The sequence below is a fragment of the Fundidesulfovibrio terrae genome, from assembly GCF_022808915.1.
GTDB lineage: Bacteria > Desulfobacterota > Desulfovibrionia > Desulfovibrionales > Desulfovibrionaceae > Fundidesulfovibrio > Fundidesulfovibrio terrae.
This window is the reverse complement of record NZ_JAKZFS010000005.1, coordinates 229,294-344,636: the sequence shown is the minus strand read 5'-3', so window position 1 is coordinate 344,636 and position 115,343 is coordinate 229,294. Positions and strand designations below refer to the sequence as shown.

Here is a 115,343-nt window from a genome sequence, read left to right as displayed (position 1 = left end):
CGTGCGCGACCTGTTCGTGCAGGGCAAGAAGAACGCCCCCTGCCTGATCTTCATCGACGAGATCGACGCCGTGGGCCGCCAGCGCGGCGCGGGCCTGGGCGGCGGCCATGACGAGCGCGAGCAGACCCTGAACCAGCTGCTAGTGGAGATGGACGGCTTCGAATCCAACGAAGGCGTCATCCTCATCGCGGCCACCAACCGCCCCGACGTGCTCGACCCGGCGCTCCTGCGCCCGGGCCGTTTCGACCGGCAGGTTGTGGTGCCCACCCCGGACGTGCGCGGCCGCAAGCGCATCCTGGAAGTGCACACCCGCCGCACCCCCATCGACAACTCCGTGGACCTGGACGTGCTGGCCAAGGGCACTCCCGGTTTCTCCGGCGCCGACCTTGAGAACCTGGTGAACGAGGCCGCGCTCTCCGCCGCGAAGCTCAACCGCGACCGCGTGGTCATGGCCGACTTCGAGATGGCCAAGGACAAGGTGCTCATGGGCAAGGAACGCCGCAGCCTCATCCTTTCCGACGAGGAAAAGCGCACCACCGCCTACCACGAGGCCGGTCACGCCCTGGTTGCCAAGCTTATCGAGGGCTCGGACCCGGTGCACAAGGTCTCCATCATCCCGCGCGGCCGCGCCCTGGGCGTGACCATGCAGCTGCCCGAGGACGACCGCCACACCTATTCCAAGAAGTACCTGACCAACTCCATCGTCATGCTCATGGGCGGACGCGTGGCCGAAGAAGTGGTGCTGGACCAGCTGACCACCGGCGCGGGCAACGACATCGAGCGGGCCACCGCCACGGCGCGCAAGATGGTCTGCAAATGGGGCATGAGCGAAAGGCTCGGGCCGCTCTCCTACGGCGAAAAGGACGAGGAGATCTTCCTCGGGCGCGACATGGTGGCCCACAAGAACTTCAGCGAGGACACCTCCCGCCAGATCGACGCCGAGGTGCGCGACATCGTCGAGAAGTGCCACGCCAGGGCCAAGGATCTTTTGAGCGGCAATATCGAGGCTCTGCACCTCATCGCCAAGGCCCTTCTTGAGCGTGAGACCATAAGCGGCGCCGATATCGACAAGCTCATGCGCGGCGAGGAACTCCCCCCTGTGGAGATCAAGGCCGACGCCCCCGCCGATGGCGCTTCCAAGGCCGAGGAACCCAAGCCGGGTTCCGGCGATGCATCCCCGGGCGCGGGCCAGCCCCAGTCCGGCGAAGGCTCGTCGGGCGCGGGCGGACGCGGGGAATCCTCCACAGCCACCGGCGAGACCCCGTCCGGCGAGGGCAAAACCTCCTGATCGGGCTTTTTGTGACAATCGCGCGCGTCAGGGCCGCAGCATGAGCACCATGGGTACTCTCGACCTGGGCTTCGGCTCCCTCGCTGGAAGCGTCACCTGGACAGTCAAGGGGGGGCGGGTTTTGGGACCCGCCCCCTTCCTCGTCATGGGTATCGTCAACGTCACCCCGGATTCCTTTTCCGACGGCGGCCGCAACTTCGATCCTTCGGCCGCCTGCGCCCATGCCCTGCGCATGTTGGAAGACGGGGCGGCCATGATTGACGTGGGTGGCGAATCCACCCGTCCTTTCGCTGACCCCGTGACGGAAGAAGAAGAGTTGCGCCGGGTTTTGCCCGTGGTGCAGGCCGTTCTGGGCAGCAAGCCGGATGCGGCCGTCTCCGTGGACACCTACAAGGCCCGCGTGGCGCACGAATCCCTGGAAGCCGGGGCGCTCATCGTCAACGACGTGTCGGCCTGCGCCTTCGAGCCGCAGCTCAAGGACGTGCTGGCCCAGCACAAGCCCGGGTACGTTCTCATGCATTCGCTGGGCAAGCCGGCAACCATGCAGGTCGAGCCCGCCTACGGGGATGTCGTGGCCGAGATCGGCCGTTTCTTCGAGGAAAAGCTCGAAATGCTGGTCAAGGCCGGGCTCCCCGAGGACCGCATTGTGCTGGATCCGGGCATCGGCTTCGGCAAGACGCTTACGCACAACCTGGCCATCATGCGCGGGCTCGGATCTTTCCTGGCGTTCGGACGCCCCGTCCTCATGGGGCTCTCCAACAAGTCGTTCCTCGGGGGGCTTCTGGGGCTTGGCGTCGGTGAACGCGGCCCGGCCACCCAGGTGGCCACGGCCCTGTGCCATCGGCGCGGCGCACGCATCCACCGGGTTCACGACGCGGCAGGAGCGGTGCGGGCGCTCACGCTCACGGAGGCCATAGGGTGACGGACTGGATCAAGGAAATTCTCTCGTACGCTCCCATCAGCTGGAGGGAGGTCCTGGACATCCTGCTGGTCGCGGTGCTCTTCTATCGGTTGATCCTGCTGGTGCGGGGCACGCGTGCCGTCTCCGTGCTGCACGGCATCATCGTGGTCGTGGTGGCGTACTACCTCTCCGGCGAATTCGGGCTCTTCACCCTGCACTGGCTGCTGACCAATTTCCTGAGTTCCTTCTTCCTGGTCATGGTCATCCTGTTCCAGGCGGACATCCGCAAGGCGCTGTCCCAGGTGGGGCTTCGCTGGTTCGGCGGCGCGAACACCGCCGCGCGCGACGCCGACCGGGCGCATGAGTTGGCCGAGGCGCTCGGCGCGCTGGCCAAGCGCAGGATGGGCGCGCTGGTGGTGCTGGAACGGGGCATGCCGCTCGGCGATATCATGGCCAGGGGCGTTGAACTCTCCACCAGGCTCTCCGCGGACGCCCTGCTGACGATCTTCCACCGCGAAACGCCGCTGCACGACGGGGCGCTGGTGGCGCGCGGCGATCAGGTGGCGGCGGTGGCCTGCATCCTGCCCCTGGCGACATATCAATCCCTGCCTGCGTCCTTCGGCACGCGTCATCGGGCGGCCGTGGGCGTCACCGAGGAATCCGACGCCCTGGCCCTTGTTGTCTCCGAGGAGCGCGGCGAGATCCGGGCGGCCCAGGGCGGCAAGCTCTCCGAGCCCCTGGACCAGGACGCACTGGTGAAACTCCTCTTGGCCAAATGGGTGGAAAGACAGTGACCTCCAATTGGTATTACCGGGTTCTCGCCCTTTTTCTCGCATTGGTTTCATGGTATCTGGTCATAGGTCGGGAGAAGGTGGACACCTGGGTGCAGGTGAAGATCGAGATTTCCGGACTGGGCGACGGGCTCATGATCCGCGGCGCGGCGGGCGACACCCTGGACGTTCTGGTGCGCGGCCCCAAGGGGCTCGTGCGCAAGATCGAGCCGGGCGGGCTGGTGTACACCCTGGACGCCCGCAAATTCGCTCCAGGCATGAACACCGTTGTGGTGGAGCCGGGCGCCATCCCCCTCTCCAAGCTGTTCGAGGTGGTGGAGATAAGGCCCTCGCGGCTGGACGTGGCCGTGGAGCGCCGCCTGACCAAGGCCGTGCCCGTGCGCCTGGCTTTCCGGGACGCCGTGGGCCGAGACTTCAGGATCCAGGCGTCCATCGAGCCGCCGCAGGTGTCCGTCACCGGCCCAGAAACCCTGGTGCGAGAGCTGCGCGAGGTGCCCGTCCAGCCCCTGGCGCTGCCCGAGGACGCTTCCGGCAAGATCGACGCCCTGGCCAACCTCGTGCTTCCGGATCAGGTGGAGGCCTCGCCCCGCATGGTCAAAGCTCATGTGGAATACCAGCTGAACATGCGCGAGGCGGCCGTGGAGGCCCCCTTGCGGCTGGTCTACCAGGGCAAAGGGACAGTGGCCGTGGTGCCGGATTCCGTGATGATCCGGTTCAAGGCCCCGGTGACGCTCCTGCGCGAAGGAGCCTGGAGAGGACTGGTGGACGCGTTCGTGGACGTGGACGCCAAGACCCCGCCCGGACGCCATGAAACGACTTACCGCGTCACCCTGCCGCAAGGGTGTGAATTGATACAGGCCCGGCCGGACAAGGTGTCCGTCCTGGTGAAATGACAGGAGTCACGATGAACAAGCGCCTTTTCGGAACCGACGGCCTGCGCGGCCAGGTGAACATCCATCCCATGACCCCCGAAGTGGCCCTGCGCCTGGGCCTTGCCGCCGGAGCGCACTTCCGCAACGGCAAGGGTCGCCACAAAGTGGTCATCGGCAAGGACACCCGTCTGTCCGGCTACATATTCGAATACGCCCTGTCGTCAGGCTTCTGCGCCTCGGGCATGGACGTTTTCCTGGTTGGACCGCTGCCCACCCCGGCCATCGCCTTCCTCACCCGGTCCATGCGCGCCGACGTGGGCGTGGTCATCTCCGCCTCGCACAACCCCTACATGGACAACGGCATCAAATTCTTCGACCGCCACGGCTTCAAGCTCCCCGACGAGGCCGAGGACCAGATTGCCGCGCGCGTCACCGACGACGACTGCAAGTGGGATTTCCCCGCTCCCGAGGAAGTGGGCCGTGCTTTCAAGATTCAGGACAGCCCCGGCCGCTACAACGTCTACCTCAAGTCCACCATCCCTTCCGAGCTCACCTTCGATGGCCTGAAGGTCGTCATGGACTGCGCCAACGGCGCGGCCTACCGGGTCTCCCCTCTGATCTTCGAGGAGCTGGGGGCCAAGGTCATCAAGCTGGGCGTCGAGCCCGACGGCACCAACATCAACCGCAAGGTGGGCTCGCTCTATCCCGAGGTCACGGCCCGCATGGTGCGCGAGACCGGCGCGGACATCGGCATCGCCCTGGACGGCGACGCCGACCGGGTGATCGTGGTGGACGAGAAGGGCAACGTGCTCGACGGCGATCAGATCATGGCCATCTGCGCCCTGGACCTCATGGAACGCGGCAAGCTGCCCCACAACATGCTGGTGGCCACGGTCATGAGCAACATGGCCCTGGAAGTGTTCATGAACGAGCGCGGCGGCACGCTCCTGCGCACCCCCGTGGGCGACCGCTACGTGTTCGAGGCCATGCGCCGCGAAGGCGCGGTGCTGGGCGGCGAACAGTCCGGCCACATCATCTTCAAGCGTCACGCCACCACCGGCGACGGTACGCTGGCCGCCCTACAGCTCATCCGCATCATGCTCCAGCGCGGCAAGCCCCTCTCGGAACTGGCCCACCTGCTCGAGCCCTATCCCCAGCTGCTCATCAACGTGCATGTGGAGCGCAAGATCCCCTTCGAAGAGGCCCCGGCCGTATTGGAGGCCGTGAAGGAAGCCGAATCCGCCCTGTGCGGCAAGGGTAGGGTGCTGCTGCGCTATTCGGGCACGGAATCCGTGGCCCGCGTCATGGTTGAGGGCTCCGACCAGGGCCAGGTGAAATCCCTGGCCGAATCCCTGGCCGCGACTCTCAAGGAGCACTTGCGCTAGCCCCGGCGTTTTCACTGGACTTTTCGCACCAATCTCCTAGAATTCGTCTTTGGAGCAATGCGGGGCCCGGGCTTTTCCGGGTTGTGAGGGGTGTCGCCCCGGCCCCGAATCGCGCTGCGGGCGGTCCCGCGTGAAGTGACAATCCTCGAAGGAGAAGGCCCATGGAGATATCGAAGGTCGTGATTCCGGTCGCGGGGTGGGGCACCCGGTCGCTGCCGGCCACCAAGAACGTTCCCAAGGAGATGCTCCCCATCTTCAAGAAGCCGGTGGTGCAGTACGTGGTCGAGGAAGCCCAGAGCGCCGGCCTCAAAGACGTGGTCTTCATCACCAACCGCAACAAGACCATCATCGAGGATCATTTCGACTACAACCTGGCCCTGGAGAACATCCTGGAGCGTTCCGGCAAGACCGAACTGCTCCAGACCGTGCGCCAGACCGCCGAGATGGCCAACATCATCACCGTGCGCCAGAAGAAGCAGCTGGGTCTGGGCCACGCAGTGCTCTGCGCCAAGGAAGTGGTCAAGAACGAGCCCTTCGCGGTCATGGTGGGCGACGACCTCATGTTCAGCATGGAACCGGGCATCCGCCAGCTGATCCAGGTGGCCCAGTCCGAGCACATGCCCGTTGTGGGCGTCATGGAAGTGCCCGCCGACAAGGTTTCCAGCTACGGCATCATTGATGCCGACGAATTCTCCTCCGGGCTCTACCGCGTGCGCGACCTGGTGGAAAAGCCCAAGCCCAGCGAGGCGCCCTCCAAGCTGGCCATCGTTGGCCGCTATGTGCTCTTCCCGGACATATTCGAGCACCTGGAAGCGCTCAAGCCTAACAAGGACGGCGAGTACCAGCTCACCGACGCCCTGCGCGGCCTGGCCAAGAAGGGCCGCCTGCTGGCCGTGAAGATTCGCGGACAGCGTTTCGACGCCGGTGACTGGGTGGACTACCTGGCCGCCAACATCTACTTCGCCCTGCAGGACGAGGAGCTGCGCTACCCGCTCATCTCCAAGTTGCGGGATTTCATGCCCGTCTAGCAGGCCGCGCCATTTCGGCCCGCGAGCCTTTTCGCGCCGCTCGCCGCTTTGACGGCGGGCGGCGCTCTCGTTAAGAACTGACGGGGCGCTGCCCCGTACCCCGGCAGGGCGCTGCCCTGCACCCGCCAGGGGGATGATCCCCCTGGACCCTCAGTAGCTTCGCGCCGACCAGCGTGATTACGCTGATTGACGCGAAGCTATAAAGGATTCCAAAGGAACTTCGTTCCTTTGACCGCCGGAGGCATCTTCCTCTTCGCTCCTCTCCGGCTGCCTCCCCAGGACACTATGACGTTGCCATCGCCCCCGCTTCTGCGCATCGCGCTCCTCTCGCCGCCCTTCGCGGCCCTGACCTATTCTCTTCCCGCGCATTTTCGCGGCTGGGATTTCCCGCCGGGCATGCGCGTGGCCGTGCCCATGGGCCGGTCCGTGCGCGCGGGCGTGGTGCTTGGCCCGGCCGAATCCATGCCCGAGGGCATTGAGGCCAAGGACGTCATCTGGCCCCTTGAACTTGCGCCTCTCCTGACACCCGCCTACGTCCGGCTGGCCGAGAACTTGGCGTCGCGGCAGATGGCCCATGCGGGGCAGGTGCTGGCCACGCTTCTGCCCGCCGGGCTCAAGCTGGCCCGGGCCACGCTGTCGTTTCTCCATGGCGGCAAAAAGCTAAAGTATCCGTTGAGCAAATTGGACGAAGCCCCGGTCCCGGTGGCCGATCTGGCCGTGGCCTGGAGAGGGGGCGAGGCGTTGCTCGCGGTGACCTCCGCCGAGCCGGAACCGGCCTACCGCCTGCTGGTGGACCCGCCCTGGCCGGTGCGTCCGGCCGCCTCGGCGCAACTGGCGGTGCTGGAGATGCTTTTCGCCCGGGGACAAGCCACGGCGGCGCAGCTGCGCGAGGCTTTGGGGCCGGGCATCTCGCAGGCGCTCAAGGCGCTGGAGGGCAAGGGGCGCATCATATTGGGGCCGCCGCCCGAAGAGCCCGAGGAAGAGTCCGTCATCGGCGAGCCGGAGGACAGGCCGCCTCTCACGCAGGCGCAACAGGCTGCCCTGGACGAGATGCTGCCGTTGCTGGCGAGTGGCGGAGGAGGAGGCGAGCGCCTGGTGCACGGCGTCACCGGAAGCGGCAAGACCCGCCTCTATTTCGAGCTGGCCGGCGAGGTGCTGCGCCAGGGCCGGTCGGTGATGCTCCTGGCCCCTGAGGTGGCCCTGGCTGCCGCCCTGCGCGACCGTGCGCGCAGCTGGTTCGGTTTCGACCCCGTGTATTCCCACGGCTACCAGACACCTGTCAGGCGCGAGCGCACCTTCCGAGAAGTGGCCGTGTCACGCTCGCCGCGATTGGTGGTGGGCACGCGTTCGGCGCTTTTCCTGCCCGTGCCGGACGTGGGGCTGATCATCCTGGACGAGGAGCACGACTCATCCTTCAAGCAGGACGAGCGCCTGCCCTACCAGGCCAAGGAAGTGGCCTATTTCCGCGCCCGGCAGGACGGGGCGCTCTTGCTGCTCGGATCGGCCACGCCGGACGTCAAGACTTACCAGGCGGCCCTGGACGGGGCCGCGCCCATGGTGGTCATGCCCAGCCGGGCCGGGGCGGGAAGGCTGCCCGATGTGGAGCTGATCGACCTGGCCCCGCGCGACCGTGCGGTGCAACTGAAGCAGCGCCTGGACAAGGATGGAGCGGGGCTACTGGCCGAGCCCAGCATCCGGGCGCTGAACGAGACGCTTACGCGTGGCGAGCAGGCCATGATCCTGCTCAACCGCCGGGGCTACTCCCCGCTCATCTTCTGTCTGGACTGCGAGCAGGTGGTGCGCTGCCCCAGCTGCGAGGTGTCGCTCACCTACCACAAGGGGCGCGAACGCCTGGTTTGCCACTACTGCGGCCAGAGCTTCGGGTTTCCGCGTCCCTGCGGCTCCTGCGGTGGATGCAACTTCCTGCCCATGGGCGAAGGCACCGAACTCCTGGAGGAGCAGCTGTCCGCTGTGCTGCCCGCCGAGGTGGGCGTGGCCCGGCTGGACCGCGACGCCGCGCGCCGGGCGGGGCGGGCCGAGGAGATCCTGGCCGATTTCGCGCGCGGGCGCACCCAGGTGCTGGTGGGCACGCAGATGCTCACCAAAGGCCACGACTTCCCGGACGTGACCCTGGTGCTGGTGGCCGACGGCGACATGGGGCTCAACCTGCCGGACTACCGGGCCATGGAGCGCAGCTTCCAGATGCTGGTGCAGGTGGCCGGGCGGGCAGGGCGCGGCGAGAAGGCGGGCAGGGTGCTCATCCAGACCAGGAGCCCGAACGATCCGTTCTGGGAGCTGGTGAAAAACGCCGATTATACCGGATTCTTCGCCCAGGAGATCGAGAAGCGCCGCAAGTACGGCTATCCGCCCTTCGTGAAGCTCGGGCTGGTGCGGGCCAGTTACGCCAGGGACTACGAGATGGGGCAGGAGGCGTTGACCGAACTGGGCCGCGCCCTGCGGGGCGTGCCCGGCGTGCGTGTGCTCGGCCCGGCTCCGGCTCCCATTGCCGTGATGCGCGACCGCAGGCGCTTCAACTGCCTGCTCAAGGCGGCGGACTGGCCGTCCATCCGGCAGAGCTTCGCCAAGGCCCTGCGGGCGCTTGGGAGTTCGAGCAAGCTTAGGCTGCAGCTGGACCTGGACCCGGTGGACATGATGTAGAGCCATTCCCCGTTGGACATCGCCCCCGTTTCGGGTATTACTCCGATACGAATCATTCCAATTCTCAAGGGGTAGCCCATGTCCGATTTCAAGCAGAACGACGATTCCGTCCTTTTGGGCGCCGTGGAAAAAATCCGCTCCGAGCGCCGCAAGGCGGGCCTCGAGGGCCTGGTGGGCGGGCTTGAGGCCGTGGTCATCACCACCGAGCCGGACCACTTCGTCCCGGCCATATGCGAACTCCTGGGCAACACCGGCCATTGCGTGTCCGCGGCCTATTCGCGCGGCCCCCACGACGTGTGCATCCTTTCCCAGGAGGGCTCGGCCGACCTCATCATCCAGACTCGAAAGGCGGGCGTGAACCCCTTCGCCGCCGCCAACCAAGGTGCCAAGACGGCCTCCGTCCCCAACACCCGCCTGGAAACCTTCATCTTCAAGTGCCGCGACGTGAAGGAATACTTCAAGACCCAGCGCAAGCGCGGGGTGGAATTCCTTTCGGACGACGTCATCAAGACTCCCAACTACACGTACGCCCAGACCATGCCCTCGCGCTTCACGGGCAACTCCATCGGGCTCGTGGAGTGGAAGAGCCGGGAGTCGGACTACCTCACCCCCGACTGCGCGCCCCTCTCCCTGGATGTGGCCAAGCCCGACAGGCCCTGGCTTAACAACATCAAGGACCTCGACCACGTGGCCACCCGCGTGCGCGCCGAGGAGCGTGACGCGGCCATCCTGGAGTTCATGGAACTCACCAGCTACGACTTCTCCTTTGCGGTCTACGTGGACTTTTTGAACTCCATCACCAACGTGGCCAGGCTCTCGCCCGACGACTACGCCCAGGTGTTCACCTCGGGCATCGCTCCCTTCACCACGGTGGAGCAGTCCGGCCCCACGGAACTTTTCATCCACAACTACGGCCCGCGCAGCCACCACATGGCCTTCACCACCGAGAACATCGAGGACACAGTGGAGTCCCTCAAGGGCCAGGGGCAGGGCTTCCTGTCCGACCTGGTGGGCTCGCGCGAGGAAGGGCTCAAGCAGATCTTCACCAAAATGAGCCCCAACACGCTCCTGGTGAACGAATACATCCGCCGTTACGACGGATTCGACGGGTTCTTCACCAAATCCAACGTCACCCTCCTGACCCAGTCCACGCTGAACCAGTAGAGCCTCCGGGCTTACCCCCTCATGAAAAAGAAGCGGCCGGGACTTTCGTCCCGGCCGCCATGGTCACGTCCGGCAAACTCCGATTAGAACTTGTACTGCAGGCCGAAGGCGACCTTCCAGGCGTCGCCGTTCTGGGCTTGGTTCACCAGGCGGTGGCCCCAGACGCTCGACTGGAAGGAGCCGTGCGCCCAGCCGGTTTCCACGATGGCGGCCAAGTTCTCGTAGATGTTGTACTGGTTGTCGAAGTTGACGCCCATCACGTACTCGTTGGTGGTCAGGTCGCGTCCCATCTGCACATAGTTGCCGGTGCCCCAGATGGTGTTGGCGTTACGCAGGGCGCGGGCGTTGTTGGTGCCCTGGGCGTAGGTGAAGGTCAGGCGATGGGTCAGGTCCTGCATGAACGAGATCTTGTTCAGCGAGACCGCGAAGCCCCAGGTGCCGATGGGGTTCAGGCCCATGTGGCCGGCGGCGAACGCCTGGCTGGAGTCGAACAGGAACGAGGTCGAGGGTCCCCATGAGCCGACCACGGTGGGCATGCGCTCCGAGCCGTTGCCGGTGGATTTGTCCTCGCCGGTGGAATACCAGAAGGTCGCCTGGGGGGTGAGCATGTCGAAGCCGGTGTATTCGGCGGCCACATCGAAGAACAGGCCGGCGCGACGCCTGCTGCCCTGGTCGGAGGCGCCTTCGCCGTAGATCACGTCAGCATAGAACTTGAAGGGATCAAGCGCGGTGACGGCGAACGAGGAGCCTACCCACCAGTACACGGTCTGGCTCTGCGTGAACCCGGTGTTGGCGCCGGTCATGTAGCCGGCGGAAGCCAGGTTGGTGGCCAGGGACTGGTCGGTGTAACGGGGGGAAGATCCCACCGGAGTGGTGTAGGTGGCATCCTTGCCGGCGACGGCCAGCATGCCCCAGGGAGTGGCCGAGAAGCCGTCCAGGGTGATGGGCATCACCAGGAAGTAGCCGTCAAGTTCGTCGGCGACCTGCTTGGTGGTGGTGTCGAAGTCCTTGTTGGAGTCGAGCAGGCGGGTGAAGCCGCCCACGATCTTCAACTGGTCGATCACGGGGATGGACACCACGGCGGCGGCGGCGCGGGTGCCGCCGAACACCGGGCTGGAGTTCAGGATGCCGGGGGCGGAGATGGGCAGGTCCATGTCCTGGAGGCCCACGGTGAACTCCACATCGGTGCTGGGCCACTTGAACTGCAGGAAGGCCTGGTACACGTCGATGGAGGTGGCCGGGTTGTCCACGGTGAAGGTGTCGTTGCCCCAGGCCTTGTTGTTCACGCGGATGCCGAAGCGGAATTTCAGGCCCTCGTTGGCGATGAAGTCGGACCGCAGGCGGAAGCGCTCCCAGATGGTTAGGGAGTCGCCGGTGTTGGTGCCCTTGGCGTTCCAGCCGGTGTAGTTGATGTTGTTCCAGAAGTTGGCGTGGATACGGGCGTCGCCGGTCATCTTGACCTCGGTGGCGGCGGAGGCGAAAGCCACGCAGCCGAACACCATTGCGGCAATCAGGGCCAGGCTAGCAAAACGCTTCATGTTTTTCCTTACTCCTTTGTCATGAAGGGTTGCCGGACATAAAACGGGGCTAAGCATCGCGCATGCGCGGTCTCGTCCCGGTGAACCATCGTGTAGGCATGCTTTCAAAACATACTGCCTCTCTAATAATTCGCGTATAAAAGAAGTTGCATCGAAAACACCAGGTAGAAACGACAATGCAACTTCATTCAGTCTTGTCGATTGGCGCGTGTAGCAGGTTACTGCGGTAAAGTTAATTTCATTATTGAAATACAATAGAGATGATAACAGTTTGTGTCGCGTTTGATTGAAACGGCCGGAGGTCGAAGGCCGGAGAGGAAGTCGGGTTGAAATTATTTGCGCCGAAGCGGTAATTCGGCGTAAGGAAAACGGAAGGTGGTTTTTGTTCCTTCCACCGGGTCTCGCAAAACTTGCTGGAGGTGCACTGTGGCATACAAACGCTCAATGATGCTGGCGGTTGTCCTGGGGGCCTTTCTCCTGGCCCATCCCGGAACCGCCAAGGCGCAAACCTACTCCTTTCCCGTGATCACCGGCGAACACTGGATGAACGCCACCCCGCAGGAGCGGCTCTCGTTCATTGCCGGGATGACCACCATGATCGAACTGGAAAAGGAGGTTCAGGGGGCCACTCCCCCGGCGGACCAGAAAAGCCTGATCCCTGCCTGGGTGAGCGGCCTGTCGCGCTTCAAGCTCAAGGAGATCGTGGACGAGCTGGACAAGGTGTTCAAGCTGAAGCCTGAACTCAAAACGAAACCCGTGGTGGAAGTGCTCTGGTACGAAGTGGCCTTCCCCATAACCGACAAGAAGTAGGTGCCATCATGAGCAAGACACTCACTGCGGGCGTCCTCGCCTGTTCGCTGCTGCTCACGGGCGCGTGCACCAACATGACCAAGACGCAGCAGGGCGCGCTCAGCGGAGGAGCCATCGGAGCGGGCGCGGGCGCGGGGATAGCCGCCATATCGGGCGGATACGTGGGCGTGGGCGCGGCCATCGGCGGTGCCCTGGGAGCTGTGGCCGGAGGGCTTTACGGCCACGAGCAGGAAAAGAAGAGCAAACCCAAGACGACGAAACCTCAACAATAATGAAGCGAGGCTGGCCGGGCATTGCCCGGTCAGCCTCGAAGATGCCCGATCTCCCTCCAGGCGAGTCCCAGAAGCCCGGCTCCCAAAGGTCCACCTCCCTCGGGTCGCTCCCGGCGGTTAGCTTGCCGATCGGCGGATCGCAGGTGCGACCGTCCAGATGATGGTCCTTGAGTCTCGCCGACGCATCCAGCGCCGAGAGGTCCGGCCGCGCCACGGCGCACAATTCGGACACGGCCCGTTGCAGGTCGCCGTGCAGCTCCGCCTTGCGCCAGTATCCATGCCGTTGCCCGTAGTGGAGGGAACGGTTTCAGGGCGTGAACAGCGGGTGTTGGGGGGGCGGCGGCTCGAAACGCCCGAGAAGCGACGGCGAATCGGGATCGTGGCGGGAAAGTGCCTTGCGGGCGCGGACGAAGTCCTGGGTGGCGTAGCAATAGGCGCATCCTGCCGGGCAGGCGTCGTACATGCCGATGTCCGTGCTCTTGGCGCAACGGCAGGCCGGACGCTGGCTCACGTCCCGGGATTCGGGCAGGGCCAGGGAGAAAAGCCGGTTGAGCAGGAGGGCGTCCACGCACGCGCCCGGCAAGAAACCGAGACCGGCCAGTCCGGCCTCGTCTGCGCAACTCACCGGCTCCATGCCCCGGGAACGAGCCAGTTCGGCTATGGACGTGAACATGCCCGCAAGGGCGTGCTCTTCCGGGGCAAGCAGGTGCGCACCGATCCGGGCCATGCGTGCGCGTGTCTTGCGGTAGGGTTCCATGAGGCTCACGGTGACGCGGCGGGTGGAGCCCTCCAGGGCGCGGGCCAGAATCTCGAATCCCTTCAGGTGGAAATCCGTGCCCGTTTCGCCGGTGAGCACCACCGGGTCGTAACGCCAGAGAACACGCTCCGGACCAACGGCGTCCGCGAGCCTCCTGAAAGCCTCCAGCCGCGCGGGCAGCGGCTTCATGCCCGGGTGCATGCAGGGCGGATATTCCACCAGGGTGAACTGGAAGACGAACCTGTGGCCCATTGACGCGAGTTCCTCCAGGTGGCCCAGCAGGGGGGTGGGATCGCGGGTCCAGAAGACCAAGGCGTCCACACGCTCCGGGGAGAGGTCCACCCGGAGGACCTGGCGGGAATTGAAGGGGTTGGGCACGGCGCACCATCCGGCCCTGATCCGGTTCATGAACCAGCGGGAATAGTAGGCCGGGATGTCGGCGCGCCGGGTGGCGCTCACGATCATGGCAGGCGGACCGGCAAGCGTCCCGTGAAGGGGATGCGTCCGGACAGGGCGGCCGAGAGCGCCTGCACGCTGACCGGCACGTCGCCGTACGTGGCCACGGAGGCGGGGGCGTCCGGGAAGAGGGACAGGTCGTAGGGCGCGCCCAGGGCCACGTGGATGACCCCCTGGGGCTTCATGGCCAGCAAGGTGCGAACGAGGCCCTGCTGGGCGGGATTGCGCGCGGCGTCGTAGGTGATGACCACCACCTTGTCCACGATTCCGGCCGCTTCCACCGCGTTGCGGAAATCCTGCGAGGAAGGCTCGCGATCGGTGCGCAGGAGGGCCGCGCCGGGCGGCAGTCCGAGCATGTCCACGGGGTCGTTCGGCGTGCGCTGGGGCCAGACCACCAGGATGCGGTCCTTGGACCTGAACGGCAGGAGCTTCAGGCGGTCATGGAGCAGGGTGACGCTGTCCTGGGCGATGGCCAGGGCGGCCTGGAGGTTTTCCGGGTTGCCCACTTGGAAGGGGATCTCCATGGAGCGGTCGGGGATGGCGGCTGGATCGAGAATTCCGTAGCGCTTCTTCACCTCCAGGATGCGCGCCACGGCCCTGTCGACACGGGCCATGGGCAGCTCCCCGGATTTGGCGGCGGCCACCAGGGCGTCGAACGCCTTGACCTGGTCTTCGGGTTCGTGGCCGATGTCCGCCCCGAAGAGGAGCACGTCCGCCCCGGCCTTGGCGGCCATGACCGACGCCCTGACCGTGCCCACGCCCTTGGAGAGCGCCCCCATGCCCAGAGAATCGGTGACGATGAGCCCGTCGAAGCGCATATCCTTGCGCAGCACGCCTTCCAGCACCCGGTTGGAGAGGGTGGCAGGAATATCCTTGGCCGGTTCCAGCGCGGGGACCTCCACATGGGCGGTCATCACTGCCGGGGCTTGAGCTTTGAACGCGGCCGCGAAGGGGGGGAAGTCCATGCGCTCCAAGGTCTTGCGGTCGTGGTTGGACCGGGGGAGGCCCAGGTGGGAGTCGACGTTGGTGTCGCCGTGTCCCGGGAAATGCTTGGGCGTGCAGATCATGCGCAGTCGGACGAATTCCTCCACCATGGCCGCGGTGAGGCGCGAGACCACGTTGGGGTCGGAGCCGAAGGACCGGATGCCGATGATGGGGTTGTCAGGGTTGGAATTGACGTCGGCCACTGGGGAGAAATCGAGGTTGAACCCCAGCACAGAAAGCTCCGATGCCAGGATGCGGGCCATGGCTTTGGCGTGCTCACGGTTGCCGGTGGCGGCCACGGCCATCTGGCTGGGAAACACCGTGACTCCCTGGCGCAAGCGGTTGACCGGGCCGCCTTCCTGGTCCACGCCCACAAACAGGCCCACCCCGCGCTGCAGTCGGGCCGCTTCTGCCTGGATGGAAGCGTTCAGTGCGGCCACTTGGCGCAGATTCTCCACGTTGCCCCAGGAGGAATAGAGGATCACCCCGCCGATGCGGCGCTTGGCGATCATGTCCCCAAGCTCCGGGGACATGGCCGGGCCCTTGAAGGCCACCAGCATCATCTGGCCGATCTTTTCCTCCAGGGTCATGGAGGCAAGGAGCTTGTCCACGGTAGGATCGGCGGCCTTGGCCGGAAGTGCCGGGCTGAGCATCAGAAGCATGAGGGATAGGATGAGGGCGCGCATGCGGCGAGGATATACGATGCGCTTAAAAAGGTGAACGGGCTTGGCGTGCGGCAGGGGCGAAGTTCGATACGATTCCTCGGTCATCGGCGATAAAAAAGGGCGCGCCCTGAAGGCGCGCCCTTGGAGTCGGAATCGGTACGCGGACTAGATCATGCTCAGATCGTAGGTGTCCAGGTACATCTTCATGCGCTTGTGGGCGTCGTCGATGCGCACGCGCAGGTCCTTCTTGTACTGGGCCATGTCCAGCTTCTTGGTGGCCACGCCGGTGTCGATGGCGGCCTGGGCCACGGCGGGGGCTTCCCATTCGAGCATGCGGAAGTCCAGGGCCTTGGGCATGATGTAGTCGAGGCCGAGCTTGAGTTCCTTCACACCGTACATGTCGCAGATCTCGGAAGGAACGGGCTCCTTGGCCAGGTCGGCAATGGCCTTGGCGGCGGCCATCTTCATCTGCTCGTTGATCTTCTTGGAGCCCGCGTCAAGGGCGCCGCGGAAGATGAAGGGGAAGCCGGAGACGTTGTTGACCTGGTTGGGGAAGTCCGAACGGCCGGTGCCCATGATGGCGTCGGGGCGGGCGGCCTTGGCGTCGGGGTAGGAGATTTCGGGGTCGGGGTTGGCCATGGCGAAGATCACGGGATTCTTGGCCATCGCCTTCACCATGTCCTGGTTGACCGCGTCCTTCACGGACAGGCCCAGGAACACGTCGGCACCCTTCATGGCGTCGCCGAGGCTGGCGTATTCCTTCTTCTGGGCGTCGCCGAAGTACACCTTGGTGGCGTGCATGCCGGTGCGGCTCTTGTTGATGTGGCCGCGGGTGTCGAACATGGCGATGTTCTCGCGCTGAACGCCCATGGCCTCGTAGAGCTTGCTGCAGGCGATGGCCGCGGCGCCCGCGCCGGACACGACCACGCGCAGGTCCTCGATCTTCTTGCCAGTGATCTCGCAGGCGTTCATGAGGCCGGCGGCGGACACGATGGCCGTGCCGTGCTGGTCGTCGTGGAACACGGGGATCTCAAGGGCCTCGATGAGGGCCTGCTCGATCTCAAAGCACTCGGGGGCCTTGATGTCCTCAAGGTTGATGCCGCCGACGCCGGGTTCGAGCATCTTGCAGAAGTTGACGACCTGCTCCACGGTGGGCGCGTTGATGTTCAGGTCGTACACGTCGATGTCGGCAAAGATCTTGAACAGGAAACCCTTGCCTTCCATGACGGGCTTGCCGGCCTTGGGGCCGATGTTGCCCAGGCCGAGGACCGCCGTTCCGTTGGACACCACGGCCACCAGGTTGCCGCGGTTGGTGTACTCCCAGATCTTCTCGGCGTCGGCGTGGATTTCGCGACAGGCCGCAGCCACACCGGGGGAGTAGGCCATGGTCAGGTCGTACGCGTTGCGGAAAGGTTTGCAGGGAACCACTTCGAGCTTGCCGGTCCGCGCCGCCGAGTGGTAGCGCAGTGCATCTTCTTTGAGAGCCATAATAAGCTGTCCTCCAGAATGCGGTAAGCGGTGAAGCGGGCGAGTTGGCGAACGATTCGACTGATAGGGCACTCGGACGGATTGTGCAACATGTTTCGCGTGGCCCGGTTCTTGATCGGGAAAGGTCTGCCATGCGCACCCTGGTCATAAATTTGACCCGTTTCGGGGACCTCCTCCAGACCCAGCCGGTGTTCACCGGGCTCAAACGCCTGGGACACTCCACGGGCCTCGTGTGCCTGCGCAACTTCCAGGGCGCGGCGGCCCTGCTCCGGGACGTGGACGCGGTGCACCCCGTGGCCGGGGAGCGTTTCCTGGCCGACCTGGACCGCTCCTGGCCCGATGCCCTGGGCGGCTGCCTGGAATGGATCGACCGGGTGCGCCAAGAATTCCGTCCCGACCGGGTCATCAACCTGACCCCCTCGCTTCCCGCCAGGCTCCTGGCCAGGTCCCTAAGCGGCGGTGACGCCCTGGGCTTCGCCGTGGACGAATTCGGTTTCGGGGCCTATTCCACGGCCTGGGCCGCCTTCCTGGAGGCCACTTCCCGCCATCGCGGATCGAGCCCCTTCAACCTGGTGGACCTCTTCTTCAAGAGCGCGCACCTGGGCGACGCCCCCCGGGAATTCAGGCTGGCTGATCCGGCCCCCGAGGACGTGCGCGCCGTGGCCGGGCTGATCGCCGCCCAGACGGACGCCCCTCACGCGGGGTTCGTGGGGATGCAACTGGGGGCCAGCGCGGCCAAGCGCCAGTGGCCTGTCGCGTCTTTCGCGCGAACGGCCGGGTTTCTCTGGGAACGCCACCGCCTGCTGCCGGTGATTCTGGGCTCCAAGGACGAGCTTCCCCTGGCCGAAGAGTTCGCCAGGGCCGTTGCCGTGCCCCACGCCAGCCTGGCAGGGGCCACGGGGCTCGGGCAGCTGGGCGCGGCTGTAAGCTCGCTTCGCCTGCTGGTCACCAACGACACCGGCACCATGCACCTGGCCGCCGGGCTCAATGTGCCCATCCTGGCTATATTCCTGGCCACGGCCCAGCCGTGGGACACCGGGCCGTACCTGCCCGGCGCGCTTTGCCTGGAGCCGGACATGGACTGCCACCCGTGTCCGTTCTCGCACCAATGCTCCATCGATTTCGCCTGCCGCACGCATGTGGCCCACGAAGCGGTGTGCGCCTACCTGGATGGATTCCTGGCCTCGGGGCGCTGGCCCGGGCTGTCCGGACTCGGGGTGCGGGCCTGGGAGTGCGTGCGCTCTCCGGACGGGTTTCTGGATCTCGAATCCCGCTCCGGCCACGGCGGGGGGCAACGGGCCGTTTGGAACAGGATCCAGCGCGCCGCCTGGCGGCGGTTTCTTGACGGTGACCCCGTGGTCTTCCAGGGCGACGAGGGGGACGGCCTGCCCGAAGGCTTCCGCGCCGGAGTCCGTGCCACCCTTATTCAGGCATCGGGGCTTTTGGACGTGCTGCTCCAGCAGGCCCGGGTGCTGGCGGCCGCGCCCAGGCCCGCCATGCGCGCCAAGTTCCTGGCCACTTGGCAGCGCCTGGATTCCCTGTTCGCCTCGGACGCTTCCCTGTGCGCCCTGGCGCACCTCTGGATGCACCTCTCCCAGGCCGAAAGCCAGGATCTCGATCACTTCGTCTCCTTCGCCCAAAAGGTGTCCGGACTGGTCTCGTCCTTGTCCTCCTTGCTCGCCCCGCGGCCATAAACAACGTCTGGCACGCTCCTTGTATGTGCGTTGGTGCAGGAATTTTTTGCCACCACCGCCACATATTTTTCGAGGAGGGAGAGACATGATCGTTGTGGACGGCCGGGAAACCGGACTTCAAATCCAGAGTTTCGATAACCTGGAGCAGCTTCTCGTCAAGGTGATGGAAGACAGGTACCTCGAAGGCCGCATCGTTACCGATGTGCTGGTCAACAAGGAGCCTTTCTCCGAAATTTACCCCCATCAGGCCGAGGACGTCGAAGCCTCCGACATCGAGTCGGTGGAGATCGTGTCCATGCCCACCAGCGAAATGGCCGTGAACATCACTCGCGAGCTCTACAAGGTGGTCACCCTCATGGACCACGGCGCGCGCCGCGTGGCCGAGCTCTTCCGCAAGGCCGACGACAACGAGGCCCTGGAAGTCTACCAGGACCTCATGGACGTCACCCGCGACTTCATCGGCATGATCGGCGTGCTGCGCGGCGAGTTCAGCCTCAAGCACACCCCCAACTTCAACGAGTCCGCCGAGGAGCTCTCCAGCCTGTTCTCCGAGATGCTCGAAGTCATCGAGAACGAGGACTGGATCCTGCTCGCGGACCTGCTCGAGTTCGAGTTCATCCCCGCGGTCGAGAGATGGAAGAAGATCGTGGCCCAACTGCGCGAGGACATCAAGGAAGTTGCCCGCGCGGCTTAACTCAAGGCGGCATTTCGATGAACGACGAATTGGACATCCTGGATCGGGCCTTGGAGGCGGGGCGCATGGAGCTCTCCCAGCTGGCGCAGGGGGAGGTCGAGGAGGCCGAACGCCTGGCGCAGGAACGCCTGAACCTCATGGAAGAGGCGTGGCGCATGCGCGATCCCAAGAAGATCAGCGACCTCAAGGAGAAGCTCGTGCAGCTGCAAGGACTGCAGGGGCAGATCACGGCCGAGGCGCGACGGCTCCACGAAGCCATCAAGCGGGACCTTCTGAGAGCCAGGCAGGAGAACCAGCGCCTGACGGGATACCGTTCGTCGCTTCGAGTCTCTCCCATCGGCGGCAGGTTTATCGACAGGGCGGGCTGACACCGGCCCGGCCGTCGGGCATTACACCCGGCCTCGAGGCCGGGCGCAACCCCCTCGCGCTGCGCGCGAGGGGGTTTTCGGCTTTTTATTGCCGCCGCCCGAGTTCGTTCCGGGAAGTTTTGACTCGCCAGGGCTTGCCGTGCTAATCGTGCAGACAAGTACCGTAAACCTCCATCCCCGGGGGAAGACATGGCCGGCGACCAGGACAGCGCCTTGAGGAAATTCGTCGCTCCGGAGTTCGTGTTCGGCGAGGGCTCGTCACGGCTGGCCGCCCAGTACGCCGCCAACCTCGGGGCACGGCGTCCCATGCTGGTCACGGACCAAGGGCTCATCGCGGCCGGCTGGGCTGATAAGCTCAGGTCCCAGCTGGAAACTGCCGGGTTCGACTGCGTAGTCTACAGCCAGATCACGCCCAACCCCAAGGACTACGAGGTCATGGCCGGGGCGAAGATCTACGCGGAAAAGGGCTGCGACGCCCTGGTGGCCCTGGGCGGGGGCAGCGTGCTGGACTGCGCCAAGGGCATCGGCGTGGTCATCGCCTGTGGGGGCGACATCCTGGCCTACGAAGGGGTGGACACCGTCGAGTGCGCCCTGCCGCCCATGGTGTGCGTGCCGACCACGTCCGGCAGCTCGGCCGACGTCTCCCAGTTCGCCATCATAAGCGACACCATCCGCAAGGTGAAGATCGCCCTGGTGAGCAAGATGCTGGTGCCCGACGTGTCCCTGCTGGACCCCCTGCTGACCACCACCATGAGCGCCGCGCTCACCGCCGAGACCGGTGTCGACGCCCTGACCCATTCAATCGAGGCGTATGTGTCCAACGCCAGTTCGCCCGTGACCGACCTCTTCGCCCTGGAGGCCATGCGGCTGGTGCGCGGGTATCTGGTCCGGGCCGTGCGCGTAGCTGGGGACATCGAGGCGCGGTCCAAGATGTGCCTGGCCAGCCTGGACGCGGGCCTGGCCTTCTCCAACGCAATCCTTGGGGCAGTGCACGGCATGGCCCACAGCCTGGGCGGAAGCCTGGACCTGCCCCACGGGGAATGCAACGCCATCCTGCTGGGGCCGGTGATTGCCTACAACTTCTCCTCAGCGCCAGAACGCTACCGCGAGGTGGCCCGGGCGCTCGGCTGCGTCGTGGACGGCGCTCCGGACGGCGAGGTCCGGGACTGCCTCCTGGCGGCCATCGGGCAGCTCCGGGTGGACGTGGGCATCACCCGGAACCTGGCGGACCTGGGCGTGACCCGCGCCGACATTCCGCACCTGGCCGAACTGGCCATGCAGGACCCCTGCCTGCTCACCAATCCGCGCAAGCCGACCCAGGCGGATATCGAGGCGATCTATGAAGCGGCCCTCTGAGGGCGGTCCTGACGACGGCGAAGAGCACGGCGGCCTTCGCGACAAGCTCATGGGGCTCGGAGAGCGCTCCGTGCGCAAGACCTATTATCCGGAGCTGCGCAAGCGCATGGAGGAGCTGGAGCGTTTCCGCACGCTTCTCGACAGCGCGGGCGATCTCATCTTCGTGGTCGAGGCCGAATCCGGCCGCATCCTGGACGCCAACGAAACCGCCTGGAGAAAGACCGGAACCGAGCGCGAAAAGCTCCTGGGTACGAGCATCCAGGACCTCCTCTCGCCGGACGAGGCGTCCGAGGCGGCCCGACTGCTTTCCTGCGAGGCCGCCACGTCGGACGACCAGGTCTTCCACCTGCCCCTGGCCGGGGGAGGGCGTTTCCCGGCCGGGATCACCGTCAACGTCCTGGGGATGAACAACCGCTCCATGGCCGTGGTGGTGGCCCGGGACGTGACCGCGCGCATTGAGGCCCAACGGGACATGGCCCGCGCATGGGGGTATCTGCGCTCCATCGTGGACGCCATGCCCTCCATCCTGGTGGGGGTGAACGACCGCCTGGAAATCACCCTGTTGAACGCCCTCGGGGCCGACATGGCCGGAGTGGCTCCGGAATCGGCCCGGGGCATGACCCTGGCCAGTGTCCTGCCTTGGCTGCCGGACCTCGGCCCGGCGCTGGCCGGGGCGATGGCGGACAACCGGCCGCGAACGCTGCGCAAGCTCCCGGGCAAGGACCCGGGCGTGGCGAAATGGTACGACGCCACCGTGTTCCCCCTGGGCCAGGGGCGGGGCGAGGCCGTGGCCCGCATCGACGACGTGAGCGCGCGCGTGCGTATGGAGGAGGTCCTCATGCAGACGGAGAAGATGCTCTCCGTCGGCGCGCTGGCGGCGGGCATGGCCCACGAGATCAACAACCCCCTGGCCGGAATCCTCCAGGGCGTGCAGTCGGTGCTGCGCCGTTTCGCCCCGGACCTGGAAGCCAACCGCAAGGCCGCAGCCAGCACCGGCCTCGACCTGGACGTGCTGGCGGCCTACATGGAGCAGCGGGAGATTCCCTCAATGCTGCATTCCATTCAGGAATCAGGCGTGCGTGCTGCGCGCATCGTGAGCAACATCCTTGAGTTCAGCCGCCGCTCGGACCTGAGCAAGGCCCAGGTGCCGCTGTCGCAGATGGTGGACAAGGCCCTGGAGCTGGCCCTGAGCGAATTCGATATCAAGAAGAAATACGATTTCCGCCATATACGCATCACCCGCCAGGACGATCCGGTCCTGCCCTCGGTATGGTGCGTGCCCACCCAGATCGAACAGGTCATCCTGAACCTGATCAAGAACGCCGCCCAGGCCCTGTCCGCCAGCGGCACCCCCGAACCGGCCATCACCATCCGCACCGGATTGTGCGACGGACTGGCCTGCATCGAGGTTGAGGACAACGGCCCCGGCATGGACGACGCCACCCGGGAGCGCGTGTTCGAGCCCTTCTTCACCACCAAAGGGCCCGGCGAAGGCACCGGGCTCGGACTTTCCGTGGTGTACTACATCGTAGTGGAACAGCACGAGGGCAGGGTGGGGGTGCGTTCCGCGCCGGGGGAGGGCACCACGGTGAGCGTCAAGCTCCCGTTGAACGGCCGTCCGGCCCGGGAAAAACGGGCCTGAAGACCGGGGCTTTCCTTTTTGCCCGAACTATCTTAAAGAAGACCCCTTTGTCCGCATCCCCATATCTCTTGAGGAGCCATGTCCCATGGATTATACCGTTACTGAAGTGTCCCCGGTCGAGACCAAGATCGAGGTAAAGGTTCCCGCCGAGGAGATCAACGCCTCCCTGGCCGCCACCACGGCCATCTACCGCCAGAACCTGGACCTGCGCGGCTTCCGCAAGGGGAAGGTGCCCTCCAGCATCGTTGAATCCAAGTTCCGCACCCAGATTCTTCGCGAGGCCGCCAATGATCTCATGAACGTGCACATCAACGAGATCATGTCCAACCTCAAGTACCTGGCCATCGCCAAGCTCGACGTGAGCCCCGTGGAACTGGAGAAGGACAAGGCCATCGATTACGTCGTCACCTTCGAGCACTGCCCTGACTTCGCCCTGCCCGAGTACAAGGGCTTGGAGATCGAGGAAGAGGAAGCCCTGGCCAGCGAGGAAGAGGTTTCCCAGGTCATCGAGCGCATCCGGGGCAACCTGGCCGAACTCACCGTGGTGCGCGAAGCCCGCCTGCCCAAGGACGGGGACGTGGCCGTGGTCAGCTTCAGCGCTACCGAGAACGGCGAGCCCATTCCGGGCGTGCGCGCCGAGAATTTCCAGCTGTCGCTGGGCGAGGGCCAGGCCCTGCCCGACTTCGAGAATCTGGTGAAGGCCACCATGCCCGGCGCCGACAACACCGGCAAGATGAGCTTCCCCGCCGACTTCATCAACCAGGAGCTGGCCGGCAAGACCGTGGACATGAGCATCACCGTCCACGTCATCAAGGAAAAGGAGCTTCCCCCGGTGGACGACGAGCTGGCCAAGAAGGCCGGCAGCTTCGAGAGCCTGGAAAAGCTCAAGGAGGCCATCTCGCGCTCCTACGTGCAAAGCCGCCAGCAGCTCTACAAGGCCGCCGCCCAGAAGAAGCTCCTGGACGGGCTTCTGGAGAAGGTCGACTTCCCCCTGCCCCCCGCCCTGCTTGAAGAGCAGATGAACATCCTGACCCAGGACGCCAAGAACAAGATCGAGCGCCAGGGCAAGGCCCCCGAGGCCTTGGGCAAGACCGACGAGGAACTGCGCAAGGAATTCGAGCCCAAGGCCCAGGAGATCGTCAAGGCCCAGCTCTTCCTGCTCAAGCTCTCCGACGCCGAGAAGATCGAGACCACTCCCCAGGAGATGGACGCCTACTTCATGCAGGTGGCCTCCCGTACCGGGCAGGACGTTCTTGCCGTGAAGCAGCACTACGAGCAAAACGGCCTGGTCATCCCCGTGCGCGACAAGCTCCTGGCGGACAAGGCCATGGAATTCATCTATTCCAAGGCCAAGGTGACCAAGGTTCCGGCCAAGGAAGTTCCGGCCGAAGCCTAGCCGTCACGGTCCGCGGCCGCGAGCGGCCCGGCTGCTCATGTATGCGATCCGCCGGGACGGGCCATGGCCTGTCCCGGCGTTTCCCGTCGCAGGCCCGCAAGCGCGGCCTTGTTTTTCATCGCGTGTTGGGTCAATGTCGAATCTGGCGCGGGGCATGCCCCCGGCGCACGGTTCAATTTCAGCCAAGGAGTATAAGGGTGCACGCCCAGATACCTATCGTCATCGAAACCACGGGGCGCACCGAGCGCGCCTACGACATCTACTCGCGCCTGCTCAAGGACCGCATCATCCTTTTGGGCACGCCCGTGGACGACCATGTGGCCAACGTGATCTGCGCCCAGCTCCTCTTCCTGGAGTCCGAGGACCCCAAGAAGGAAATCTCCATCTACATCAACTCGCCCGGTGGTTCGGTCACGGCGGGGCTGGCCATCTACGACACCATCCAGTTCATCTCCTGCCCGGTGTCCACCCTCTGCATGGGACAGGCCGCCAGCATGGGCGCGCTGCTTCTGGCAGCAGGAGAAAAGGGCATGCGCCACGCCCTGCCCAACGCCCGGATCATGATCCACCAGCCCATGGGCGGCTTCCAGGGTCAAGCCACGGATATTGACATTCACGCCCGCGAGATTATCCGCATGAGGGAAAGGCTCAACGAAATCCTGGCCAAGCACACTGGCACGGATATTGAAAAAATCCGTGACGACACGGAACGCGATTACTTCATGACCCCCGATGAAGCCGTGAAATACGGCCTGATCGACAAGGTCATCACGTCCCGCCAGTCCCAGGAAGAAGAGACCAAATAGCGCGGATTCGCAATGCGGCGGCAATTTCTGCCCCCGCGCGACATCAGGGAAGATGACATGACCAAAAAGAAGACCCCCGTCTCCTCCGATCTTTGCTGTTCCTTCTGCGGCAAGAACCAGGACGAGGTGCAGCGCCTCATCGCCGGACCGGACGTCTACATCTGCGACGAGTGCGTTTCGCTGTGCAACGAGATCATCGCCCAGGAGAGCCTGAACGAGGAAGTGGAGGACGGAAAGCTCCTTCCCCCTGCCGAGATCAAGCGCCTGCTCGACGACTACGTCATCGGACAGGACCAGGCCAAGAAGATCCTGGCCGTGGCCGTGCACAACCACTACAAGCGCGTGTTCTACTCCGGCGGAGCCAAGGACGGCGACGTGGAGCTGGACAAGTCCAACATCCTGCTCATCGGCCCAACCGGCTCGGGCAAGACGCTTTTGGCCCAGACCCTGGCGCGCATCCTCAAGGTGCCCTTCGCCATCGCCGACGCCACCACTCTCACCGAGGCCGGTTACGTGGGCGAGGACGTGGAGAACATCCTGGTCCAGCTGCTGCAGAACGCCGACTACGACATCGAGGCCGCGTCCAAGGGCATCATCTACATCGACGAGATCGACAAGATCGCCCGCAAGTCCGATAGCCCGTCCATCACCCGCGACGTGTCCGGCGAAGGCGTGCAGCAGGCGCTTCTCAAAATCATCGAGGGCACCGAGGCGAATATTCCACCGAAAGGCGGGCGCAAGCACCCCCAGCAGGAGTTCATCCGGCTCAACACCGCCAACATCTTGTTCATCGTGGGCGGCGCGTTCATCGGCCTGGAGAAGCTTGTGCAGCAGCGCAACCGGGGCACCGCCCTGGGCTTCGGCGCCAAGATGGAAGGCCCGCGCGAGGACGACATGTCCAAGCTGCTGGCCCAGGCCCATCCGTCCGACCTGGTGAAGTTCGGCCTCATCCCCGAGTTCGTGGGACGCATCCCCATCATCACCTCGCTCACGGAGCTCTCCGAGGAGGACCTGATCCGCATCCTCACCGAGCCCAAGAACGCGTTGGTGAAGCAGTACATGAAGCTCTTCGAGCTGGACAAGGTGCGCCTGCGCTTCACCTCCAACGCCCTGGCGGCCATCGCGCGCAAGTCCATCGAACGCAAGACCGGTGCGCGCGGCCTGCGCAACGTCATGGAGAACATCATGCTGGACATCATGTACCAGCTGCCGTCTCTCACCGGCGTCACCGAGTGCGTGATCAACAAGGCCGTGGTGGAAAAGGGGCAGGACCCGCTGCTCTTCTACCAGCAGGAAGTGAAGACCGCCTAAGCGGCGCTTCGCCCATAAGCAATTGAAAAGCCCCCTTCCGGCGACGGAAGGGGGCTTTTTTTCGGAATTTCGCTTGGGGGCATGCTTGCGCATGCGCAAAACCGGAAGCCGCCGATCCTAAGGCGGGAGCGACGGCTTCTATCGGAAATCGGTGCGTTCGACGGGAGTGCCGAATCGTCTGGATGCTAGTCGTACTTCACGGAGCTGAACTTCATGAGCTTGTCCCAGGTGTGGTGGGACTCGATGCGCCGCATGGTGCCCGTTTTGCCGCGCAGCACCAGCGAGTGCGTCACGGCTCCGGTTCCGGTGAAGGAGACGCCCTCCAGCCAGGTGCCGCCGGAGATGCCCGTGGCCGCGAAGAAGGTGTCGTGGCTTGCCACCAGTTCCTCGGCGGTGAGCACCCGATTGAGGTCGTAGCCCGCGTCCAGCAGGCCCTTGCGCTCCTCGTCGGACTGCGGGTCGAGCCGCGCCAGCATCTGGCCGCCCACGGCGCGGATGGCGCAGGCCGAGAGCACGCCCTCGGGGGTGCCGCCAGTGCCCATCATCACGTCCACCATGTCCTTGGGGTCCAGGGCCATGAGAGAACCGGCCACGTCGCCGTCGGTGTGCAGCTGGATGCGCGCCCCGGCGGCGCGGATGTCCTCGATGAGTTTCTTGTGGCGGGGCTTGTCCAGCACGAAGACCACCAGGTCGTCCACGTCCTTGCCCAGGGCCCTGGCCACCTTGAGGAGGTTGTCGGCCACGGGGGCGTCCAGGTCCACGGCGTCGCGCGCCTGCGAGGGCACCACCAGCTTCTGCATGTAGAAGCTGGGGCCGGGATCGAACATGGAGCCCTTGGGGGCCACGCCCACCACGGAGATGGCGTTGGGGCGGCCGTAGGCCAGCAGGCGGGTGCCTTCCACCGGGTCCACGGCCACGTCCATGGCCGGGCCGGTTCCGGAGCCCACGTCCTCGCCGTTGAAGAGCATGGGGGCCTCGTCCTTCTCGCCTTCGCCGATGACGATGACGCCCGTGATGTTGATGGTGTTGAAGGAGAGGCGCATGGCGTCCACGGCGGCCTGGTCGCCGGAGTTCTTGTCGCCCTTGCCGAGCCAGCGGGCGCTGGACAGCGCGGCGGCTTCGGTGACGCGGACGAGATCGAGTGCGAGGTTGCGGTCGGGAGCTTCCATGTTGCCTCCGGAGAAAATTGGTCCGGGGAAACTAGAGAAAAACAACGGCCGCGTAAAGACCGAACGGGCGGGCATCCCATGGGGGTGTCCGCCCGTCCGCATGCGTCGGCGCTGATGCAGCCGACGATATGGCAAAGGGAAACTACTTGGCGCGGAAGGTGATGCGTCCCTTGGTGAGGTCGTAGGGGGACATCATCACCTTCACCGAATCGCCGGGAAGAATCTTGATCCGGAATTTGCGCATCTTGCCGCAAAGATAGGCCAGAACCATCTGACCCGTTTCCAGTTGTACCTGGAACATGGTGCCGGGCAGCGCTTCCTGCACCACTCCGGCTATTTCAATGCCGTCGTCTTTAGCCATCGGAACACCTCCGGCTGTACATGTGAAAAAAAAGAGCCCCATCCCAAAAGGGATGGGGCTCTTGAATGGACTGTCTCGCTGGAATTACCAGGGACGACGGCCGCCGCCGCCACCGGAACGGTTATTGTCGAAAGAACGGCGGGGACGCTCCTGAGCTTCGTTGATCTTCAGGTTGCGGCCCATGAAGCTCTGGCCGTCCAGGGCTTCGATGGCGGCAAGGGCACCTTCGTCGTTCATCTCGACGAAGCCGAAGCCACGCAGGCGGCCGGTCTCACGATCGGTGATCAGGGCCACGGAGATCACCTCGCCGTAGGGAGCGAAGTAGTCGCGGACGTCGTCTTCGGAGGCGGAGAAGGGCAGATTGCCGACATACAGTTTCTTAGCCATGTGCATAGACTCCAAAATGGTATTTGGCATTCATTCTTATCAAATTGGAGCGAAGCACACGCTTGACCCAACACTCAACAAGACCGATGCCGTTTGCAGAGGGAAAGTAAATGCATTTCGGGAAAGGTCAAGTGAAAAAAGAGCAATCCCGAAAAAAAATCAAAAAAAATTTGAGGCGGGACGGAAAATACGCCCGAACGGCTTTGTTGCGTGCAATTCCGGAGGGTTCGGGCAAGGAAAAAGCATGGAAAACTCCACGCCCCCGGAGCGTGCCATGTTCCCGTCATCCCCAATCAAACCGGGATGGTCTAGTAAAGGCGATGCAATAGGCCAAAATTGCATGGAAAAGCCTGCAATCCACAGAGGCCGCCAGCACCGCCAAAGACAGACCACGAGAAAGTCCCCGTCCTGGGTCAGGACGGGGACTTGTCGAATCGCGGATACCGGAGCCTAGCCGCCAAGGGCGATGCGTTCGCGCACCAGCTTGATCAGGTTCTCGGCGGTGAAGCCGTACTTCTCGGCCAGCAGGTCCGCCGGAGCGGAGTCCCCGAAGTGGGTGATGCCGAGCACCAGGCTGCCGCATCCCACGTATTTGTACCACAGCTCGGGGCGTCCGGCCTCCACGGCCACGCGGCAGATGCATTCGGGCGGCAGGACCTCGTCCTTGTAGAGCTGGGGTTGCTCGTCGAAGAGCTCCATGCAGCACATGTTCACCACGCGCACCTTGCGCTCGGTCAGGGCTTCGGCGGCGGCCAGGGCCATGGGCACCTCGGAGCCGGAAGCCAGGATGATGAGGTCGGGCTTGCCGCCGGGCGCGTCACGCAGGATGTAGCCGCCCTTCTTCGCGCCTTCGAGCACCGCCGGGTAGGCCGTGGGGTCCATGACCGGCAGGTTCTGGCGCGAGAGCATCATGCAGGTGGGACGGCTGGTCTGCTTCAGCGCCGTTTCCAGGCACAGGGCGGTCTCGCGGGCGTCGGCCGGGCGCATCACCAGCATGTTGGGGATCAGCCGCAGGGCGCTGACGTGCTCGATAGGCTGGTGGGTGGGGCCGTCCTCGCCCAGGTGGAAGGAGTCGTGGGTGAAGATGTGCAGCGCGGGCAGGTGCTGCAGGGCGGACATGCGAAGCGCGTTGCGCTCGTAGTCCGAGAAGGTCAGGAAGGTGGCGCCGAAGGGAACCAGCCCGCCGTGCAGGGCGATGCCGTTGACGATGGCCCCCATGGGGAATTCGCGCACGCCGAAGGACAGGTTGCGGCCCAGGGGCTCGCAGGAGCTGAAATTGCCCACCTTGTCGCGGAACTTGGCGGTCATGTTGGAGGGGTCCAGGTCGGCCGATCCGCCCACGAGGATGGGCAGCTGGTCGATGAGGGCCTCCAGGCACTTGCCCCAGGCGGAGCGGGTGGCGATCTTGGTTCCGGACTCGAAGGCCGGCCAGGAGAAGGAGCGGTTGCCGGGGTTGCGTTTCACGGTGCGCCAGAGGTCCTGGAATGCCTGGTCCTTGTCGAGCTTGGCCTCGAAGGTCTTGTTCCACCCGGCGGCCATGGCCCGCAGTTCGGGGACGCGGGCGCGGAAGGCTTCCACGGCCTCTTCAGGCAGGTAGAAGGACTTGTCCTCGGGCAGGCCGAGCTTCTTCTTGGTGGCGGCTATCTCCTCGGCGGGCAGGGGCGAGCCGTGGGTTTCGAAGTCGCCCTCGCGGGTGGCCGTGCCCTTGGCGATGACGGTGTGGCCGATGATGAGCGTGGGGCGCTTGGTTTCGGCCTTGGCCTGGGCGATGGCCTTGCGGATGGCCTCGTGGTCGTGGCCGTCGATCTCGATCACGTGCCAGCACAGGCCCTCGAAGACGGTCTTGTAGTTGGCGCAGTCGCAGACCTTGGTGGGGCCGGAGAGCTGTATTTGGTTGGCGTCGTACAGGACGATCAGCTTGCCCAGGCCCCAGCGTCCGGCCAGGGAGGCGCTGCCCAGGGCCACGGGCTCCTGGAGGTCGCCGTCGGAGGCCAGGGCGTAGGTGAAGTGCTCGCAGATGTCCTGTCCCAGGCGGGCGCGCAGCATGCACTCGGCGGTGGCCATGCCCACGGCCATGGAGAAGCCCTGGCCCAGGGGGCCGGTGGTGGCTTCGACGCCGGGGGTGACGTGCACCTCCGGGTGGCCCGGCGTGCGGGATTTCCACTGGCGGAACGCCTTGAGGTCGTCCATGGTCAGAAGGCCCCGGAAGGCCAGCAGGGCGTAGAGCAGGGCGGACTCGTGCCCGGCGGAGAGCACGAAGCGGTCCCGGTTGAACCACTCGGCGTCGTCGGGCGAATAGTTGAGGAACTCCTTGAAAAGGACGTAGGCCATGTCGGCCGAAGACATTGGCCCGCCGGGATGGCCGGAATTGGCCTTGCGGGACTGGTCCATGATGAGGCCCTTGATGACGTTGACCGCCAGGCGGTCCTTCTCGATGATCGCGGACATGGCAGATTCCTTCTAAAGGGTGTCGAAGAGGTCGATGCGGCGCTGGTGGCGTCCGCCTTCGAATTCGGTTTCGAGAAACGTTTTGGCGATGGATTCGCCAAGGCCCGGCCCCATCCAGCGTTCGCCCAGGCAGAGCACGTTGGCGTTGTTGTGCAGCCGGGTCATGCGGGCCATGTATTCGTTGGAACACAGTGCGGCGCGGATGCCGGGGCGGCGGTTGGCGGCCATGGACATGCCAAGGCCGGTGCCGCAGATGAGGATGCCCAGGCTGTTCTTCTCAAGGACAAGGTCGCACAGCTTGAAGGCGAACAGCGGGTAGTCGCAGCTGTCCAGGCTGTTGGTGCCCACGTCCAGGACCTCGCGGCCCAGGCTCGCGACATAGGTCTTGAGCTGTTCTTTGAGGGCGTAGCCGGCGTGGTCGGAACCGAAGATGACGGGAGTGCTCATGGAGTTGCCCCGGTAGATGATGGTTTGCTGCTTATGCGTGCTATCGAAAAACGGAAACGGCGGCCCGTCCGGGCCGGAAGGCCGCTATGGCAGATCAGGAGCCCGGAAGTCGCCCGGCCGGTCCAGGGGGATGTGCCTGGCCTGGGGGGGCAGGGGGAGTTCCAGGGACGAATCCGTCATGGCCTCGGGACTCAGTTCGAGTTTCTTGACCCTGAGGACCACCTGCAGACCGCCCGGGGTGGTCAACTGGATGCGCTGGGCCAAAGGTTTGCGGCCGGATTCGGCAGCCGCGAAATCGCCCAGGTCGACGCTCCAGGGCTCAACACCTTTGCCGACGATATGGATGGGTTTGCCTTCGAAGTCAAGGGTGACCGAGGAAAACACGGAAGTCGCGCCAAAGGTGTATTCGTAGCCCGTGGACGTCTTCCTGACGCTCTTGAAGGCCGCTGGCAGCAGCGTGGAGTAGCGCCCGGCGGACAGCGCGGCCAGTTCTTTGAGGTTGAGCGGAATGGGCATGCCGAGCCTTCCCAGGGCGGCCTTGGTGTCCTTGTGGGTGAACGCCTGGCTGGACAGGGGATAGACCGCCAGCCAGCCAAGGGAATCCTCGCGCCACATGGCGAACGTCTGGCCCATGCCGGAAGACAGGTCCAGGCGCAGGGGGCGCTCCAGGTTGCCCCAGAACTTCACCAGCAGGCGCGCGGACTTCTGGGGGCTCTGGATGGACAGGCTGGCCGACAGGGAGAACGATTGCGGGGCGTCGGCCGAAGATGCGGCGAACGAGGCCCACAGGGCCTGGGCCTGACCCGCGTCGAAGCCGGCCTTGCCGCCGGTGGGGGCGCAGCCGGTGAAGGCGGCAAGACCGCACGCCAGCAGCAGGGCAAGGGCGCACAGGCGGCCCCGCTCCGGTGTTCTCCTGCGAGGGAGGGCTCGTGCGGCCCGGCTGGCAAGGGCGCGGCGCATCATTTCAGGCGGTCCAGCTTGCCCTTGATCTCGCCTGCGTTGGACGCCCCCATCTCCAGGGCGCGGGAGTATCCTTTGGCAGCGTCCTTGCGGTTGCCCATGGCCTTGGCGATGTCGCCGTAGTGCTCCCAAATGGCCGGGTCTTCCATGGGTTTGGCCACGGCGCGCTGGATTTCGGCCCAGGCTTTCTTGAGGTCGCCGCGCTTGAAGTGCACCCAGGCCAGGGAGTCGATATAGTAGGGATTTTCAGGGCTCGTGAGCAGGGCCTTGCTCACCAGGTCCAGGGCGCGGTCCAGGTCGCGTCCGTCCTCGGCCAGGGCGTAGCCCACGAAGTTGAGGGCGTCGGGGTTGCCCGGCTCCAGGGTCAGGATGCGCTCCATGACCTTGAGGGATTCCTCGCGGTTCTTCATGCGCTCGAGGGCCACTCCGTAGCGGTAAAGGGCCTCGGTGCTTCCGGGCCATTTGGCCGCGGCTTCGCGGTAGACCTCGGCGGACTTGGCCAGATCGCCCTTCTTGTCGTGATAGATGGCCTCGAAGAACCAGAATTCGATGCGATCGGGGTAGGTCTCGCGGCCTTCCCGGATGAGAGGCCACGCGCGTTCGGGCTGACCAGCGTCCAGGGCCAGTTGGATACGGGTGGTCAGGCTCTTGTCGTAGTATTTATGGCCCTTGGGGATCTGGGAAAGCAGGGTGAACGCCTTTTCCAGGTTCTTTTCCTTGTCCACGGCGATCATGGCCTGGAGGAAGAGCACGTCGGGATTGCCCGGCTGGTCCTGGGCCAGGCGCTCCAGCACCTTGGCCGCGCCCTGCTGATAGCCGGCATCAACGAACATGCCCATGACCTCGAAGAGGAAGGTCCGGTCTGCGGGAGCTTTTTCCAGAAATTCAATGGCCTTGGCTTCGTTTTTCTCTTTGATGGCCAGCCTGATGAGCCTGGTCCAGACCTCGGGGCCGTCCTCGCCCAGGTCCATGATGCGGCGGTAGGCTTCCTCGGCCTGGCGCAGTTCGCCCGCCTGCTCGTGCAGGTAGGCCAACTCGGACCATGCGGCCAGAAGGTTGGGGTCCTCGCGCAGGGCCTGGTGGAGCTTGTCCATGGCCTGCTTGCGCTTGTTCAGGCCCGCCAGGGCCTTGGCTTCGTAATAGGCCATGGCCGGGGTGCGCTTCTCCCGGGGAACCTGGGCCAGGAAGTCCAGGGTCTCCTGGAAGCGTCCGGCCTCCATGTACACGGCCCCCAACTCCTGGCTGGTGGTCTGGTCCTTGGGGTGGGTCGCGAGGTAGTTCTTGAGGATGGCGATGGCCTCGTCGAAGCGGCGCTGCAGCAGGTAGGAGTTGGCCTGGTAGAAGTGCAGGATCTTCTCGTCCGGGAATTTCTTCAGGCCCTCGGCAAGCACCTCGCGGGTCTTCTCCGGATCGCCCAGGCCCCAATAGAGGTTGGCCAGGTCGCGGTAAAGGTCGGGCGAGGGAGCCAGCTCAATGAGCTTCTCCAGCACCAGGGCGGCTTCGCGGGGCTGCCCCTTGCGGCTGAGCTCCTGGTAGAGCAGGAAATAATAGTCCGTCGCTGCTCCCTGGGAGAGCCCCTTGGCGGAGGGGTCAACGGAAACGGCGGCTTTCTTGGGCGCGCAGGCGGCCACGGACAGGGCCAGGGCCGCGAGGATGGCGCAAGCGATTTTCTGCATGGGGATGGTCACTCTTCCTTGCGAATCCACTCGGTGGAGAAGTCGCCGATGCGTTTGACGAAGTGGTCGCGAATCTTGTCCAGAAGCCTGGTTTCGATCTGGCGCACCCGTTCGCGGGTGATGCCGTACTTGGCCCCGATCTCGCGCAGGGTCACGGGGCTGTCGGAAAGGATGCGCTGCTCCAGGAGGTCGCGCTCCTTGTCGGAGAGGCTGGGCATGATGGTCTGGAGGTGCTTTTCCACCAGGCCCGCGATCTCGTCCTTGGCCAGCATCTCCTCGATGCCAGGGGTGAGGGCGGGCAGGTAGTCCAGGCGCGTGGACGAGGAATCGTCCCCCAGGGTGATGTCCAGGGAGAGGTCGTTGCGGGCCATGCGCTGGTCCATCTCCAGGACGTCCGTCTCCGAGACCTTGAGGCTCTTGGAGATGTTGGACACCGACGGGTCGAACCCCAGCGAGGTCAGGCGCTGGCGCTCCTTGTTCAAGTTGTAGAACAGGGTGCGCTGGGCCTGGGTGGTGCCGATGCGCACCAGCCGCCAGTTGTCCATGATGAATTTGAGGATGTACGCCTTGATCCAGTAGGCGGCGTAGTAGGAGAACTTGATGCCCTTGTCGGGGTCGAACTTCTTCACCGCCCGCATGAGCCCCACGTTGCCTTCCTGGATGAGGTCGGACACGTTCTGGGCCCAGCGGCGCTGGAAGTCCATGGCGATCTTGACCACCAGGCGCAGGTGCGAAGTGACCAGCCTGAAGGCCGCGCGCTGGTCGGCGTTGTCGCGCACGCGCCGGGCCAGTTCGAACTCCTCGTCGGGGTTCAAGAGCGGAAACTTGCTGATCTCGCGCAGGTAGACGTGCAGGTTGTCGCGCCCCGTGGCCGGGACCGAGGGGATCTTGTGCGCAGGAAGGTTGAACGTGTCCTCTTCCGGCGTTTCGCCGGCGGAATCTTCTTCCAGGGCGGGTTCTTCCTGGATGTTCTCCTCGTCGGACGCGTCGACGGAGTCGGGGTCATCCTCGACGTCGGGGGGGAGGAGTTTCTTCTCCTCGGGGGAATCCTCTTGGATGCTCATGATGCCTGTCCGTTTGGCGTGAAACGCCCGAAGCATTCCTCCATACGCTTTTCATTTGCCGGATTCAACGTTTTTCAGTACGACCCAGAGGCTTTCAAGCCAAGGAGGGACCAACGGTGCCGGATTTCCGCAAGGCTCTCGCCGACGATTCCATAATAGTTTTTGACGGGGCCATGGGTACGCTCTTGCAGGCCAGGGGGCTTCCTCCGGGCGCGTCCCCCGAACTCTGGGGGCTCGAACACGCCGACGTCGTGCGCTCGGTGCACGAGGACTACCTGCGCGTGGGAGCCAGGGTGGTCACCACCAACACCTTCGGCGGCACCCGCTTCAAGCTCCCCGCGGGCACGGACATCCGCGCCCTGAACGCGGGCCTCGCCAGAACCGCCCGCCAGGCCGCCGGCGAAGGCGCCTTCGTGGCGGGCAGCGTCGGCCCCACCGGTCATTTCGTGGAGCCCCTGGGCACGCTCACCATGCGCGAGCTGGTGGACGCCTTCGCCCTGCAGATCGAAGGATTGGTGGAAGGCGGCGCCGACCTCATCATCGCAGAGACCCATTTCGACCTGGCCGAGGCCAAGGCCGTGGTCCTGGCCGCCCGCCGGGTCTGCGACCTGCCCGTGGCCGTTCTCATGACCTTCGAGCCGGGCGGATCGCTCACCGGCACGCCCTCGGCCACCTTCGCCGACACCATGCAGAACCTGGGCGTGGAGCTTCTGGGCATCAATTGCGGCCTCGGACCCGAGCAGATGCTGGACGTGGCCAAGGGCTTTTTGCCCCGCATCGACGTCCCCTTCTTCATCAAGCCCAACGCCGGGCTGCCCCGTCTGGAGAACGGCGTTACCGTCTACCCCATGGGCCCCGCCGAATTCGGCGATCGCATGGCCGCCTTCCTGGACATGGGCGCCAAGTGCGTCTCGGGCTGCTGCGGCACCACCCCGGCCCACATCGAGGCCCTGGCCAAGCAGGCCGCCGGGCGCGCCTGGGTAAGGCCCGAACCGTCCCAGGGACGCCCCCTGGTGCTCACTTCGCGCTCCAAGTCGGTCTGCATCGGCGTGGGGCTTCCCGCGGTGTGCATCGGCGAGCGCATCAACCCCACCGGCAAGAAGGTGCTCACCGAGGAGCTCCAGGCCGGGCAGTTCACCGAGGCCCTGCGCCTGGCCGAGGAGCAGATCCAGGCCGGGGCGCGCGTGCTCGACGTCAACGTGGGCGCTCCCATGGTGCAGGAGGAGACGCTGCTTCCCGCCCTGGTCAAGCAGCTCACCGCCCGGTTCCTGTCCCCCCTGTGCCTGGATTCCACCAAGCCCGAGGCCATCGAGGAGGCCCTGTGGGCCGTGCCCGGATCGGCCCTGGTGAACTCCATCAGCGGCGAGCCCGGCCGCATGGACCAGCTCGGCCCCCTGTGCAAGCTGCACGGCGCGCCTTTCATCCTGCTGCCCCTGGCTGGGAAGAAGCTTCCCGTCACGGCGGCCGAGCGCATCGCGGCCATCGAGGCCCTGCTTATCCAGGCCGAGGCCCTGGGCATCCCCAAACGCCTGATCCTGGTGGACGCCCTGGCGCTGACCGTGTCCTCCAAGCCCGAGGCCGCCAAGCACTGCCTGGAGACCATCCGCCACTGCGCCGCGGTGTGGGGCCTGCCCACCACGCTCGGGCTCTCCAACATCTCCTTCGGGCTGCCCGCGCGCGAGCTCCTTAACGCCACGTTCATGGCCATGTGCCTGGGCGCGGGCATGGCCGCGCACATCTCCAACCCGTCCACGCCCCTGCCGCGCGAGGTGGGACTGGCCTCCGAGGTCATGCTCGCCCGCGATCCCCAGGCCGCACGATTCATCGAGAACTGCGCGGACTGGAAATACGGCGGCGGCGCGGGAGCCCCCGTGCGCCAAGTCCAGGCCAAGGCCGTGGGCACCCTGCGCGAGGCCGTGGTGGCCGGACGCAAGGAGGCCGTGCTCTCCATGGTGGAGGACGCCCTGACCGCCGGCAAGGCCCCCCAGGACATCCTGAGCGGCGAGCTGATCCCGGGCATCATGGACGTGGGCGTGCTCTACGAGCGCAAGGAATACTTCCTGCCGCAGCTCCTGCTCTCGGCCGAGGCCATGCAGGCCGGGTACGAGCGCCTGACCCCGCTTCTCGAAGCCGCCGCCGATGGCGGAAAGCGCCCGGGCATCGTGCTGGCCACGGTGGAGGGCGACATCCACGACATCGGCAAGAACATCGTCGGGCTCATGCTGCGCAACCATGGGTTTGAGGTGATCGACTTGGGCAAGGACGTGTCCGCCGAGCGTATCGTGGACGCGGCCGCCGAGTCGGGAGCCAAGGTCATCGGCCTGTCCGCGCTCATGACCACCACCATGGTGCGCATGGAGGACACGGTGAAACTCCTGCGCAGCCGGGGCATGGACCAGAAGGTCATGGTGGGAGGGGCCGTGGTGTCGGATTCCTTCGCCAGGGCCATCGGAGCCGACGGACACGCCGCCGACGCGGTGGAAGCCGTGCGCCTGGCCAAAAGGTTCGTGGACGCGTAGGCGTTCACGCGCTATAGACCGAAGGGACGCCCTCGAATAGAGGCGTCCACAATCATGAAGGTGTTCCGACGCATGAATATTCTCCGTACGATACTTCTGGCCCTGGTCCTGACCGGCCTCGCCGCCACCGCCGTCCTGGCCCAGGCCAAGGGCGAGCCCGCGGCTTCCAGCCAGGACATCATCAAGACCGTGAGCCAGGCTCGCGGCAAGGTGGTGGTGATCAACTTCTGGGCCTCCTGGTGCGGCCCCTGCCGCCAGGAGATCCCCGAGATCATCGACCTGCGCAAGCGCATCCCCGAGGACAAGCTCCTCGTCATCGGCGTGAGCGTGGACCAGGATCCGTCCATGTTCGCCATGTACGCGGCCAAGGCCGGTTTCAACTATCCCGTTTACCTGGCCAAGGCCGACGTGTCCCAGGCGTTCTCCATCCGGGCCATCCCCCGCACGGTGGTCTATTCGCCCAAGGGTGAGATGGTGCACTCCCAGGAGGGCTACATGCCCGGTCCCGACCTGGAAAAACTCATTCATAAGCTTCTGGGGGCCTAGGGAATGTCCGGCTTCTTCCTGCGCAAGGCCCGCATCGAGGATGTAAAGACCATCCACATGCTGCTCATGGAGTGCGCCAAGGGCGAGCTGCTGCTGCCCAGGTCCTTCAACCAGCTCTATTCGCACCTGCGCGACTTCTACGTGCTGTCCTCCGACGACAACAAGACCATCAAGGGGTGCTGCGCCCTGTCCATCTGCTGGGACCAGCTGGCCGAGATCCGGTCGCTTGTGGTGCACCCGGACCTGCAGAAGCAGGGCTGGGGCCGCAAGCTGGTGGAGGCGTGCCTCTCCGAGGCCGTGACCCTGGGGGTCTACAAGGTGTTCACCCTGACCTACCAGCGCGATTTCTTCGCCAAGATGGGCTTCGAGGAAGTCACCAAGGAAAAGCTTCCCCAGAAGGTCTGGGCGGACTGCATCCACTGTCCCAAGTTCCCCGAATGCGACGAAATAGCCATGGTCATGGAGATGTAGCGTGCCCGGCAAGCTTTTACCCGTCATCACCAAGGAATGCATTGCCGAAAAGGTGGCCGAGATAGGGGCCGCCATTTCCCGCGAATACGAAGGAAAGGATCTGCTGGTGGTGGGCGTGCTCAAGGGCGCGTTCATGTTCCTGGCGGACGTCGTGCGCCATATCACTGTGCCCGCCCACGTGGATTTCGTGCGCCTCTCCAGCTACGGGGCTTCCGACCGCCCCGGAGACCTGCATTTCCTGCAGGACCTCGAAACCTCCTGCCAGGGAAAGCACGTCCTGGTGGTAGAGGACATCGTGGACACCGGCAATTCCATGGCCATGCTGCTCAAGCTCCTGAAGGTGCGCGGGGCCGCATCGGTGAAGTTGTGCGCGCTCATCGACAAGGCCGAACGGCGCACTGCCGAGGTAACAGTTGACTTTCATGGATTCAGACTGGCAAAGGGATTCCTGGTAGGGTACGGCCTGGACTTTGCAGAGGATTATCGCTGTCTGCCCGGAGTCTACGAACTGAGCCAACAGGAAGGTCATTGACGCCATGAAAGTCGAATGCCCCAGTTGCCAGACCAAATACAATCTTCCCGACGACAAGATCGGTCCCGAAGGGGCTACCGTTCGTTGCAGCCTGTGCAAGCACGTCTTCCATGTGGACGCTCCGGAATCCGAGGACTTTCCCGGTTTCGGCGACACCGGGGCCGCCCCCGCGTGGCCCGTGGAAGGGGATGAGGAACAGGCCCCCGGCGATTTCGCCGGACATTTGGAGAGCGAACGCAAGAAAGATCCTTTCGATCATGGCGCCGTTTCCGTAAGCGAGTTCACCTCCATCGACTTCGGCCAGCCGGAGCAGCCCAAAGCCGGCCGTTCCCACAAGACCATGATTCTGGGCGCGGTCCTTGGCCTAGTGATACTGCTCGGAATAGGGGGCACCGCCGCCTATTTCTTCGAGCTGTGGCCTTTCGCAAAGAAGCCGGCCACCTCGGCCATGGAGAACGCTCCGACGCCTCCCGCCCCTGCCACGGATTATTCCGCCCAACTGCCTTTCGAATCCTACACCAACTATTTCGTGGAAAACGACAAGGTCGGCAAGCTGTTCGTGATCGAGGGCAAGCTCGTGAACCGCTCCCCCGTGGTTCTCGGCCAGATCTCCATCGAGGCCACGCTGCTGGACGCCAAGGAAGCTCCCGTGGTTTCCAAGGTCATCACCGCCGGACCCAAGGCTTCCAACTTTGAGCTCAAGACGCTCAGCAAGGAAGACCTGGAAAGCCGCCTCAATTCGCGCCAGGAGATTCTCCTGAACAACAGCCAGGTCAAGCCGGGGGACGAAGTGCCCTTCATGGTGGCCTTCGTGGACATTCCGGATACCGTGCGCAATTTCTCCCTCAAGCTGAAGGATTACTTCGAAGTAGCCCCCGAAGCGCCAGCCCAGAAGAAGTAGCCCGTGGCCAAGGCGCGACTCATCTACGCCTGCACGGCGTGCGGCGGCGTGAGCCCGCGCTGGCGCGGGCAGTGCGAGTCCTGCGGCGCGTGGAACACCCTGGCCGAACAGGCCGCCCCAAAACAGCAGCTCCGCCCGGGCGCCCCCTTGGGCCCTTCGTCCGGTCCCGTCCCCCTGGCCGGTTTCAGCCAGGAACATGCGCCCGCCGCGCCCAGCGGCCTGCCCGAGCTGGACCGGGTCCTGGGCCAGGGGCTCCAGCCGGGGGCCGCCATCCTGCTGGGCGGAGAACCGGGCATCGGTAAATCCACTCTTTTATTGCAGCTGGCCGGGCAGGTGGCCGCCACGGGGCGCACCGCCGTCTACGTCTCGGGCGAGGAATCCCTGGGACAGCTGGCCACGCGCGCCCGCAGGCTGGGCCTTGCCCATGATGCCCTGCTGGCCTCCAGCACCACCAGCGCCGCCGAAGCCGTGGACATCCTGGGACGGCGCGACGCTCCCGCCGTGGTGGTGGTCGATTCCGTGCAAACCATGGCCTCGTCGCTGGCCGACGGCGTGCCCGGCAGCCCTGCCCAGGTGCGCGCCGTGGCCGCGGAGCTTGTGGAGGCCGTGAAGAAGAGCTCCTCCACGCTCATTCTGGTGGGCCACGTCACCAAGGAAGGCCTCATCGCCGGACCCAAAATCCTGGAGCACATGGTGGACACCGTGCTCTATCTTGAGGGAGACCGGCAGCACTTCTACCGCATCCTGCGGGTGTTCAAGAACCGCTTCGGCCCGACGGACGAACTCATGGTGCTGGAGATGCTGGGCGACGGCTTGGCGCCCGTGCCCGATCCGTCCACGTATTTCCTGGGAGAGCGAGACGAGACGGCCAGCGGCTCGGCCGTGGTGCTGGCTCTGGAGGGCAAGCGGCCCTTCGCGGTGGAGGTGCAGTCGCTGGTGAGCAAGTCGTACCTGGCCATGCCCAGGCGCACGGCCCTGGGGCTTGACCTCAACCGGCTGAACCTGCTGCTGGCGGTGTTGGAAAAACGCCTGGGGGTGCAGATGGGCCAGTCCGACATCTACGCCAAGACCGGCGGGGGACTGAAGCTCACCGATCCTGGACTGGATCTGGGACTTGTTGCGGCGGTTCTGTCGTCCTACTACGACCGGCCCCTGCCGCCGCGTTCGGTGTTCTGGGGAGAGGTTGACCTAAGCGGGCGCATCCGCCCGGTGTCGGGCCACGACGCCCGGCTCAAGCAGGCCAAGAGGCTCGGCTACAAGCCCATCTTCCACCCGCCCGTTGAGGGCAAAGGCACCGCTACGCTCAAAGATTTTCAGCGGGCGCTCTTCGGGGCGGGATAATAAAAAAGCATCCCGCCGCGGACCGCGGCGGGATGCTTGATTCTTCGAAGCGGGCGGCCTGTCTAGGCCACGTCCCACACCGCCCCGGCCGGGGTGTCCTTCACCTCCACGCCCATGGAGGCCAGTTCGTCGCGGATGCGGTCGGACTCGGCGAAATCCTTGTTCTTGCGGGCTTCCTGGCGGGCGACGAGCAGCCCCTCCACCTTGGATGCGTCGATGCCCTTGCGGGCGGCCTTCTTGTCGCGCAGCGTCGTCAGGAATTCGGCGGGGGCCGTGTCGAACACGCCCAGGATGGAGGCGTATTCCGCGAAATTTGCCTGGATGCGCTCCAGGATCTCCTTGCCGCCGATGCTCTTGCGCAGCCCCTTGTCCTCCATCACCCGTCCGGCCAAACGCACCATGCCGAAGAGATGCCCCAGGGCGGCGGCAGTGTTCAGGTCGTCTTCCATGGCCTGGAAGAACCCGCTTTCCAGATCGGTCAGCTCGCCGGTTAGTTCCTTGGGGGCAGCGGCGGGGGACCACTTGGTCCCGGCCAGCACATCCTCCGTCTGGGCCAGGGCGGCGTAGACCCGCCGGATGCCCTTCTCGGCCTCGTCCAGTGCCTCGGTGGAGTAGTCCAGGGGGGAGCGGTAGTGGGAGGTGATCAGGAAATAGCGCAGCACCTCGGGCAGGCAATAGCCGAAGATGTCGCGGATGGTGACGAAGTTCCCCAGCGACTTGGACATCTTCTCGGAGTTGATCTGCACGAAGCCGTTGTGCACCCAGAAGCGCGAGAACTCCTTGCCCGAGGCGGCCTCGGTCTGGGCGATCTCGTTCTCGTGGTGGGGGAAAACCAGATCCTGTCCGCCGCCGTGGATGTCCAGGGGCAGGCCCAGGAGGTCTTCGCTCATTGCCGAGCATTCCAGGTGCCAGCCGGGGCGGCCGGGCCCCCAGGGGCTGTCCCAGGTGGGCTCGCCGGGTTTGGCGCCCTTCCACAGGGCGAAGTCCAGGGGATCTTCCTTCTCCTCGCCGGGAGCCACACGCGCGCCCGCCTGGAGCTCCTCCAGGTTGCGCCCGGAGAGCTTGCCGTAGGGGGCGAATGACCGCACCCGGAAGTACACGTCGCCCGACGGCGTGGCGTAGGCGTGGCCGGTATCGATGAGGTGCTTGGCGAGCGTGATCATCTCTCCGATGTACTGGGTGGCCTTGGGCTCCAGGTCGGCGCGCAGGATGTTCAGGCGGTCCATGTCCTCGTAGAAGGCGGCGATGTATTTCTCGGACACTGCCTCGGAGGTGGAGTTCTCTTCATTGGCGCGCTTGATGATCTTGTCGTCCACGTCGGTGAAGTTGCGGGCGAAGCGGACCTCGAGCCCCTTGGAGCGCAGGTAGCGCACCATCACGTCGAAGACCACCGCCGAGCGGGCGTGGCCGATGTGGCAGTAGTCGTAGGCGGTGATGCCGCAGACGTACATGTTCACCCGTCCTTCGGTCAGAGGGGTGAAGGTTTCCTTGGAGCGCGAAAGTGTATTGAAGAGCTGCATGGCTGGTCCTTGAATTCACCTTGGGGAAGTCATGTCGAGGGCAAATCCCGTTGCAGAGCGGAGGGCAAAAGTCAAGGAGACTCGAACCCGACTGCGGTGGCCGTGGCGTAGGCCTTGATGCCCAGCTTCTCGCCGGTGAAGCCGAGCTTTTCCTCGGTGGTGGCCTTCACGTTGACCCGCTCCAGGGGCAGGCCCAAAAGCCCGGCCACGTTGCGGCGGATGTGTTCGCGGTGGGGGCCGACCTTGGGGACCTGGGCCACTACGGTCAAGTCCACATGGGTCAGGGTGAGCCCTGCCGGAGCAAACCCGGCCAGCACCTCGCTCACCAGGATGGAGCTGGCCACTCCGGAATATTTGGCGTCGGTGTCGGGGAAGTGCTGGCCGATGTCGCCCTGGCAGAGACAGCCGAGCAGGGCGTCGGCCAGGGCGTGCAGGAGCACGTCCCCGTCGGAATGGGCGATGACCCGGGGTGCGCCCGGGATGGGCGCGCAGCCGAGCACCATGGGGCGCGTGGGCGCGTCGTCCGGGGTGTCGGCGGCGGCGTAGCGGTGCACGTCGTAGCCGAAGCCCACGCGCGGGATGGCGACCAGGGGAGCCTGTCCGTCGAGCAGGCGCAGGTCCTCCGGGGTGGTGATCTTCACGTTATCCTCCGAACCTTCGACGACATGGACGGGAAGCCCCAGGGCTTCGGCCAGCCCGGCGTCGTCAGTCACGGTGAGGCCGTTCGCCCGGGCCGCCTCGAAGCCACGGCGCAGCACGTCCAGGGATACGCCCTGGGGGGTCTGCACGGCCATGAGGCGGCTGCGGTCCGGCGTCGCGGCCACGACTCCGTCCCGGACCTCCTTGATGGTGTCCTTGACCGGCACGGCCGGTATCACGGCCCGGGCCCCGCCTCGAAGCGCCTCGACCACGCGCACGATCACCTCGGGGGTCACGAAGCAGCGCGCCGCGTCGTGCACCAGCACGTGGGTGCAGTCGCGGGGCAGGGCGGCCAGGGCGTTCTCCAGGGAGTCCTGGCGTCTCTCGCCACCGGCCACGCAGGCCCATTCAAGCCCTAGAGGTGATTTGGCGTCCAGCTCGGCCACGACGGCCTCCATGGACTCCTTCTCATCCGGCGGCAGGGCGAAGACCATGCCCGATAACCCGGCCACGCGCGAAAACGCCTTGGCCGATTTCCAGAACACGGGTTCGCCGCCCGCGTCCATGAACTGTTTTTTCGTGGAAAGTCCGGCGGCCTTCATGCGCGATCCGCTGCCGGCGGCCAGGAGGATGGTCCAGGCGATCATGGTGTTCCAGAACGGTTTGAGGGTTAGCAGGTCGACGCCGGGTACATGCCCCAATCACGCCCGGATGTCACGGGCCAGTGCCTGGAAACCGGTTGCGACGGTTGAGAAAGATTCTCCGGGCTGGTAGGCTTGAACGAGTCTCCCATCCGGAACCATCTTCCGGATGCGCTGTGATCGTTGCCGGCGTCGGCCAGAGCACCCTTTGTCCCGTGGGATGAGAGCATGAGCTTCACCGTCTGGTTCACAGGGCTTTCCGGATCGGGCAAGACAGCGGTTTCGCTGGTCGTGGAGGAGCGGCTGTGCGCCTACGGGCTGCCGGTGGTACGCCTGGACGGCAACGAGCTGCGCGCCCGTCCCGAATGGAGCCTGGGATTTTCCCGCGAGGACCGCATCGAGCACACCCACCGCCTGGGCGACCTGGCGCTCATGCACAACCTGGCCGGGCGGGTCTGCCTGGTGGCGGCCATCGCGCCCTACGCCGTGGCGCGGCGTGCCGTGCGGCGCAGGCTGGGCGACTTCGTGGAGGTGCACTGCGCGGCTCCCCTGGACACCCTTGTGGCCAAGGACGTCAAGGGGATCTACGCCCAAGCCCTTGCCGGGAAACTTGATGATTTCACAGGGATAAGCTCCCCCTACGAGCCGCCGGAAAGCCCCGAGGTGGCGGTCTTCGCCTACGAGGAGTCCGTGGCTCAGAGCGCGGACAAGGTGATGAAGGCCATCGCGGAGGCGGTTAGCCGGGCGGTGGTGGCGCGCCACCTGGAGGCCATGGTCTAGCGCCATGCCGATCCGGTCGGAAAAGTGAGAGGGGAGCCGGCCATAAGCCGGATTCTGTAACCCGCCCCCGAGGGGGTGGGGGGCTGTCATTCCTCTAGGGCGGCGATTACCCGCCGCCTCAAGCAACCTACCCGGAAGCTTCGGCCGGGCCGGCCTCAAGCGCTTCCCTATTTGGTCTTGCTCCGGACGGGGCATACCTAGCTTGCCGTGTCACCACGGCAACTGGTGGGCTCTTACTCCACCGTTTCACCCTTACCGGCCGCAACGAGTGCGGCCGGCGGTCTGCTTTCTGTGGCGCTTCTCCGAGGATCGCTCCTCCTGGGCGTTACCCAGCGTCCTGCCCTGCGGAGTCCGGACTTTCCTCCCCGGGTTTCCCCGCGGCGACAGCCTGTCCGGCTCCCCTCTCGACATATAAGGCTGCCAACTTGGCGGGCTAGCCCGCGGCGGCGGTTTCCTCGGCGGGCTTTTCCGCTCCGGGGATGTGCTGGATCCAGTAGATCAGGCGCTGGCAGTTGGGGCAGGAGAGGATCTGCTGGCCCTTCTGCAGTTCGATGTACGCCTGGGGCGGAATGGAGATGTTGCAGCCCGAGCACACGCCCTGGTCCACGGACACGATGACCGGGTTGGCCAGGCGGGAGCGGATGAATTCGTAGCGCGACAGGATCGGCGGCGGCAGCACCTTGCAGGCTTCCTTGCGCAGGGCGCCGAGCACCTCGAGGCGCTTCTGGGCGGCGTTCATGCGGTCGGCCAGGCCCGCGCGGGCGGCTTCGAGCTCAACGCGCACGGTATCCACCTGGCCGGAAATATCCTGGTCGGCGGTGGTCTGGCGCTCGAGCTCCTCGGCGAAGGCAGCCTTTTCCTCGTCGCGGGAGCGGTTGAGCTTCTCCAGGCTGTCCATCTCGCGCACCATGGCGTGGTATTCCTTGGAGTTGCCCACCATCATCATCTTGCTCTTGGACTTCTTGAGGCGGACATGGTCTTCCTCCATGTCGTTCTCGAGCCGCTTGAGCTGGTCGGTCAGGTAGCCGAGCTTTTCCTTGACGATGTCCCTGGAGGCTTCCATGTCCTGGAACTTCTTTTCCAGGCCCTGGATTTCCATGGGAGCGTTTTCCAGCTCGGAGCGAAGGGCGATGATTTCGCCGTCAACCTGCTGGAGCATCACCAACTGTTCGATCTGTCTCTGGTACATTGCCCTCTCCGGGTGTGTGCGCCGGTCCGGTGCGTACAGGCGGCGGACTGTACGTCCGCCTGGGAGGTCCGGCCGGTGCGATCTTTAACGACAAATGCCTTGCGGACGGGCGGCGTCCGCGCAAATCGTCCTAGGGCCTGAGCACGGCCCGCAAGGGGTCGGCGCTCTCGAAGAAGCGCACGGACACTCCGTTTGCGCCGAGCTTCGGGGACAAGAGATCGGCCATGCGGCGCATCATCTCTTCCTCAAGGACGCGATGCCCCGCGTCGATGGTCAGGCCGAGCCCACGAATATCCAGGGCGGCGTGATGGGTCACGTCGCCGGTTAAGAACACGTCCGCCCCCAGGGCGAACGCCTTGGCCGCGCAGGACGCGCCCGAGCCCGTGCAGTAGGCCACGGTTCTGACCGTGGCCGGAGCCTGGCCCGTAAGCGTCAAGAATGACCGGGGCACGGCCTTCCAGAGCGCGGCCATGAAGGCCTCGAAGCTCAGGGCCTCGGGCAGTTCGCCCGCGATGCCGTAGCCGAAGGGCTCTGCGGGCTCGACGAGGCGCACTGCCCCGGCCATGGCGGACACGTCCGGGCAGCGCTTGAGCGTTTCGCGCATGGCGGGCCACTGGGGCTCGGGGCAGGAAAACGCCTGGGGCGCGTGGCGCAGGGCGTCGCGGTCAAAGTGCAGGCGGTCCACGTCGAGGTCGTCGGGGAAGCTGATGGCCTCGAAGCCGTCCATGGTCACTTCCTTGAAGATGCCCATGACGCGGGGAGTGGCGCCTTGCGGGTCCACGATGCGGCGGTTGGAAAGATTCAGCTCGTCGGCCAGCCAGGAGGCCGGTCCGCCCGGGGCGCAGTCCAGGGTGGTGTGGGCGGCGTAGAGCCATGCGCCGTGGGTCAGGAGCAGGCGCAGGGCCTCATGATGCGTGTCCAGGCGGTCGGGCAGGCGCGGGGTCTTGCCCAGGGGATGGTGGGTGAGCACCACCTGGGCTCCCCAGGCGAGCGACTCGGCCAGGGTTTCCGGGGTGGGGTCCAGGGCCACGGCCACCTTGCTCGCATCGGTGGCGGCGGCGGCCACCTGCACGCCGCACCTGTCCCATGAGGCGGCCATGTGCGGGGGGGCGGCCTGCTCGATGAGGCCAAAAATGTCGCGTATGTTCATTTGTCAAAAAAGAAGGCGCTTTCCGGGTAGACCCCTAGGAAAGCACCTTCAAGCTCGTTTTGTTTGCGGCGTCAGCCAAAAAGATTTTCTGCTCGTCGTTCGGCAACGGCTCTTCCTTGCAGGATGAGTGGTGGGCCCACCAGGATTCGAACCTGGGACCACCCGGTTATGAGCCGGAAGCTCTGCCAACTGAGCTATAGGCCCCCAACTCAAGTATGAATCAAAGCCCATACCTCTGCGGATGACTTGTGTCAAGAGGTTTGGGCGGGATCATTTCGCCGGGCACTTCTCCTTGAGCCAGGTTATGGCGGATTTTCCCGCCAGCGCGCCTTCCCCGACGGCCACGGCGATCTGCAGGAATCCCCCAGTACAGTCTCCGGCGGCGAAGACCCCCTCCACGCTGGTTTTCATCTCCGGGTCGACCTCGATGAAGTTTCCCTTGCGGGTGACGCCCAAGGTGTAGGCGAAATCGGTGGAGGACGCCTCACCCAGGGCGATGAAGAGCCCCTGCGCGGGCAGAACCGTTCCGTCGGCCAGGGCCGCGGATTCCAGGCCCGGATTGCCGGACAGGGCCGTGACGGGCGAGGTGAGGGTCTTTATTCCCGCATGCTCCAGTCGCGCGGCGAAGTCCGCCGGATAGGAGGGCTCCTTGCCAAGGGTGCAGATGGTCACGTCCGGGGTGTAGTTGAGAAGCTCCAGGGCCTGGTTGGCGGCAAAGACGCCCTCGCCGGCCACCACTACGGGCTTGTTCCTGATGAAGAACCCGTCGCAGGAGACGCAGTAGGAGACGCCCTTGCCCTCGTACGCCTCGATGCCGGGAATCTTCGGCCTGGACCGGCTGACGCCGGCGGCCAGGATGATCGAGCAGGCGCGGTATTGGCCCTTGTCGGTCTTGACCGAGAATCCGCCGTCCTCGCCGTGGTGGACGCCGAGCACCTTCTCCTCGCGGATATCCGCGCCGAAGCGGGCGGCCTGGCGGCGTCCGCGTTCGATGAGCTCGCGGCCGGAGATGGTCTGCTCGAACCCGAAATAGTTGTCGATGTCGTAGTCGCCGTACACTTTTGGGTTGCCGCCCAGGACCAGGGTGCTCATCCCGGCCCGGGCCGTGTATATGGCGGCGGAGAGCCCTGCCGGGCCCGCGCCGATGATGAGGCATTGCGTACTGCTCATGACGTGCTCCGTGGAAAGTTTTGCAACATCCGGGTATGATAGGCATTGCTGGAAAAAAGGGAAGCCCCGTTCCTCCGGTGGGGCGCGCCGGGGTCAGTCGCGGATGGATGCGCCGCCGGTTGTTGCCAGAAGCCGGGAAACTCCGTTACGATGTGATCGTATTCGAATCGCACGCAAAGGACCATGCATCTTCCATGAAACAAGCCCCTTTCGTTACAGGCGACGGCCAGCTGGTGGAGGCCAGCGTCATCCATTTCAACCAGGAGCTGGCCGCACCGCAGCTTTTCGGCGTGATGCGCTTCAACCATGTGAGCGACTCCCTGCGCGGACTGGTGCGCGACCTGGCCGACCGGACAGTGTCCCAGAGCCGCCGCCTCGATGAGTTCCTGGACATAAGCGGGCGGAGCGGACATTCGCGCATCGGCCTGGACATCCACCTGGGCGAGGGCGATCCGGTGGTGTCCGACGCCCACAAAAGCATCGAGCTGCCCGTGGTGGTCACGGCGCTCAACAAGCATCTGGCCGAATCGCTCTCCGACCTCCAGAACCTGACCCAGCGCACCCCCGTGGACATCGGCCGCCTGTTCGTGCCCATGGGCGACCATCTGAACCGCGACGAGGTCCTCTCCGCCATGGAGCGCGAGGAGCTCCTTCTGCCCGAGCATCATGACATAGGCCCCGACGGGGTGGTCGAGATTCCCCTGGAGAACGTGCGCTACATCATCTCCCAGAGCCTCATCCGCATCCCCAACAACTTTTCCGAGATGCTCATACGCGGCAAGCACGGGCTGGCCATGTTCCAGCAGCCCGCCCCCTCGGGACTGCCGGAGTTCCTCGGCCCCAAGGAGTTCCTGGTAAGCGCCTTGCGCATCTCGCTCGGCCCCTACACGGCCTTCATCTCCCGCCAGCTGAGCCACCCCAGCGTCTTCCATCTGGCATCCCGGCTGCTGGACGGAGTGCGCACCACCGGCATCGGCACCCTGCGCCAGGCCGAGATCTACAACCGGGGCGAGGACCCGGTGGATTGCCGCGCCCTCAAGGTGCGCATCAAGCTCTACCCGGCCGACGAGCGGGTGGCGGCCATCTCGTCGCGGGTGCTCAAGCCCGGAAAGGCCACGGCCATCCTGGCCAGGGGAGTGGACTTCGCGGAGATCACCGACATCTTCAGCCCCAGCGCCTGCGACGCCCTCTTCGACGAGGTGTCCCCGACCTCCGGCCGGGGCGGCATCTACGGGCGCATCATGATGCCTGGGCGCATCGTGAACATCCCCTGGGAGCAGGAAGACGGGCGCTGGATACCGGAATTCCAGTGGCGCCTGGTCTACGAATGCGCGCGCGGCAACGTGCCCGAGGCGGTGCTGGCCGACGAGGAGGTGCCCAAGCGCTTCCGCACCTTCCTGCACGACCTCAAATACGTGGGCGGCGAGCAGAGCCTGTCCAAGGTGTTCGTCAGCGACGCCCTGCCGCCGGTGGATACCCTGCGCGTGCTCAAGCGCAGCGGCGTGGGCGTGGTGGTCATCAAGAGCATCAACATGCGGGGCGCGAACAACGGCGGCAAGCCCGAGTACTACCTGGACCAGTCCTCCTACGAGGAGATCGCCCGCCTATGGCGCGAGGGCATGCGCTTCTACATGATCTTCGGCTCCGAGGAGTCCTCCCACGTACGCGAGTTCAAGGGCGGCTTCTGGGTCTCGGCCGAGGGCAAGGAGCGCATCTCCCGGCTGCACACCACCATCGCCTTCTTCGGCTCGGTCGTGGACGAACTCAAGCCCATCCTCATGCCGCAGCTGGAGGAATTCTTCGCGGCCCTGGCCGCGGACGAGCGCCTGGGGCAGGCCCTGGCCGTGGCCCACGGCAGCGGCCCCGGCGTGATGAAGGCCGTGGACGACGCGGCGGCCCGGCACGGCATCTATCGCATAGGTGTCGGCATCGACGGCGAGAAGATCGGGCAGGAGACCAACTTCTCCCCCGAGGCCGTGGTGCAGTTCGTGAACATCGCCCTGAACACCCGCCAGGACATCCTGGACAGGCGTTCGCTCTTCAAGGTGTTCAACATCGGCGGCTATGGCACCTGCTACGAGATCAACATGGCCCTGACGTTCATGAAGATCGGCCACTGCCTGCCCGCACCCTACGTGTTCGTGGACCCCATGGGCCTGGGCGGCGAGGGAGGCCACCTCTGGCGCAAGGCCATCGAGCAGTTCCAGGAGCTGTCTTCGGCCCACGACGTCGGGACGGCGGAGATTCCTCCGCTCGGCCCCATGTGGGTGGTGAACTGCTGCCACATGGTGGGTTCGTATCCTGAGGCGCTCGCCGTGATAAAAGCGTTTCTGGACGATCCTGCGGCCTACTGGCGGCAGGCGGGAATCGATCTGGCCAAGGTGGCCTCGGCCCGCGACAACCTGGCTCGGGCCGGGGTGGTCATTCCTCCCTACATCGACCGGGCCCTGGAACTGGCCATGCTGGAGGGATAGGCACGGCCTGCGGGAGAACTTCAATCCTGATCCGGCGGACGTTCTCGCCTTGCGGAGTTCCGATGAACCCCGACGACGGAAAATCGCGGGATGAACTGCTCGCCGAACTGGGCGAACTGCGCAGGAGCCATCACCTGTTCCAGGATAGCGAGGTCCTGGCGGGCATGGGCTCCTGGGCGTGGGATATCGAGAGGGACCTGGCCCATTTCTCACGGGGATGGCTTGCGTTGCACGGCCTTGAAGAAAGCCGCCTCGACCTCGAGGAATGCCTGTCGCTGGCTCATCCCGAGGACCGGCTGGCCGTCATGGCCGCACTGCGCGACGCCCTGGACGGAACCGCTCCCTTCGATATCGAATACCGCATCGTCCGGCGCAGCGACGGCGAAACCCGCGTCGTGCACGCGTGCGCGCGGGTGGCCCGGGATGAATCCGGCAGGCCCGTCAAGGTTTCCGGGTTCATCCGGGACATCACCGAACGCGCGATGGCCTTTCGCGACCTCCGTCGCGCCAACGATTTCCTCGAACAGCTCATCGAGACGGCCAACGTCCTTGTGGTGTGCCTGGACAAGTCGGGCCGGATTCTCGTCTGCAACGGAGCGGTGGAGCGGGCCACTGGCTACGAGCGCGACGAGCTCCTCGGCCGCTCCTGGTTCGACACCGTGGTCCCGGGCGACCGGTATTGCGAACTCGTGGAACTCTTCCAATCCATCCAAACTGGCTCCGACTACCCCCGGAACCACGCCAACCCCATCGTGAGCAAGCTCGGCGAGGAACGCCATTTCTCCTGGCAGAACAGCCGGTTCGCAGGGTTCGACGGCGCGTTCTTCACGGTGTCCTTCGGATACGACATCACCGAGCAGGTGAACGCTGAAAAAGCCCTGCGGGTCATCCGCAAGCATTCCGATCTGCTCTCCGACTTCCTGGAAAACTCCTCGCAGCCCTTCCTGGCCATGTGGCCCGACGGAAAAATCGCCATCGTGAACAAGGCCTTCTCGGTCCTGCTCGGGTATTCCAGGAAGGAGCTCCTGGAACTCGCCTGGACCGGCGCCCTCGTCCCCATCGAGAACAGGCAGGCGGGCAACGACGCCATGGAGCGCCTGCGCGCCACGGGGCAGCCGGTGCGTTTCGAGACCTGCCTGGTCCGCCTCGGCGGAGCGCATGTGCCCGTGGAGGTCAACCTGCACCAGTTCTTGGGGCCGGACGGGAGCGTGGAATACTACTACGCTTTCGTCAGCGACATCACGGAACGCAAATCGAGCCGTGACAGGCTGCAGGCCGCCATGAACGCCGTGGAAGCCGCCAGCCGCGCCAAGAGCGAATTTTTGGCCAACATGAGCCACGAGATACGCACCCCCCTCTCGGCCATCCTGGGCTTGGCCGAGCTGTCGCAGCGTGTCCCCGATCCGTTGAAGACGGCCCGCCACCTCTCCATGATAGCAGAATCCGCCCACACCCTGCTGGCCATCATCGGCGACGTGCTGGACCTCTCGCGGGTGGAGGCGGGCAAGCTGCAGCTGGACTCCAAGGTGTTTTCGCTCGGGCATCTCGTTGAGAAGGTGCTGGAGCCGTTCGCCTATCCCTGCCGGGAGAAAAGGATCGAACTCGCGTGGGAGATTGACACGGACGTCCCGAACACTCTGATGGGCGACCCCACCCGACTTGGGCAGGTCCTGACCAACCTTGTGGGCAACGCATTGAAATTCACCGACCAGGGCACGATATCCGTGAGCGTGCGGATGCTGCGCAACGCCCTTTCCGGGCTGGCAGTGCTCCAGTTCACCGTCACCGACACGGGCGTGGGGATCGCTCCCGGGGATATCGAGATGATCTTCGACAGCTTCAGGCAGGCCGACTCGTCGTATTCGAAGGCTTACCAGGGCGCGGGACTCGGCCTGGCCATATGCCGGGAACTGGTGTCGCTTATGGGTGGGCGCATATGGGCGGAGAGCGTTCCCGGCCGGGGGAGCGCGTTTTACTTCACGGCGGCGTTCGAACCGGCGCGCGGGGTGGTATCGCAATCGGCCAGGACAGGACAGGCCGAGGGCGGGGCTCAATCCGCCGTGCGGATTCTCGTGGCCGAGGACAACCCGTTCAACCGGCACGTCTTCGAGCAATACTTGAGCATGCTCGGCCATTCGGTCCAGGCCGTTGGAGACGGCCAGGCCACTCTGGAGTGCCTGAAATCGTACGAGTTCGACTTGGTCTTCCTGGACGTTCAGATGCCCAAGCTCGACGGGTTGGAGGTAGTCGGGCGGATACGGGCGGGGGAATGCGGTGAAAGGACCGCCGGAATGCCCGTGGTGGCGCTCACGGCTTACGCCATGCAGGGCGACGAGAAACGCTTCCTGGACGCCGGAATGACCGGCTATCTGGCCAAGCCAGTCACTCTGGAGGCGCTCCAGGATGCCATCGTGCGCCACACCCAGGGGGGGGCGCGCCAGCAGTCCATGAACCCCATGATGGACTCCGTGCGTGAGTCTTTTAGGCCGATGGTCAAGGATTTCCTCCATTTTATCCGTGGTCGCGCCGATTCGGCCAGGGCCTCCGTCGAAGCGGGCGATTTCGCCGGCGCCAGGGCCGCCGGGCATGACATCAAGGGGACGTCGCTCGCATTCGGAGTTTCGCCGATCAACGCGGCCGGAGAATCCCTCGAAAGGGCATGTGGGAAAAACGATCGTGCGGAAGCGGTCCTGGCCTTGCGGCAGTTGGACGACCTGCTCGAGGAGGTCGCGTCGTCCATTCACGAACCCCGGTAGCGAGAAGGAGGTCAGGGGCGGGAATGTCCTTGCTGGAGAAGGATCGGACTCATTGCCGTTTTTGTCGCAATGAAATACGATTCGCTGGAGTTTTCAATAGAAGTTCCCGATATCCGATACCGGTTCGCTGCCGACGCAAGCCGATCAACCATCGAAAAGGCCGCGCCGCATGAAGACGGGTTTGGAAAAGATCCTGCGCGGATCAGTCCAGAAGAAGATTCTTTTGCTCGTCTTTCTGTGCGTCCTGCCTCCGCTGGCCGTGATCATCAATGCTGGGGTGGAGCGCCAGCAGCACGCCCTGGACATGGTGAAGTCCGACGCGGCGGCGCTGGTGGAGGAAACGGCCGACATCCAAAGCATCGCCACCGAGTCCACGCGGCGCATGCTTTCCGTGTTGAGCGCTCTTCCCGCGACCTCGCTGGACGACGGCGAGGAAAGCGGCGCCATTCTGCGCCGGGCGCTCAAGGCGGGCAGCGGATACCTGAACCTGCTCCTGTGCCGGGCCGACGGCTCCCGCATGGTGGCCGCCGAGCCAGTGGACCGCGAGGCGTTGCTCAAGGCTCCATTTTTCCGGCCGATCCAGGCCGCGCAAGCATTTTCGGCCAGTGGCTTCCTGCGCACCCAGGCCGACGGGCGCCCCGGCATTGCTTTCGCCGCTCCGTTCGGATCCGGAGACGCGGCGGGCATCGCCGTGGCCATCGTGGATCTGGGCCTGTTCGAACCTCTCTCCCGCATGCCGGGTCTGCCCGCCGGAACGGTTTTCGATGTCGCCGACCGCAATGGGACGATCCTCTTCACCAGCTCTCCTCCAGGGTCGGGCCCGGTCCCGGGAGGCGCCCTGGACCGGGACTCCCTGGCGCTCATGACCTCAGTCCCGGACAGGGCCGTGATCAGAGCCCGAGACGCCGACGGTCTCGGCCAGATCGTGGCCTACCGGCGGCTGCGCCTTAAAGACGGCGGCGAGCCCTACATGCACTTCTGGGTCAGGATGCCCGAATCCGCTGCTCTGAGCCGGGCCCACGGCATCCTTCTGCGCGACATACTGCTCGTGCTGGCCGCCACCGCCCTGGCCCTGAGCGTGGCCATCCTTGCGGGAAGGCTGATCATCGTGGGCAAGGTAAAGCGCCTCATCGACGCGGCCGGCATGCTCAGCGCGGGCAACATGGACACGCGCAGCGGGCTCGACTACGCCGATGGGGAGCTTGGCCAATTGGCCAAGTCCTTCGACTCCATGGCCCACACCCTCACCCAGGACATCGCCCGGCGCGAGCGGGCCGAACGCGATACCGCCGCGTCCCGCGAGTTTCTGGACAAGATCATAAACAGCATCTCGGACCCCATATTCGTCAAGGACCACCGGCACAGCTTCATCCTGGTCAACGACGCCCTGTGCACGCTGATCGGCAAGTCCCGCGAGGAGGTCCTGGGCCGGGACGACTCGGACTTCTTCCCCAAGGCGCAGGTGGATTTCTTCTGGAAAAGGGACGCCGTGGTGCTCGAAACCGGAGAGGAAGACATCTCCGACGAGGTCATCACCGACAAGTTCGGCCAGATTCGGGTCATCGTCACCACCAAGACCCGCTACATCGACACTTCGGGCAACCGCTTCGTGGTGGGCATCATTCGCGACGTCACCGAGAACAAGCGGGCTGGCATGGAGCTTCTGCGCCGCACCGCCGAACTGGATGAGCGGGTGAAGATGCTCGACTGCCTTTACGGAATCTCCCACCTGAGCCAGAAGCGCGGCGTCACCCTCGGTGGCATCCTGGGGGAGGCCGCGACGCTGCTCCCTCCGGTGCTCACCTTCGGAGAATCCGCCGTGGCCAGAATCGTTTACGAAGGCGTGCAGCATGCCCCTCCCGGTTTCAGGACTCCGGTGGCGTCCATCACCGAGGACATTCTGGTGCGAGGACAGTGCCACGGCTTCGTGGAGGCGGGTTACCCGGAGCCGAAGACCGTCCTGGACGACGGTCCCTTCACCCGCGACGAACGCAAGATCATCCAGGTGGTGGCCGAGCACCTCGGGCAGATCGCAGAGCGCGCGGTGGCCGAGCAGGAGCTCAAGGAGAGCGAGGAGCGCTTCAGGCGCATCGTGGAAACCGCAAACGAAGGAATCGCCGTTCTCAACCCCGCTCAGCGCATCACCTATGTGAACTCGGTCATGGCGGACATGTTGGGCTACGAGCCTGCCGACATCGTTGGGCAGCACATGGAGATGTTCCTGTACGAACCCTACCGGCAGGACCGGAACACAAACCGCGGTCGCCGGAGCCGTCTCGACCGCAAGCGCGAACGGATGTTCCTGCGCAAGGACGGAACCATCCTGTGCACCATCGCCTCGGTCACTCCCGTCACGGATCGCGAGGGACATTTCGCAGGGTCCTTTGGCATGTACGCGGACATAACCGACCGGAAAATGGCCGAGGAGAAGCTCCATGAGCTCAACGAGAGCCTGGAGCAGCTGGTGCGCGACAGGACCGAGGACCTCTCCCGCAAGACCACCGACCTGGAAGCCAAGGCCCGCGAGCTGGAAGAGGCCAACCGGGAACTGACCCGCACCGCCGAGAAGCTCGAACGCTCGCGCAGGCGCTCGGAGGAGGCCACCAGGGCCAAGTCGATCTTCCTGGCCAACATGAGCCACGAGGTGCGCACCCCCATCAATGCCATCCTGGGCCTGTCCGACCTGGCCCTGCGCAGGGGGGCCTCCGGTGAGGCCGGGCGTTTCCTGGAGATGATCCACAAGAGCAGCCACGGGCTTCTGGCGCTTGTCAACGACATCCTGGATTTTTCCAAGCTCGAGGCGGGAAAGGCCGAGGTGGAGGCCATAGATTTCAACCTGCCGAGACTCGTGCAGGACATGGTGGTCACGTTCTCCCACCAAGCCGAGGCCAAAGGGCTCAGGCTGGACCTGGTCATTGACGACGACGTGCCCCGGTTCGTGGTCTCCGACCCCACCAAGCTGCGGGCCATCCTGGCAAACCTCTGCTCCAACGCGGTGAAGTTCACCGAAGAGGGCGGGGTTACGGTGACGGTGGCCTATTCCAAGGGCGTGACCGCCTTCACCGTCGAGGACACCGGCATCGGCATCCCCGAGGACAAGAGCTCCCTTGTCTTCAGAAGCTTCCGGCAGGCGGACGAGAGCGTGGGGCGCAAGTACGGCGGCACCGGGCTCGGGCTTTCCATCAGCCGCAAGCTGACCAAGCTTCTGGGCGGGACGCTTTCCTACCAGCCCCGGCCGGGGGGCGGCTCGCGCTTCTCCCTTTCCCTGCCCTTGAAGCCGGGCATCGACCACGAGGACGCCCGCCAGCTCAGGCAAGAAAAACTGTGGTCGGCCGAGCATCTCAAGCCCATGCGCATCCTGTTGGCGGAAGACCACGAAATGGGCCGGGAGCTCCTGAGCTCGTTCCTGGGGGGATTCGGGCACGAGGTGGTGTTGGCCGAGGACGGAGCCCAGGCCCTGGAAAAGCTCAAGCAGGGCGGCTTCGACCTGGTGCTCATGGACGGACGCATGCCTGTGATGGACGGCATGGAGGCCGTCAGGGCCATACGGGCAGGGGCCTGCGGCGAGGCCGGCAAGAGCCTGCCCATCGTGGCCATCACCGCCCAGGCCATGCAAGGCGACCGCGAGGCGTTCCTTGCCGCCGGAATGGATGATTACGTGACAAAGCCGGTGGACCTGGACGAGGTTTTGCTGGTACTGGCACGACATGCACCTCTCTCTAAACGTGCGGAAGCCCGGGAAAAGACGCTCGTCTCCACTCCGGAAATGGGGGAGGGGGCTTCCGGCGGTTCCGGGGAGCGACCCGCGCCGGAACCCGGCGAGGCGCCGCTTCTGGACCGGGAGGTCGCCCTGGCCCGGCTCAAGGGCATGACCGCGCTCCTCGAGGCCATGGAGGCGACCTTCATCAGGGCCACTCCCGAGGACCTCGCGGAGCTGTCCCGCGCTGACGCGGCGGGCGACGCGGCGAATGTCAGGCTCTACGCTCACCGTATCAAGGGCAACGCGGCCGGAGTCGGCGCGCTCCGCCTGAGTGAGGCGGCCAGGAGGGTGGAAGCGGCCGCCGTCAAAGGGGGCGCCCCTGGCGTCGCGGCCTTGGACGGCTTGAAGACGCTTTTCGATCAGACATCGGCTGAAATGAACCGCGTGAAGAACACGGCCGGGGATGCCCGGTAGAATCGCGGCCGCCGGCCGTTCTTCGCGGCGACCACAAGGAGATCCACGATGAGACGGCTTTCCGAGGCATCGATCGGCGTCAAGGTCACTCTTCTTTTCGTGGTCATCCTCATGGTGGGTGGCGCGGTTTCCCTGGCCTATATGATCTCCCAGCTGGAACAGTACGCCAAGCGTAGCGAACACGATCTCTCGGGGCAAATGTACGCGGCGGCCAAGATGGAGCGTAAGAATTACGTTACCCTGGCCTACGAGGTAGTGAACTCCTACTACAAACTCTCCCAGGACAAGGAGGCCCTCAAGCGCCGTAAACGCGACGAGCTCAAGCTCGTGGTGGACGGCGTCTACAACCAGGCCAAGGAGTTCCTGATCGCCAACAAGGACAAGCTCCCCATGGAGGAGATCAAGTCCCGCATTAAGCAGATGGCCAGGAACGCCAGTTTCGACGAGGGCAACTACATCTGGATCAACGACACCGAACACCGCATGGTCATGCACCCGGTCAAGCCCGAGCTGGACGGGCAGGACCTCAAGGACTTCAAGGACCCCCACGGCACGCCCATGTTCCAGGATATCGTGAAGACGGCCAAGGAGCACGGAGAGGGCATGGTCAGCTACATGTGGGACAAGCCCGGCCAGAAGGGCAGCCCCAAGGAGAAGATATCCTTCGTGCACCTGCTGCCCGAGCTGGGCTGGATATTCGGAGCCGGCTCCTGGATGGAGGACATCACCAAACGCATGCAGGAGGACGCCAAGGCCGCCGTGGCCCAGATGCGTCTGGACGACGGCAACTACTTCTGGATAACCGACACCACCCGGCCCGTGCCCATCACCCTCATGCACCCCACCTCGCCCCAGTTGGTGGGCAAGGCGCTTGATTCACCGGCATTCAACAAAGCCACCCACAAGCAGGCCGGGCTCTCGGGCAAGATGGAAGAGATTCCGGGCAAGTCCGAAAACCTGTTCGTGGCCATGGTGGACGTGGCCACCATGGCCGGGGACGGCTATGTGGTCTACCAGTGGACCAAGCCCACCAAGGACGGAGGGGCGACCACCGAAACCTATCCCAAGCTCTCCTACGTAAAGCTCTTCAAACCCTGGGGATGGGTTGTCGGCATGGGCGAATATACCGACGACATCGACAGGGCCGTGGCCGCCCAGACCTCCGACTTGCGCAACGAGATCGAGGGCATCGTCCTGCGGTTGGCGATTTTCGGGGCCTTCTTCCTGGCGCTGGCCGCCGCCGCCTTCATCTGGCTCACCCGCAAGACCCTCAACCGGCCCCTGGGCGCGGTGCTCCACTACGCGGAGCAGGTGGCCGGAGGCGATCTGGACGCCAGCCTCAAGGGGACGTTCACCGCCGAGATGGGGCACCTCAAGGAAGCCATCGAGAAGATGGTGGCGGAACTCAAGGCCCGCCTGGCTTTCGCCCGGGGAATCCTGAACGCCGTGACCCTGCCCTGCATCGTCACGGACTTAAACGGGAAGGCCCATCTGGTGAACCAATGGCTGGCCCACTTCCTCCACGAGAAGCACATGCCCGAGGACTACGTGGGCAAGGACCTCTCCCAGGTGTTCTCCTCCCACCGGCAGTTGGAGACGATCATCCGGCAGGTCATCGACAAGCGCGAGATCATGACCAACGTGGAATACGAGGGCGCGCACTCAGGCGGGGAGAAGTTCTTCGTGAAGATCGACACCGCCCCCATCCAGGACGAAGCCGGAAACATGGTCGGGGTCATGGCCATGCTCACGGCCCTGACCGACATCAAGCGCAACCTGCAGTTGCTCAAGGAACAGAACGAAACCATTGCCCGCATCGCGGGCGAGGCCGACACCCTGGCCGCCGAGGTCAACAACGACAGCGAACGCCTTGAACACCACGTGACTGAGTCCAGCAGCGGCGCCAAGACCCAGCAGCAGCGGGTGGGCGAGGCCCTGGACGCCTCGGAAAAGCTCAAGCGGATGGTGCTCGAAGTGAGCAGGAGCGCTTCCCAAGTCTCCGGCAACGCCGAAACCGCCCGGCAGAGGGCCCAGAACGGCGCGGAGGTGGTGGGACAGGTCACGGGGGCCATCGGGCGCATCCGCGATCTGACCGACGCCCAGAGCCGCAACATGGCCGCCCTCGGGCAGCAGGCCGAGGGCATAAGCCAGGTGATGACCGTCATCAACGACATCGCCGACCAGACCAACCTCCTGGCCCTGAACGCGGCCATCGAGGCCGCCCGCGCCGGTGACGCCGGGCGCGGTTTCGCTGTTGTCGCCGACGAGGTGCGCAAGCTGGCCGAGAAGACCATGGAGGCCACCAAGGACGTGGCCAAGGTGGTTCTGGCCATCCAGGAGGGCACCCGGGCCAACATCGTCGAGTCCGACAAGGCGGCCAAGGCCGCTGCCGAATGCACGCAGCTGGCGGATACGGCCGGGGTGTCCCTACGGGAGATCGTGGGCATGTCCGAATCCACCGCCTCGCAGGTTCACGCCATCGCCAACGCGTCCGAGGAACAGGCCGAAGCCGTGGAGGAGATCACCCGCTCAACCGAAGAGGTCAACCAGCTGGCCTCGGAGATCGCGCAGGGCATGGATCTGTCGGTGGAGGCCGTGCGCGGCCTCAATGAGAAGTTTGAATCGCTCAACCGGCTTATACAGAGCATGTGCACCCAGCAGGCCGAACAGGGCCGGGACGCCTGTCACATGCTGAAATAGCCCGAACGCCCTTGGCGGCGAAAACGGAGAAGGAGTGACCATGGCTCGGATACTGGTCGTGGACGACGCGGAGATGATACGAGTGTTTTTCTCGACCCTGCTCGCGCAGCAGGGTCACGAGGTCGTCACCGCAGGAGACGGCGTGGAGGCGGTGGACCTCTTCAGGAAACAGCCCGCCGACCTGGTGTTTATGGACATCTTCATGCCGCGCCAGGAGGGGCTGGCCACCATCACCGAACTGCTCAAGATACGTCCGAGCCTGCCCATTGTGGCCATGAGCGCGGGGAGTTCCTTTACCGATCTGGAGACGCTCTCCTGGGCCAAGGATTTTGGAGCCAGGAAGGTGATCACCAAACCCCTCGACGTGGACGAGGTGCTCGAGAGCATCACAAGCCTCTTGGGGGCGGCGCGCAGGTAGGACTGGCCCGTGGGGGGCGTTCGTAAAGAATGCGTAACGGTGCGAATTGAGCTTCGCCTCACCACGTTCAGACAGAGAGGCACGCCTCACAGGCCGAGCGAAGCGGCCTCAACGATCTGAACGCGATCAAGAAGCAAACCGCCTCTTCAGTCCCGAACCGGAACCGAGCGAGGCGGTTTCTTGTTTGTGCCTGGATCTTTTGCCCTGGGCGCATGTTGAATAATTCTTCACCCCAAGTAGTACCGATATATTATTGCAATAGGCATCACCAGCGCGGCAAATATAATAAATACTGCATTTAATGAAAGGCCAATTCTGCGGTAAATGGAATCGTGTCCTTTCCATGTAGATGAAATCGAAAAGGAAAAAAGTATGAATGGTAAGGTGAAATATCGTCCTTGTACCCCGGAAATGATTTGCGCTGGATGTTTAGACCAGCCTATAAGCATAGAGGCGAACACAATAAATATTGACACGATGGATGCAAGCAATATTAAGAATCTTTCAATCTTCATGCTGGCAAAAGTCTTGATGGAAATCGATAGCACAATGGTGAGCGACAAACATATAAGCAAGAAAATATATTGCGAATCAGAGAACGCTATGTCGAGCCACCCAAGTCTGCCTAGCAGGCCACTTGTGTACCATGAGATTAATTCTCGTGACGACAAAGTATTACACAGTACAGCAATAAACTTAACTGGATTATTCAGGTAGAAGAAGATGATGTCGACCTTTGATGCGTCTTGTGAAACGCGTAGGTCTGCCGTGTTAACTATTGAGTATAACGTCCAGTATAATACGCCAACTAAAGAAAAAAATCCAAACAACATCTTGCGCCAACGAAATGGATTAAAGCACGACATTATAACGAGCGCAAACACTGGGAGCATCTGCAGGCGGCAAGAAGATATGACGGATATCAGAAACGTCATGATATAAAATAATTTTTCTTTTTCATCCTTTGCTGAGTCCGATATGTACAAGAATATGGATATCAATAGTGCAGTTAATGATATTGATGTATAGTCAATGCATGCGGAAGTTAGTTGGAATAGGCTCATCGGGAGAATGAGAAGGGCCGCGAGGAGGGGACTGCAAGGCCAATAGGAGAATGCGATCCATAGCAAAGCCAAGGACACTGCGATATTGCAAGTTCTCGCAAGCTGATACGAACTGTACACAGTCAGGTTAAGGGTTCTGCCAACAAAAAGCCCTATTGCTTGCGGAGTGTAAATGAGTGGAAAATAATACCCAGTTCCCGGAGCAGTAGAATAAGTCTCAAGGCCAGACCATCGAATCGTGCTTGCAGAGCTGGTTTCTTCCCGGTTGATTTTATTCAATGGCTTAAAAGGAAGATTGGTAAATTTTTCCATGAAGTTGAGGAGGGCGGTGTCAACCATGCCGCCCGTGGATTCCCCTTTCCGAGTTTCAAGAAAAAAAACGCCTCGACTTAACATATAGGCGCGTTTCACATGATCAAACTCATCTGGAGACTGGAATGGGGGGATGATGCGCAAAAACAACAAGCCAAAAACAGCGACAAGTGTAAGCAACAAAAGAATAAACAGTTTGTCAAACTTTGTATACGTATTCACAGATGCTCCGATGATGAATTCAAAATGGATTATGGCGTGAAGTATTACGCGAGGGGAAAATACTTTGAAACTCGCTATTTCAATCTTTCGCGCTCTGCGTAAATGATGTGCAAAGGCCTGCTTGGTACTGTACTTATGTCATATCCGATGAATGCAAGTATGAATTGGATACCAACGATCAGCGGTAATGCCGAAAGCATGACTGTTCCGGAGCTGGCGACATTGCCAGTCTTGACTGAATGATACCATTGCGAAGAGCCAAATAATACGCCGAAAGTAAGTAATATTACTCCGCATGGTAATTCTAGGGATGCAAGAGACATATCACGGAGATAGTAGTTGTAAAATATCCGCTTTGAAAAATTTACGGCATGTTTATAAAGAAATTCAAACAGAATTTTTGAAATCTTCAAGTTGCTTTTTTCATCTCCGTAAAAGGCGTCCATTGGCACATCTACGACAACGGCCTTGATAATGTTCAATCTGAAAAGAATGTCGGTCTCAAAAAAATAGCGCAAACTTAACTTGTCAAAAGGAATTAAAACTGCTGCTCCGCGATGAACAGCCGTAAAGCCGTTGGTTGGGTCAAATATATTCCAATATCCTGATGAAATTTTAGTCATAAATGACAATGCGGCATTGCCAAATTTTCGAGCTCTGGGCATCGCTGAAAGCTTCTCGAGGTTGTAAAATCTATTTCCTTTTGTGTAGTCTGCCTGCCCTGCAACTATGGGGCTCACGAGTAGAGGTATCTTTGCTGGGTCCATTTGGCCGTCGCCATCCAGCTTCACGATTATGTCCATCCCGTCGGAGAGAGCCTGCTTGTAGCCCTCGATTACGGCCCCACCTACGCCCATATTGTGCTTGTTCACTATGACGCGTACCCTTTTGTCAGGGTGGTTGTGTTCCACATAGTGTCCTGAGTGCTCCGGGCAGCAGTCGTCAACGACATAGATCCTGTCTACTTCTTGTCCTATTCTAGTCAGTACACTCAATATTTTGTCTTTAACCCTGTAACAGGGGATTACGACTGCAATTTGTAGGGATGAGATCATGATTTTTCCACCTTATTATTTATGACAGCAACTAATTGTGTTGAGTATTTATTGATAAAAGCTGTTATAACAGTTCATAAAATTTTGTTTAAAATTGAATGTAGTTCATTTTTTAAATATAGACGTTATTTTTTTACTGTTGCATGGAATGCGAAAAATAGATTTAAATCAATGGAGGGAATAGGTAGCGGCCACCAGCTTTCTTTTGCGCCAGGGAAGTAATGTCTGAGTAGGTAGATGAGGTTATTGCACGAGTTGACGTGTTCTCGGGCCATTATATAATCGTATGCTATTCCTTGCGCGAGGGCATTCTTTCGTGGCCCTAAATGCCGTCCTAAGCGCCAGGCAAGACCAGGGTCAGTTGGAAGAAGAACCGAGAGGACCCCTTCGTCCTTAAGTACCCTATGCCACTCTTGCAGGACGAGATGAGGATGGTAGAGGTGTTCGAGAACATGACAAGCCAAGAGCCTGTCGAATGTTCCGTCTTGGTATGAGAGGTTTTCTGCGGATTGCACTTCAAATTTAATATTTTGTTGTTCTGCATTGCTGATTTTTGTTTTTGCAATCCCAAGAGCATTTTCATCTGCATCAGTAATAATATATGTGCTAAATGTATGCCTGACGTACTTGAAATGTTCTCCCGTTCCCGACCCCACCTCTAGAACTTTTTCGAAATGGACACGTGGACTAAACGCCTTCTCTGAAAGTTTGTGACTCTCTCTCATTACAAGAGACTGGATTCCGCCAGAATAGTTTGAGTTGTCGTATACCTTTGAAAATCGTTCCCTGTAGTTGTTCCATTCAGTGTCGTTGTAGTCCATTTGACTATCTCCGTTCGTAAACAATTAATTTATATTGCATTGTTTGCGATCGAATATTATTTTTGAGTTTCTGTGTTATTTGCGTGCTCCCATCATCCCGCGTGATAAACAATAATGATGAGCTATATGGAATTTGTTTAGAAAACTATGCGTGAGTATGTCTTGCGTAATTGTATCTGTTTGGACTGATTGTATTTTTATGAATGCCCCCTTCGTCGCCAGTGTGTCGCCTGCCGTCCGGAGCATCTCCAGTTATTTCTGGTTCCTAGAAGACCGTCTCTATTTTATCTAACAGGTATTCTCCGAATCCCTCAATTGGGGGAAACACGAAAGATACGTATTTTCTACGACCCATGTCTTTCCACGGTTTGACGATTGTTGCGCTGGACGGTTGTTGTTCGCTCCAGGTTTTCCGGGTGGGCACTTGGACGGGTGGGGTCATGCGAGGCGGGTGGATTGAAAACCATGACCTCTAATCGTGCCCGACCAGGGCTGAACGCCCTTCGGCTTGTCGATGCGTTTAGTTAGGTAAGGGGGGCGGCCGCGCCGATACTCCGGCCTGACTTGATCTTGATTCTGGGGCTGGCGGGCTTCCCAGGCTTCCGGGCGTGATCCGACGTTTGTCGGGGCCAGGAAGGTCTTATGTCCTGCGTGCCCCAGAAAGGTGCCTGCGCAAAACAATCCTGCCTGGCCTGAATTCCGTTCGTGGGTTGCCTGAGGGCGGCGTGCGCCGAAGCCGGAGGCCGGCTAGGCCGGGAAACGGCAATGCTGGATCTCGTGAAACGGCTTCTCAACGAAAAAAGAGGTTTAGGTGATGTACCTAAACCTCTTAAATCCTTGGCGGGCAGTACAGGATTCGAACCTGTGGCCTTTGGCTCCGGAGGCCAACGCTCTATCCATCTGAGCTAACTGCCCTTTGAAGCCGCTTTATGTATGTTGGGCAGCGCGCGATGTCAAGCGAGGCGAGCTTTGGCCACCGCTTTCTTTTGTTCTTTTGCCTGGGAGGCGCACACCATGTTGCGCCCGTTGGACTTGGCCAGGTAGAGCGCCTGGTCCGCCTGGCGGATCAGGTCCTCGCGCTTGTCCAGGGAGCCGGGGCTGAGCGTCGCCACTCCGATGGAGGCCGTCACCTGGAAGTTCTTGTCCGCGTAGTTGAAAGTGGCGTGTTCGATCTTGCGCCGCAGGCGCTCCGCCAGGACCCATGCCTGGTCCTCTGTGGTCTGGGGCAGGATGACCACGAACTCTTCGCCTCCGAAACGGGCCGCGAAGTCCGTTTCGCGGCATGAGTCGTCCATGATGGCCCCCACGTCCTTGAGAACCATGTCTCCGGCCTGGTGGCCGTAGGTGTCGTTGATGGCTTTGAAATGGTCCAGGTCGAACAGGAGCAGGCTCAGGCTGTGCCGGTAGCGCTGGTGGCGCTTGAGTTCGTCCGCCAAGCGTTCGTCAAAGGATTGACGATTATGGATGCGCGTGAGCCCGTCGTGGTCCGCCTTGGCCTTGATCTCGCGGAAGAGCAAGGCGTTGCGCAACGCCAGGGCCAGGTGGTTCGCGGCCGCATTGAGCGACGTCACCTGATCCTTGCCCAGGCGCAGATTCTTGTCCTTGGCGATGCTTAGGCAGCCGAAGGCGCTGCCCGCGATCTTGAGAGGGAGCAGCATGGCCGTCTGGGCGCCGGGTTCGGGCATGCAGGAGTCCGGCGAGACCTGAAACAGATGCTCCACCGTGAAGGCGTCCACCGGGCCTCCGGCCAGCTTGGTCGCGCTGCCGAGCAGGTATTCGATCCAGGACTGTCTGCCGTGCTGGTCCAGGCACGGGGCGAGAAACAGTTCGGCCTCCAGCTTGCCGTTTTCGCCGGGCTGCCAGAAAACGCCCTGCAGGCCGTGGATAGGGAAGAGCAGGCTCAAGTCCTCGCGGGCGTTGGAAAGGATCGTGCCCGGTTCGAGGGACTGGGAAGCCCGCGCCAGCACCGTGTTGAGAAAGATGATCTGGTCCGTCTTGCGGGCCAGGAGTTCGCGTTCGAGCATGATTTCACGGGTCATGCTGAAGATGTCGTCGTAGAGGCCGCGCACTTCCTTGGCTCTGAACACGGCGTCGCGGATCTTGTTGGCGGTGATCGGCGGGGTGAGCGCGGTCAGGAAACCCAGCTCGAGGATTTCCTCCACGTCCGGGCCATCCTGGGGGCCGTCCAGCAGGAGCACCCGCTGGGTGAGCTCCCAATCGCGCAGGTGCTTGCGGGAGGAGGGCGGCAGGACGTTCCACACGGAGAGCGGAATCCAGACCGTGAGCGGGCTGGCCTTGTCCATGTCGCGCTTGGACGGCAGGGCGGTGATGGGCCAGTTGCGCAGGTGGTATCCGGACCCCAGGGCCGTTTCCAGGGCCTTGGAAAGGTTCTCGTCGAGCCCTAAGCCCCAGATAAGGTCGGGTCTGCTGCCTCGTTTCATGGCGTTCCTCCGAAGGATGTGCGTCAATGCCGCCGTCCGTCTTATGCAATATGCGGTCCACGTGGCTGGAATGGCCGCCCGGAGAGACGGTTTGACTTCAAGGCTGCCGCATGTTTCATGAAAACAATGATCGCCAAACGCATCTGGGCCACCCTGGACCCGTTCGTGGAGCAGGGGCCGATCCTGGGCAGGACCCAGGCCAACGCAGGGTTTCTGAGGGGGCTCCTGGACCTGGACCCCTACGACGCCTACCGTTTCTATCCCGCTTCCGCCGGGGCCTGCGCGCAACTCTCCGGCGCGCTTTCCGAACGGTGGCCGGATCTGTGGGGGCAGGGCCGGATCGAGGTCATAGAGCGCCGCCAGCTTCCCGGGCAGCTACGCGCAACGCCGCACCACGTCTTCCATCTTTCGGACTGCATCATGCACCCGGGGTATCTGGCAGCAGTACGCAATGCCTGTTCCGGGCAAATATTTCCCATCACATCCGTCACCCATTCCCTGAGCTATGCCCGTTACGGACAGGATTTCCTTAAGCATCTGAGCCCGTGCACCACCCCTCGCGACGCCGTGGTGGCCACGTCCCGGGCGGCCGTGGGGGTGGTTCGGGAGTTCTACCGCTTTTTGCGCGAAGGCTACGGCCTGGACCCGGCCGTCCACCGCGAACCGGCCGTGGAGCACGTCCCCCTGGGAGTGGATCTGGACGAATTCCAGGCCCAGGACGAGATCCGCCGCGCCCGGTGTCGCCGGAGCCTGGGCTTCGGCGGTGAGGTGGTCTTCCTGGTCCTGGCCAGGCTGTGCCACACCTCCAAGATGGATTTCCTGCCCATCTTGCGGGCTTTCCACCGCCTGTCGCTTGGCGGGTTCCGCCTGGAAGGCGCGAGGCTCGTGCTGGCCGGATGGACCGACGAGAGCGACTGGGGGCGGGGCGTCCTGGAAGACCTGGCCCGCAACATCGGCCTGCCCCTGACCGTGGCCGAGCGCCCAACTGACGAGCAACGACGGGCGTTCTACGCAGCGGCGGACGTGTTCCTCTCCCCCTCGGACAACCTCCAGGAGACATTCGGCCTGACCCTGCTTGAGGCCCAGGCCAGCGGTCTGCCGGTAATCGCTTCGGATTTCGACGGCTACCGCGACCTGGTCCTGCCGGAGGAAAGCGGACTGCTGGTTCCCACGATGGGGCCGTCAGCCACGGAGGGGGTCGACCTCCTGGCGCCCATGTGTTTCGACAACCACACCCACCTGCTGCTCGCACAGCGGATGGCTGTGGATGTGCCCGCCATGGCCGGGGCCATACGCCGCCTGGCCGAAAGCCCGGGGCTTCGCCGCGAGATGGGACGTGCCGGAGTGCGCAACGCCTCGGGATACTCCTGGCGGGCCGTCGCCGGACGATACGCCGATCTGTGGGAAAAACTCTGGACCCGCGAAGTGCCGGAGAGCCCTGGCACGCGCCATCCCTCGGCTGTCGTCTACGCCCGGGTGTTCGCGGGATTTCCCGCCGAAGTGGTCGGTTCGGCCGTTACTCTCACGGCCAGCAGGCTGGGCAACGCCGTGTACCGGGGGCAGGATTTCCCCTTGGTCTACGAAGGGCTGGAGGCGGTGGTGGACGAGCAGGCCATGCGCGCAGTCCTGGTCTTCGCGCGAAAGCCCGTGGCGGCGGCGGAACTTACGGAAAAGCTCATGGCGGCCCAACCGGGCATGAATGCGGAAAAAGCCCAGGCCCTGGTGCTCTGGTGCTTGAAGCACGATTTGCTGGAGAGAACCCATGCCTGACCCGCCCGGCGTGCACCACCACGTGCTCCTTGAACGCAGGGGCGGCGCGGCTGGAGTGGCCAGGACGCTCGCGCGCATGCAGGCGAGCGAGCGCTCGGTCAGCCTGAGTTTCGAAGCGGCCGAACCCGGAGGAGCCGAGCCCGGAGGACTGGAATCCTTCCTCTGCCCGCCGGACAGGTTGGCCGGATGCGCTCCCGCCGGCCGCATCGTCCACGTCCACGCCACCAAGGACTGGGGCGGCCTGCTCTCGGGTTTTCTGTCCGTTCCCAGGCCGCTCGTGGTCACGGCGCACGATTGCGCGCTCATCACGGGCGGCTGCGTCTATCCGGCATCCTGCCCCAAGCACGAACTCGGCTGTCCGGACCCGTGCCCGCGCGATTATCCCGACACAAAGCGCACCCGCGCCGAGCGCCACGCCCTGGTCCGGGACGTGCGGCCCGCCATGGTCTCTCCGTCGTCGTGGCTGGCGGGCCTCTTGAGGCGGGAGTGGCCGGACCTCGCGGTGAAGGTGGTCCCCAACGGCGTGGTCGTGCCGCCGGAGCTCATGGAGAAGGCCTCCGCCCGGGCGAAGCTCGGCATCGCGCCCGAAGCCCGGGTGGCGCTGTTCCTGGCCCACGGGGGCACGCGCGCCGGGTATAAGGGCGGCGGGCGCTATGAGGCGCTGTTTGCCCGCATCGCGGCGTTGGTGCCGGGGGCGCTGGGCGTGGTGGCTGGCGGGGAGGCGGCAGAGCGGCACGGTGGCATGCTGTTCCTGCCGTATCTCGAGGGCGAGATGCTGTCGGTTGTTCTGTGCGCCAGCGACGTTCTGGTCTATCCGAGCCTGGCGGACAACCATCCGCTCATCGTGCTGGAAGCCATGGCCCACGGGCTGCCGGTGGCGTCCTACGCGGTGGGCGGGATCGTCGAGCAGGTGCTGGACGCAGTGACGGGCCGGCTGGCTTTCCCCATGGACGAGGACGGGCTGGTCTCGGCGGCTTCGGCGCTGCTCACGGACCACTCGCTGGCCCGGGCCATGGGCGAGAACGGGAGACAGCGGGCGCTCAGGCATTTTACGGCCGAGCGCATGGCCGCCGACTACGCCAAGGTATACGCCCGGCTTGTCGCCGTGCCCGGGGGCTCGAGCCCGGATCAAGGCCAAATGGGGTAGGGCCCTCGCGGCCCCTCCCGGCCGGGGCGTCCGGACAAGAGGGGCCTTGCACGTTTCAGGCGTCGGGGGCGTGCCAGGAAAGCTCGATCTTGATGGAAGCCTTGGCGCCTTCGGCCTTGGGCTTGCGCTTGCCCTTGCATTCGACCTTCAGGGTGCCCCCGATCTCCACGTCGCCGCCGGAGGTGGCGATCTTGCCCTGCGCCAGGTCGTCGGCCAGGTTCCGGAGCATGACGGCGGCGTCGTAGCGCAGCATGGTCTCCTTCACATCCATGAGTACGGTCTTCTCTCCCATGATTTCCTCCTGAACGGATATTTGCCGCAACCTTAGCCGTTCTTGGTCCCGGTTGCATTACATTTGCGAGAAATTCCCGGACTCATTTCAGCCTGGCGTCGCTCATGTGCGTCATGACGTCTCCTGTGGATGCGGATGACAAATCTGAAATGTTGTGTGGTGTAGCTTCCGGGAGCGCCTTGTCTCATCTGTGAGGAATTTCGATTGCGAGAGGATTTCCCTTCAAAAGGGTGATGCATGGGGTGAAAATTGTTTCGCGCAAGAGTCGAAATTACATGGGGACGACTTGACTTGGTGTTTGAAAAAATATTGTTGTCGTGGCAGAAACAGTCCGTCGGTGTGGATGGATATGTTTGCCGTGCGTGAATGGTGAGGTATGCGATTGCAACAGAGTTTCCTTCGGCATCTTGTTCCCTGGAAGTGGGACGTTTCAACCGCGCCGCGCCTGGGGTGCGTCTGCGCCCTGTCTGTTTTGCTGTTTTGTTCCCCTTCCATGGCCCATGCGCAGGTTCCCCGCGAGTGGGACTCCTACAAATCCAAGTTCATCCAGCAGGACGGCCGGGTCATCGACTTCGTCAACAAGCAGATGAGCCATTCCGAGGGACAAGGCTTCACCATGTATCTGGCCCTGGCTTTCGGCGAGCAGGCCCTTTTTGACACGGTGTGGACCTGGACGCGCAACAACCTGGTCACGGTCGGACGGGACGGTCTCGCCGCCTGGGCCTGGGGCAGGCGCGACGACGGTTCCTGGGGCGTGCTTGACGCCAACGACGCCTCCGACGCCGACATCTTCCTGGCCTGGACGCTCCTTCGCGCCGGCGAACGCTGGAAGAACAAGGACTACATCGACGCGGCCCGGGCCATGACCGGGGCCATCCAGGCGAAGCTGACCGTCGAGGCGGGCGGGCGCCTGATCCTGCTGCCCGGCCGGGAAGGGTTCGTAAAACCCGGCGAGATAGCCTTCAATCCTTCGTATTTCGTCTTCCCCGCGTTTCACGATCTGGCGCGCGCGGGCGACACGGCCTTCTGGCGCAGGCTTCACGCCTCCTGCCGGGAGCTTGTGGGGAAATCCCTGGCCGGTCCGCTCAAGCTGCCGCCCGACTGGATGGCCTTCTCGGGCGGCTCGCTGACGCCCTGGGGGGATAAAGGCCGCTATTTCTCCTACGACGCCATCCGGGTGCCGCTCTATCTCTCCTGGGACCTGGACCGCGCCTCCCTGGCCGGTTTCACGGACGTGATCGGGCTTTTCAAAAAGTCCGGATCGCTTCCCGCGCGCTTCGGGCTCACCCCCGGCGCGGACGACGAGGGCGAGGCCCCGGCGGGCTTCTACGCCGTGCTGGCCCGGGCCGCCGAAACCCTGGGCGATGGCCCGGGAGCCGCCGCGTTGTGGGAAAAGGCCGAGGCCAAGCTCGCCAACGAGAAGGAAGACTATTACTCCCACGTCCTGTTTTTGATGTCCAAGACGCGAGGATTGCAATGAAACGGTACCGCGCGATCATTTACGCGGCGCTCCTCACGGGCCTGTGCGGCGTCGCCTCCGCGCAGACGGCGGCCCCCGTGGTGGAAAGGCAGGGGCAGGGACCGTCGGTGGTCCGTGAATCGGAATCCCCCGGCGTCAGGACCACCCCGCAGGAGCCGTCGTCGGTGGAACGGTCAGCCCAGCCGGGCCGCCGGGCCGGTTCCGGTGACGCCGATGGCGTGGCCATCCCTGCCGATCAACTCGTCGCGGCGGGGTGGGAGCGGTTCAAGGCCGGGGACTGGCTCCTGGCAGAGGACGCCTTCGCCAAGGCCCTGGCCACGGCGCGCGGCGAAACAGCTCTGCGAGCCCGCCTGGGCCTGGGGTACACGAGCGTGCGCCTGGGCAAGCTCCCCCAGGCGCGGGAGAATTTCCAAGCGGCCGTGGACGCGGGCTACAACCTCCAGGAGACGCTCCCGGCGCTTCTGACCGTGCTCAAGGCCCAGGGCGACCGTGAGGCGCTCAAACGCTACGCGGCCATGCTCCCCGAGTCACAGCGTGGCCAGTGGGCCGAGGTCAAGCCCGAGGAGGCCGCGCCCTCACCGACTCAGACGGCTCAGGCTCCCGCCGCCGAGGCGGGCGTACGCCAGGCATTCACCCTGGCCGGGGCCAATCCCCCGGCCGCGAAGCTCCAGGCCATGCTGGCCCGGTACGCCGGGGCGCTGGGCTCGTGCTCAGACGCGGACGTTTTTCTCAAGATCGCCCAAGGGCTCTCCGGCCAGGGGCAGTCGGCCCAGGCCCGGCCCGTGCTCACGAAACTGCTGTCCTGCCCGCGCCTGGACTTCGGCATCCGCCTGGGCGCGTTCTACGAATTGGCCGCCATCACCCCGCCGGACATCGCCCGCGAGCATCTGCACCGCTATCAGGAGACGGCGAAGGGCCTCACGGAAAAGCAGCTGCAGTCCCTGCGGGAGCTGGCCGTGGTCCTGGACAAGAAGGAGATGGGGCAGCCCGGAATAATCAAGTCCCGGCGGCTCGAACTGGCCGGGGACATCCTCAAGGCGAGCCCTGGCGACCCCGACGCCCGAGCGGCCCTGGCTTGGGACGCCCTGGACAAGGGCGAGCCAGCCAAGGCTTACGACGCATTCCGCGCGCTGAAAGACCAATATCCCAGCCGCCAGGACGTCCTGGCCGGGCTCGGCTACTGCCTGTACCACCTGGGCCGCCTGGACGAGGCCTTGGCCGTGGCCTCGGCGCAGTCCGGAGACCCGGCCATGAAGGATTTGGCCTATCAGGTCTACGTCAAGAAGGCTTTCGCGGCCGTGGAGGCCAAGGACTACCCCTTGGCCACGGCCATGGCGAAAAAGGCGGCAGGCGTCTGGCCGGAAGGGGCGGAGGTCCGCGAGGTTGAGGGCTGGACCGCCTTCGGCAAGGGCGATTTCACCCAGGCCTACGCCGTGTTCCAGGAACGCTACGCCGCAACGGGTGACAAGCGCTACCTCTCGCCCATGCTTCTGGCCCTTTCCAGGAGCGGGCAGCGGGTGAAGGCTTTCAGCACGGCCGCGCAGCTGGCCGCGGATGCGAACCCCGAGGGCAAGGCCGCAGCAGCGGGGTTCTACAAGGACCAGAACGCTCCCATCCTGGCTGCCTCCGCCTCGGACAACAAGGACCCGGCCACGGCCAACGCGGCCACCCAGATGGCGGACGCCGTGGGGTTCGTGCGCTCCAAGACCGGCGACAGCGGGTTCTCCCGGCTCACCGAATGGAGCGCCCCGGCAAGTTACTCCCTGGCCGGGCGGGACGGCTGGCGGCTCACGGGCGCCTTCACCCCGACCTTCCTTTCCAGCGGCAACGCGCCCGCCATCCCATACGCCGGGTCCTACTATGCCCAGGCGTCCGGCGTCCCCCCGCGCAATTCGCTCATCACCGACTTGACCGTCTATACCCCAAGCCTCTCCCTGGATGTGGAGGGGCCATACAAACTGCGCTTCCAAGGCGGGACCACCCCCCTCGGCGGCCCCATCGCCGTGATGCCCACCTTCACCGCCAACGCCTCGGCTCCCGAATGGGAGGTGCAGCTGCACCAGAAGCCCGTCACCGAGTCCATCCTCTCCTGGGTGGGCCAGCGCGACCCCTACGGGTCCAAAACCTGGGGGCGCGTGCTGCGAAGCGGCGGGCAGGGTGCGTACGTTTTCACCCCGGCGGAGAAGTGGTTCGTGAGCGCGGGCGGCGGGGCCGAATACATCTGGGGACACAACGTGGCGGACAACGCCGGGGTCAAGGGCAACCTCTCCGCCGGCAGGACCTTCGACATATTGGACAACCAGCTGGCCTTGGGCGCGTTCGGGACCATCAAGCACTACGCCCGCAACCTGAACTTCTACACCTTCGGCAACGGCGGCTACTACAGTCCCGACCTGCTGTTCATAGCCGGGCCGTTCGTGCGCCTGCGCTCGCCGCAATACCGCGACTACTGGTTCGACCTGGAAGGCTCCGTGGGCTACATGTACGAGCGCACCGCCGGGGCGTCCAAGTATCCGGTCACGGGGGCGTCCGTGTTCGCGCCGACGTCCGGCCAGATCGCCGAGATCGGCGGCAGCTATTCCGGCAAGAGCGACACGAAGTTCTCCTATTCGGCCAAGGGCGAGGCGCTCAAGCTCCTGACGCCTTATCTCGCGGCTGGCGTCTTCGGCGGCGTGAACAACGCGGCTGATTTCCGCGAAGCCTACGGCGGACTCGGCCTGCGCCTGTACCTGGATCCCCAGGCGTCCTTCTGGGCTCCCAAGGGGCTCTTCCGGTACTACACGCCGCTGGCCAGTGATTGACGCCAGGATGATGAACGTTGACGCGCCAGCGCCCGGGCCGGATCGGCCTGGGCGCTTTTTTGTGTCTTCTCCGGGTTGCTCGCCCCGGGGAATGAATCGTCCATGCGCAGGTCCGATTTGTTCCCGGTTGTTATGACTGTCCGAGCGGGGTATCATGCCTGCGGTAAATCGATTCACCTCCAACCACACACGCAAGGATCGACAATGAGGCACATGAGCAAGATTCTGGCCCTCGTATTGACCGTCACCGCTTTGTGGGCCGCCGTGGCCCTGGCCCAGACCGGCCAGGCGCCGTCGAATCCCGCCAAGCTGACCACCCTCGGCAAGTATTGCACCGCCATGGAGGCATACCTGATGTGGCGCGCCAAACCCAAGGAAGTGACCATCCTGGATGTGCGCACCCCGGAGGAATACAGCTTCGTGGGGCATGCCGAAATGGCCCTGAATATCCCCGTGTCTCTCTTCAACGCCAAGTTCAATGCCGAGACGAAGCGTTACGGAATGGACGACAACCCCGACTTCACGTCTCAGGTCTCCATGCGTCTCGGCAAGAACGACACCATCCTGGTTATGTGCCGTAACGGAGAACGCACGGCTCCGGCGGTGAACAAGCTGGCCCAGGCTGGTTTCACCAATGTCTACAGCGTGGTGGACAGCTTCGAGGGCGACGCCGTCACCGACCCCGAGAGCGTCTACAACGGCAAGCGCATGAAGAACGGCTGGAAGAACTACGGCCTGCCCTGGACCTACTCCCTGAATCCCGATCTGGTCTGGTCGAAGTAGGGCGGACGCACACGTCTTGAAGGGGTGGCTTGGTCATGGCTGAGCCGCCCTTTTTCGCGCCCAAAAGCGGGGAACCCCCCTCTTGACCACCTGGGGCAGAGCAGCGATATGATTCCGGAAAATTCCCGGAGGCTCCCATGACCAAGTTCCTCTTTGTGCTCTCTCGCGGCCCGGAAGACACCACCCGCAGCGTACGCGCCCTGTTTCTGGCCAAGGTCGCGGCCAACAAGGGCCACGATGTGACGGTGTTTTTGCTGGACGAGGCCGTCTACTGGGTGAACCTGGGCATGGCCGAAAAGGTGCGCATCCCTACGGGAGACGCCCTCATCGACCAGATAAACGAGCTCCGGTCCAAGAACGTGAAGTTCCTGGTGTGCAAGCCGTGCGCGGAAGCCCGGCTCATCGGCGAAGACGACCTGCCGGCCGGATTCGAGATCAGCACGGCCGCCGTACTCATCGACATGGCGGTGGAGGCCAAGGTATTCAGTTTCTAGAAGCGCACCAGCTGTTTCAAGAAAAACGGGGCCGTCCACTTAGACGGCCCCGTTTTTTCAGGAAGAATTTCCAAGGTGGAGATCACGCGACAGTCTCGGGCCGAGGCCTGCGGGCGTAGCGTTCAGCCAGGATGGAGCAGGCGAAGAGCTGCAGTTGGTGGTAGAACATGATGGGCAGCACGATGAGCCCAAGTCCAGGATGGGCTCCGAAGAGCATCTTGGCCATGGGCACGCCGGAGGCCAGGGTCTTCTTGGAACCGCACATCACGGCCGTGATGCGGTCCTCCATGTCGAAGCCCATCCAGATGGCGATGCGGGTGGTGCAGAAGAGCACCACTGTGAGGATCACGCCCGCTCCCAGCAGGGCCGCCCCCAGGGTCCCCATGCCGTAGTCGGTCCACAGGCCGGACTTCACCGAGTCGCAGAACGAGCTGTAGACCAGCATGAGGATGACGCACTTGTCGAAGGGGTTGATGGTCTTCTTGTGTTTGTCGAACCAGGTGCCGATCATGGGCCGCAGGGCCTGGCCGATGAGGAAGGGCAGGAGCAGCAGCATGGAAATCTTCATGATGGCCTGGCCCAGGGAGATGCCTCCCTCGACGCCGCTTCCGGTGACGAAGCTGACAAGCAGGGGGGTGAGGAAGACGCCAAGAAGGCTCGACAGGGTGGCGTTGAAGATGGCCCCGGGCACGTTGCCCTTGGCGATGCCGGTCATGGCCACCGAAGAGGAGATGGTGGACGGCAGGGCGCACAGGTAAAAGAACCCGAGAAGCAGCGCGGGAGCCAGCATCTTGCCGAACAGGGCGTTGATGCCGAGCCACAGCAGGGGAAACATCACGAAGGTCATGAGCTGCACGGACAGGTGCAGCTTCCAGCGGGACATGCCTGCCCACATGCGCTCGGTGCTTAAGCCCAGTCCGTGCAGCAGAAACACCGAGAAGATGCCCCAATCGGCCAGCTGGTCCGCGTGGATGGTCCCGCCGGTCATTCCGACCTGGGGGAAAAGCGTCGCCAGTATCACCGCCGAGATCATTCCGGCGAGGAACCAGTCCTTGGACATCCGTTTCAATGCCTTTGCGATCATGCGTCACTCCCTTGGGTTTCGGCGCGAGCTTGCCGCTCTGCAGATAACCATTGACCGGCAATGTGGCATAGCGATAGAAACACAATATATGTCTCAAAACGGACAAAATCTCCCTCCCAGGGAGATACCACAACTACGCAAACTCCCCCGGCCGGTGCATTCCAGGTCGGAATCCCTGGCTGCCGGATCCTGGACCAAGCCTCACGCCCACAGCTGGGCACAGTTCACCTATGCTTCCAGCGGCATTCTGGAGGTGCGCACCTCCCAGGGCAGCCACATCGTTCCGCCGCAGCGGGCGGTGTGGGTCCCTCCCGACACCGAACACGCCGTGGTCTCCTCTGGTCCGGCCCTCATGCGCTCGCTCTACATCGACTCCGACGCCGCTCCCTGGGTGGCCGAGGCCCCATGCCGGGTGCTCGAGGTGACGCCGCTTGCCCGGGAACTGATCCTGGCCGTGTCGGCTCTTCCGGCCGACTATCCCATGGACGGCCCTGAAGGGCGCCTGGTCGCCGTGCTCCTGGATCAGCTGGAGACCTTGCCCGAAGCCGATTTCACTCTGCCGTTTCCCGTGGAATCGCGCCTGGCGGGCATCTGCACGGCGCTTCGCAACCAGCCCGACGACAGCCGCACCCTGGAGGAACTGGCCGGCACGGCCGGGATGTCCGCCCGGACCCTGGCCAGGCTGTTCGAAAAGGAGACGGGGCTCAGTTTCAGGGAGTGGCGCCTGCGCCTGCGTCTCTTGCTGTCGCTCTCGGGGCTGCAGCGGGGCGAGAGCGTGACCTCAGTCTCCATCGACTCCGGATACGAATCGCCATCCGCCTTCATCGCCGCCTTCAAGCGCCATTTCGGGCGCACTCCGGGCGAGTTTTTCCCCTCCTGATCGGCCAGGGCATTTCATACTTCCCCGGTTTGGGGCATTTTCACGTGTGTTGCCGCTTACATCCGGTCGAAAAGTCGGCTATGGGGGAGCCAACCGGCAACGCCCGGCAGGGCGGCCCATACATGGAGGACCACGATGGCTGCAAAACGCATCCTGATGCTCGTCGGTGATTTCGTCGAGGATTACGAGGTGATGGTTCCTTTCCAGATGCTTCTTATGGTCGGACATGACGTGCATGCCGTCTGCCCGGGAAAAAAGGCCGGGGACAAGGTGAAAACGGCTGTCCACGACTTCGAGGGAGACCAGACCTACACCGAGAAGCCCGGCCACAACTTCATGATCAACCACGATTTCGACAGACTCGATCCGCTGGATTACGACGCGCTTGTGATCCCCGGCGGGCGCGCCCCCGAGTACATCCGGCTCAACGAACGGGTGCTGGAGATCGTGCGGCACTTCGCCTCGTCGGGCAAGCCCATCGCCTCCATCTGCCATGGCCCGCAGGTGCTGGTGGCGGCGGGGGTGCTCGAGGGCAAGGGATGCACGGCCTATCCCGCCGTGCGCCCGGACATCATCGCTGCCGGAGGCAAGTGGATGGAGATCAACGACACATTTTCCAACGCCCACGCGGACGGCAACCTGGTGACCGCCCCGGCGTGGCCCGCCCATCCCGAGTGGATGCGCAAATTCCTGGGGATTCTCGGCTCGAAGATCGAGCCCTAGTCCGTCCTGTGCAGGTTCTCGAGCAAGGCGGGCGCGGCCGTATGGCCGCGCCCGTTTTTTGCCCGCTATCCGGCCACGGCCCGCAGCACTCCCGAATCGTTGGGGCCCTTGAAATCGAGCCTTCTCACGTCTCGGAAACCGGCTTCCTCGAGCATACCTCGCAGCTGGGCCTCGCTGTAGGACTGGCCTCCGGCCGTGCCCAGCAGCATGTTCAGCGAAAACAGCGCCGGGAACTCGGGACCGTCCATGGTGTCATTCAGGATGAACTCATGGATGAACACGAGTCCGCCCGGTTTGAGTGCCTTGGCGGCCTTGCCGATGATGGTCCGGCATCCAGCCGGATCTTCGGCGTGCAGGATGTGCGACAGCCAGGCCACATCAAATCCCCCGGGAACGGGATCCTGGAGGTAGTCGCCCGGGATGAAGCCGATGCGGTCCGCGACGCCGTGCCGGGCGGCGATGGTGCGGGCGAAAGCCTCGGACGTGTCCAGGTCGAACACGCTGGCCTGCAGGCCCGGATTGGCCAGACAGAAGTGGACCGCGTAGGTGCCGGGGCCGCCTCCCAGGTCAAGGAAGCGCTCCCTGCCGGTGAGGTCGATGCACTTGGCAAGCCTGGGGGCGATGGCCGAGGCTAGGTTGTACATGCCCAGGAGGAAGTCTTCGCGGCCGTCCCCGGATCCGCCGCGACCCCGCACGGGTTTCCCGGAGCGTACCGCGTCGGGAAGCTGCGCCCAGGAGGGCATGAGCCGGTGGTGGTGGCGGATGATGTAGCCGACGTAGTCCGGCGAGGTCTTCACCAGGAACCGGCGGGCGGCATCGCTCAGGGCGTAGGCGTCGCCGTCCTTGGTGACGAGGCCCATGGCGGCGAGGGCGTTCAGGAGCATCGTGAGCGCCCTGGCGTCGCACGCAAGGGAGGGCGCCAGGGAAGCGGCGGACGCCGGGCCTCCGTCGAGCGGCGTGAAGACGTCGAGCATCGCCCCTGCGTGCAGGGCGCAGGTCGGCCAATAGGAGCCGGAAATCCGGAGCAGTTCAGCGGGAGAGGATGCGTCGATGGTCATAAGCGGCTTCTCCTGTTGCCTTGCGGCGTAGTGTCCGGTAGATTCGGGATGATCAGTATCAAAACATCTTCATTGCGACAAATACGGAGGAATTTCATGAGAATCATGTCCTGCACTCTCGGTTTGGCTCTTGTGTGCATGTTCGCTTCCGTGTCCGCTGCAGCCGATGGCAAGGAGCTGTACGTGCGGTGCCAGGGATGCCACGGCCAGGACGGCAGCAAGCTCCTGAAGAGCAAGGCCGAGGGAGACGTGCTCAAGGCCCTCACCGGCTACAAGGCCAAGACCTACGGCGGTGAGAAGAAAACGGTCATGGAAAACCTGGTGAAGAACCTGAGCGACGAGGACATGCAGGCCCTGGCCAAGTACATATCCACGCTTTAAGGCATCTTGTGAGGCTCGGGGGCCGGGATGAACACGGCGATGGGCTCCCTGATGGAACGCGACTAGGCCAGATTCTCCAGGCGTTCGATCATGGAGCGGCTCATTTCGAGCCCCTGGGCCAGCATGAGCGCGCCTCCGCGCGTGCACAGGGCTTGGTCAGGAAACGGAAAACGTGCCCCTGATTCACCGCCGACATGACGGACTCCAGATCGGCATGGCCCGTGAGCATCACGGCGTACCATCACTCTGTCAAAAAAGTAATCGACCAACACGGGCTTTTGTGGGCAACCTGGCGTACAGGAGGCCCACCTTTGCCGTGTGAGGAATACATGCGTATCGCCCGTAGAAGATTGCCTCTCATGATGTTCGCCGTCCTGTTGGCCTCGGCGTGGCTCGCCACGGGATGCATCGTCCTGTTGGATGAACCCAGACCCGTGGTCTATGCGCCGCCCCCGCCACCGCCTCCACCGCCGGTTTATTACGCTCCGTCACCGCCTCCCGGCTACTACGTGCCAGCCCCTCCGCCGGCCGTGGTCATCGAGGGTCGTGCAGGCGGCGGGCAGAACCCCCAGCATGACCGCTCCAGGCATGTCCAGGCCAACTGCAACACGGTCTGGACCGGCTGCTCAAACGCCTGCAACACGAATATAGATGCCAACCAGCGCGCCGTGTGCATCGCCAACTGCAACCACGCGCGCGACCTGTGCGTGCGCAAGAACCTGGGGTATTGAAACCCGGGCGGTTTCGTTCTCCCGCCCGGTGTCGGCCTCTTTCGGCCGATACCGGGCTCCGCGTCGAGAGCGCTCCATCGTAAAAACAAAAGGCCCTGGTTTCGGCCAGGGCCCTTGAGAACATGTTCGCGAGATCGACCAGGATCGGCCTTCTCGTTCCTCGGCGCATGCGCCGAGGCGTCCGACCGCTGTGCGCGCCTGTCCCGCTACATCGCCTTCAACACTTTGATCAGTTCGTCCACGCTCCGTACGATCCGCTCGCAGCTGGCGTGGATCATGGCGTTAACCAGGGCTCCCGGCACGTCTCCGGCGGCGCGGAAATCCGTGCGTATGCCGATGACCGGGATGCACCTGGCGTGGGCGAAACCGATTTCCCAGGCCGTCCCGTCGTCGACCTGGGGGCCGTCCAGGAGCGCCACCACCAGACTGCAGGCGGCCATGGCGTCCCGGCAACGCTCCATCACCCTGCGGGGGGCGTCGTTGCCCCAGGTCGCTATCTCGGACTGATCGAGCAATTCGTATGGCCAGATGACCTTGCGGCCGGTCTCGGACTGGATGCGGGCCTTGGTGGAGCGATGCCACGCCTGCTTGGCCTCGGAGAACAGGGGGCCGGCGAGGTAGATCTGGTCCAGCTCGGGGGGGACGGTTATGTTCATGGTTCGCTTCCTTTGTCCGATATGGCGGTATCCGATGTCCGCGCGATGTGGAGGCTGCTCGCGGGGCGTCGCATCCTGCGCATTCTGCCCCTAGGTGATCAGAGATAGGCAACGTGTCAACTACGCATAATCGAAGAAGGGCGGATTGTCGTCCCGCCGGGCGGCCAGGCTCGCACGCCATCGAAGCAGCCTCGCGTGTTGCCTCGCCCTCCGCAGCGCTGTAAGCTCTCCCGACTGGGCCGCAATGTCTTCGCGGCCTCCAAAGAGCCCCCAATGCCACCAAACTCAAAGATAAACGGCTACCTCGCCGCCCTGGCCGCGACGATCATCTGGGCGGGTAATTTCGTATTGGCCCGCGGCGTCGCGCACGACATCCCGCCCCTTCAGCTGAACTTCTGGCGGTGGACCCTGGCGCTTGTCTGCATGCTTCCGGTGGCCCTGCCCAAGCTCCGAGCCGATTGGCCCGGCATGCGAAAGCATTGGCGCTACCTGGCCGCCATGGCCCTCGTCGGGGTCGCCGCCCTCAACGCGCTGATCTACAAGGCCGGCCAGACCACGCAAAGCCTGAACATGGCGCTTCTGGTCCCCACGGCCCCGATCATGATCATCGTCATGTCGCGCATCATCTATGGCGAGCCCATCACCTACCGCCGCCTGGCAGGGGTCGGTGTGGTCCTCGTGGGGGTGCTGGCCCTCATTTCACGCGGCGACTGGCAACATATCGCCGCGGTGAAATTCACCCCGGGGGACCTGTGGGCCCTGGCTGGTTCGGCCTGCTTCGCGGTGTACTCGCTCTTCATTCGCAAAAGACCGGCCAGCATTTCCCTTGAGGGCTTCAACGCGGCGATGTTCGGCGCAGGCATAGTTCTGATGGTTCCCGCGCTGGTGTGGGAGGCGGCCGTGATGCCCGCTCCGACCTGGAATGCCTCCGTGGTTGTGGCGGTGCTCTACGCCGGCATAGGTTGTTCCTTCGCCGCGTACCTGCTCTGGACGAAGGCCATTTCCGTCATCGGGCCGGTCCTGGCGGGAATCGTGTACTACAGCCTGCCGCTGTTTGCTGCTATTGAGTCCGTGGTTATCCTGGACGAACATATCGCCCTGTTCCACATTTTCGGCGGCGGGCTCATCATCGCGGGAATCCTGGTCGCGACCGTGGACAGGCGTTCTTTCGGCTAGGCATTGACCGTGGCGAAGCCTCGACGCGCCTGACGATCAAGAATCCCTGAACACCCGGCGGCCCGCTTTCGTGTCGCTCCAGGCATGATGACGAGACGCGGCCTGGTCACTGCGCGGGCTTCGCCTGAGGCGCTGGCCGCACATGGCCCTTGGGGCGGCCCTGGGGATCGGTGACGTTTCCCTGGGCGTCCACATGGGCCACAAGCTCGCCCGTCTTGCTCATGATGTTCCAGCCCCCCGCCGAATCAGACTTTGCGATGCCCTGGAAGTTCCCCTTGTTGTCGTACAAGGCTTTTCCCTGCTCATCTTCCGCGTTCCCCGGGAACGACAGGGATAAGGTCAGGATTGCGGCAAGAATGAGAATCTTCATGATGGCGGCCTCCTTGGCGTGCGGCAAGCTTCCGCTGTCGGAAAAGAAAAAGGGGCTTAGGACCGTTGTCCTAAACCCCTGTTTTCTTGGTGCGCCCGGCACGATTTGAACGTGCGACCTACGGATTCGTAGTCCGGCGCTCTATCCGCTGAGCTACGGGCGCGTCGTCGAGAAGAGGGTGTTTAAAGACATTACCCGGGACCGTCAAGCAATCTTTCAATTTTTTTGCAAATTAATTCGCCGGAAATTCTCAGCACCGGTCAAAAACTAGATCTGGAGCGGCTTGCGGCGGATCAGCTCGAATTCGGACACCCGCAGGAAATCCTTCCGGTGGGGGGCTCGTCTCAAGAAGGACCAGAATGCTCTCCCGCTGGCCGGTTCCCTTCACGGTGGCGAGCACGCTGCCCACGGTGAGTGCTGGCTCCCCCTCTTCGATAGACGGGCCATGTTGGGGTTGGCCCGCAATGTTCGCCCACTTGCGCGTGTTTGCGAGCGTGGCCATATGGATGTATTCGAGGTCCGGCTCTGGCATGCAGAACATGGGCGAGGCGTGCGGCATGCCGTCGGAGCTCGTGGCCAGCACGCACAGATTCCGATCGAGGATCAGCCGGGCCATGTCGTCAAGAATGGTCATGGACCTCCTGCTCTTCCAACAATTCAAGCAAGATTCTTCATATATGCAAAGCCTTCAAGACAAGCTCGCGGAAACCCGGCGCACCCTGTCCTCCCTGATTGAGCACCATGACCCGGCCCGCGTCGCCCTGGCCTGGACCGGCGGCAAGGACTCCACCGTGGTCCTGGACCTGTGGCGCGAGACCATGGGGTCGCGCCGCGTGCTGGCCGTCAACCTGGATACCGGGCACAAGTTTTCCGAGGTCATGGCCTTCCGCGACCGCATGGCCGAGGAGTGGGACGTGGACCTGCGGATCGTCCGCCCCCTGCCCGAGGACGTTCCGACCCGGATCGCCGCCGACAAGCTGGCCTGTTGCGGCGGGCTCAAGGTGCGCCCGCTCAGGCGGGCGGTGGCTGAACTGGGCCTGGAGGTGCTCATCACCGGCATCCGCGCCGACGAGAACCCCTCTCGCACGGACCTGACCCACTTGGAGGACCGGCAGGGTTACGTCCAGGCCAACCCCATCCTGCACTGGACCGAAATGGACGTCTGGGCGCACACGACCGCGCGCGGGCTGCCGTACTGCGAGCTCTATGACCGGGGGTACCGGTCGCTCGGGTGCGTGCCCTGCACGGCCAGGGCCGCCCACGGGCTCGATGAGCGGGCCGGGCGCAACCAGGAGAAGGAAGCCCGCATGGCCGAGCTGCGCGCCCTGGGCTACTTCTGAGCGCCGCTGGCGATCCATGGGCCTGCGGATGCGTAGTCCGAGGCTCTTGCCGTGACCGCGCGGCCCGTCCGGGAGGAGAACCGGACTTGCCTCGGCTTGCGGCCGGAAACGCCGTGCGGACAGTCCTGGGAGGGCTACTTCCGGTTGGCTTTGCCGGGGAAATCGTCTACGCTTCCTGCCTCCATGAGCCACGAACAGACGATTTCACCCATCATCCGCCACAAAAACCGGGTCATACGCCTGGGGGACGTCCTCCTGGGTGGGGACAACCCCATCCGCGTGCAGTCCATGACCAACACGGACACACGCGACGCGGCCGCGTCCATCGCCCAGGTGACGGCATTGGCCGAGGCCGGGTGCGAGATCATCCGCCTGGCGGTTCCCGACGAAGACGCCGCGAAAGCGCTTCGGCAGATCAAGGCCGCCTCGCCCATCCCGGTCATCGCTGACATCCACTTCGACTACCGCCTGGCGCTCAAGTCGCTGGATGCGGGCGTTGACGGCCTGCGCATCAATCCCGGCAACATCGGCGGCCAGGACAAGGTCGCGGCCGTAGTTCGCGCGGCAAAGGAGCGGGGCGCGCCCATACGCATCGGGGTCAACTCGGGGTCGGTGGAGAAGCACCTGCTGGAGAAGTTCGGCGGCCCCACCCCCGAGGCCATGGTGGAGAGCGCCCTGCACCACGTGCGCATGCTCGAGGACGAGAACTTCGACCAGATCAAGATTTCGCTCAAGTCCTCCTCGGTGCCCGCCACCGTGGCGGCCTATTCCCTTCTGTCCAAGAAGGTGGACTACCCCCTGCACATCGGCATCACCGAGGCCGGAACCCCGCTTCGGGGCGCGGCCAAGTCCGGCGTGGGGCTGGGCATTCTCCTGTGGATGGGCCTGGGGGACACGCTTCGGGTGTCGCTCACGGGCGACCCCTTGAACGAGATGGACGCCGCCTGGGAGATTCTGCGCTGCCTGGGGCTGCGCAGGCGCGGCCCGGAGATGGTCTCCTGCCCCACCTGTGGGCGCACCGAGATCGACTTGGCGGGCATGGCCGAGGCCGTGGAAAAGAAGCTGCGCCATGTGAAGACGCCCATCAAGGTGGCCGTCATGGGCTGCGTGGTGAACGGGCCGGGAGAGGCCCGCGAAGCAGACATCGGGCTGGCCGGGGGCCGCGACTGCGCCGTGATCTTCCGCAAGGGGGAAGTGGTGCGCAAGGTGCGCGGCGAGGCCAACGTCCTGGCCGAATTCATGAAAGAACTGGACCTCATCATAACGGAGTTCGAAGAAAGATGCGACTGAGCCGCTACTACGCCCCAACCCTGAAGGAAGATCCCGCCGACGCCGAAGTGGTCAGCCACAAGCTGATGCTGCGCGCGGGCATGATCCGCAAGCTCACCTCGGGCATCTACACTTTCCTGCCCCTCGGGCTGCGCTCGCTCAACAAGGCCGCGCGCATCGTGCGCGAGGAGATGGACCGTGCCGGAGCCCTGGAAATTCTCATGCCCGGTGTCCAGCCGGCCGATCTCTGGCAGGAGACGGGCCGCTGGGAGTTCTACGGCAAGGAGCTTTTGCGCTTCAAGGACCGTCATGACCGCGACTACTGCCTCGGGCCCACGCACGAGGAGGTGGTCACGGACCTCATCCGCCACGAAGTACGCTCCTACAGGCAGCTGCCGCTGAACCTGTACCAGATTCAAAGCAAGTTCCGCGACGAAATCAGGCCGCGTTTCGGGCTCATGCGCGGGCGCGAGTTCCTCATGAAGGACGCCTACTCCTTCGATAAGGACGAGGAAGGCTCCATGGTGAGCTACAAGGGCATGTACGACGCGTACTGCCGCATTTTCGAGCGCCTGGGGCTCAGGTTCCGCGCGGTCGAGGCCGACACCGGCTCCATCGGCGGCAACTACTCACACGAGTTCATGGTGCTGGCCGACACCGGCGAGGACACCGTGGCAGCCTGCTCCGCCTGCGCCTACGGGGCCAACCTGGAGAAGGCCGAGGCCGTGGCTCCCGCCGGGACCAAGCCCGGCAACTGCCCCGAGTTCAAGCGCGTGCCCACGCCCGGAAAGCACACCGTGGAGGAGGTGGCGGAATTTCTGAACGTGCCCGTGAAGAAGGTGGTCAAGACGCTTCTTTTCGTGGCCGACGGTCAGCCCGTGGCCGCGCTGGTGCGCGGCGACCGCGAGCTCAACGAAGTGAAGCTGAAGAACGCCCTCAAGGCCCAGGACGTGGCCCTGGCGTCTCCCGAGCAGGTGCAGGCCTGGACCGGCGCTCCCGTGGGCTTCGCCGGGCCGGTGAAGCTGAACATCAAGACCATCCTGGCCGACCGCGAGCTGGCCAACGACACCGACTGGGTCGTAGGCGCCAACGCCGCCGACGAGCACCTGATCCACGTGGACCTGGACGACGACGCCTTCGTCACCAACTACGCGGACCTGCGTTCGGTGACGAGCGGCGACCCCTGCCCCAAGTGCGCCACGGGCCTGTCCCTGACCAAGGGGATCGAGGTGGGGCACGTGTTCAAGCTGGGGTACAAGTATTCCGAGGCCATGAAGGCCACCTTCCTGGACGAGCAGGGCAAGGAACGCATCGTGTACATGGGGTGCTACGGAATAGGCGTGTCGCGGGTGGTGGCGGCCTGCATCGAGCAGAACCACGACGGCAACGGCATCAAGTTCCCGCCCGCCCTGGCTCCCTACGAGGCGGCCGTCCTGTGCCTGGACGTGAAAGGCGAGGCCCTGGCCAAGGCCGAGGAAATCTACGGCTGGCTGGGCACCCAGGGCGTGGACGCGCTGCTGGACGACCGCGACGAGCGCCCGGGCGTGAAGTTCAAGGACGTGGACCTCATGGGCATGCCCATGCAGGTCGTCATCGGCGGCAAGGGCTTGGCGCGCGGCGTGATCGAGGTGAAGGACCGCCGCACGGGCGAGAAGTCCGAGCTGCCGGTGGAGGGTTTCGAGGCCGCGTTCACCGCGTGGCGGGAGCAGGTGCTGGCCGGCTGGAACGCCAGATAGCTCTGGTCCAGCGTTTGACCGAACAACCCTTGGCGCTTTCCGGAACGGGCTCCGGGCAGCACCGTATTCACCATGAGGGATTCCATAGGGCGAGAGCCCTTTGGCCGCCGGAGGCTCCCCCCACGACGATGGCCGCCACCACGAACCGCATACCGGCGATCTGACCGATGCAGCACATCTTCCGCGTCGGCGAGATCACCCGCGCCCTCAAGGACGTCGTGGAGGGCCAGTTCCCCTTCGTGTGGGTGCGGGGTCAGGTGTCCAACCTGGCCCGTCCGGCCTCGGGGCACGTGTACTTCTCGCTCAAGGACGAGGAAGCCGTGCTGAACGTGGTCTGGTTCAAGGGCAGCCAGTCCGGGGTGACTCTCAACGGCTCGGAACGCTACGACCCGCTGACCGGCGAGGTGATGGACGGTCCCGCGGATTCGTCCTGGCTTGCCGACGGAGCGGACGTGCTCTGCGCCGGGCGGCTCACGGTGTACGCCCCGCGCGGGGCCTACCAGCTGGTGGCGGAGCTGGTGCAGGACATGGGCCTGGGACGGCTCTACATGGAGTTCGAGGCCCTCAAGCAGCGCATGGGGGCCCAGGGGCTGTTCGCCCCTGAGCGCAAGCGCCCGCTTCCGGCAAATCCCCGGCGCGTGGCCGTGGTCACGGCTCCGACGGGCGCGGCCATCCGGGATTTTCTGCGCGTGGCGAATGCTCGCGGCACGGGTTGCGAGGTGCGCATCTTTCCGGCCCTGGTGCAGGGCGAGGCCGCTCCGGGCCAGATCGCCGAGGCCCTTGACGCGGCCGCGAGCGACGGCTGGGCCGAAGTGGTGGTGCTGACGCGGGGCGGCGGCTCCATCGAGGACCTGTGGGCCTTCAACACCGAGGCCGTGGCCCAGGCGGTGTTCAAAAGCTCCGTTCCCGTGCTGACCGGCGTGGGGCACGAGGTGGACACCACCATCGCGGACCTGGTGGCCGACGTGCGCGCTGCCACGCCAAGCCACGCGGCCCAGCTCCTGTGGCCCGACCGCGCGGTGCTGGCCCAGCGCGCCGACGAATTGGACATGCGCTTGAACCAGGCGTTTTCGCGTTTCACGCGTGGTAAGGCTGAACGTCTGGAGGCGCTGGCGAAGGCATTGTCCTGGCTGTCCCCACGGGGCAAGGTCGATCGCCTGGGCGAGCGCCTGGACGACCTGTGCGGGCGTCTGGCCCGGTCCGGACGGGCGTTGGCTGCCGGACCGCAAGGCGCGCTCGGCATGCTTGAGGCGCGGCTTGCGCGCGCGGGACAGGCCCTGCCCGCGCAGGGCGAAGCCCGGCTGGACGGCCTGGAGCGACGCCTGAGCGCGTTCGGCCCTGCATGGATCGAGGCTCTCGGTACGCGCCTGGAGGCTGCGGCGAGCCGTCTGCAACCCACTGGGGAGCGCTGCCTGGAACGCTCGGCCGCGCGCCTGGACCTCATGGCGGCGCGGCTTGCCGGGCTCGATCCCGAGGCCCCGCTCGATCGGGGCTATGTCATGGCCCGCAAGGCCGATGGAACTTTTCTGCGTCGGGTGGACGAGGTCCGCCCCGGCGACGCACTGGACATCGTGGTCCGCGACGGCACGGTGAAGACCGCCGTCTCGGGCGTGGAGAAGAACCGGAAATGATCATCCGGGCGCTCGTGGCGCTTCTTTTTCTGGCGTTCGCCGCCGTCTCGCAGGCCGCCACCCTGGTGGAGGGGCCGCTTTCCGTCACTGTGCCCGAGGCAGTGGGCGAGGGAGCTCCCTTCCTGGTGGAGGTGCGCCTGCAGAACCAGGTGGAGAAGGTCACGGTGGAGTGGCTGGGAAAGACCGTGGACGTGACCATGAACAGGCGCGAAGGCGCGTTTCGGGGCGAGGTCCTCCTTGGCGCCGGGCTTGGCTGCCCCCACGGCGAGCAGACCCTTGTGGTGGAGGCCCTGCGGCCCAACCGGCGCGAGATGGTGCTGGGCAAGATCACGGTCAACGCCGTGGATTTCCCGGAACAGCGCCTGAAGCTGCCGCCCAAGATGGTCACGCCTTCCAAGGATGATCTGGCCCGCATCAAGCGCGAGCAGGAACTGATCACCAAGGCCCTGGCCGGAATAACACCCCGCCGTTTCTGGAGCTTTCCGTTTCTCCGTCCCGTTCCGGGCGAGGTGACCAGCGCCTTCGGCCTGCGCCGGATTTTGAACGGCCAGCCGCGCAGCCCCCATTCCGGGCTGGACCTGGACGGCAAGACAGGCGACCCGGTCGCTGCCGCCAACCAGGGCAAGGTGGTCCTGGTGGGGGATTTCTACTTCAACGGAAAGTCGGTATTCATCGATCACGGACAGGGCGTGATCTCCATGTACTTCCATCTGTCGCGCGTTGACGTTGTGCTGGGCCAGTACGTGGAGCGCGGCCATCAGGTGGGACAGGTGGGGGCCTCCGGGCGCGCCACGGGTCCACACCTTCATTTCGGCATGAAGATTCTGGGCCAGGCCGTGGACCCGACCCCGCTGTTCACGGCCGAAAGCGCCGAAGGCCTTGGGGGCAAGGGGGGCTCATGAACGACAAGCAGAATAGTTTCGAAAACAATCTCGAACGGTTGCAGAAGATAGTCGATCAGCTTGAATCCGGAGAGCTGGCCCTGGAGCAGGGCGTGTCCCTGTACAAGGAGGGGCTTTCGCTCACGGCCTCCTGCCGCAAACAGCTGGACGAGGCCCGGCTGGCCGTGAGCCAGGTGACACCGGAAGGGCTCGCGCCGTTCGACGCCAACGCAAGCGAGGAGAAGTGACGTGCCTGTCAAGCAACGCTTGAAGAATTACGCCGACGGAGTGGAAGCCTTCCTGCGCGGTTCGCTCAAGGGAAAGGGCATCCCGGCGGGACTCCTGGAGTCCATGGAATACAGCCTGCTGGCCGGGGGCAAGCGCCTGCGGCCCGTCTTGTGCCTGTGCTTCGCGCGCATGCTGGGCGCGCCCGCCCAGGCAGCCATGCCCTTTGCCGCGTCGTTTGAATACATCCACACCTATTCGCTGGTGCACGACGACCTTCCGGCCATGGACGACGACGACCTGCGCCGGGGCAGGCCCTCCAACCACAAGGTGTTCGGGGAGGCCATGGCCATCCTGGCGGGTGACGCCCTGCTCACCGAAGCGTTCGGGCTCATGGCCCGGACCTCCGAGTTCCTGCCCGCCGACCGGGTGTCCAGGGCCATCGCCACCCTGGCCCGAGCCGCAGGAGCGGCCGGGATGGTAGGCGGTCAGGCCCTGGACATGGCCTACACGGCCAAGGCCGGGGTCAGCCTGGAGGAGCTGCGCGAGATGCAGGCCCTCAAGACCGGCGCGCTCATCACCGCCGCCTGCGTCTGCGGCGCGGAGCTGGCCGGGGCCTCGGACGATCTCGTGGCCCGCGCCAAAAGCTACGGGCAGTCCGTCGGCGCGGCCTTTCAGATCGTGGACGACGTGCTGGACGTGGTGGGCGACGAGAAGACCTTGGGCAAGCCCGTGGGCTCCGACGAGGAGCAGGGCAAGACCACCTATCCGTCGCTCATCGGCGTGGACCACAGCATGGACCTGGCCAGGCGGCATGCGGCCCAGGCCGTGGACAGCCTCTCGCCCTTCGAGGGCGAGGAGGCGGCGTTCCTGCGCGATCTGGCGCAATACATAGTGGATCGCGTTTCCTAGGAGTAATACGACTCATGTCCCTTCTCGACGGACATCCCCTGACCATGCTCGCTCGCGTGGAAAAGCCTTCTGACTTAGCCAAGCTCTCCACGGAGGAGCTCGCGCACCTGGCCAAGGACGTGCGCGAACTCATCATCGCCACGGTCTCGGAAAACGGTGGACACCTGGCCCCGTCACTTGGCGTGGTGGAGCTCACCCTGGCGCTGCTTTCCGTTTTCGATCCTTCGCGTGACAAGATCGTCTGGGACGTGGGGCACCAGGCATATGCCTACAAGATCCTGACCGGACGCCGCGACACCTTCCACACTCTGCGCACCCTGGGCGGCGTGAGCGGCTTCCCGCGCATGGCCGAGAGCCCTTACGACCACTTCGGCACCGGGCACTCCAGCACGTCCATCTCGGCCGCGTCGGGCATGGCCATGGCCCGCGACGTGCTCGGGGCGAGCAACAAGGTGCTGGCCGTCATCGGCGACGGCTCCATGACCGCAGGCCTGGCCTACGAGGGCCTGAACCAGGCGGGCGGAGACGAGCGCGACCTGGTGGTCGTGCTCAACGACAACAAGATGTCCATCTCCAAGAACGTGGGGGCGCTGTCGCTGTTTTTGTCGCGCAAGCTCTCCAACCGCTGGGTGCAGCGGGCCAAGAAGGAGTTCGAGTCCATGGCCCGGCTCATGCCCTTCGGCCAGGAGATGGTGGAGATCGTCAAGCGCGGCGAGGAGTCCTTCAAGGGCTTCTTCACCCCGGGCATGCTCTTCGAGGCGTTCCATTTCAACTACGTGGGCCCCATCGACGGTCACGATCTGCCCAAGCTCACCTCCGTGTTCAAGGAGGTGCGCGACATGAAGGGCCCCGTGCTGGTGCACGTGCTCACCCAGAAGGGCAGGGGCTACAGCCCGGCCGAGAAGAATCCCACATATTTCCACGGGGTGGGCTCCTTCGAGCCGGAAACAGGCGAGGCCATCAAGAACGCGGGCGTCAAGCTGCCCTCGTACACCGACGTCTTCGGCGACACCCTGTGCAAGCTCGCCGCCAAGGACCCGCGTATCGTGGCCATCACCGCGGCCATGCCCGAAGGCACGGGGCTTTCCTGCTTCTCTCGGCTCTTCCCGGAGCGCTTCGTGGACGTGGGCATCTGCGAGCAGCACGCCGTGACCTTCGCTGCCGGCCTGGCCACCCAGGGGCTCAAACCCGTGGTGGCCATCTATTCAACGTTCCTGCAACGCTCCTACGACCAGATCGTGCACGACGTCTGCCTGCAGAACCTGCCTGTAACCCTCTGCCTGGACCGGGGAGGGCTGGTAGGCGAGGACGGAGCCACGCACCACGGTGTGTTCGACCTCTCCTTCCTGCGCCACATCCCAAACCTGGTGCTCATGGCACCCAAGGACGAGGCCGAACTCCAGAGGATGCTGGCCACGGCCATGGCCCACGACGGTCCCGTGGCCATACGCTACCTGCGTGGCGTGGGCATCGGGGCCGAGCTTGCATGCGACCCCGAACCTCTGCCTGTCGGCCAAGGGGAACTTCTGCGCGACGGCAAGGACGCGCTCATTGTGGCCATCGGCAGCCGGGTGCTCCCGGCGCTTCAGGCCGCCGTGGAATTGGAGGCTGAAAGCGGGCTGTCCGTGGCTGTCTACAACGCCCGGTTCGTCAAACCCCTGCCCGCCGAGGACCTGGTATCCCTGGCCGGGCGCTTCAGTCGCGTCCTCACCGTTGAGGAAAACGCCCTCCAGGGCGGGTTCGGTTCGGCAGTGGTGGAGCTTTTAAGCGACGAGGGGAAACTGGCGGGCACGGCGGTCAGGCGCCTGGGCATCCCGGACCACTTCGTGGAGCACGGGCCGCAGAAGATTCTGCGGGAGATGCTGGGCATCCACAAGCAGGGGATCAAGGACGCCGCGAAGGACCTTATTTCCTCTTAAGGATGAGTGGCATGAGCAAGGTCTCGATCATCCTGTGCCACCCCTCCCCTGGCAGTTTCAACCATGCCATCGCCGAACGGGCGTCATTGACGCTCAAGAATCTCGGCCATGAGGTCGCCTTGCACGACCTCTACGCCGAGCGCTTTCCGCCAGCGCTGCCCGATGTGGAGATTCCCCGGGATGGCGTGGTGCCCGGTGTCATCACCCGGCACTGCGAGGAAATCGCCCAAGTGGACGGGATCGTGGTTGTGCACCCGAACTGGTGGGGCATGCCCCCGGCAGTGCTTACAGGCTGGGTGGACCGGGTGATGCGCCCCGGCGTGGCCTATGAGTTCCTCGAGGGCGACGGGGGCGAGGGGGTTCCCAGGGGACTCCTCAAGGCCAGAAGCGCAGTGGTCCTCAATACCTCCAACACGCTGGAAGACCGCGAGCGTAAAGTTTTCGGCGATCCGCTCGAACGCATCTGGAAAGACTGCATTTTCGATCTGTGCGGGGTGAAGGATTTCCACCGCCGGACTTTTTCCGTTGTGGTCGCCTCCACTCCTGAACAGCGCAGCAGCTGGCTGGACGAAGCCGAGGCCATGCTGACCGGCATTTTCGGAACTGCCTGAGCCGACCACCAATCGGCCTCATTGCCGGCGGATGCTGCCCGCCACGGCCTGACGGTCGCGCCGTCCTTAGAAATTGAAACGGGCCGGTCTGCGGGGAATTCCCCCCAGACCGGCCCGCGCCGTTTGCATGGTCTTTCTTCTCTCAGGAGCCGCGCCGGAAAAACACGATGGTCATTCCCACGCCGATGAGCACGATGATGGCGCGCACGATCTTGGGGTTCATCTTCCTGGCGTAGTGGGCCCCCATGTAGCCTCCTGCCACCGAGCCCAAGAGCATCACCGCGGTCTGCGTCCACCAGACCTTGCCCGCGATAACGAAGCACACCACGGCCACCGCGTTCATGGAGCCGCCAAGCAGCGTCTTGAGCGCGTTCATGGAGCGGATGTCCTTGAGCCCCAGCAGGCTGAACAGCGCCAGCATGATGATGCCCACCGCGCCGCCGAAATATCCGCCGTAGATGGCCACCAGATACTGACAGGCAAGCACCGTGGGCACGCCGATGTGGAAGCGACTGCTGAGCCAGGGGGCGATTTTGGGGCCGAAGGTGAAAAGCACGGTAGCAAAAGCCAGAAGCCAGGGGATGACCACGTCGAAGGCGTGCTGCGATGTGAAGAGAAGCAGCAGCGCACCGGTGACTCCACCGGCAAGACTCACGAGCAGGGAGGCCTTGAAGGGGATGTTCTCAAAGTGGGTGAAATCCCGGCGATAGGCCCAGGCGCTGGCGAAGCTGCCGGGAAACAGGGCCACTGTGCTCGAAGCGTTGGCGATCACCGAGGGCACACCGGTGAAAACCAGAGCGGGAAACGTGAGGAATGAGCCCCCGCCAGCCACCGCGTTCATGACACCAGCGAAGAACGCGGCCGTGGTCAACAAAAGATACGAACCCATGACAATCCCCCTGTACGAACTTGCGGCCGAACCACCAGCCGAGACAATACGTCCCCGGCCGTGCGGCCGGACGGGTCTTACCCGACCGGCCACGCGAATGTTTGAGAGGTTGCGACAAGATATGTCGCGATATGGACAAAAATGGTGCGGGGGAGGGCTAGCGCTTGGCCACAACCTCGACTTCTACCAGCACGTCGCGGGGCAGCCGGGCCACCTCGACGCCGGAACGGGCGGGGTATGGGGCCGCGAAGCATGAGGCGTAGACCTCGTTCACAGCTTGGAAGTCATTCATATCCTTAAAGAAGACAGTGGCTTTGACTACGTTCTCCATGCCGAGGCCTGCGGCCGTGAGTACGGCCTTGACGTTGACCAGGACCTGCCGGGCCTGATCGGCTGCCCCACCGGGGACGATCTGGCCCGTGGCAGGGTCGATGGGTATCTGGCCGGAACAGAAGAGCAGGTCTCCGGCCCAAACGGCCTGGGAATAGGGGCCGATGGCGGCCGGGGCGTTCTTGGTGTCGATGATCTCTTTGGCGGACATGAAGTGCTCCTTGAGTGAGGCTCGGACATGTGTACCCCAGCAACGAGGCGAGGCCAAGACCTAGCAATGACAACCTGTATGCGGTAAAGAGGCGGATAGTCACAGGCGTTTGGCGGGCGTGCGGACGCGGATAACGACCGTCCCCAGGATCAAATATCCCGAGAAAGCGGCGTTTCCGGACGCCTGGGCAACCCGAACAGTTCTCTCCCGCCTTCAGGGCGGATTGCGCGAAGAGCACGATATGGTTACCGGTTCCCACAGCAGACGCATGCTTGCGACCCTCCTGGCCGTTGCCGTGGGGATGGGGGTTTATCTCGTCCACAGCGTGTCCTGGCACCGGCAGGATGAGCTCCGGCAACGTTGGACCGAATGCCGCAACGCCAGCCTCCTGGCCGACGAAGCCGCAAGCGCGTTCGTGGACCGTTATGTGGCGTTGTTCACCGGGGTGGCCCGAATCCCCGCGGTCCGTTCCCACGATGCGGCCGCATCAGGAGACTATTTCCGGCAGTTGGAGCAGTCCTTTCCTGAAGCGGAGAACATCGCCGCTACCGGAAAGGACGGTTGTTTCTTCGCCTCCGCCAAACCCCTTTCCGTTCCGCCGCAATGCATTTCCGGCAAGGAATTCTTCCAACGAGTGGCAAAGGGAGCTCCTCTAGCGGTGATGCAGCCCCACCAGGGTCCCATCACTGGAGAAATGGTCACGGGAGTTGTCGTGCCTCTGACCGGCGACAGCGGAGAATTCAACGGCCTCGTCGGCGCATCCATCCATTTCTCGGCGCTTTCGGCCAGATGGGACGAACTGGCCGCGTCCGTCAAACCGTCGCTGGTGGTCTACGGTCAGTCGGGCCAAGTCAACTACGCCACCGGGCCGTTCGCCGGCTTGCTCGGCAAGGCCGTTCGCGAACAGGCGCCGAGCCTGCTGGAGGTCGACGCCAAGGGCGACTTTCCTTCCGTCAGGTTCGAGGGCCTCGAGTACCTGGCCGGAGTGCTCGAATCCAGAAGCAGCGGCCTGACCATCCTGGCGCTCATGCCCAGGCAGGTGGGCGTGCTCGGCTACTTCCGGGACCATCCGGAAACACCCTGGATGGTCTCGTGCATCGCCATACTGCTGGCCATGGCCGGATATCTGCAGTGGAAACACCGGACATGGGAGCGGGCGCTTACGACCAGCGAACATCGCTTCCGCATGATTCTCGAGCATTCCCCGGCTGGCATCGGGGTGTACGAGGCGGTCTCGGGTCGTTGCGTTGCCGCCAACCGGACCATGGCCGACCTCATGGGAGGGACGCTCGAAGAGTTGCGGCGGCAGAATTTCAGGGACCTTGCCTCCTGGAGGAACTCTGGGCTGCTCGCCCTGTCTGAACGCGTGCTCTCGAGCGGCGAGCCATCCCGCATGGATATCGGCATGACGTCGAACTTCGGCAAGGAGGTCATGATCGACTGCCTGCTGGCCCGCATCGAGGCGGATTCCGTGCTCTACCTGCTCCTGATCATCGCGGACATCTCCGAAAAGACCCGCATGCAGGAGATCATGGTTCAGACGGAAAAGATGATGAGCCTGGGCGGTCTTGCTGCCGGAATGGCGCACGAAATCAACAACCCCTTGAGCGGTATCCTGCAGAACGCCCAGGTATTGGCGAACAGGCTGGAGAACGACACCCCCGTCAACCGCGCTGCGGCGTTCGAATCCGGTTGCGAGCTCGAGACCGTCTGGAGCTACCTGCGGCGACGAGACGCCTACGCGCTGTTGCGAGGCATCCGCGATTCGGCCAAGCGGGCCGCAGTGACAGTGTCCAACATGCTGGAATTCAGCCGCAAGACCAGCGGGGAAAAGACTTTCACGGACTTGAACGGCCTTCTGGACAGGGCTCTGGAACTCAGCCTGAACGACTACGACCTCAAGAAAAAATACGATTTCAGGAAGGTGCTCGTCGAGAAGGACTATGACACGTCACTGCCGCCGGTTCCCTGTACGGCCAATCAAGTGGAGCAGGTGGTGCTCAACCTGCTCAAGAACGCCGCCCAGGCCATGAAATGCTGCACGGAGGGCGTGGCTCCGTCCAGACTCGCGCTGCGCACGCGCCTGGACGGAGAGTACGTCCGAATCGAAGTGGAGGACAACGGTCCGGGCATGCCTGAAGACGTGCGCAAGCGAGTATTCGAGCCCTTCTTCAGCACCAAACCGCCCGGAGAAGGTACCGGGCTCGGCCTGTCCGTGTCCTATTACATCATCACCTCGAACCACAAAGGGACCTTCGAGGTGGTCTCGAAGCCTGGGCAGGGCACCACGTTCATCATCCGGCTTCCGCTTGGCGACGACGGCTCCAAAACAACGACTTTCTGATTCCTCCGTGCGGCTCGTCTGGACGCCCCTTCCGACAGGCCAATCCTTCTGGACGTTCCTCCGATTCATGCCGTGCGCTGCTCCTTCGATCAGGCAGTTATCTCTTCAGGAACTTCTCCCGCGACGCGAAGGAGGTATCCGAGAAATCCGAGAAGAGCCCATCCACGCCCAACTCGAAGAACTGGATGTACTCCGCCCGGGGATCGCCTCCGTACTCGGCAGCCAGGAAACGCGCCTCGTTGCGGAAAGTGTAGGGATGCACCAGGAGCCCGGCCGCGTGGGCGTCGCGCACGAGCGTTGACGGGGCCTTGAGGGACTTGTCCGGGGTCTCGCCCACGATGAGGCGCTTCCAAGGGCCGATGCCCGCCGCGTATGCGGCCATGCCTTTGAGTTCCGAAGGCTTGCACAGGTCGGCGTAGGTGCGCGGGTCGCCCGAGACCACAAAATCGTACGGGCGCATGTCCGGTTCCTCGAAGAGTTGGATCAAGGGGACGTCGATCATCTTTTTCAAATCCTTGAGGTTGGCAACCTCGAAGGACTGGATGAACACGGGCGAATCCGCCTTGTCCCATCCGGCATCCTTGAGTTCCCTGACGAGCGGCTCCTCCAGGTTCAGGCCGATGGAGCGGAAATAGGTGGGATGCTTGGTCTCGGGGTAGATGCCGATCACCCGACCCGTTTCGGCGCTTTTGCGCTTGGCCAGCGCGATGATTTCCCGGAAAGTGGGTATCTCGAATTTTCCGTTGAAGGACTGGTCCCGGAATTCCAGGCGCTCCCTGGCCCGCAGGGTCTTGAGTTCGGCCAGGGTGAAGTCCTCGGTGAACCAGCCCTCCACCGGCTGGCCGTCGATGGTCTTCATGGCTTTTCGCTCCGGAAATTTCACGGCGACGTCCGTGGTTCCGGATATCTCGTTCTCGTGGCGGGCCACCAGCACGCCGTCACTGGTGGAAACCAGATCTGGCTCGATGAAGTCCGCTCCCAGCTCCACAGCCAGTTCGTAGGATGCCAGGGTGTGCTCGGGACGGTAGCCGCAGGCTCCCCGGTGGCCGATTATGATGGGTGATTTGGCGGCTGGCAGGGCGATATCCTCCGTAAATGATGCGAAAAGAATGAGCGCGGCCAGAAGTGCGCTGGGAATCCTCATGATGGTCTCCTGTGGCGCGGGGCCTCACGCGGGCATTTACCCCGGACGCGTTTTATGGAAACATCAGACGACTTTACCCGCCAAGGACCATACATGAAAGACCTCATGCTCGTACATATATCCGGCACCGACCGGCCGGGCATAGCCTCCACCGTCTCGGGGCTCCTGGCCGAGTACGGCGTGGACATCCTGGACATGGGCCAGGCCGTGATCCACGACGCCCTGTCCCTGGGCCTGCTCGTGCGCATCCCCGAGGGGGGCGAGTCCGCCGCAGTGGTCAAGGACCTGCTCTACGCCGCCCATGAAATGGGCATCAGCTGCAAGTTCACCCCGGTGAGCCCCGCGGGCTACACCAGCTGGGTCGAAGCCGCGGGCAAGCCGCGCTGGATCGTGACCCTGCTGGGGCGCACCATAAGCGCCGCCCAGGTGGCCGCCGTGACCCAGGTGGTGTCCTCCAACGGCCTGAACATCCAGTCGGTGAACAGGCTCACCGGCCGCCCGCCCCTGAACGACTCGGATACGCTGCGCCCGGCCTGCATCGAATTCTCCGTGCGCGGCAACCCGGGCGACGTCAAGGCCATGCGCAAGTCGTTTCTGGCCATCGCCGCCGAAATGGGCGTGGACATCGCCCTGCAGGAAGACAACGCCTTCCGCCGCAACCGCAGGCTGGTGGCCTTCGACATGGACTCCACGCTCATCCGTGTGGAGGTCATCGACGAGCTGGCCAAGGCATGGGGGGTGGGGGAGCAGGTGTCGGCCATCACGGAATCGGCCATGCGCGGCGAGCTGGATTTCCGCCAGAGCCTGGCCAAGCGCCTGAGCCTGCTCAAAGGCTTCCCGGTGGAGATGCTCGAAAAGGTGGCGGAGCATATCCCCTTAAACGACGGTGCGGAAAAACTGGTGCGCAACCTCAAGCGCTTTGGCTACAAGACCGCCGTGATCTCGGGCGGCTTCACCTTCTTCGGGGAAAAGCTCAAAGCACGGCTCGGCATCGACTACGTTCACGCCAACAAGCTCAAGATCGAAGACGGCAAGCTCACCGGCGAAGTGGACGGCGAGATCGTGGACGCCCAGCGCAAGGCCGAACTTCTGAAGAGCATCGCCCAGAGCGAGAACATTTCCCTCAAGCAGACCATCGCCGTGGGCGACGGGGCCAACGACCTGCCCATGCTCAACCTGGCCGGCTTAGGGATAGCCTTTCGGGCCAAGCCCGTGGTGAAGGAGGGGGCCGGACACGCCATCTCCACCCTGGGGCTGGACGCGGTGCTCTACCTGCTGGGCTTCCGGGACAGGGACATCGAGTAACCCGGTCAGATCTGCATGTTAACTCATGGCCGGTTCGTTCACTCGGACCGGCCTTTTCGCCAGTGCGACCCGTGAGCCGCAATTTTGCCGCCTGAGGGAAAAAATCCCTCCGAAATCTCGCCTGAGTCCTCCCCCTTTCCTTTGCGCCGTGGTAGCGTCCTTCCCAAAATCAACCAGTCCGGAAGATGAAGTCGATCTTCTCGGGTAAGGAGGCGCTTCATGTTCAAGAACATCCTGGTCCCCATCACCCCGTCGTCCTACTGCGAACAGGCCGCTGACGCGGCGATCTCCTTTGCGCAGAGCTTCGGATCCACACTGACCCTTCTGCACGTCTATGGTTTCGAGCACCTCTGGGGCGAGGCGGAGCTTTTGGCCTTGCCCGGCGAACTCGACCGGATCAAGGCCGGAATGACCAGCCACTATGCCAGCAAACTCCAGGGCGTGCCCAACCACGTGATCGCGGCGGAACAGGGGGTTCCCCACGTGGAAATCCTGCGCAAGGCGCGGGAAATCAATGCGGATCTCATCGTCATGTGTCCATCCGCAAAGCAATTGCCGACGATGCACGATCTCCAGCAGCCCAGGGTCGGGCACACCCTGGAACGCGTCCTTCAGGACGCATCCTGCCCGGTGATGATGGTGAGCCACCCGGCCCCGCACGGCGCGGGGGTGTTCCGGCGCGTCATCGCGGCCACGGGATTTTCCGCAAAGGACGGTTTCTGCATCGACTATGCCTCCCAGGTTGCCGGAAAATGCAATGCGGGTCTCACCCTGTTCAACGTGCTGGACACCGACAGCGTGGCGGCGAACATGCCGCAGGAGGAAATCGCGCGGGTCATCAGCGAGCGCATGGACAGGATGGCGGCCGAGTACGGCGTCCTGGCGCAGGGCGCGGCCGACGTGGAGTACGTGTGCCATGAAGGCCAGACGGCGGTGGAGATTCTCAAGCTGGCCAGACTGCGTGGGGCTGATGTCATCGTCATGGCGCACCACACCAGGGAGTCGGACCCCGAATGCGCCTTCGAGAGATCCACAGTGGTGAACGTGGCATTTCGGGCGCTGTGCCCGGTGGTGAGCATCAACCGAAAGTTCACGATCGGGGGGAGTGGAGCGTAGGGGAAAGGGCTTAGTCCGCGCCTTGCAGGTGCGCGGGCATCCGGTTATGATTTGGTCATCCGATTGGGGTGCGCCGGCCTGGGGCCGGGGCTGAGATCACACCCATGGAACCTGACGCGGTTCGAACCGCCGGAGGGAATTCGGATGCCCGCTGCTTCCCCGTATTCCTTCCCCGCCGCGTTTCCGCCAACATTCATGAGGCCGCCATGCCCATTGCTTCGTCCGCTTTCGCAAGCCTGAGCCGTATCCGCGAGCGGGGTCCTCTCGTGGTCAACATCACCAACAACGTGGTCACCAACAGCACGGCCAACGCGCTCCTGGCCCTGGGAGCCTCCCCGGCCATGACCCACGCTCCAGCCGATGCCGCGAGCCTCGCCGCCCTAGCCGGCGCGGTGGTGCTCAACATGGGCACCCCGGACGAAGCCATCTCCGCCAGCATGCTGGCCGCGGGCGCGGCGGCCAACAGGGCGGCCGTGCCAGTGGCCTTCGATCCTGTGGCCGCCGGGGCCACCCCCTATCGCCGGAGTCTTGCGGAAACCTTGCTGGCCCAGGTGAAAGTGGCCGTGCTGCGCGGCAACGCCTCGGAAATTCTGCACTTGGCTGGCGAGGACGCCGCGTCCAAGGGTGTGGACAGCGCCCATGAAAGCGACGCGGCCGAAGAGGCGGCGACGCGGCTGGCCCATAGGCTCGGCTGCGTGGTGTGCGTGAGCGGGGCAGTTGACGTGGTGACCGATGGCGAGAAGACCGTGCGCCTGGCTGGAGGCCATCCGCTCATGACCAGGGTGACCGGGTTCGGCTGCACGGCCACGGCCCTTGTCGGGGCCTTCCTGGCCGTCACGGAGTCTCCCTTCGAGGCCACGCTCCAGGCCATGGCGGTCATGAGCTGCGCCGGGGCCATGGCCGCCGAGGGCGCGGCCGGCCCCGGAAGCATGCAGGTTCGTTTCCTGGATTTTCTGTACGGCCTGACCCAGACCGACCTGAAAAGCCGAGTGAGGGTGTTGTGACGAGCGTTCCGCAAGGCGGCGAAGGCAGGGAAGAGGGAGCGTCCGGGCAGGGCGCGTGTCCGGGGGAGAATCCAACGGTCTCGAAAGTATCATCCCCGGTGGAAACGCCACCGGGGATCGAACGCGGACTGCCCACGTTCGAGTATGGGGCGGCCGAGATAGACTACCTGAAACGACGCGACAAAAAGCTCGGCGCGGCCATCGACCGGCTGGGCATGATTCGAAGAAAAGTCATGCCCGAACCGTTCCCGGCGCTGGCGAAGAGCATCGTGGGCCAGCAGGTTTCCAGCAAGGCCATGGAGACGGTTTACGGACGGCTCGACCAGGCGCTGTCCGGGGTCACGCCCGCCTCGGTGGCCGGTGCCGACGTGGAGGCCATCCAGAAGTGTGGCCTGTCCATGCGCAAGGCCAGGTACATCAAGGGGGTCGGGGAGGCGGTGTTTCGCGGCGACATCGACTTTTCACGGTTTGGCGAGATGTCGGACGAGGATGTCATCGCCAGGCTGGCGTCCTTGCCGGGCGTCGGCGTGTGGACGGCCGAGATGCTCCTGATCCATTCTTTTCACCGCCCCGACGTGGTCAGTTGGGGCGACCTGGCCATCCGGCGGGGCATGATGCGGCTCTATGGGCTGAAGACCCTGAGCAGGGAGCAGTTCGAGCGCTACCGCAGGCGGTACTCGCCGCACGGATCAGTGGCGTCGCTGTATCTGTGGGCGTTGTCCGTAGAGTAGGGCGTGAGGACTTACGGCATGCTCAATTTTGATCAGGTCGATACGTGCATGGAGTTCAAGGCAGGCAACGAGTCGCTGGTCTGTGTGCTGCATGAGATCTATGGAATAAACGATCACGTAGTCGAAACGTGCGAAGCATATTTCCGCAAGGGATATGACGTTGTCTGCCCGAACATGACCGGGCTGGAGCACTGTTTTCCATACGACGCGAAAACGGACGCCTACAACCATTTCATGAACAATGTCGGGTTTGCGTCTGCAGCGAATTCCGTGAGTGATCTCCTCAGGAAACAGAAGGAAAAATACAGGAAGATAATACTTGTCGGGTACAGCGTCGGGGCGACAGTGGCCTGGCTGTGCGCCGGCGAGGAAGGCCTGTGCGACGCGGTGGTCTGCCATTACGGATCAAGAATCCGTGACCATGTCGATTTGGCGGCCACGTGCCAGGTCTTGCTGCTGTTCGCGGAGGGCGAAAAATCTTTCGACGCGCACCGGCTGGCTGAGCAACTGAAAAGCGGCGCGGTCGATGTCCATGTCCTTGCGGGGAAGCATGGATTCTGTGACAGGTTCTCGGAGAATTACTTCGATGAGTCGAGCAAAGTCGCTGAAAAGCTGGTTGAAGAATTTCTTGGCAAACCCGCTTCGCCGTCCCCAGGAGAATCGTTCGTCGCATGGTGACGAAACGGCATACCCCCTCCAGATGAAATGAAAAAACGGCCGGTCCGCATCGCGCGAACCGGCCGTTTTGTTCTTCAAGTGGGCTCGTGCTAGACCTCAAACAACATCTCCAGATCGTTCCTGGTCAAGCTCTTCCAGGCATCCTGCCCAGGAATAATCGCATCCGCGATGCCCTTCTTCATCTCCTGGAGCTTCAGGATCTTCTCCTCAACGGTGTTGGAGCAGATCAGCTTATAGCTGAACACCTGCCGCTTCTGGCCGATGCGGTGCGTGCGGTCCGTGGCCTGGTTTTCCACCGCCGGGTTCCACCACGGGTCGTAGTGGATCACGTAGTCGGCGCTGGTCAGGTTGATGCCGGTGCCGCCCGCTTTGAGCGAGATCAGGAAGATGGGGATGTCCGGGCTGTCGTTGAAGCGGTCCACCTGCTCGAAGCGGTCCTTGCTGGAGCCGTCGAGGTAGGAGAAGGGGGTCTGGTTGATCTGCAGCCAGCTGCGGATGATGTGCAGCATCTGCACGAACTGCGAGAACACCAGCACCTTGTGGCCTTCCTCCACGATGTCCGTGACCAGGTCCTTGAAGGTGTCGAACTTGCCCGAGGGCAGGTTGGTGTTCACGCCGGGCATGTCGAGCTTGAGGAGCCTCGGGTGGCAGCAGATCTGGCGCAGCTTGAGCAGAGCGTCCAGGATGGACATCTGCGACTTGGCCATGCCCTTTTCGTCCACGTCCTTGAGAACCTGGTCGCGGAGCTTCTTGGCCAGCTGGGAGTACAGTTCGGCCTGTTCGTCGATGAGCGCGCAGTACTGGACGTTCTCCACCTTGGGCGGCAGGTCCTTGGCCACCTCGGCCTTGGTGCGGCGCAGGATGAAGGGCTTCACGCGCCCGCGCAGGTAGTCGAGGGTCTCTTCGTCGCCGTCCTTGATGGGCTTGACGATGCCGCGCTGGAAGGAGTTCTGGCTGCCGAGGAATCCGGGCATGAGGAACTCGAAGAGGCTCCACAGCTCGAAGAGGTTGTTCTCGATGGGCGTGCCCGAGAGGCACAGGCGCATCTTGCCGTTCAGGCGGCGCACCGAGCGGGCGGTGATCGTATTGGGATTCTTGATGTTCTGGGCTTCGTCCAGGATGATGGAGTTGAACTCGAAGTTCAAAAGCTCGTCCAGGTCGCGGCGCAGCAGCGCATAGGTGGTGACCACCAGCTGCGATTCGGCGATCTTCTTGAACATGCCCTCGCGCTTGGCCCCGTAGACGATGAGGCGCTTGAGCTGCGGCACGAACTTCTCGGCCTCGCGGTCCCAGTTGGGCAGGACCGAGGTGGGCACCACGATGAGGTTGGGGGCCTTGTTGCCGCGCTCCACCAGATGCTGGATGAAGGAGAGCGTCTGCACGGTCTTGCCCAGGCCCATCTCGTCGGCCAGGATGCCGCCGAAGCCGTACTCGCGCAGGAAGTTGAGATACGACAGGCCCTGGAGCTGGTAGGGGCGCAAGGATGCGTTCAGGTGCGACGGCGCCTTCAGGGGCACGATCTCCTTGAAGCTGTGGATCTTCTCGCGCAGGCTGTTCCAGAACGAGTCGGTGTGGGCCTCGGGCAGGTCCTCGAGGATCTTGTCCAGCACCGGGGCTTCGAACTGCTTGAAGCGCCTCTGGGGCGGCTTGTCCGGGTCGTAGCCCAGGGCGCGCAGCTTGTGGCCGATGCGCTTGAGCCAGCTTTCGGGAAGGCTCGTGTAGGAGCCGTCCTTGAGCTGCACATAGCGCTTGCCCTGTGTCCAGGCCTTCCAGATCTTGTCGATGGGCACGCGCTGGTCGTCGTACTGCACGGCCAACTCCAGGTCGAACCACTTTTCCTTCTCGTCGGACTCCACCTCGGCCACGATGACCGGCTGCGACAGCCGCACCTTGTAGCGGGTGAGGTTCTTCTCGCCGTAGACGCGGTATTTCTCCACCAGCTTGGGATAGGCGTCCAGGAGGAAGACGATGGCCTCCTCGGGCTCCAGGAACCAATTGGCGTTGTTGCGCGGCTGGAAGTTCATCTCCTGGAGCTGGGCGATGAGGGCGGCCTCGGCGTCCTGGTCGCGGGCCAGGAGGAAGCTCTTGCCCTCGAAGGAGTAGGAGCCGGTCTGGAGCTCCGGGTTGGGTCCTTCCTGGAAGACCTCGCCGTGCTCGGTCTCGTAGACGTTCTGCACCTGCAGGGTGAGCAGGCTTCCTTCCTCGTCCAGATAGAGCTTGGGGCTGTAATTGGCGGGCAGGAAGTTGGGCTTCATGCGGTCCAAAAATTCCTGCTGGCCGTGCAGGTCCGAGGCGGGGAACTTGGTCCAAACCCGGTCCAGGAACTCGGAGACGTCGCCCGACGGGATGAGCGGCGGATTCTCCACCATCTCCCGGATGAAGGGTGCGGGCAGGCCGGTCTGCACGGGGTAGAAGCTCTTGTTCCAGCACACCCACAGGGGCAGCTGGCCGTAGAAATAGGTTTCCTGTCCCTGGATGGAGAAGGGCGCCTTGCCGGGGCGGGCCAGGTAGATGTCGAACCTGAGGCCTTGCTCCTCCTCCATGATGGGGCGCAGCTGCAGGCGCATGGTGGAGCGTTCCACGCGCACGGGGCTGTCGGTGTCCTGCCAGTAGAGGTAGTATTCGCGGCCGACGGCCCAGAGGAACCAGGAGACGAGTCCGGCCGGAATGTCCACCCGGTGGCCCCGGTAGTCCAGGAAGTGGCCGATCTGTTCGGCGATGGCGGGCAGGCTGGGAGCGGTTTCGCACCAGTCGGGGTTTTGGATGATCTGGTCCAGGGTGATTTCTTGATGCACCTGGGAGAGCCCGGACTTGTTCTGGCGCCCCCGGAAGAATGCCACCTGCAGGCGTCCCGGCTCGGGGTAGAAGCGGTAGATGATGTAGTGCCGGCCGGCCTCCGGCTCGAAGGCGGTGGCGAAGAAATGGCGGAAACTCTGGCGCCACTCCACGTTGGCCTTGGCCAGGGCTTCGCTTTCCGGGCTCTTCTTAGCCTCGAGGCCCTTGATGTATTTGAGCGCCGTGGCGCCCACGTGGCGGCACACGCCGGAGAATGAATCCGGGCAGTTGCAGAAGAAGGTGACGGTCTCGTCCTCGAGGTTCAGGCCAAGCTCGGAAGTGTAGACCTGGAAGTCTTCCCCCTGGACTTGTCCCTCCACATCCCAGTATTGTTCCCGCTTCTTGACGTCGATTTTCTGGACGCCGTCCTGCGCGACGATTGAATGCGATCCGTCAATGATATATTCGGGGATCGTCTCCCGGACGAACTCCTGGAGAAGTTGCTTGGCTTTGCTCTCCTCGCTGGTGAGGGCCATGTGAATCCGTACTCCGTTCGAAACAAGAAAAGGTTCGATTACACCCAAGTACCCATTGCCTAACCCCACACTCTATGCATTTTCATCAGCAAAGCAAGCATTTCCCCCGCCAAGGGAGGATTTTCAAGATTTTAGGAGCGATGTTCTGCCTTTACGCCCTGTTCGTGTACGGGTGCGACTCCCAAAGGCAGGAGAGCGGGGGGAGCGCAACCACGGCCCAGGCCGAGGACGGGCGCCCCGTGCACGGCGGCCGCATCGTCATGGCCACCATCGGCGAGCCGTCCAACCTCATTCCGCCTTTGTCCACGGACTCGGCATCTCACGAGGTGGCCTCGCTCATGTACGTTTCGCCCTTGCGCTACGACAAGGACATCAGGATCGAGCCCTACGCGGCCGAGTCCTTCGAGATCCTCGACGGAGGCCGTCACCTCAAGTTCAAGCTGCGCGAGGACATCCGCTGGTTCGACGGCACGCCGCTCACGGCCGCGGACGTTGAGTTCACCTACAAGCTCATGATCGACCCGGGCACCCCAACGGCCTACGCCGGAGACTTCCTGGCCATCAAGGAGTTCAGGCTCACCGGGCCCTACACCTTCGAGGTGTTCTACGAAAAGCCCTTCGCCCGGGCCGTGGCCACCTGGGCTTCGGACATCCTGCCCAGGCACGCGCTTTCGGGCGAGGACCTGACCAACACCAAGTACGCCCGCCAGCCCATGGGGGCCGGGCCCTACAAGCTCAAGGAGTGGGTGGAGAACCAGCGCGTGGTCCTGGAAGCCAACCCGGACTACTTCGAGGGCAGGCCCTACATCGACGAGGTGGTGTACCGTTCCGTGCCCGACCAGACCACCCAGTTCATGGAACTCAAGGCAGGCAACCTGGACTACATCGGGCTCACCCCGCCGCAATACCTTTTCCTGACGGGCGGCCCAAAGTGGGAGCAGGGCTTCCGCAAATACAAATACCTGGCCTCGGCCTACACCTATCTGGCCTACAACCTCGAGCATCCCCTGTTCAAGGATCGGAAGGCCCGCCAGGCCCTGGCCCACGCCATCGGCAAGGAAGAGATCATCAAGGGGGCGCTCATGGGCCTGGGCGTGCCCACCATCGGGCACTTCAAGCCCGACTCCTGGGCTTACGACCACGACATCCAGGACTACGAGTACGATCCCGGCAAGGCACTTATGATGCTCGCGGAGCTCGGCTGGAAGCGCGAGACCACCTCCGGGCCCCTCATGCGCGATGGCAAGCCCTTCGCCTTCACCATCATCACCAACCAGGGCAACGAGCAGCGCATAAAGACCTGCGCCATCATTCAGAACCAGCTGGCCCGCATCGGCATCCAGGTGAAGGTACGCACCATCGAGTGGGCCACCTTCATCAAGGAATTCGTGGACCTGCGCCGCTTCGAGGCCATCGTGCTGGGCTGGTCCATCCCCCAGGACCCCGACGCCTTCGACGTGTGGCATTCCTCCAAGATCGCCAAGCCCGGGCTCAACTTCGTGGGGTACGCCAACCCCGAGGCAGACGCCCTGCTGGAACAGGGCCGCAACATGGTGGACCCCGCCCTGCGCAAGCCGGTCTACGACCGCTTCCAGGAGGTCCTCCACGATGACCAGCCCTACTGCTTCCTGTACACCCCCTACGCCCTGCCCATCCTCGCGGAGCGCATTCACGGCGTGGAGCCGGCCCCGGCCGGGATTTCCTGGAACTTCATCCGCTGGTGGATTCCTGCGAGCCAGCAAAGAAACGCATACTCACAATGATCCGCATTAACGAAATCATGGACAAGGTCGCGCCCTACATGGACCAGGCCGGCCAGGACCTCATCACCAAGGCGTACGTGTATTCCGCGGCCGCCCACGCCGGGCAGACCCGGCTCTCCGGAGAGCCGTACCTGTCGCACCCGCTGTCCGTGGCCAACATCCTGGCCGAAATGCGCCTGGACGCCCCCAGCGTCTCCGCGGGGCTCCTCCACGACACCGTGGAAGACACCGTGGCCACCATCGACGAGATCGAGGAGCAGTTCGGCGAGGAAGTGGCCGACATCGTCGACGGCGTGACCAAGATCAGCCTCATGTCCTTCGAGAGCAAGGAGGAGGCCCAGGCCGAGAACATCCGCAAGATGGTCTTCGCCATGGCCGAGGACATCCGGGTCATCCTAGTGAAGCTGGCGGACCGCCTGCACAACATGCGCACCCTGGACTTCCAGAAGCCCATCAAGCGCCAGCTCATCAGCCAGGAGACCATGGACATCTACGCGCCCCTGGCCAACCGCCTGGGCCTGCACAGAGTTAAAGTCGAACTTGAAGATCTGGCCTTCAAGCACCTCAAGCCGGAAATCTACGAACAGCTTAAGCAGGGTGTGGACCAGCACGAGGTGCTGGACGAGACCTACATCGAGAAGGTCATCACCATCATCCGTAGCCTCATGGAGGAGAACGGCATCAAGGGCAGGGTGCTCGGGCGCAAGAAGCACCTGTGGAGCGTGCACAACAAGATGAAGGCCCAGGGCCTGGCCCTGGACCAGGTGCACGACATCGTGGCCTTCCGCATCATCGTGGGCAGCCTCAAGGACTGCTACGCCGTGCTGGGCCTGGCCCACTCGCTTTGGAAGCCGGTGCACGGGCGCTTCAAGGACTACATCTCCATGCCCAAGGCCAACATGTACCAGAGCCTGCACACCACGGTGATAGGCCCGGACGGCGAGCGCATCGAGATACAGATCCGCACCGAGGAGATGAACCAGTTGGCGGAACTGGGCGTGGCCGCGCACTGGGCCTACAAGGAGCGCGGCAAGAGCGGCAAGATGGCCGCCAAGGACGCCGAGCGCTTCACCTGGCTGCGGCAGATCATGGACTGGCAGCGCGAGGCCACCGACTCCAAGGAGTTCATGCACTCGCTGCGCTACGATCTTTTCCAGGACGAGGTCTACGTCTTCACGCCCAAGGGCGAGGTCAAGGAAATGCCCGAAGGCGCCACCCCCATCGACTTCGCCTACTCCATCCATACCCAGGTGGGCAGCCACTGCTCCGGGGCCAAGGTCAACGGCAAGCTGGTGCCGCTCTCCACGCCGCTCAAAAATGGCGACACCGTGGAGATCATCACCGACAAGAACCGCACTCCAAGCAAGGACTGGCTCAAGTTCGTCAAGACCGCCAGGGCGCGCACCCGCATCAAGCACTGGGTCAAGAACCAGGAGCGCGAGGAGGCCATCACGCTCGGCAAGGAAATCCTGGAGAAGGAAGGGCGCAAGCTCGGGGTGAACGTGGCCCGGGTGGCCAAGGAGAACGGCTTCGCCCCGGTGCTGGCGGAGTACAACTTCCCCGGCATGGAAGACCTGTACGTGGCCGTGGGCTACTCCAAGCTCACCCCCCGGCGCATCCTGAGGGCCTTCCTGCCCAAGCCCGAACCGGGCAAGGCCGAGGCGGCCACGGCCGAGGCCCAGGCCGCCAAGGACGCGCAGGCAGCCGAAACGGCCAAGGGCAAGGTGGGCGAATCCATCCGCATCAAGGGCGTGGACAACGTCCTGGTGAGCTTCGCCGGTTGCTGCACCCCTCTGCCGGGCGACCCGGTGGTGGGCTACATCAGCCGGGGCAGGGGGGTCATCGTGCACACCCACGACTGCCCCAACCTGTCCAGCCTCGAACCCGAACGCCTGCTGCAGGTCTCCTGGGAGGGCCAGGAGGACAAGCCCTATCCGGCCAAGATCGCCATCCTGGCCCACAACAAGAAGGGCGTGCTGGCCAAGATATCGGCAATTCTCTCCGACGACGGGGTGAACATCGATTCCGGCACCTTCAACTCCAACGTGGACGGCCGCACCGAGATCGTTATGACCGTGGAGGTGAAGGACGCGAGCCACCTCTACCGCGCCATCGAGCACGTCCAGAAGCTCAAGGAGATCATCGAGGTCAAGCGCATGGTGGAGGAAACGGCGGGCTGAGCGAGGCTGCGGGGTGGACGCGCCGAGAGGGGGGACGTGCCGCCAGGGGGAAGCCTTCGCGGCCGAAGGGCTGCCGCCCCCTGGACTTCCCTGTGGCTTCGCGGGATACGCGTGAGCTAGAACAGCTCAACGTTCCGGTTGTCGGACTTGCTGGGCGAAGCGTCGCTCATCAGTTCGCCGGAATGCTTGAGCGCCTCAAGATAGGCGTCCCCCACGTGCTTGACGTCCAGGTCCAGGCTGGCGGCGTATTTCTCGGTCGCGTCCCAGTCTCCCGCCTCGATGCTGTCGATGAACTCCAGGATGCGGTGGCAGGGGTGGTCCTTGTCCAGGATGGCGTTCTTGACGCCGGAGGACAGGGGCAGCTGGGCGAGAATTTCCTCGAGGGGCATGTCCAGGATCGTGTCTATCTTGGAGAACAGGCCCACCAGGAAAAGCGCGTCCGCGGACAACCCCACCTGGAATTTGCTCGAGAGTATCTGGAGGAAAAAGGCCCGCTGCACGGAAATCCAGGACGCCTCCATGGCTTTGTTGGTCTGTTCCGGGTCCGAAAGGACGGCGGCCAGGAGCCACTTCTTGAGGTTTTTGGCCCCGAGAACCGTGGCGGCCCTTTCTATCGATCCGATTTTCACGCTGTATCCGAACGTGGCCGAATTCAGATAACGCAAAAGCCGGTACGAAAGGGAGACATCGCTACTGATGATGCATGCCAAGCGCCCCAGCTCCACGTCCTCCTTGCAGATTTCCGCAAGAATGCGCATGCGCGATGTGTCGCACGAGCCGATTTTCTTGCCCGAGATCATTTCCGGGCGCGAGAAATAGAATCCCTGGAACAGCGCAAAACCGAGCGACCTGGTGTATTGCATCACCTCCGCGTTCTCGACTTTTTCGGCCAGCAGGGTGATGTTCTTCTTCAGGAGCGGTTCGGCCATGGCGAAAATCTCGCTGTGACTTCTGCCCAGCACGTCGACCTTGACGATGTCGGCCACATCGAGGAACGGCAGGAACCTGGGGCCGCCCACGTAGTCGTCGATGGCGATCATGTAGCCGTTCCTTTTCAGCTCGCGGCATTTCTCCAGGACGTCCGTGGTGGGGTCGATCATCTCCAGGATTTCCACCACGGTCTTTTTGGGGGGCAGGGCGTGGGCGAAGTCCTCCATGAGCAGGCGTTCTGTAAAATTGATGAAATATCTCGATTTATTGTGAAAAGGCCCGGTGTGAGCCAGCAGGAATCCGTCGGCGATCACCTTTTGGGTGGCCAAGTCACCGTCATTGAAGAGGGAGTTTCCCGCCCCGGTGTTCTGACGAAACAGGAGCTCGTATCCGTAGACGTTGCCGCCCGCGTCATAGATGGGCTGGCGGGCGACGCAGATGGGCTGGGAAACTTCGTTGTTGACGATGATCATCGAGGTGTTTCCTTGATCGACGGACTCGGCTGCGGCGCGGGCGCGCCGGATCGATCGACTGGCCACATATTCATGGAAGTGCGATATTTCCTACATGGGCGTGTGCTTAACAAGAGGCGGGCGAATCAGGCAAGGGAATAAGGCTTCCTGTCGTGCGCCAAAAATACGGGCGCGCATATAGCCGCAGAAGGAGGGGCGCTGCAGGTCATGCGGCAGCGCCGGTCCATGGCCGTCGTAAAACCGTTTTCTTAAGTAATGCCCCAAACGAAATCGGGGCATTACGATCATCTCGTAATGCCCCGGAGTCTTTGGTCGGGATGAGAGGATTCGAACCTCCGGCCTCTGCGTCCCGAACGCAGCGCTCTAGCCATGCTGAGCTACATCCCGATGTGCGAGGAAGGCGTTCTAAACGAGTGGAGCAGCTTTGGCAAGCACGATTTCATATTGTCAAAACATCGAGTTTTCACGTATCCTTTGAGCTGTCATGTCATCCTCTAATGTTATACGGCTGCTCGTCTCTTCGGCCGGAATCCCGGCCGGCACGCTAACCGTCAAAGGATTTTCATCGTGATCAGTGTCGTCGTCGTCGATGATTCCGCGTTCATGCGCAAGGCGCTCGCCTCCATGCTCGAAAAGGATCCCGAGATCCATGTCGTGGCCACGGCCCGCGACGGGCAGGAAGGACTCGAGCTTATCCGCAAGCACAATCCCGATGTCATCACCCTGGACATCGAGATGCCCCGCATGGACGGTCTCACCGCGCTCAAGCACATCATGATGGAGATGCCCAAGCCCGTGCTGATGGTCAGCTCCCTCACCGTGGAAGGGGCCGAGGCAACGCTCAAGGCCATGGAGCTCGGCGCGGTCGATTTCATCCCCAAGCAGCTTTCCAAGGTCTCCCTGGATATCGTCAAGATCGAGGAAGACCTCCAGGCCAAGGTCAAGCAGATCGCCCGGCGCAAGTTCAGGCCGCCCATGGCCTTCCGCAAGACCTGCGTGCCCACGTTGAGCGCCCCCTGCGCCCCTGGGGAGCACGAGGCCCGCAAGGATTTCGTCAGGCCTTCCGGGTCGCTTACGCGCGACGTGGTGGCCATCGGCGTTTCCACCGGCGGGCCTCCGGCCGTGCAGAAGGTGCTCTCGGCCCTGCCCAAGGATTTTCCCGCCTCCATCGTCATCGCCCAGCACATGCCCGCGGCCTTCACCGGCCCCTTCGCCAAGCGCCTGGACGGCGTGTGCCAGGTGTCGGTCAAGGAGGCCGAAACGGGAGACAGGCTCGCCCCCGGGAAGGTGTTCATCGCGCCCGGAGGCAAGCACCTGAAGCTGATCCAGAAGGTGAGCCGGGTGGAGATCGAAATCACCACCGACCCCGCCGACGCCCTTTACAAGCCTTCGGCCAACGTGCTCGTGGGCTCGGCCGCCGAAGCCGTGGGCAAGCGCGCCCTGGGGGTGATCCTCACGGGAATGGGCTCGGACGGCCTCGAAGGCGTCAAAATTCTCAAGCAGAAAGGCGGTCGCGCATTGGCCCAGTCCGATTCCTCCTGCGTGGTCTACGGCATGCCCAAGGCCATCGTGGACGCGGGACTTGCCGACGAAATCGTGGACATCGACGAAATGGCCCAGGCCATCATGCACGGTCTCTATAAATGAGCAGCGAGCCGTCCGGAAAAGGGACGGCAGCCGGGGAGCTTATGGGTGAGCACGACGAATTGTTTGGCCAACTGCAGTCCGGAGACGTAGAGCAGGAACGCGAAGCCGCTTTCGCCGCCGGGGAAGCCAGAATCGAGGAAGCGGTCCCCCTGCTCGCCAAGCTGGTGCAGAGCCAGAACCTGGGCGTACAGGAGGCGGCCGACAGGGCGCTACGCCGCATCGGCGGCCCGGCCGTGGTGCGTGCCGTTGCTCCTCTTCTGCGCTCCGACGACCCGCCCGCCCGCAACATCGCCATGGACGTCATGCGCGAGGTCGGAGACCAGGACTTCCCGACCCTCGTGGCCCTTCTGCACGATGACGACCCGGACATGCGCATATTCGCCTCCGACATCATCGGCTCCACGGACAACCTCATGGCCGTGGACCCGCTCTGCGAAGCCCTGCTCAAGGACCCCGAAGTCAACGTCCGCTACCAGGCGGCGGTCAGCCTGGGGGCGCTCGGCAAGCCCGAGGCGGCCAAATGCCTCAACAAGGCCCTGGCCGACGACGAGTGGGTGCAGTTCGCGGTCATCGAGGCCCTGGCCAAGATACGCGACGAATCCTCCGTGAGCGCGCTCATCGGGGCGCTCGGAAAATCCTCCGACCTGGTGGCCTCCATGATCGTGGACGCCCTGGGCGAGATCGGCAACGTCAAGGCCGTGACCATGCTCATCAAGCGCCTGGACGACTCCCCGGCGGCGCTTCGCAACAAGATCTGCAAATCCGTGGTGAAGATCCTGGGCGGCAAGTCCTTGACCCTGCTGTCCGACGCCGAACGGGTCAAATTCCGTGACTACCTGCTGGCGGCGCTCTCAGACGAGGATACGGAAATCCAGGACGCGGCGGTGCACGGGCTGGCCTTCGTGGGCGGGACCACCTCATCCCAGGCCATTCTGGAGCTTGCCGGAGCCCTCGACCCGGACCGCGACCAGGACCGCCTCGAGCTGGCCATAACCACCCTGACTGCCATGGGACTCTCCGAAGCCCTGAAGAACGCGCTGACTTCCGGCGAACACGCCCTGTCCATGATCGCCGTGGAGGTCCTCTCCCGCATAGGCGGCCCCGAGGTTTCAAGCCTGCTCATGGCAGTCTTCTGGAAACGCGACCGGGACGTGCAGCGCGAAATCGTGCAGGCGCTGCTCAAGGTCGGCGGGGCCGAAGCCGTAGAGTTCTTCCAGGACGTGCTGGCCCGCAACGCGGACGGGACCGTGCTGAAGGGCGCCCTGGCCTTCCTGGGGCAGAAGATGCGCGTGGTCGGCGCGTCCGACGCCATTTTCGCCCTGCTGAGCCACCCCTATGACGACGTGAAGGAGGCGGCCCTTGACGCGTGCGTGGCCCTGGGGACGCCCGAGATGGCCTCTCGATTCAAGGAGATGGCCCGGTCGGACGAGCCCATCGACCGGCTCATGGCCGTCTTTGCCCTGGGCAAGATCGAGCCTGAGAAAAACCTCGTGGAACTCAAGGCCGCCCTTGAAGACGAAATCCCCGACATCCGCAAGGTCGCCATCGAAGCCGTGGCAGGCCTGTGCGCCCCGGACGGCGAGGGTCTGAAACTCCTGGTTTCCCGGCTTTCTGACGAGTCCCGGGAGGTGCGCATCGCCGTGGTTGAGCAGATCGGCCATTGCTGCTCCCTGAGCGAGGGCACCACCTACCTCGTGCAGGCGCTGGACGACCCGGACGACTGGGTACGCATCCGCGCCCTGGAGGCGCTCGGCATGCGCACGGCCCGCGAAGCCGCACCGAGGCTGGTGGAGCTTCTTGAGAGCCCCAACAAACTGGTGGCTCTCAAGGTGGTGGAGACGCTAGGAGAAATCGGCGGCAATGTCGCTTTCCGCGCTTTGCTGGAAGTGCTCAACGGAAGCGACCCGGAACTGACGGCAGCAGCGGAGGACGCGATCTCGAAGATTCAAGAAGAACAGGGTGTGGGTCACTAAATGTCCTCGCTTTTCTCCAAGACCATCTCCTTGCGAAAGGAGCTCAAGATTGCGGATTCCGAGTTCGTGCAACTCAGGGACTACATTTACCAGCAATCGGGCATCTACATCGCGGATAACCGCAAATACCTGCTCGAGAACAGGCTGGCCAACCGTCTCAAGGAACTCAACCTCAAGAGCTTCGCAGAGTACTACCATTTCCTGCAGTACGACCCCGGCAAGCGCCAGGAACTCAACCGCCTCTTCGAAGTGGTCACCACCAACGAGACCAGTTTCTACCGCAATCCGCCCC

The 115,343-nt window shown here is 63.8% G+C and carries 93 protein-coding genes, 4 tRNA genes, 1 other RNA gene and 1 riboswitch (2 of these 99 only partly in view); of the genes, 61 read left to right on the top strand and 37 right to left on the bottom strand.

Annotation, left to right across the window (positions count from 1 at the left end; translation table 11 throughout):
* From ftsH to ML540_RS16220, 8 genes are all read left to right on the top strand, one after another.
* On the top strand, positions 1-1,288 hold the 3' portion of the coding sequence (ftsH, locus tag ML540_RS16255) for an ATP-dependent zinc metalloprotease FtsH (RefSeq protein WP_243363726.1). The gene continues 698 nt to the left of window position 1, outside the view; only the last 1,288 of its 1,986 coding nucleotides appear in the window; its start codon lies beyond the left edge, outside the window; it ends in the stop codon at positions 1,286-1,288.
* Between the two features lie 40 nt (positions 1,289-1,328).
* Entirely contained in the window at positions 1,329-2,210 is an 882-nt protein-coding gene (gene folP / locus ML540_RS16250; protein ID WP_243363716.1) for a dihydropteroate synthase, read from the top strand.
* On the top strand, positions 2,207-2,983 hold the full coding sequence (cdaA, locus tag ML540_RS16245; RefSeq protein WP_243363714.1) for a diadenylate cyclase CdaA: 777 nt from the start codon (positions 2,207-2,209) through the stop codon (positions 2,981-2,983). Before folP ends, cdaA begins: the two co-directional genes overlap by 4 nt.
* Complete coding sequence (locus tag ML540_RS16240) at positions 2,980-3,873, top strand: hypothetical protein (RefSeq protein ID WP_243363712.1); 894 nt, start codon at positions 2,980-2,982, stop codon at positions 3,871-3,873. The genes cdaA and ML540_RS16240 overlap by 4 nt, the downstream gene beginning before the upstream one ends.
* Before the next feature lie 11 nt (positions 3,874-3,884).
* Positions 3,885-5,237, top strand: a complete 1,353-nt coding sequence (gene glmM, locus ML540_RS16235) for a phosphoglucosamine mutase (RefSeq protein ID WP_243363701.1) — start codon at positions 3,885-3,887, stop codon at positions 5,235-5,237.
* Between the two features lie 161 nt (positions 5,238-5,398).
* Positions 5,399-6,265, top strand: a complete 867-nt coding sequence (gene galU / locus ML540_RS16230) for a UTP--glucose-1-phosphate uridylyltransferase GalU (RefSeq protein WP_243363692.1) — start codon at positions 5,399-5,401, stop codon at positions 6,263-6,265.
* 285 nt (positions 6,266-6,550) lie between these two features.
* The gene (gene priA, locus ML540_RS16225) at positions 6,551-8,923 is read left to right on the top strand and encodes a replication restart helicase PriA (RefSeq protein WP_243363689.1); all 2,373 of its coding nucleotides are present in this window, start codon (positions 6,551-6,553) and stop codon (positions 8,921-8,923) included.
* A gap of 78 nt (positions 8,924-9,001) precedes the next feature.
* On the top strand, positions 9,002-10,087 hold the full coding sequence (locus tag ML540_RS16220) for a hypothetical protein (protein ID WP_243363680.1): 1,086 nt from the start codon (positions 9,002-9,004) through the stop codon (positions 10,085-10,087).
* 83 nt (positions 10,088-10,170) lie between these two features.
* Here ML540_RS16220 and ML540_RS16215 read toward each other — a convergent pair whose 3' ends face one another.
* A complete protein-coding gene (locus ML540_RS16215; protein WP_243363678.1) occupies positions 10,171-11,625 on the bottom strand; it encodes an outer membrane homotrimeric porin in 1,455 nt (484 codons plus the stop codon).
* A 426-nt stretch (positions 11,626-12,051) separates the two neighbouring features.
* Between ML540_RS16215 and ML540_RS16210 the strand changes: the two genes are divergently transcribed.
* Complete coding sequence (locus ML540_RS16210; RefSeq protein ID WP_243363675.1) at positions 12,052-12,435, top strand: hypothetical protein; 384 nt, start codon at positions 12,052-12,054, stop codon at positions 12,433-12,435.
* 8 nt (positions 12,436-12,443) lie between these two features.
* Positions 12,444-12,707, top strand: coding sequence for a glycine zipper domain-containing protein (locus tag ML540_RS16205; protein WP_243363672.1), 264 nt, complete (start codon positions 12,444-12,446; stop codon positions 12,705-12,707).
* Positions 12,708-13,014: 307 nt separating this feature from the next.
* Here ML540_RS16205 and ML540_RS16200 read toward each other — a convergent pair whose 3' ends face one another.
* The 3 genes from ML540_RS16200 to ML540_RS16190 all read right to left on the bottom strand — a co-directional run bounded on the left by ML540_RS16200 (position 13,015) and on the right by ML540_RS16190 (position 17,057).
* On the bottom strand, positions 13,015-13,929 hold the full coding sequence (locus ML540_RS16200) for a DUF1848 domain-containing protein (RefSeq protein WP_243363669.1): 915 nt from the start codon (positions 13,927-13,929) through the stop codon (positions 13,015-13,017).
* Positions 13,926-15,590 carry a glycoside hydrolase family 3 protein gene (locus ML540_RS16195; RefSeq protein WP_243363665.1) on the bottom strand — a complete coding sequence of 555 codons (1,665 nt, stop codon included), beginning with the start codon at positions 15,588-15,590 and terminating at the stop codon, positions 13,926-13,928. Before ML540_RS16195 ends, ML540_RS16200 begins: the two co-directional genes overlap by 4 nt.
* Before the next feature lie 144 nt (positions 15,591-15,734).
* Positions 15,735-17,057: a malic enzyme-like NAD(P)-binding protein gene (locus tag ML540_RS16190; RefSeq protein WP_243363662.1), complete on the bottom strand. Its 1,323-nt coding sequence runs from the start codon at positions 17,055-17,057 to the stop codon at positions 15,735-15,737.
* A gap of 131 nt (positions 17,058-17,188) precedes the next feature.
* Here ML540_RS16190 and ML540_RS16185 point away from each other — a divergent pair, with 131 nt between their 5' ends.
* The 8 genes from ML540_RS16185 to clpX all read left to right on the top strand — a co-directional run bounded on the left by ML540_RS16185 (position 17,189) and on the right by clpX (position 26,324).
* Positions 17,189-18,751, top strand: coding sequence for a glycosyltransferase family 9 protein (locus ML540_RS16185; protein ID WP_243363660.1), 1,563 nt, complete (start codon positions 17,189-17,191; stop codon positions 18,749-18,751).
* 85 nt (positions 18,752-18,836) lie between these two features.
* The gene (locus ML540_RS16180) at positions 18,837-19,445 is read left to right on the top strand and encodes a DUF8043 domain-containing protein (RefSeq protein ID WP_243363658.1); all 609 of its coding nucleotides are present in this window, start codon (positions 18,837-18,839) and stop codon (positions 19,443-19,445) included.
* Between the two features lie 17 nt (positions 19,446-19,462).
* The gene (locus tag ML540_RS16175) at positions 19,463-19,813 is read left to right on the top strand and encodes a hypothetical protein (RefSeq protein WP_243363655.1); all 351 of its coding nucleotides are present in this window, start codon (positions 19,463-19,465) and stop codon (positions 19,811-19,813) included.
* A gap of 189 nt (positions 19,814-20,002) precedes the next feature.
* Positions 20,003-21,169 (top strand): alcohol dehydrogenase-like regulatory protein ErcA, encoded by a 1,167-nt coding sequence (ercA, locus tag ML540_RS16170; protein WP_243363652.1) that lies wholly within the window; start codon positions 20,003-20,005, stop codon positions 21,167-21,169.
* Positions 21,153-22,811: a PAS domain-containing sensor histidine kinase gene (locus ML540_RS16165; protein ID WP_243363642.1), complete on the top strand. Its 1,659-nt coding sequence runs from the start codon at positions 21,153-21,155 to the stop codon at positions 22,809-22,811. The genes ercA and ML540_RS16165 overlap by 17 nt, the downstream gene beginning before the upstream one ends.
* 85 nt (positions 22,812-22,896) lie before the next feature.
* Positions 22,897-24,207 (top strand): trigger factor, encoded by a 1,311-nt coding sequence (gene tig, locus ML540_RS16160; RefSeq protein WP_243363639.1) that lies wholly within the window; start codon positions 22,897-22,899, stop codon positions 24,205-24,207.
* Between the two features lie 197 nt (positions 24,208-24,404).
* Entirely contained in the window at positions 24,405-25,013 is a 609-nt protein-coding gene (clpP, locus tag ML540_RS16155) for an ATP-dependent Clp endopeptidase proteolytic subunit ClpP (RefSeq protein ID WP_341482670.1), read from the top strand.
* Positions 25,014-25,070: 57 nt separating this feature from the next.
* Positions 25,071-26,324 (top strand): ATP-dependent Clp protease ATP-binding subunit ClpX, encoded by a 1,254-nt coding sequence (gene clpX / locus ML540_RS16150; protein WP_243363629.1) that lies wholly within the window; start codon positions 25,071-25,073, stop codon positions 26,322-26,324.
* A 185-nt stretch (positions 26,325-26,509) separates the two neighbouring features.
* Here clpX and glpX read toward each other — a convergent pair whose 3' ends face one another.
* The 8 genes from glpX to ML540_RS16110 form a co-directional block, all read right to left on the bottom strand.
* Positions 26,510-27,493: a class II fructose-bisphosphatase gene (glpX, locus tag ML540_RS16145; RefSeq protein WP_243363621.1), complete on the bottom strand. Its 984-nt coding sequence runs from the start codon at positions 27,491-27,493 to the stop codon at positions 26,510-26,512.
* A 142-nt stretch (positions 27,494-27,635) separates the two neighbouring features.
* Positions 27,636-27,854, bottom strand: a complete 219-nt coding sequence (gene infA, locus ML540_RS16140; RefSeq protein ID WP_243363611.1) for a translation initiation factor IF-1 — start codon at positions 27,852-27,854, stop codon at positions 27,636-27,638.
* A gap of 84 nt (positions 27,855-27,938) precedes the next feature.
* Positions 27,939-28,241: an RNA recognition motif domain-containing protein gene (locus ML540_RS16135; protein ID WP_243363608.1), complete on the bottom strand. Its 303-nt coding sequence runs from the start codon at positions 28,239-28,241 to the stop codon at positions 27,939-27,941.
* Between the two features lie 450 nt (positions 28,242-28,691).
* The gene (gene tkt / locus ML540_RS16130) at positions 28,692-30,689 is read right to left on the bottom strand and encodes a transketolase (RefSeq protein WP_243363605.1); all 1,998 of its coding nucleotides are present in this window, start codon (positions 30,687-30,689) and stop codon (positions 28,692-28,694) included.
* 12 nt (positions 30,690-30,701) lie between these two features.
* Positions 30,702-31,136, bottom strand: a complete 435-nt coding sequence (gene rpiB / locus ML540_RS16125) for a ribose 5-phosphate isomerase B (RefSeq protein ID WP_243363602.1) — start codon at positions 31,134-31,136, stop codon at positions 30,702-30,704.
* Between the two features lie 84 nt (positions 31,137-31,220).
* On the bottom strand, positions 31,221-32,099 hold the full coding sequence (locus ML540_RS16120; protein WP_243363592.1) for a hypothetical protein: 879 nt from the start codon (positions 32,097-32,099) through the stop codon (positions 31,221-31,223).
* The gene (locus ML540_RS16115) at positions 32,096-33,772 is read right to left on the bottom strand and encodes a tetratricopeptide repeat protein (protein ID WP_243363581.1); all 1,677 of its coding nucleotides are present in this window, start codon (positions 33,770-33,772) and stop codon (positions 32,096-32,098) included. The genes ML540_RS16120 and ML540_RS16115 overlap by 4 nt, the downstream gene beginning before the upstream one ends.
* A gap of 8 nt (positions 33,773-33,780) precedes the next feature.
* Positions 33,781-34,836: a sigma-70 family RNA polymerase sigma factor gene (locus ML540_RS16110; RefSeq protein ID WP_243363578.1), complete on the bottom strand. Its 1,056-nt coding sequence runs from the start codon at positions 34,834-34,836 to the stop codon at positions 33,781-33,783.
* 116 nt (positions 34,837-34,952) lie between these two features.
* On the opposite strand from ML540_RS16110, the gene ML540_RS16105 reads away from it, so the two are divergent.
* From ML540_RS16105 to radA, 6 genes are all read left to right on the top strand, one after another.
* Positions 34,953-37,355, top strand: a complete 2,403-nt coding sequence (locus ML540_RS16105; RefSeq protein WP_243363569.1) for a homocysteine S-methyltransferase family protein — start codon at positions 34,953-34,955, stop codon at positions 37,353-37,355.
* A gap of 72 nt (positions 37,356-37,427) precedes the next feature.
* Positions 37,428-37,901 carry a TlpA family protein disulfide reductase gene (locus ML540_RS16100; RefSeq protein ID WP_243363567.1) on the top strand — a complete coding sequence of 158 codons (474 nt, stop codon included), beginning with the start codon at positions 37,428-37,430 and terminating at the stop codon, positions 37,899-37,901.
* A 3-nt stretch (positions 37,902-37,904) separates the two neighbouring features.
* Positions 37,905-38,372 (top strand): N-acetyltransferase, encoded by a 468-nt coding sequence (locus ML540_RS16095; RefSeq protein ID WP_243363565.1) that lies wholly within the window; start codon positions 37,905-37,907, stop codon positions 38,370-38,372.
* Position 38,373: 1 nt separating this feature from the next.
* Positions 38,374-38,904: a hypoxanthine phosphoribosyltransferase gene (hpt, locus tag ML540_RS16090; RefSeq protein ID WP_243363563.1), complete on the top strand. Its 531-nt coding sequence runs from the start codon at positions 38,374-38,376 to the stop codon at positions 38,902-38,904.
* Positions 38,905-38,908: 4 nt separating this feature from the next.
* Positions 38,909-39,805: a DUF3426 domain-containing protein gene (locus tag ML540_RS16085; RefSeq protein ID WP_243363553.1), complete on the top strand. Its 897-nt coding sequence runs from the start codon at positions 38,909-38,911 to the stop codon at positions 39,803-39,805.
* A 3-nt stretch (positions 39,806-39,808) separates the two neighbouring features.
* On the top strand, positions 39,809-41,146 hold the full coding sequence (radA, locus tag ML540_RS16080; RefSeq protein ID WP_243363551.1) for a DNA repair protein RadA: 1,338 nt from the start codon (positions 39,809-39,811) through the stop codon (positions 41,144-41,146).
* Positions 41,147-41,208: 62 nt separating this feature from the next.
* On the opposite strand, the gene cysS is transcribed toward radA, so the two are convergent.
* Positions 41,209-42,666: a cysteine--tRNA ligase gene (gene cysS / locus ML540_RS16075; RefSeq protein ID WP_243363541.1), complete on the bottom strand. Its 1,458-nt coding sequence runs from the start codon at positions 42,664-42,666 to the stop codon at positions 41,209-41,211.
* 71 nt (positions 42,667-42,737) lie between these two features.
* Positions 42,738-43,952: a 2-C-methyl-D-erythritol 4-phosphate cytidylyltransferase gene (gene ispD, locus ML540_RS16070; protein ID WP_243363538.1), complete on the bottom strand. Its 1,215-nt coding sequence runs from the start codon at positions 43,950-43,952 to the stop codon at positions 42,738-42,740.
* Between the two features lie 222 nt (positions 43,953-44,174).
* Here ispD and cysC point away from each other — a divergent pair, with 222 nt between their 5' ends.
* Positions 44,175-44,726 (top strand): adenylyl-sulfate kinase, encoded by a 552-nt coding sequence (cysC, locus tag ML540_RS16065; RefSeq protein WP_243363536.1) that lies wholly within the window; start codon positions 44,175-44,177, stop codon positions 44,724-44,726.
* Positions 44,727-44,754: 28 nt separating this feature from the next.
* On the opposite strand, the gene rnpB is transcribed toward cysC, so the two are convergent.
* The 5 genes from rnpB to ML540_RS16040 form a co-directional block, all read right to left on the bottom strand.
* Positions 44,755-45,126: RNase P RNA component class A (gene rnpB / locus ML540_RS16060), an RNA gene on the bottom strand.
* A gap of 33 nt (positions 45,127-45,159) precedes the next feature.
* Positions 45,160-45,915 carry a zinc ribbon domain-containing protein gene (locus ML540_RS16055; protein WP_243363533.1) on the bottom strand — a complete coding sequence of 252 codons (756 nt, stop codon included), beginning with the start codon at positions 45,913-45,915 and terminating at the stop codon, positions 45,160-45,162.
* Between the two features lie 130 nt (positions 45,916-46,045).
* Positions 46,046-47,065, bottom strand: coding sequence for a Nif3-like dinuclear metal center hexameric protein (locus ML540_RS16050; RefSeq protein WP_243363531.1), 1,020 nt, complete (start codon positions 47,063-47,065; stop codon positions 46,046-46,048).
* A gap of 128 nt (positions 47,066-47,193) precedes the next feature.
* Positions 47,194-47,269 (bottom strand) — tRNA-Ile (locus ML540_RS16045).
* Positions 47,270-47,335: 66 nt separating this feature from the next.
* On the bottom strand, positions 47,336-48,235 hold the full coding sequence (locus ML540_RS16040) for an NAD(P)/FAD-dependent oxidoreductase (RefSeq protein ID WP_243363518.1): 900 nt from the start codon (positions 48,233-48,235) through the stop codon (positions 47,336-47,338).
* Between the two features lie 194 nt (positions 48,236-48,429).
* On the opposite strand from ML540_RS16040, the gene ML540_RS16035 reads away from it, so the two are divergent.
* The 5 genes from ML540_RS16035 to ML540_RS16015 all read left to right on the top strand — a co-directional run bounded on the left by ML540_RS16035 (position 48,430) and on the right by ML540_RS16015 (position 60,757).
* The gene (locus tag ML540_RS16035) at positions 48,430-50,709 is read left to right on the top strand and encodes a Rossmann fold nucleotide-binding protein (RefSeq protein WP_243363515.1); all 2,280 of its coding nucleotides are present in this window, start codon (positions 48,430-48,432) and stop codon (positions 50,707-50,709) included.
* A gap of 62 nt (positions 50,710-50,771) precedes the next feature.
* Positions 50,772-53,465 carry a PAS domain S-box protein gene (locus ML540_RS16030; protein ID WP_243363485.1) on the top strand — a complete coding sequence of 898 codons (2,694 nt, stop codon included), beginning with the start codon at positions 50,772-50,774 and terminating at the stop codon, positions 53,463-53,465.
* Between the two features lie 169 nt (positions 53,466-53,634).
* The gene (locus ML540_RS16025) at positions 53,635-57,639 is read left to right on the top strand and encodes a PAS domain S-box protein (protein ID WP_243363482.1); all 4,005 of its coding nucleotides are present in this window, start codon (positions 53,635-53,637) and stop codon (positions 57,637-57,639) included.
* Positions 57,640-57,687: 48 nt separating this feature from the next.
* Positions 57,688-60,339, top strand: coding sequence for a methyl-accepting chemotaxis protein (locus tag ML540_RS16020; RefSeq protein ID WP_243363479.1), 2,652 nt, complete (start codon positions 57,688-57,690; stop codon positions 60,337-60,339).
* Between the two features lie 40 nt (positions 60,340-60,379).
* Positions 60,380-60,757 carry a response regulator gene (locus ML540_RS16015; RefSeq protein ID WP_243363477.1) on the top strand — a complete coding sequence of 126 codons (378 nt, stop codon included), beginning with the start codon at positions 60,380-60,382 and terminating at the stop codon, positions 60,755-60,757.
* Between the two features lie 227 nt (positions 60,758-60,984).
* On the opposite strand, the gene ML540_RS16010 is transcribed toward ML540_RS16015, so the two are convergent.
* From ML540_RS16010 to ML540_RS15990, 5 genes are all read right to left on the bottom strand, one after another.
* On the bottom strand, positions 60,985-62,355 hold the full coding sequence (locus ML540_RS16010) for a DUF2142 domain-containing protein (RefSeq protein WP_243363474.1): 1,371 nt from the start codon (positions 62,353-62,355) through the stop codon (positions 60,985-60,987).
* A gap of 74 nt (positions 62,356-62,429) precedes the next feature.
* Positions 62,430-63,410, bottom strand: a complete 981-nt coding sequence (locus ML540_RS16005; RefSeq protein WP_243363471.1) for a glycosyltransferase family 2 protein — start codon at positions 63,408-63,410, stop codon at positions 62,430-62,432.
* 125 nt (positions 63,411-63,535) lie between these two features.
* The gene (locus tag ML540_RS16000) at positions 63,536-64,231 is read right to left on the bottom strand and encodes a class I SAM-dependent methyltransferase (RefSeq protein WP_243363469.1); all 696 of its coding nucleotides are present in this window, start codon (positions 64,229-64,231) and stop codon (positions 63,536-63,538) included.
* An 838-nt stretch (positions 64,232-65,069) separates the two neighbouring features.
* Positions 65,070-65,146: transfer RNA gene (locus ML540_RS15995), tRNA-Arg, on the bottom strand.
* A gap of 38 nt (positions 65,147-65,184) precedes the next feature.
* Positions 65,185-66,672, bottom strand: a complete 1,488-nt coding sequence (locus ML540_RS15990; protein WP_243363467.1) for a GGDEF domain-containing protein — start codon at positions 66,670-66,672, stop codon at positions 65,185-65,187.
* A 117-nt stretch (positions 66,673-66,789) separates the two neighbouring features.
* Here ML540_RS15990 and ML540_RS15985 point away from each other — a divergent pair, with 117 nt between their 5' ends.
* Both ML540_RS15985 and ML540_RS15980 read left to right on the top strand, forming a co-directional pair.
* Complete coding sequence (locus ML540_RS15985; RefSeq protein ID WP_243363465.1) at positions 66,790-68,442, top strand: glycosyltransferase family 4 protein; 1,653 nt, start codon at positions 66,790-66,792, stop codon at positions 68,440-68,442.
* Complete coding sequence (locus ML540_RS15980) at positions 68,435-69,589, top strand: glycosyltransferase (protein ID WP_243363462.1); 1,155 nt, start codon at positions 68,435-68,437, stop codon at positions 69,587-69,589. Before ML540_RS15985 ends, ML540_RS15980 begins: the two co-directional genes overlap by 8 nt.
* 55 nt (positions 69,590-69,644) lie before the next feature.
* Here ML540_RS15980 and ML540_RS15975 read toward each other — a convergent pair whose 3' ends face one another.
* Entirely contained in the window at positions 69,645-69,881 is a 237-nt protein-coding gene (locus tag ML540_RS15975) for an amphi-Trp domain-containing protein (protein ID WP_243363460.1), read from the bottom strand.
* Positions 69,882-70,257: 376 nt separating this feature from the next.
* Here ML540_RS15975 and ML540_RS15970 point away from each other — a divergent pair, with 376 nt between their 5' ends.
* From ML540_RS15970 to ML540_RS15955, 4 genes are all read left to right on the top strand, one after another.
* Positions 70,258-71,361 carry a family 8 glycosyl hydrolase gene (locus tag ML540_RS15970; protein WP_279343493.1) on the top strand — a complete coding sequence of 368 codons (1,104 nt, stop codon included), beginning with the start codon at positions 70,258-70,260 and terminating at the stop codon, positions 71,359-71,361.
* Positions 71,358-74,162 carry a cellulose synthase subunit BcsC-related outer membrane protein gene (locus tag ML540_RS15965; protein ID WP_243363448.1) on the top strand — a complete coding sequence of 935 codons (2,805 nt, stop codon included), beginning with the start codon at positions 71,358-71,360 and terminating at the stop codon, positions 74,160-74,162. The genes ML540_RS15970 and ML540_RS15965 overlap by 4 nt, the downstream gene beginning before the upstream one ends.
* Positions 74,163-74,375: 213 nt before the next feature.
* Positions 74,376-74,945 (top strand): rhodanese-like domain-containing protein, encoded by a 570-nt coding sequence (locus tag ML540_RS15960; RefSeq protein ID WP_243363445.1) that lies wholly within the window; start codon positions 74,376-74,378, stop codon positions 74,943-74,945.
* 137 nt (positions 74,946-75,082) lie between these two features.
* Complete coding sequence (locus ML540_RS15955) at positions 75,083-75,439, top strand: DsrE family protein (protein WP_243363441.1); 357 nt, start codon at positions 75,083-75,085, stop codon at positions 75,437-75,439.
* Between the two features lie 82 nt (positions 75,440-75,521).
* Here ML540_RS15955 and ML540_RS15950 read toward each other — a convergent pair whose 3' ends face one another.
* A complete protein-coding gene (locus tag ML540_RS15950; RefSeq protein ID WP_243363438.1) occupies positions 75,522-76,523 on the bottom strand; it encodes a bile acid:sodium symporter family protein in 1,002 nt (333 codons plus the stop codon).
* A 154-nt stretch (positions 76,524-76,677) separates the two neighbouring features.
* Here ML540_RS15950 and ML540_RS15945 point away from each other — a divergent pair, with 154 nt between their 5' ends.
* A complete protein-coding gene (locus ML540_RS15945; RefSeq protein ID WP_243363435.1) occupies positions 76,678-77,403 on the top strand; it encodes an AraC family transcriptional regulator in 726 nt (241 codons plus the stop codon).
* Positions 77,404-77,538: 135 nt separating this feature from the next.
* Complete coding sequence (locus tag ML540_RS15940) at positions 77,539-78,126, top strand: DJ-1/PfpI family protein (RefSeq protein ID WP_243363424.1); 588 nt, start codon at positions 77,539-77,541, stop codon at positions 78,124-78,126.
* Positions 78,127-78,191: 65 nt separating this feature from the next.
* Here ML540_RS15940 and ML540_RS15935 read toward each other — a convergent pair whose 3' ends face one another.
* The gene (locus tag ML540_RS15935) at positions 78,192-79,184 is read right to left on the bottom strand and encodes an acetylserotonin O-methyltransferase (protein ID WP_243363413.1); all 993 of its coding nucleotides are present in this window, start codon (positions 79,182-79,184) and stop codon (positions 78,192-78,194) included.
* Between the two features lie 96 nt (positions 79,185-79,280).
* Between ML540_RS15935 and ML540_RS15930 the strand changes: the two genes are divergently transcribed.
* Together ML540_RS15930 and ML540_RS15920 are read left to right on the top strand one after the other, a co-directional pair.
* On the top strand, positions 79,281-79,565 hold the full coding sequence (locus ML540_RS15930; protein ID WP_243363411.1) for a c-type cytochrome: 285 nt from the start codon (positions 79,281-79,283) through the stop codon (positions 79,563-79,565).
* A 329-nt stretch (positions 79,566-79,894) separates the two neighbouring features.
* Complete coding sequence (locus ML540_RS15920) at positions 79,895-80,296, top strand: hypothetical protein (protein WP_243363408.1); 402 nt, start codon at positions 79,895-79,897, stop codon at positions 80,294-80,296.
* A 206-nt stretch (positions 80,297-80,502) separates the two neighbouring features.
* On the opposite strand, the gene ML540_RS15915 is transcribed toward ML540_RS15920, so the two are convergent.
* Positions 80,503-80,952, bottom strand: a complete 450-nt coding sequence (locus ML540_RS15915) for a nucleoside 2-deoxyribosyltransferase (protein ID WP_243363406.1) — start codon at positions 80,950-80,952, stop codon at positions 80,503-80,505.
* A 273-nt stretch (positions 80,953-81,225) separates the two neighbouring features.
* On the opposite strand from ML540_RS15915, the gene ML540_RS15910 reads away from it, so the two are divergent.
* Positions 81,226-82,128: a DMT family transporter gene (locus tag ML540_RS15910; RefSeq protein ID WP_243363404.1), complete on the top strand. Its 903-nt coding sequence runs from the start codon at positions 81,226-81,228 to the stop codon at positions 82,126-82,128.
* A 106-nt stretch (positions 82,129-82,234) separates the two neighbouring features.
* Here the strand turns inward: ML540_RS15910 and ML540_RS15905 are convergent, their stop codons facing one another.
* From ML540_RS15905 to ML540_RS15895, 3 genes are all read right to left on the bottom strand, one after another.
* On the bottom strand, positions 82,235-82,498 hold the full coding sequence (locus ML540_RS15905) for a hypothetical protein (protein ID WP_243363401.1): 264 nt from the start codon (positions 82,496-82,498) through the stop codon (positions 82,235-82,237).
* An 87-nt stretch (positions 82,499-82,585) separates the two neighbouring features.
* Positions 82,586-82,661 (bottom strand) — tRNA-Arg (locus ML540_RS15900).
* 87 nt (positions 82,662-82,748) lie between these two features.
* Positions 82,749-83,132 (bottom strand): pyridoxamine 5'-phosphate oxidase family protein, encoded by a 384-nt coding sequence (locus tag ML540_RS15895; RefSeq protein ID WP_243363398.1) that lies wholly within the window; start codon positions 83,130-83,132, stop codon positions 82,749-82,751.
* 43 nt (positions 83,133-83,175) lie between these two features.
* On the opposite strand from ML540_RS15895, the gene ML540_RS15890 reads away from it, so the two are divergent.
* From ML540_RS15890 to ML540_RS15850, 9 genes are all read left to right on the top strand, one after another.
* Positions 83,176-83,838, top strand: a complete 663-nt coding sequence (locus ML540_RS15890) for a phosphoadenosine phosphosulfate reductase family protein (RefSeq protein ID WP_243363396.1) — start codon at positions 83,176-83,178, stop codon at positions 83,836-83,838.
* A 183-nt stretch (positions 83,839-84,021) separates the two neighbouring features.
* Positions 84,022-85,128 carry a flavodoxin-dependent (E)-4-hydroxy-3-methylbut-2-enyl-diphosphate synthase gene (gene ispG, locus ML540_RS15885; protein ID WP_243363393.1) on the top strand — a complete coding sequence of 369 codons (1,107 nt, stop codon included), beginning with the start codon at positions 84,022-84,024 and terminating at the stop codon, positions 85,126-85,128.
* On the top strand, positions 85,119-86,843 hold the full coding sequence (locus ML540_RS15880; RefSeq protein WP_243363384.1) for a proline--tRNA ligase: 1,725 nt from the start codon (positions 85,119-85,121) through the stop codon (positions 86,841-86,843). The genes ispG and ML540_RS15880 overlap by 10 nt, the downstream gene beginning before the upstream one ends.
* A gap of 167 nt (positions 86,844-87,010) precedes the next feature.
* Positions 87,011-88,474 carry an exodeoxyribonuclease VII large subunit gene (xseA, locus tag ML540_RS15875; protein WP_243363380.1) on the top strand — a complete coding sequence of 488 codons (1,464 nt, stop codon included), beginning with the start codon at positions 87,011-87,013 and terminating at the stop codon, positions 88,472-88,474.
* A complete protein-coding gene (locus tag ML540_RS15870) occupies positions 88,471-89,376 on the top strand; it encodes a M23 family metallopeptidase (RefSeq protein ID WP_243363377.1) in 906 nt (301 codons plus the stop codon). Before xseA ends, ML540_RS15870 begins: the two co-directional genes overlap by 4 nt.
* Complete coding sequence (gene xseB / locus ML540_RS15865; RefSeq protein WP_243363376.1) at positions 89,373-89,603, top strand: exodeoxyribonuclease VII small subunit; 231 nt, start codon at positions 89,373-89,375, stop codon at positions 89,601-89,603. Before ML540_RS15870 ends, xseB begins: the two co-directional genes overlap by 4 nt.
* Before the next feature lies 1 nt (position 89,604).
* On the top strand, positions 89,605-90,492 hold the full coding sequence (locus tag ML540_RS15860; protein WP_243363375.1) for a polyprenyl synthetase family protein: 888 nt from the start codon (positions 89,605-89,607) through the stop codon (positions 90,490-90,492).
* Between the two features lie 14 nt (positions 90,493-90,506).
* Complete coding sequence (gene dxs, locus ML540_RS15855) at positions 90,507-92,411, top strand: 1-deoxy-D-xylulose-5-phosphate synthase (RefSeq protein WP_243363374.1); 1,905 nt, start codon at positions 90,507-90,509, stop codon at positions 92,409-92,411.
* A gap of 11 nt (positions 92,412-92,422) precedes the next feature.
* Entirely contained in the window at positions 92,423-93,022 is a 600-nt protein-coding gene (locus tag ML540_RS15850; protein WP_243363373.1) for an NAD(P)H-dependent oxidoreductase, read from the top strand.
* A gap of 142 nt (positions 93,023-93,164) precedes the next feature.
* Here ML540_RS15850 and ML540_RS15845 read toward each other — a convergent pair whose 3' ends face one another.
* Positions 93,165-93,911, bottom strand: coding sequence for a sulfite exporter TauE/SafE family protein (locus tag ML540_RS15845; protein WP_243363372.1), 747 nt, complete (start codon positions 93,909-93,911; stop codon positions 93,165-93,167).
* A 157-nt stretch (positions 93,912-94,068) separates the two neighbouring features.
* Complete coding sequence (locus tag ML540_RS15840) at positions 94,069-94,452, bottom strand: RidA family protein (RefSeq protein WP_243363371.1); 384 nt, start codon at positions 94,450-94,452, stop codon at positions 94,069-94,071.
* Between the two features lie 268 nt (positions 94,453-94,720).
* On the opposite strand from ML540_RS15840, the gene ML540_RS15835 reads away from it, so the two are divergent.
* Positions 94,721-96,796, top strand: coding sequence for an ATP-binding protein (locus ML540_RS15835; RefSeq protein WP_243363370.1), 2,076 nt, complete (start codon positions 94,721-94,723; stop codon positions 96,794-96,796).
* Between the two features lie 97 nt (positions 96,797-96,893).
* Here ML540_RS15835 and ML540_RS15830 read toward each other — a convergent pair whose 3' ends face one another.
* Positions 96,894-97,940 carry a glycerophosphodiester phosphodiesterase gene (locus tag ML540_RS15830; RefSeq protein ID WP_243363369.1) on the bottom strand — a complete coding sequence of 349 codons (1,047 nt, stop codon included), beginning with the start codon at positions 97,938-97,940 and terminating at the stop codon, positions 96,894-96,896.
* 93 nt (positions 97,941-98,033) lie between these two features.
* Here ML540_RS15830 and serB point away from each other — a divergent pair, with 93 nt between their 5' ends.
* The 5 genes from serB (at position 98,034) to ML540_RS15805 (ending at position 102,774) form a co-directional block, all read left to right on the top strand.
* Positions 98,034-99,245 (top strand): phosphoserine phosphatase SerB, encoded by a 1,212-nt coding sequence (serB, locus tag ML540_RS15825; RefSeq protein ID WP_243363368.1) that lies wholly within the window; start codon positions 98,034-98,036, stop codon positions 99,243-99,245.
* Positions 99,246-99,464: 219 nt separating this feature from the next.
* Positions 99,465-100,361, top strand: a complete 897-nt coding sequence (locus tag ML540_RS15820) for a universal stress protein (RefSeq protein WP_243363367.1) — start codon at positions 99,465-99,467, stop codon at positions 100,359-100,361.
* Positions 100,362-100,415: 54 nt separating this feature from the next.
* A riboswitch (TPP riboswitch) is annotated at positions 100,416-100,517 on the top strand.
* Between the two features lie 50 nt (positions 100,518-100,567).
* On the top strand, positions 100,568-101,365 hold the full coding sequence (gene thiM / locus ML540_RS15815) for a hydroxyethylthiazole kinase (protein WP_243363366.1): 798 nt from the start codon (positions 100,568-100,570) through the stop codon (positions 101,363-101,365).
* Positions 101,366-101,463: 98 nt separating this feature from the next.
* Positions 101,464-102,096 carry a DNA-3-methyladenine glycosylase family protein gene (locus ML540_RS15810; protein ID WP_243363365.1) on the top strand — a complete coding sequence of 211 codons (633 nt, stop codon included), beginning with the start codon at positions 101,464-101,466 and terminating at the stop codon, positions 102,094-102,096.
* A gap of 18 nt (positions 102,097-102,114) precedes the next feature.
* Positions 102,115-102,774: a dienelactone hydrolase family protein gene (locus ML540_RS15805; RefSeq protein WP_243363364.1), complete on the top strand. Its 660-nt coding sequence runs from the start codon at positions 102,115-102,117 to the stop codon at positions 102,772-102,774.
* A gap of 89 nt (positions 102,775-102,863) precedes the next feature.
* On the opposite strand, the gene ML540_RS15800 is transcribed toward ML540_RS15805, so the two are convergent.
* Positions 102,864-106,085, bottom strand: coding sequence for a DEAD/DEAH box helicase (locus tag ML540_RS15800; protein ID WP_243363363.1), 3,222 nt, complete (start codon positions 106,083-106,085; stop codon positions 102,864-102,866).
* 140 nt (positions 106,086-106,225) lie between these two features.
* Here ML540_RS15800 and ML540_RS15795 point away from each other — a divergent pair, with 140 nt between their 5' ends.
* Together ML540_RS15795 and ML540_RS15790 are read left to right on the top strand one after the other, a co-directional pair.
* Positions 106,226-107,848 carry a peptide-binding protein gene (locus tag ML540_RS15795; protein ID WP_243363362.1) on the top strand — a complete coding sequence of 541 codons (1,623 nt, stop codon included), beginning with the start codon at positions 106,226-106,228 and terminating at the stop codon, positions 107,846-107,848.
* Positions 107,845-110,028 (top strand): RelA/SpoT family protein, encoded by a 2,184-nt coding sequence (locus tag ML540_RS15790; protein WP_243363361.1) that lies wholly within the window; start codon positions 107,845-107,847, stop codon positions 110,026-110,028. Before ML540_RS15795 ends, ML540_RS15790 begins: the two co-directional genes overlap by 4 nt.
* Positions 110,029-110,144: 116 nt before the next feature.
* On the opposite strand, the gene ML540_RS15785 is transcribed toward ML540_RS15790, so the two are convergent.
* Positions 110,145-111,431, bottom strand: a complete 1,287-nt coding sequence (locus ML540_RS15785) for an EAL and HDOD domain-containing protein (RefSeq protein WP_243363360.1) — start codon at positions 111,429-111,431, stop codon at positions 110,145-110,147.
* 309 nt (positions 111,432-111,740) lie between these two features.
* Positions 111,741-111,818, bottom strand: a tRNA-Pro gene (locus ML540_RS15780).
* A gap of 180 nt (positions 111,819-111,998) precedes the next feature.
* Here ML540_RS15780 and ML540_RS15775 point away from each other — a divergent pair.
* The 3 genes in view from ML540_RS15775 to ML540_RS15765 are tightly spaced (at most 41 nt apart) and all read left to right on the top strand, a layout consistent with a single transcriptional unit that may run on beyond the window.
* Positions 111,999-113,078, top strand: coding sequence for a protein-glutamate methylesterase/protein-glutamine glutaminase (locus ML540_RS15775; RefSeq protein ID WP_243363359.1), 1,080 nt, complete (start codon positions 111,999-112,001; stop codon positions 113,076-113,078).
* A 41-nt stretch (positions 113,079-113,119) separates the two neighbouring features.
* Positions 113,120-115,051 carry a HEAT repeat domain-containing protein gene (locus ML540_RS15770; protein WP_243363358.1) on the top strand — a complete coding sequence of 644 codons (1,932 nt, stop codon included), beginning with the start codon at positions 113,120-113,122 and terminating at the stop codon, positions 115,049-115,051.
* Positions 115,052-115,343 carry the start of a CheR family methyltransferase gene (locus ML540_RS15765; protein ID WP_243363357.1) on the top strand. 587 nt of this gene lie beyond the right edge of the window, so only the first 292 of its 879 coding nucleotides appear in the window; it begins with the start codon at positions 115,052-115,054; the stop codon falls past the right edge of the window.

Bases quoted from the DNA above. Each gene is read 5' to 3' on its own strand.
- folP (WP_243363716.1), top strand. From the start codon at position 1,329: ATGAGCACCATGGGTACTCTCGACCTGGGCTTCGGCTCCCTCGCTGGA.
- glmM (WP_243363701.1), top strand. From the start codon at position 3,885: ATGAACAAGCGCCTTTTCGGAACCGACGGCCTGCGCGGCCAGGTGAAC.
- galU (WP_243363692.1), top strand. From the start codon at position 5,399: ATGGAGATATCGAAGGTCGTGATTCCGGTCGCGGGGTGGGGCACCCGG.
- priA (WP_243363689.1), top strand. From the start codon at position 6,551: ATGACGTTGCCATCGCCCCCGCTTCTGCGCATCGCGCTCCTCTCGCCG.
- ML540_RS16220 (WP_243363680.1), top strand. From the start codon at position 9,002: ATGTCCGATTTCAAGCAGAACGACGATTCCGTCCTTTTGGGCGCCGTG.
- ML540_RS16215 (WP_243363678.1), bottom strand. From the start codon at position 11,625: ATGAAGCGTTTTGCTAGCCTGGCCCTGATTGCCGCAATGGTGTTCGGC.
- ML540_RS16205 (WP_243363672.1), top strand. From the start codon at position 12,444: ATGAGCAAGACACTCACTGCGGGCGTCCTCGCCTGTTCGCTGCTGCTC.
- ML540_RS16200 (WP_243363669.1), bottom strand. From the start codon at position 13,929: ATGATCGTGAGCGCCACCCGGCGCGCCGACATCCCGGCCTACTATTCC.
- ML540_RS16195 (WP_243363665.1), bottom strand. From the start codon at position 15,590: ATGCGCGCCCTCATCCTATCCCTCATGCTTCTGATGCTCAGCCCGGCA.
- ML540_RS16190 (WP_243363662.1), bottom strand. From the start codon at position 17,057: ATGGCTCTCAAAGAAGATGCACTGCGCTACCACTCGGCGGCGCGGACC.
- ML540_RS16185 (WP_243363660.1), top strand. From the start codon at position 17,189: ATGCGCACCCTGGTCATAAATTTGACCCGTTTCGGGGACCTCCTCCAG.
- ML540_RS16180 (WP_243363658.1), top strand. From the start codon at position 18,837: ATGATCGTTGTGGACGGCCGGGAAACCGGACTTCAAATCCAGAGTTTC.
- ML540_RS16175 (WP_243363655.1), top strand. From the start codon at position 19,463: ATGAACGACGAATTGGACATCCTGGATCGGGCCTTGGAGGCGGGGCGC.
- ercA (WP_243363652.1), top strand. From the start codon at position 20,003: ATGGCCGGCGACCAGGACAGCGCCTTGAGGAAATTCGTCGCTCCGGAG.
- ML540_RS16165 (WP_243363642.1), top strand. From the start codon at position 21,153: ATGAAGCGGCCCTCTGAGGGCGGTCCTGACGACGGCGAAGAGCACGGC.
- tig (WP_243363639.1), top strand. From the start codon at position 22,897: ATGGATTATACCGTTACTGAAGTGTCCCCGGTCGAGACCAAGATCGAG.
- clpX (WP_243363629.1), top strand. From the start codon at position 25,071: ATGACCAAAAAGAAGACCCCCGTCTCCTCCGATCTTTGCTGTTCCTTC.
- glpX (WP_243363621.1), bottom strand. From the start codon at position 27,493: ATGGAAGCTCCCGACCGCAACCTCGCACTCGATCTCGTCCGCGTCACC.
- infA (WP_243363611.1), bottom strand. From the start codon at position 27,854: ATGGCTAAAGACGACGGCATTGAAATAGCCGGAGTGGTGCAGGAAGCG.
- ML540_RS16135 (WP_243363608.1), bottom strand. From the start codon at position 28,241: ATGGCTAAGAAACTGTATGTCGGCAATCTGCCCTTCTCCGCCTCCGAA.
- tkt (WP_243363605.1), bottom strand. From the start codon at position 30,689: ATGTCCGCGATCATCGAGAAGGACCGCCTGGCGGTCAACGTCATCAAG.
- rpiB (WP_243363602.1), bottom strand. From the start codon at position 31,136: ATGAGCACTCCCGTCATCTTCGGTTCCGACCACGCCGGCTACGCCCTC.
- ML540_RS16120 (WP_243363592.1), bottom strand. From the start codon at position 32,099: ATGATGCGCCGCGCCCTTGCCAGCCGGGCCGCACGAGCCCTCCCTCGC.
- ML540_RS16115 (WP_243363581.1), bottom strand. From the start codon at position 33,772: ATGCAGAAAATCGCTTGCGCCATCCTCGCGGCCCTGGCCCTGTCCGTG.
- ML540_RS16110 (WP_243363578.1), bottom strand. From the start codon at position 34,836: ATGAGCATCCAAGAGGATTCCCCCGAGGAGAAGAAACTCCTCCCCCCC.
- ML540_RS16100 (WP_243363567.1), top strand. From the start codon at position 37,428: ATGAATATTCTCCGTACGATACTTCTGGCCCTGGTCCTGACCGGCCTC.
- ML540_RS16095 (WP_243363565.1), top strand. From the start codon at position 37,905: ATGTCCGGCTTCTTCCTGCGCAAGGCCCGCATCGAGGATGTAAAGACC.
- ML540_RS16085 (WP_243363553.1), top strand. From the start codon at position 38,909: ATGAAAGTCGAATGCCCCAGTTGCCAGACCAAATACAATCTTCCCGAC.
- cysS (WP_243363541.1), bottom strand. From the start codon at position 42,666: ATGCAGCTCTTCAATACACTTTCGCGCTCCAAGGAAACCTTCACCCCT.
- ispD (WP_243363538.1), bottom strand. From the start codon at position 43,952: ATGATCGCCTGGACCATCCTCCTGGCCGCCGGCAGCGGATCGCGCATG.
- cysC (WP_243363536.1), top strand. From the start codon at position 44,175: ATGAGCTTCACCGTCTGGTTCACAGGGCTTTCCGGATCGGGCAAGACA.
- ML540_RS16055 (WP_243363533.1), bottom strand. From the start codon at position 45,915: ATGTACCAGAGACAGATCGAACAGTTGGTGATGCTCCAGCAGGTTGAC.
- ML540_RS16050 (WP_243363531.1), bottom strand. From the start codon at position 47,065: ATGAACATACGCGACATTTTTGGCCTCATCGAGCAGGCCGCCCCCCCG.
- ML540_RS16040 (WP_243363518.1), bottom strand. From the start codon at position 48,235: ATGAGCAGTACGCAATGCCTCATCATCGGCGCGGGCCCGGCAGGGCTC.
- ML540_RS16035 (WP_243363515.1), top strand. From the start codon at position 48,430: ATGAAACAAGCCCCTTTCGTTACAGGCGACGGCCAGCTGGTGGAGGCC.
- ML540_RS16030 (WP_243363485.1), top strand. From the start codon at position 50,772: ATGAACCCCGACGACGGAAAATCGCGGGATGAACTGCTCGCCGAACTG.
- ML540_RS16025 (WP_243363482.1), top strand. From the start codon at position 53,635: ATGAAGACGGGTTTGGAAAAGATCCTGCGCGGATCAGTCCAGAAGAAG.
- ML540_RS16020 (WP_243363479.1), top strand. From the start codon at position 57,688: ATGAGACGGCTTTCCGAGGCATCGATCGGCGTCAAGGTCACTCTTCTT.
- ML540_RS16015 (WP_243363477.1), top strand. From the start codon at position 60,380: ATGGCTCGGATACTGGTCGTGGACGACGCGGAGATGATACGAGTGTTT.
- ML540_RS16005 (WP_243363471.1), bottom strand. From the start codon at position 63,410: ATGATCTCATCCCTACAAATTGCAGTCGTAATCCCCTGTTACAGGGTT.
- ML540_RS16000 (WP_243363469.1), bottom strand. From the start codon at position 64,231: ATGGACTACAACGACACTGAATGGAACAACTACAGGGAACGATTTTCA.
- ML540_RS15990 (WP_243363467.1), bottom strand. From the start codon at position 66,672: ATGAAACGAGGCAGCAGACCCGACCTTATCTGGGGCTTAGGGCTCGAC.
- ML540_RS15985 (WP_243363465.1), top strand. From the start codon at position 66,790: ATGAAAACAATGATCGCCAAACGCATCTGGGCCACCCTGGACCCGTTC.
- ML540_RS15980 (WP_243363462.1), top strand. From the start codon at position 68,435: ATGCCTGACCCGCCCGGCGTGCACCACCACGTGCTCCTTGAACGCAGG.
- ML540_RS15975 (WP_243363460.1), bottom strand. From the start codon at position 69,881: ATGGGAGAGAAGACCGTACTCATGGATGTGAAGGAGACCATGCTGCGC.
- ML540_RS15970 (WP_279343493.1), top strand. From the start codon at position 70,258: ATGCGATTGCAACAGAGTTTCCTTCGGCATCTTGTTCCCTGGAAGTGG.
- ML540_RS15965 (WP_243363448.1), top strand. From the start codon at position 71,358: ATGAAACGGTACCGCGCGATCATTTACGCGGCGCTCCTCACGGGCCTG.
- ML540_RS15960 (WP_243363445.1), top strand. From the start codon at position 74,376: ATGAGCAAGATTCTGGCCCTCGTATTGACCGTCACCGCTTTGTGGGCC.
- ML540_RS15955 (WP_243363441.1), top strand. From the start codon at position 75,083: ATGACCAAGTTCCTCTTTGTGCTCTCTCGCGGCCCGGAAGACACCACC.
- ML540_RS15950 (WP_243363438.1), bottom strand. From the start codon at position 76,523: ATGATCGCAAAGGCATTGAAACGGATGTCCAAGGACTGGTTCCTCGCC.
- ML540_RS15940 (WP_243363424.1), top strand. From the start codon at position 77,539: ATGGCTGCAAAACGCATCCTGATGCTCGTCGGTGATTTCGTCGAGGAT.
- ML540_RS15935 (WP_243363413.1), bottom strand. From the start codon at position 79,184: ATGACCATCGACGCATCCTCTCCCGCTGAACTGCTCCGGATTTCCGGC.
- ML540_RS15930 (WP_243363411.1), top strand. From the start codon at position 79,281: ATGAGAATCATGTCCTGCACTCTCGGTTTGGCTCTTGTGTGCATGTTC.
- ML540_RS15920 (WP_243363408.1), top strand. From the start codon at position 79,895: ATGCGTATCGCCCGTAGAAGATTGCCTCTCATGATGTTCGCCGTCCTG.
- ML540_RS15915 (WP_243363406.1), bottom strand. From the start codon at position 80,952: ATGAACATAACCGTCCCCCCCGAGCTGGACCAGATCTACCTCGCCGGC.
- ML540_RS15910 (WP_243363404.1), top strand. From the start codon at position 81,226: ATGCCACCAAACTCAAAGATAAACGGCTACCTCGCCGCCCTGGCCGCG.
- ML540_RS15905 (WP_243363401.1), bottom strand. From the start codon at position 82,498: ATGAAGATTCTCATTCTTGCCGCAATCCTGACCTTATCCCTGTCGTTC.
- ML540_RS15895 (WP_243363398.1), bottom strand. From the start codon at position 83,132: ATGACCATTCTTGACGACATGGCCCGGCTGATCCTCGATCGGAATCTG.
- ML540_RS15890 (WP_243363396.1), top strand. From the start codon at position 83,176: ATGCAAAGCCTTCAAGACAAGCTCGCGGAAACCCGGCGCACCCTGTCC.
- ispG (WP_243363393.1), top strand. From the start codon at position 84,022: ATGAGCCACGAACAGACGATTTCACCCATCATCCGCCACAAAAACCGG.
- ML540_RS15880 (WP_243363384.1), top strand. From the start codon at position 85,119: ATGCGACTGAGCCGCTACTACGCCCCAACCCTGAAGGAAGATCCCGCC.
- xseA (WP_243363380.1), top strand. From the start codon at position 87,011: ATGCAGCACATCTTCCGCGTCGGCGAGATCACCCGCGCCCTCAAGGAC.
- ML540_RS15870 (WP_243363377.1), top strand. From the start codon at position 88,471: ATGATCATCCGGGCGCTCGTGGCGCTTCTTTTTCTGGCGTTCGCCGCC.
- xseB (WP_243363376.1), top strand. From the start codon at position 89,373: ATGAACGACAAGCAGAATAGTTTCGAAAACAATCTCGAACGGTTGCAG.
- dxs (WP_243363374.1), top strand. From the start codon at position 90,507: ATGTCCCTTCTCGACGGACATCCCCTGACCATGCTCGCTCGCGTGGAA.
- ML540_RS15850 (WP_243363373.1), top strand. From the start codon at position 92,423: ATGAGCAAGGTCTCGATCATCCTGTGCCACCCCTCCCCTGGCAGTTTC.
- ML540_RS15845 (WP_243363372.1), bottom strand. From the start codon at position 93,911: ATGGGTTCGTATCTTTTGTTGACCACGGCCGCGTTCTTCGCTGGTGTC.
- ML540_RS15840 (WP_243363371.1), bottom strand. From the start codon at position 94,452: ATGTCCGCCAAAGAGATCATCGACACCAAGAACGCCCCGGCCGCCATC.
- ML540_RS15835 (WP_243363370.1), top strand. From the start codon at position 94,721: ATGCTTGCGACCCTCCTGGCCGTTGCCGTGGGGATGGGGGTTTATCTC.
- ML540_RS15830 (WP_243363369.1), bottom strand. From the start codon at position 97,940: ATGAGGATTCCCAGCGCACTTCTGGCCGCGCTCATTCTTTTCGCATCA.
- serB (WP_243363368.1), top strand. From the start codon at position 98,034: ATGAAAGACCTCATGCTCGTACATATATCCGGCACCGACCGGCCGGGC.
- ML540_RS15820 (WP_243363367.1), top strand. From the start codon at position 99,465: ATGTTCAAGAACATCCTGGTCCCCATCACCCCGTCGTCCTACTGCGAA.
- thiM (WP_243363366.1), top strand. From the start codon at position 100,568: ATGCCCATTGCTTCGTCCGCTTTCGCAAGCCTGAGCCGTATCCGCGAG.
- ML540_RS15805 (WP_243363364.1), top strand. From the start codon at position 102,115: ATGCTCAATTTTGATCAGGTCGATACGTGCATGGAGTTCAAGGCAGGC.
- ML540_RS15800 (WP_243363363.1), bottom strand. From the start codon at position 106,085: ATGGCCCTCACCAGCGAGGAGAGCAAAGCCAAGCAACTTCTCCAGGAG.
- ML540_RS15795 (WP_243363362.1), top strand. From the start codon at position 106,226: ATGTTCTGCCTTTACGCCCTGTTCGTGTACGGGTGCGACTCCCAAAGG.
- ML540_RS15790 (WP_243363361.1), top strand. From the start codon at position 107,845: ATGATCCGCATTAACGAAATCATGGACAAGGTCGCGCCCTACATGGAC.
- ML540_RS15785 (WP_243363360.1), bottom strand. From the start codon at position 111,431: ATGATCATCGTCAACAACGAAGTTTCCCAGCCCATCTGCGTCGCCCGC.
- ML540_RS15770 (WP_243363358.1), top strand. From the start codon at position 113,120: ATGGGTGAGCACGACGAATTGTTTGGCCAACTGCAGTCCGGAGACGTA.